Raw genomic sequence first — 112,640 nt, 5'->3', positions numbered from 1 at the left:
GCCGGTTTCGCACCGCTCTCGGTCGCGCACTCCAAGCGCGTTCTCAACGATGACGGCGCCTACGAGGAACCGTGGCCGGCCCACAAGGAGGGCTTCGAGAAGGCCTGGGCCAGCCCGGACGTGATCGAAGCCCAGGTCGCCCGGATCGAGAAGCGCGCACCAAACTTCTACGGCGCCTGATGTTCGCGCAGGCGGCCCGGTTGCTGGGCGGTACCGCGGCAGTGGTCGCCGGCGGCTGGGTGCTGCGAGCGGTGCAGGGCGCGCCGTCCGCGCTCGGCGCCGTCGACATCGGCCCAGCGGCCAAGAAGTCGCCGAACTATGACGGCGGTGTCTTCGTCAACCGGGAACCGGCCTCGCCGGCGCAGCTCACCCGGGCCGATCAGTTCGCGCTGGTGCGTGACATCCTGACCGGCGGCCAGCAGCAGCGCCCGCCCCGGGAGATCCCGCTGGTCCGCCCAGCCGTCGACACCGCGCCCGCGGATCTGGCCGTCACCTGGTACGGCCACTCCTCGGCGCTCATCGAGGTCGACGGCTACCGGGTGCTGGCCGACCCGGTGTGGAGCCAGCGGTGCTCGCCGTCCCGGGTCATCGGGCCGCAGCGCCTGCACCCGGTGCCCGCCGAACTCGACGAGCTGCCCGCCATCGATGCGGTGATCATCAGCCACGACCATTACGACCATCTCGACATCGACACCATCAAGGCGCTGGCCCGCACGCAGCGCGCCAAGTTCTACGTGCCCCTCGGCATCGGTGCGCACCTGCGTACCTGGGGTCTGCCGGCGGAGCGGATCGTCGAACTGGACTGGGATGAGGGCGCCGAACTCGGATCGATCCGCCTGGTGTGCACCCCGGCCCGGCATTTCTCCGGCCGCTTCCTGACCCGCAATGTGACGCTGTGGTCGTCCTGGGCGGTGATCGGCCCGCAACACCGCGTGTTCTTCGGTGGTGACACCGGGTACACCGCCGGGTTCGCCGGGATCGGGGACGCCTACGGGCCGTTCGACCTGACCCTCATGCCGATCGGCGCGTACCACCCGGGCTGGCCGGACATCCACATGAACCCGGAGGAGGCGGTGCGCGCGCACCGCGACGTCACCGACACCGGGCTGCTGGTGCCGATCCACTGGGCGACGTTCCGGCTGGCCCCGCACCCGTGGTCGGAGCCGGTGGAGCGGATGCTGAAGGCCGCCGCCGCCGAAGGGGTACCGGTGGCGACGCCGAAACCGGGTGAGCTGGTCAGTGCATTCACGATCAACCCATGGTGGCGGGACTGACCCGATAGCGTTGACGCCGTGAGACTGATCTTGAGCGTCGCCGCGGCGGTTGTGCTGTTGGCTGGTTGCGGGGCTTCGAACACAGCGCAACCGGCTGACCCGCCCCCGCCTCCTGCTGCGGCCCCGGCCGATCCGGTACCGCCGCCGCTGGTGCCGTCAGGGCCGCTGCCGGAGAACGCGGTGGACAATGCCGTCGCGCAGCTCGACGGTATCGCTGCGGACCTGATGTCGAAGTCCGGCGTCCCCGGGATGGCGGTCGCCGTCGTGCACGGCGGAAAGACCGTGTACGCCAAGGGTTTCGGTGTCAAAGATGTCAAGACCGGTGAACCGGTGGACCCCGACACGGTGTTCCAGCTGGCGTCGGTGTCGAAGTCGCTGGCCTCGACGGTGGTCGCCCAGCAGGTCGGTGCGGACGCCATCGAATGGGACACCCCGGTGGTGTCCAAACTGCCGTGGTTCGCGCTGTCGGACCCCGCCGTCACCCCGATGGTCAGCGTCGGTGATCTGATGTCGCACCGCTCCGGTTTACCCGACCACGCCGGGGACATCCTGGAGGACATCGGCTACGACCGGCGCGCCGTGCTGGAGAAGCTTCGCCAGCTGCCGCTCGATCCGTTCCGAATCTCCTATGCGTACACCAACTTCGGCTTCACCGCCGGTGCCGAGGCGGTCGCCGTCGGCGCGGGTAAGCCCTGGGAGGCGCTCGCCGATGACGTGCTGTTCGGCCCGCTCGGGATGGCCGCCACCAGCTACCGGTTTGCCGATTACGAACGCCGGCCGAACCGCGCCGTCGGGCACATCCGGACGGCGCAGGGTTTCGAACCGGCCTACGTGCGCAACGCGGACGCCGAAGGCCCGGCGGGCGGGGCGAGTTCGTCGGTCAACGATATGACCCGGTGGCTTTCCATGGTGCTGGCCAACGGAAACCACGACGGTAAGCAGATCGTCGAGGCCGATGCGCTGCTGCCCGCGCTGACCCCGCAGGTCGTGTCCAGTCGGGGGACCGAACCGGCGATGCGGTCCGGCTTCTACGGGTTCGGCTTCAACGTCGGGTCGACGTCGGGGGCGCGCACCGAGATCAGCCACTCCGGTGCCTTCGAATTGGGTGCGGGCACGAACATCCTGCTACTGCCGTCGGCCGATGTCGCGATCGTCGCGCTGACCAACGCCACACCGTCGGGGGTGCCCGAGGCGCTCAACGCGTCCTTCGCCGATCTGGTGCAGTTCGGCCAGGTTCGGGAACCGTGGTACGAGCTGTACAGCTCCCGGCTGCTGCCGATGAGCGACCCGGTCGGCTCGCTGGTCGGACAGCAACCGCCGGCCAAATCGGTACCGGCAGCGGCATTGTCGACCTACACCGGCACCTACGACAACGAATTCTGGGGACCGGCGCGGGTCACCGAACGCGACGGCCGGCTGCGCCTGGCGCTCGGGCCCAAGCTGGACGTGGAGCTGACGCACTGGGACGGCGACGTCTTCACCTTCGAATTCGTCACCGAGAACGCGCCCCCGGGAACGATTTCCAAGGCCACCTTCGACGGCGTGAAGTTGACGCTGGAGTACTTCGACGACAACCACAACGGGGTGTTCTTCAAGTGACGACGACGATCACCGGGCTGTCCGATGCCGAGGTCGCCCAGCGGGTGGCCGACGGCAAGACCAATGACGTGCCGACCCGGGCAGCACGCAGCGTCTCGGAGATCGTGCGCGCCAACGTGTTCACCCGCATCAACGCGATCCTCGGTGTGCTGTTCGCCATCGTGGTGGCCACCGGTTCACTGATCAACGGGCTGTTCGGACTGCTGATCGTCGCCAACAGCGCGATCGGCATCATCCAGGAACTGCGCGCCAAACAGACCCTGGACAAGCTGGCCATCGTCGGGCAGGCCAAACCCGTGGTGCGCAGGCAGTCCGGGACGCGTGCGCTCGCGCCCAGTGAGGTGGTGCTCGGCGATGTCATCGAGGTCGGCCCCGGTGACCAGATCACCGTCGACGGGGAAGTGCTGGAGGAGAACAACCTTGAGGTCGACGAGTCGCTGCTGACCGGCGAGGCCGACGCGATGGCCAAGGATCCCGGTGACACGGTGATGTCGGGCAGCTTCGTCGTCGCCGGCTCCGGTGCCTACCGGGCCACCAAGGTCGGGCGGGAGGCCTACGCCGCCCAGCTCGCCGAGGAGGCCAGCAAGTTCACCCTGGTGAAATCCGAACTGCGCACCGGCATCAACAAGATCCTGCAGTTCATCACCTACCTGCTGTGGCCGGCCGGCGCCCTGATCATCTACACCCAGCTGTTCACCACCGACGCCGGCTGGCGGGAGTCCGTGCTGCGGATGGTCGGTGCGCTGGTGCCGATGGTGCCCGAGGGCCTGGTGCTGATGACGTCCATCGCGTTCGCCGTCGGCGTGGTGCGACTGGGGCAGCGCCAGTGCCTGGTGCAGGAACTGCCCGCCATCGAGGGCCTGGCCCGGGTCGACGTGGTGTGCGCGGACAAGACCGGCACGCTGACCGAGAACGGTATGCGGCTGTCCGAACTCAAGGCGCTCGGCGCCGGCGGGCAGGAGCGCAGCGACCGGGGGATTGTCACAGCCGACTGCGCCACGGTGCTGGCCCAGCTGGCCGCCGACGACGCCCGGCCCAACGCCAGCATGGCGGCCATCGCCGAGGCCTATGACACCGCACCGGGCTGGACGGCCACGGCGTCGGCGCCGTTCAAGTCGGCCACCAAGTGGAGCGGCGCGTCCTACGGCGAGCACGGCAACTGGGTGATCGGCGCCCCCGATGTGCTGCTCGACCCGGCCTCGCCGGAGGCCGAGGAGGCCGAGCGGATCGGCGCGCAGGGCCTGCGGGTGCTGCTGCTGGGATCGTGCGAGCACTCGGTCGATGCACCGGACGCACCCGGCACCGTCACCCCGGCCGCGCTCGTCGTGCTGGAACAGCGGGTGCGCCCGGACGCCCGTGACACGCTGGATTACTTTGCCTCCCAGCAGGTCACGGTCAAGGTGATCTCCGGGGACAACGCCAAATCGGTGGGTGCGGTGGCCGGGACGCTCGGCCTGCACGGTGAGACGCTCGATGCCCGTCAACTCCCCGAGACTTCTGACGAGCTCGCCAGTGCCGTCGACCAGTACACCACCTTCGGGCGGGTGCGCCCGGACCAGAAACGGGCCATGGTGCACGCCCTGCAGAGCCGTGGGCACACCGTGGCGATGACCGGTGACGGCGTCAACGATGTGCTGGCCCTCAAGGACGCCGATATCGGCGTGGCGATGGGATCGGGCAGCTCCGCATCCCGCGCGGTGGCCCAGATCGTGTTGCTGGACAACAAGTTCGCGACGCTGCCGCATGTGGTGGGCGAGGGCCGCCGGGTGATCGGCAATATCGAACGGGTCTCCAACCTGTTCCTGACCAAGACGGTGTACTCGGTGCTGCTGGCCGCACTCGTCGGCATCGGCGGGTTGTCGGCCAAGCTGTTCGGGTCCGATCCGCTGCTGTATCCGTTCCAGCCGATCCACGTCACCATCGCGGCCTGGTTCACCATCGGCATCCCGGCGTTCATCCTGTCGCTGGCGCCGAACTCCGAACGGGCCCGCCCCGGTTTCGTGCGACGGGTGATGACCTCCGCGCTGCCCGCAGGCGTCGTCGTCGGCCTGAGCACGTTCATCTCCTACCTGCTGGCCTATCAGGGCCGCGGCGCCACCGATGTCGAGCAGACGCAGGCCTCCACCACGGCGCTGATCACCCTGCTGGTGGCCTCGGTGTGGGTGCTGGCGGTGGTGGCCCGCCCCTACGAGTGGTGGCGGATCGCGCTGGTCGCGGTGTCCGCGCTGGCCTATGTGGTGATCTTCTCCATTCCGCTGGCCCAGGAGACGTTCCTGCTGGATCCGTCCAATCTCGCGCTGACCTCGATGGGGCTGGTCATCGGTGCGGTGGCGGCGGTGATCATCGAGGTGGCCTGGTGGGTGGAGGGCCGATTGTCCGGTGAACCCCGCCGGCTCTGGCGCTAGGGTTGGGTCATGAGTTTCTTGAACAAGATCAAAGGCCTGGTGGCGAAGAACGCCGACAAGGTCGACACCGTGATCGACAAGGCCGGTGACCTGGTCGACAAGAAGACACAGGGCAAATACGCCCAGCACGTGGACAAGGTGCAGGACGCCGCCAAGAAGGCCGCCCGCGACCAGGCCGGTGGCCAGCAGGTGCCTCCGACCCAGCAGTCGGGCCAGGTACCGCCGGCCAACGAGCCGCCGACGGCCCCGCCGGCCTCCTAAGGGTGGCGAAGCTTTCCGTCTCCGTCGACGTCCCGTTGTCGCCGGAGCAGGCGTGGGAAGCGGCCTCGGACCTGTCCCGGTTCAAGGAGTGGCTGAGCATCCACAAGATGTGGCGCTCGGCGCTGCCCGAGACGCTGGACAAGGGCACCGAGATCGAGTCGATCGTCGAGGTCAAGGGCATGCTCAACCGCGTGCACTGGACCATCGTCAACTACAAGCCGCCGGAGTCGATGACGCTCAACGGCAACGGCGTCGGTGGGGTGAAGATCAAGCTGATCGCGCGGGTCAAGCCCGTCGCCGACGGTGCCTCCGTGCAATTGGACATTCATCTGGGCGGGCCGGCGCTGTTCGGCCCGATCGGGATGGTGGTCGCCGGGGCGCTCAAGAGTGACATCCGGCAGTCACTGGACCAGTTCAAGAAGGTCTTCTCGTAGGCTGCGGTGAATTCCGTTACGGCACTGCGGTACTAACCCGCGCTCAGTGCGAAGTCGGCGAAGTCGAAGCCCGGCACCACCACACAACTGACCAGAGTCGGCTCGTCGTCACGCGGACGCGCCCGCTGCCAGTGCCCGGGCGGCACCACCGACTGCGGCTGCTCGCCGGCGGCGATATCGGGTCCCAGCACCACGGTGTGCGCCGAGTCCTGTTCGCGGCCGACCTCCAGAAGCAGCGGGCTGCCCCGGTGGTGCATCCACAGCTCGGCGCTGCGCACGGTGTGCCAGGCCGATTGCTGGCCGGGCATCAGCAGGAACAGGATGGCCGTTCCGGCGCGCCGCGGTCCGGTGTAATCCGACGGGAGCGCCGACTGCGGGAACGTCAGCTCACTGCGCCAGGTTTCGCGGTACCAGCCCCCTTCGGGGTGCGGGGACAGGTCGAGCTGGCGGGCCCATTCGGGTAGTTCCGTCATGGGGACCCAGGGTACGCAGCGCGACCCGATAACCTGAGGCGCATGGCTCGATTGCGTCCCGGCTGGCTGGTTGCGTTGTGCGCGCTGGTCCTGGCGGTGAGTGCCTGGTTGCCGTGGCTGACCACCTCCGCCGACGGCGGCGGTCGGGCCAACGCGATCGGCGGCAAGGTCGGCGCCATCGGGGTGCCGCCGCCGGGCTTCGGGGTCGGCCAGCTGATTGTGCTGCTGGCGGCGACGCTGATCGTGGCCGCCGCGATGGCTGCCCGGCAGCTGTCGGCGCGGCTGGCATCGTCTGCGGCACTGGCGGTTTCGATGATCGTGGCCGCACTGATCGGCTGGTACTTCCGGCTGTACGTGCAGGCGCCGGTGGCCGCCGGGTACGGCATGTACCTGGCCGCGGCGATGACGATACTGGCCATCGTGCTGTCCGTGCTGGCGATGGTGGTCGCCTGGGCGCAGACCGGGGCGCACCGATGAGCTTCGTGGAGCCGGTGGTGCTGACCGGGCAGCGCTGGGTCACGCTGGAACCACTGCAGGCCGGGCACGCCGCCGAGATCGCGGCGGCCGCCGCGGACACCGGGGACCTGTGGTTCACCAAGGTGCCGACACCGGACACCGCCGCCGAATGGGTGCAGACCAGGCTGGCCGACCCGAGCGTCTTCACCTTTGTGGTGCGCGCCCTGGACGGCACCGTGATCGGGTCGACGAGCTACCTGAACATCGACGGACCCAACCGGCGTCTCGAGATCGGCGCCACCTGGTATGCCGCCACGGCCCGGCGGACCGGGGTGAACACCGAGGCCAAACTGCTGTTGCTGACGCACGCTTTCGAGGTGCTCGGCTGTGTGGCCGTCGAGTTCCGCACCCACTTCTTCAACTCGACCAGCCGGGCCGCGATCGAGCGCCTGGGCGCCAAGCTCGACGGCATCCTGCGCAGCCACCAGTTGCTGGCCGACGGGTCGCGCCGCGACACCGTGGTCTATTCGATCCTGGACATCGAATGGCCGGCGGTGCGCAACAATCTGCGGTCCCGCTCAGACCGCCACGACCCCGGACCCGTGTAGCGGCTCGCCGCACTGATCACACGCCAGCTGTGCGGTGAACTCACTGCCGCAGGCAGTGTGGGTGACGTGCACCGCCGGCCCTTCGTCGGTGACGTACCAGTGCTGGGCCCAGTCCAGTGCGGTGAGGATGATGGGCAGCACCGCGCGCCCCTTCTCGGTGAGCCGGTAGCCGCCGTCGAGCACCCCGTTGGTGACCAGGATCTGCAGCCGGTCGGTCAGCGATCCGGGCGGCGCCCCGAGTTGGCCGGCGAAATCGGTGAACCGGGTCGTACCGACGAAGGCGGCCACCATGATCGCGAACGCCCAGCGGTTGCCCAGGATGCTCATGGTCTGCGGGAACAGGTCGGCCTGGGTGGYCCGGTCGTTGTGCGAACGGCGCCGGGTGGATCCCACCGGCATCGAGCGCGGCCAGGAACCGCTCGGACCCCATTGCGCGACAAGGTGTTTCTCGTCGGTCTCCAGGCTGCAGGCGCGGCAGGTCAGCTGCGGGGAGAAGTCGCGGGTGCAGTCGTTGTGGCGCATGGCGGGCAGTGCATGCTCGGGCACCCATCGGCGCTCCCATGCCCAGATCGCCACCAGCACCGGCCACAGGGCCTGACCGCGCGCGGTGAGCAGATACTCATAGCGGGTCGGCCCGGACTGGTACTGGCGCCGGGTCATCAGGTCGTGTTGGACCATGGCGACCAGACGCCGTGTCAGCACCGAATGTGAGATGGGCAGCCGTTCCATGAACTCCCCGTACCGGGAGGCGCCCAGCAGACCCTGCTGAACGATCAGCAGGGTCCATTCGTCGCCGAGCAGCCCGAGCATCCGGGCGACGGCGTTGGGTTGTGTCACTCGCGCCAGCGCCTCAGCTCCGAGCCGGGTGCCCAGGTGGAGTGCGTGCCACTGGAGATCCGTTCGGGCAGCGCTAGTTTGCACACCGGACCGTCCGACACCCGGGCGGCGTCGAACACCAGGCAGTAAGAGGCGTCAGCGTTCATGTCTGTGGTGAGGGTGATCAGGTAGCCGTCGTCCTCGCCGCTACTGCCGACGCGGGGCGCCATGGCGGTCTCGCTGCCGTAGACGCCGTCGGCGAAGGCGTACCGTTGCTCGGCGCCGGTGTGCAGATCGTGGCGGACCAGACCGTCGAACAGGAACCACCCCGGCTTGCCGGTGGCGGCGTAGGTGTAGCGGTAGGGGCGGCCGGCGAAGCCGGAGTTGATCATCCCGAATTCGGTGATGCTGTCCGACAACTGCTCTTCCCGGGTCTGGCCGGTGACGAGGTTGAACCGCCAGCGGTGCAGCCTGGTCTGCATCCCGTCCAGCGACAGCCCACGGAAGATGCGCTGCCACTTGGGGTTCATCCCATTGTCGAAACCCTCGGTGGGCTCGGGTTCGCCCTGGAAGAAGCCGTCCAGCACGATCTCGTCGCCGTCCTCGTAGGCATTGGTGAAATGCAGGACGTAAGTGGTGTCGGCCTCGAACCATCGGACATCACCGGACCCGCCGCGCCGCGGCAACACCGCGAACCGGGACGGCATGTCGCGGTGCAGGCGCGGAATGTGCGCGTTGTGCTTGAGGAACTCGGCATCCCAGAACAACGGAAAGTCGTTGAGAATCACGTAGTTCTCGGTGAACGCCATATCGTGCGGCAGTCGGGGCCCGGGCAGTTCGACGTCGACGTAGTGCACGATCGCGTTGTTCTCGTCGACCACCCCGTAGTGTAGGTAGGGGGCGTCCTTGCCGTAGTTGAAGAACAGCAATTCACCGGTGGCGTCGTCGACCTTCGGGTGCGCCGAGACCCCCAATCCGGCCGGGGCCCAATCCTGTTTGCCCAAGGTCTCACCGGTGTACGGGTCGAGGCGGTACAGGTCGCCGCACTGGTAAAAGCTACTGAGCGCGACACCGCGGTGCACGGCGACATCCGTGCTCGACGCGTCCTTCATCAGGGTGCGCGCGCCCCAGCCGTAGTCGCGTTTGGCGAACTCCACCGGCTCGGCGATCCCGGGCCACAGCGGACCGGCGGCCTCGTTCTCGGCCAGGAAACCGTCGGTGCGGATGAACCTGTTGCGATAGCTTGCCTTTCCGTCCCGGAAGCTGACGATGTGCAGCATGCCGTCACCGTCGAATGGGTGGTAGGCCTTGAACGCCGGGTGCAGCGGGTTCTCGGTGTTGCGCAGGTACACCCCGTCCAGGTCGGCCGGGATCTCGCCTTCCACGGCCAGCAGGTCGTCGGCGTCCCATTCGCTGGTCTGCGGGCGCCAGGCGCCGGTGCGGTAGGGATGATCGTCGTCCGGGGGCAGGGTGGACGCGAACTTGGCGACGAGATCGGCGTTCACAGAACCTCCAGGGTCGAACCGACGACAAAGCTGACGGTGGTGGCGGTGCTGCCACCGAAGTTCAAGGTGCCGAACGTCTTTGCGCCCTCCACCTGGTACGCGCCCGCGGTACCGCTGACCTGTTTGGCGGCGTCGAGCAGCATCCGGATACCGCTGGCGCCGACAGGGTGCCCGCCGCCGATCAGCCCGCCGCTCGGGTTGATGGGCAGCCGCCCACCGATCTCGATCTCGCCGTTCTCGATGGCCTTCCAGGACTCGCCCGGCCCGGTCAGCCCGATGTGGTCGATCGCGAGATACTCACTGGGCGTGAAACAGTCGTGCACCTCGAAGCCATCGAGATCATCGAGGCCCACCTGGGCGCGGCCGAACGCGTCGAGCGCGGCGGCACGCACATGCGGCAGCACGTACGGATCGTCGGCGGCGCGGTCCAGTTTCTGCTGCAGACCCAGACCCACGGTGCGGTGGCCCCAGCCGTCGATGCGCCCGATCGGCCGGGCGTCGGGGTGATCGCGCAGGAAGTTGTCGCTCACCAGCACCACCCCGGCACCGCCGTCGGTCATCTGGCTGCAGTCCAGTCGCCGGATCCGACCTTCCACAACGGGATTGGATGCCGTGTCGACAACCCATGAGCGGGTCTGGGCGTTCGGGTTGGCGCGCGCGTTGGCGTAGTTGAGCATGGAGATGGCATCGAGGTGGGTGTCATCGAGGCCATACCGGCGGTCGTACTCGTCGGCGACCCGGCTGAACATGTACGGCCACATGAAGGTGGCGTCGTCGCCCTCGTGTCCGGTCCAGGCGGCCGCGCCGAGGTAGGCGGCCGCGGTGTCGCCGGGCACCGTCCTCTCCAGTTCCACGCCGATGACCAGGGCGCTGTCATAGGCCCCCGACCGCAGATCGGCGACGGCGGCCAGTACCGCGACACTGCCCGAAGCGCAGGCCGCCTCGTGCCGGGAGGACGGGACGTCCCACAAGGCCGGTTCGACGGTGGCCGGCATGGCGCCGAGGTGACCTTGCGCGGCGAACATCTCGCCGAAGGCGTTGGCGACGTGCACGACGCCGATTTCGGTGGCCGGCGTCCGCGCGGCGTCCAGCGTCTCGCGGACGACCTCGGCCGTCAGGTCGGCGAGGTCGTGGCCCTCTCGATGCAGGTTGCGGGCGTAGTCGCTCTGATAGCCGCCCAGGATCCACACGTTGGCGCCCATGCCGCCGACGCTACTACAACTAAGAGAGTGAGTCGGGCTGAACTCGGCATCTCACGTTCCGGTCCAGGGCGGCGTCTACACAATGTGACTGTGCGACGACCATTCGAGGACATCGTGACCGAGTACGGGCCGATGGTGCTCCGCGTGTGCCGGGCGGTCGTCGGCCCGACCGACGCCGAGGACGCGTGGTCGGAGACGTTCCTGTCCGCCATGCGGGCCTACCCGCAGCTCGACGCGGGCGCCAACGTGGAGGCCTGGCTGGTGACCATCGCGCACCGCAAGGCCATCGACATCGGGCGCGCGGTCACCCGGGCGCCCGATCCTGTCGACGCCGTTCCCGAGACCGGGCACACCGACCACCATGACCCGGACCTGTGGGCGGCGCTGGAGGCGTTGCCGGACAAACAACGCCGCACGCTGGCCTACCGCTACCTGGCCGGCCTGCCCTATGCCGAGATCGCGGATCTGCTCGGCGGATCCACCGACGCCGCCCGCCGCGCCGCGGCCGACGGCATCAAGACGCTGCGCACGACCTACCTCAAGGAGGAAGCATGACCGAGATCTTCGACGGCATCGACGCCGACGCCGACACCCTGGCCCGGCTGCACCGGCGCCTCGAGCGTTCGGCTCAGGACGCAGACCTGCTCGACGTGGCCTACCGAACCCTGGACACCGCCGTCGGCCGGCTGCTGCTGGCGACGACACCGCTCGGTCTGGTGCGGGTGGCGTTCCTCGATGTCGACGGCGACGCGCTGGAGTCCTTGGCCAAGCGGATCAGCCCGCGCATCCTGCACGCCCCGGCCCGCCTCGACGATGCCGCCACCGAGATCGAGGAGTACCTCGCCGGCCGGCGCACGGAGTTCGACCTGCCGCTGGATCTGCGGCTGGCCGACGGCTTCCGCCGCCAGGTGATCGAGCATCTGCGCGATATCGGCTACGGGCGCCGTGAGAGCTACGCGACCGTCGCGGCGGCAGTCGGCAACCCCAAGGCCGTCCGGGCGGTGGGCACCGCGTGTGCACGTAACCCGCTGCCGCTGGTGATCCCATGCCACCGGGTGGTGCGCACCGACGGGTCGATCGGGCAGTACGCCGGCGGAGCGGCCGCCAAGACGACGCTGCTGGAGTTGGAGGCGGCATGAGTGTGGCCCTGTTCGACGAGCGTGCGTACAGATCGCGATTTCGCGGGTTTTCTCGCGCTGGATGCACAGTCGGCAATTCGGCGAGTGGCCGAACACCGGGTACGCTGAGGTACCAATTCTTCGTGAGGTGATGGGTGAGCAGAGCAAGTACGCTGCGCCTCTGTCTGCTCGCACTCGGGCTGTTCGTGGTGGCCACCAACGCGTTCGTCATCGCCGGGGTGCTGCCCCAGATCGCCCAGACGCTCGGCGTCGGGCCCGGCACCATCGGCTACTCCATCTCCATCTACGCGATCGTGGTCGCCGTCGCATCCCCACTGGTGTCGGTCACCTGCGGCCGGGTTCGGCCGGAACGCGTGATGGCCGCCGGTCTGGTGCTCATCGCGGCCGGCACGTTCCTGGCCGCGGCGGCGGACACCTTCACCGTCTTCACCGCGGGACGGGTCATCGCGGCTCTCGGTGGCGCGGCGCTGGTGCCCTCGGCGATCGGCGCGGCACCGGTGATGGTGGAACTCGCCCAGCGCGGCCGGGCCATCGCCCTGGTCGGCATGGGCTTCACGCTGGCCATGGCCATCGGATCCCCGATCGGCACCGCGCTCGCCGACGTCGGCGGCTGGCGGCTGCCGCTGTCGGTGCTGGCAGGTCTGGCTGCGGTGCTCGTGCCTGCGCTGCTGCTGGTGGTGCGCGACGTCCCGCGAAGCGCCGCGGTGGACCTGCGCGCGCGGGCCGTGGTGCTGCGGGACCCCCGCATCGTGTTCGCCATCGCCGCCTCGCTGCTGATGACGCTGGCGTTCAACATGGTCTACATCTTCAGCGCGGTGATCACCCACGACGCCACCGGCGGCGACCACAAGCGGCTGGCGATCCTGCTGCTCGCCTACGGCGTGGCCGGCGTCATCGGGAACATCCTGGGTGGACGCCTGGCCGATCGCATCGGGAGCCGTCGCACGCTGCAGATCGTGCTGGCGGCTCAGGCCGTCGCCTTCGTCTCGCTCATCTTTGCGCACGGATCGCTGGTCGCGACCGCCCTGGTGTTCGCCCTGTCCGGAATCGCCGGGTTCGCCGCATCGGTGGCCATCCAGTACCGGCTGGCGCTCATCGATTCGCGCTTCGCAAATGTCGCGCTCGCCTGGTACTCGACGGCGATGTACGTCGGCATCTCGATCGCGCCGCTGATCGGTGCGGCAGCGCTTCCGTACGGCCCGCCGGTGCTGCTGACCGCCGCGGCGGTGTCCATCCTGGTCGCGGTGGTCGCGTCGGAGGTCAGCCACGCCAGACGGCGTGGCTACGATGGGGTAGCCCGGGACCAGGACCTGGTCTGTGCGTCCTCGACGCACAGCTAATTCCGGGTGCGTGAAGACGGAGGAACGATGAGCAGCCAGCCAACAGCGGCCAATGGAGATATCAAGCAGAGCCGTGTCGGCAATATCAGCGTGGTGTCGGTCACCGGAACCGTGGACATGATCACCGCTCCCAAGCTGGAAGCGGCGATCGGATCGGCGGCCGAGGGCTCACCGTCAGCAGTGGTGGTCGATTTCACCGCCGTCGAGTTCCTGGCGTCAGCAGGCATGGGTGTGCTCGTGGCCGCGCACGGTGACCTCACCCCCGCGGTGAAACTCGTTGTCGTCGCGGACGGTCCGGCCACCAGCCGGCCGCTGAAATTGGTAGGCATCGCCGAGGTCGTCGATCTCTACGCGACACTCGATGAGGCCCTCGCCGCCCTGCAGAGTTAGAAAAAGGCACAAACGGGTAGCCACGGGTCGACATGACAGAGCTAGGCGATTCCGCAACCTTCGCGAAGATCGGCGTGGTGGCCGGCCCTGAACTCGCAGGCGAGATCCGGCGAGAGCTGGCCGAGTGGTTGCGAGAGAATTTTTCACTGGACCCGGAAAAATCCAGCGATGTGCTGCTGGCCGTCTACGAGGCATTGGCGAACGCCGCCGAGTTCGCCTATGTCAGTGCTCCGCAACCCGGTCTGATGCATGTGCGTGCGGCCTATGACGACGCCGCAGCCGTGCTGACCGTGACGGTGACCGACGAGGGGCGCTGGCGGGTCAACGACAACGGCTCGCACAACGTGGCCCGTGGCCGCGGTATCCCGTTGATGCATGCGCTCGCCGACCGCGCCGATATCGATTCCACCGCGGCGGGCACCGAGGTGCGCCTGCAGTGGGACCACATCGCTCAGAACTGCGGCAGCCGCACCACCTGAACGAAGAACTCGTCGATCTGGCGCACTGCGCTCATGAACTGGTCGAGGTCCACCGGCTTGGTCACGTAGGCGTTCGCGTGCAGCTTGTAGCTGCGCAGGATGTCCTCTTCGGCCGACGAGGTGGTGAGCACCACGATCGGGATGAGGCTCAGGCTCTCGTCGGATTTGATCTGTTCCAGCAGCTGCCTGCCGTCGTACTTGGGCAGGTTGAGGTCCAGCAGGATCAGGTCCGGTCGCGGCGCGTCGGCGAACTTGCCGCGCCGGTAGAGAAAGTCCAGGCCCTCCTCGCCGTCGTGGGCGACGTGCAGATTGTTCTTGATCTTGTTGTGCTCGAAGGCTTCCCGGGTGATCAACTCGTCCCCGGGATCGTCCTCGACGAGCAGGATGTCGATCGCTCGGGTCTCTTCGGGGTAGCTCATGACGTTCCTTCCAACTGCGGTTGCGGCACCATATCGGGCGCGGTGGTCGGTATGACGGGCAGCGTGAAGTTGAACCGCGTCCCGTCGGTGTAGGAGGTGTCGATCCAGATCGTCCCACCGTGGTGCTCGATGATCTTCTTGCACAACGCCAGCCCGATGCCGGTGCCGGTGTAGGAATCGCGGCCGTGCAGGCGCTGGAAGATGACGAAGACCTTGTCGACGAATTCCTCGGCGATGCCGATCCCGTTGTCGGTCACGGTAAACAGATACTTCTCGGCGTGCTCGCCGGTGCCCTCCTCGCATTCGATCGCGATGCGCGGGGCGAGTCCGTCGCGGTGGAACTTGACCGCGTTGCCGATCAGGTTCTGCCACACCATCGCCAGCAACGTGGGATCGCCGTCGACGTTGGGCAGCGGCGCAGCGGGCAGCACGATCTCGGCCCCGGTCTCCTCGACCGTGGTGGTCAAATTGCTCAGCGCGGCGTCGACCACGGCGTTGAGATCGACCTCGGCGTTGGTCGCGTTGAGCCGGCCGACGCGGGAGAAGGTGAGCAGGTCGTTGATGAGCACCTGCATCCGCTTGGCGCCGTCCACCGCGTAGCCGATGTATTCGATGCCGCGCTCGTCGAGTTTGTCACCGTAACGCTTCTCCAGCAGCTGGCAGAAGGACGCGACCTTGCGCAGCGGTTCCTGCAGATCATGCGACGCGACGTAGGCGAACTGTTCGAGTTCGGCGTTGGAGCGGCGCAACTCATCGGCCTGTTCATCGAGGGCGGCTCGCGCCGAGCGGGAGATCTCGAGTTCGTCGACGATGCGCTGGCGCATGTCCTCGACGTCGGCGCTGATGGCCCGGATATCGCTGGGCCCGCGCGGGATGATGCGTTCGCCGAAGTTGCCCTCGGTGATGCGTCGGCAGGCCGCGGCCAGCCCCGACAAGGGGCGGGTGACGGCGTTGCGCATCACGACMGCCAGCAGCACGGCGGTGGTGACGAACGTGAGGATCATCGCGATCATCACCGCGTCGCGCCAGCCGCGGATCTCGTCGAGGTGCGCCAGGCCGGCCGCCCGGGCTTCGCTGAGGTGATCGTTCTGAACGGTGAAGAGCGCACGCAGCCGATCGAAGAGCACCTTGCCCTCATCGATGCTCGCGTCGGCCACCGGCTGCGAGGGGGTGACGCTTGCGAGCAGYGGATCCGCGTATTCGCTTCGCCAGACCTCGGCGGCTTCCTCGATGTTCGCAAGGTCGGCAAGGAGGTCGTCCTTGCCCGCCAGGTACTGCCGGATCTGTTCGGCGGCATCGGTTTCCGCGCCGCGGCCGTCGTTGTACGGCTCCAGGAACCTCGGGTCGTTGGTGATCAGGTAGCCGCGGACGGCGGTTTCCTGATCACGCAGCGCCGCCTGGAGTTGGTAGGCGGCGATCCGGGCCGGCTGCACGCCGTCGCGCAGCTGATTGGACACCTTGTCTGCCTGGCTCACCAGGATGGTCGCCGCGATCGAGCAGGCCAGCACGGCCGTTCCGATGACCGCGAGCACCAGGTTCTGCCACCCTTGCACGGTAAGTCTCATGTTCAGGACCGCTCCACTCTGATCACCGCGATGTCATCGGTGAGCCCGCCGTGCTGGTGCGCACGTGCCTCGGCATGCTCGATGAGCGCCTCCACGAAGTCGGCACCGGGTAACCGGGCCAGCGAGCGGGCCATGGTCAGCAGTCCCTCTTCGCCGAGCCGCTCATCACCGCGTCCCGAATGCCCCTCGAACAGCCCGTCGGTGAGCAGCAACAGCCCGTGCCCCCGGGGCAACTCGTAGTGTTCGACCGGCCACTCGCGGGCACCGAGACCCAGCGCGGCACCCGCGCGGGGTTCCAGCCAGTCCACCGTGCCGCCGCCTTGGAGCAGCAGTCCGGGATGGCCGGCACGTACCGCGGTGAACTGACCGCTGTCGGGTTCGAGAGCCACGCTGAGCAGCGTGGCGAAGACGCCGTTGCTCGGGCGCTCGGTGGTCAGAATCCGGTCGAGCTCGCGCATCCGCTCGTTGCCGCGCAGACCCGCGAAGGTCAGCGCGCGCCACCCGATGCGTAGCGCCACTCCCAGCGCCGCCTCATCCGGGCCGTGCCCCGCGACGTCGCCGATCATCACGTGCACCGTGCGGTTGTCGGTCTGTACGACATCGAAGAAGTCGCCGCCGACCAGGGCGTCCTGTCTGCTRGGGCGGGACCGGGTGACGATGTCGACGCCGGGGGAGTCCAGCAGCACCGGTGACGGCAACAGYCCGCGTTCCAACCGGGCGTTCTCCAGGGCGCGCAGCCGGCTGGAGTGCAGGTCGACGGTGGCAAGCTCGGCGCGCTTGCGCTCGATGGCGTAGAGCACCGCGCGGCGCAGGGTATCGGGCTCGACCCGGCCCTTGACCAGGTAGTCCTGGGCGCCCGAGGACACCGCGGACACCCCGAAGTGCTCATCGGTGAGACCGGTCAGCACGATGATCGGGACGGTGTTGTCCAGCCCGCCGAGCCGGTGCACGGCCTCCATGCCGGTGGAATCGGGCAGGTTCAGGTCCAGCAGAATGCAGTCCGGGCGCTGTTCGGTGAGGGTGCGGGCGGCATCGGAGATCGTCTGGGACCAGACGAAGTCGAACTCGCCTGCGGCGTCGGCGATGAGTTCCTCGACCAGCAACGCATCGGCGCGATCGTCCTCGACCAGGAGCAGCGAGAGCCGCGGCCCACCTACCGCCGCGGCAACGTTCGGGCCGGGCGAGGGCAACGGATTTTGCGGCGCGCGCATGGAACGATCAAATCCTCCACCTGGGGTGTTCACCCCGGTCGCGCGGTAACGCGATGTCGATATCAACGCCTAAGACCTTACCCAGATACCTGATCTTGGACCCCAAGGTATTGACGGTTACGTCGCGCAACGGCCGATGGGTGTCACAATCCGGCGGGCACCCGAGTCATATAGGTGAACGTTCCGCCGAGGATTAGGAAGACACCATGCTCCCGAAGGTCAACATCAGTAAGCAGTTCTCCGCCCCGTACGAGGCCTTCGCGGCGTTCGACGCCAAGGTCAAGGACGCGACCGAAGCTGCCGGCCTGACGGCGCTGCTGGTCGAGCTGGTCAAGATTCGGGTCTCACAGATCAATGGCTGCGCGTTCTGCCTGCGGATGCATACCCGCGACGCCATCGCGGCCGGCGAGACGGCCGATCGCCTCGCCGTGCTGCCGGCCTGGTGGGAATCGCAATACTTCGATGAGCAGGAGCAGGCCGCGCTCACCCTGGCCGAACGGATCACCCGGATCGCCGACGAGCACACCTCTGCGGCTCCCGCCGTCGACGTCGAGGCGGCGCTGTCCAAGCAGCAGATCGCCGCCATCAGCTGGTTGGCCGTGGAGATGAACGGCTGGAACCGCATCGCCATCGCCAGCCACTACCGCGTAGGGCCCTGAGACACCGCGGCCCGGTCCCGCGCGGCAATCCCGATCGCCGTGGCGGACACCACTGCTGCCGCGACGAAGGCGGCGCCGAAACCCGTGGCGGTGACGATGGACCCGAGTGCGGTGGCACCGATGGCCTGCCCAAAGACCAGGGCCACGAACAGTATTGCGGTGCCCGCCGCGGAGTTGGCGGGATCGATGGCCGACGTCCACGCGATGAGGGACGACGTTGCGGCAATGAAACCCCACCCGAACACGAGGTAGGCCAGCAGGGCCACCAGCCTGAACTGTGGCGCGAAGGCCAGCAGTAGCAAGGCAACCGTCATCACGGTGCAACTGAGCATCCAGGCCGCCGTGGCGGACAGCTTCACCATCAGTGCAGCGGTGACGATCACGGCGGTCGCGCCGATGCCGAGTGCCAGCCAGGCGCTCACGGTGCCGCGCTCGGAGGTGGTGCCGGCGTCGACGAGAATGCTGCGTCCGTATGTCCACACCGCGGCAGAGCCGGCTCCCATGAGCGTTGCCGCGACGATGGCGTTCCGGTGGTCGGCCCACCACGATGGCGACGGGGTGAGCGAAGTCTTTGAGCGCGTGGATGTTTGGACGGGAGGTCGCCGGTCGGCGGCCAGTACGGCCATGGCGACGCCGGCGGTCACGACTCCGGTCACCATCCAGGCGATCCTCCATTGCGAGGCGACCAGCACCGCCAACACGGCGGCGCCGACCAGGCCCGGCCCGGTGCCGGCGTTGACCACCGACTGTGCGCCGTCGGCGTGCCGGGCATCGACATTGCGGTGCACGATCGTCACCAGCGCCGGCGAGGCGAAACCCGCACCGGCAGAACTCAATACGGCTGCGAGGCCGAATGCGGTGACGTTACCGGCGGCCGCCATGCCCCACACGCCGGCACAGGCGGTGATGGCGGCGGCCACGATCAGGGCGCGTGGTGATCGGTGGCCGAGAGCGAAGCCGGCGACGGCAGCCAGGCAGTAGACGAGCGAGGAACCCGACGAGATGTAGCCCGCCCCCGCTGCGCTCAGATCGAGCTCACGTTGAATGTCGGGGAGGAACAAGCCGTACGCCAGTCGCACCAACCCGTACGTGGCGGCGATGAAACACGTCCCGAACACCACGACGAACATTCCTCGTCCGGACCCAAACGAAAACGACCGTTTCACTTCTTCGAGTTTAGAGTGTCGGACATGCCGATGCGCAAGGGCTCGGAGGACAAGCTGCTCGATGCGGTCGATGACCTGATGTTCACCTCGGGTATTGAAGCCACCTCGGTGGACGCGGTGCTTGCGCGAGCCGGGGTGTCGGCGGCCACCCTGTACCGGGGCTTTCGAAGCAAAGAAGCGCTGGTTGCCGCCGCCCTGGAGCGCCGCCAGCAGCGATGGCAGCAGGTGTGGGACGACGCCATCGACGCCGCGCGCACCGACGAGCAGCGTCTGCTGGCGGTCTTCGACGCGTTGGACGCTTTCGCCGGCACACCGCACGGATCGCGGTGGTGCGCCTTCCTGGGTGCCGCCGCCGAGTATGCGAACCCCTCCGCGGAGATCGCCGCCGCGGTCGATCGCGATACCGATCACCTGCGCCACACGCTGCGGCGACTTGCGGAGCCGCTGCCGTGCGCGGACCCGCGCGGCCTGGCTGAAGCGCTGCTCACGGTCGTCACCGGTGAGCTCGCCATGCGGCTGCGCGGAGGTCCGGCCGATCGGGCAGGGGTGGGGCGGCAGATCGCGGAGACCGTCCTGGCCGCGGCTGTGGGGAAGCGGTCACCCCGCTGAGGTGCCGGCTACCCTGGCGAGCGGACTCAACCCTCGTCGTCTAAGACGTCGCACAAACGCTCGTCGAGATGTTCGAGCAGCACCCTCGATATCTGCGTGAACGCGCCGAGTTGCTTCTTGTTGAGCGCATCTACGAAGAACTCGCGTACGAGCCGGACGTGCACGGGTGCCGCGTCTTCGCTGGCCCAGCAAGTTCGTGACTCTTCCTACCTGAAAGGGGCGGCGCGGCAGCAGAGGAGAGATTCTCGAAGTCTCAAGTCAGGCGATCCAACCGCAAACATGCGTACTCTTCCAGATGACTTGCACAGCTGTCGATGGCCGCGGTCCGGCTGCGTCAGTCGGCCAAGGGGAACCTACCTGGCATGATGCGAAATCCGCCTTGGTAGACGTCGAGGCCGGCCATGTCGGCGATGGCGAAGGGACCGAAGAGGGCGAGCCGAAAGCCGAAGGAATTGGAGACCAAGGCATCGATCTCGGCGGCAGTGGCGACGTTCTCTTCGAGCATGGGGTGGTACCACTACGTCGAAGTTTCCTGTTCGAATCATTTGATCCGCCAGAGCAATAGCAGCAAGGCCGGATAGGCACACGTTGTCGATAGTCAACGCGGGCACGCACATCGGTATGAGCGGCGCCTGCCTACGGTGGAGCATCAGCGCCGCGGAACCGTGGTCTCTCGGATTTCGACGGTATACGGCAGCTGTTCGGCCTGCGCAGGGCTCTCGTCGCCCGTGATTCGTCGCAGGAGAAGGCGCACCGCACGACGTCCCATCAGATCCCGAGGGACGGTCACCGTAGTCAGCTGCAGAGGCCCGGCACTGGAGAAGCTCATGTCATCAAAACCGGTGAGTGCCAGATCTTCTGGAATCCTCTTGCCGATCTCGCGGCACACGTCCATGACGCCCATCGCGATGAGGTCATTGCCACCGATCACTGCGTCGGCATCGGGATGTTCGGCGAAGAGCGCGCGGGCGCGCAAGGCGCCAGATGCGCGAGTGAGTTCACCCCAGACGTTGGGTTCGTTCACAGCGGCGAGGTTGGCCTTGTCCAAAGCGTCACGGAATCCATTGACACGGTTGACTGACACGCTCGAGCTGTCGGGACCGCCGAGAATGGCGATCTTTCGTCGTCCTGTGGCGGCGACGTGCGATGCCATTTCGGAAGCCCCGGCGTAGTCGTCGATGCCCACCCAGTCGGAGGTGTCATCGGCTACGCGGCGGTAGAGCTGCACGAACGGCACCTTCTCGCTGTGCAGTTTGGCGAGCAGCGGTTTGTCGCCGGGGGTGAGTGAGGTGAAAATCAGTCCACTGCTCTTTCGGTCGACTTGGGCCAGTGCGACCTCGGACTGACGCGACCCGTCGACGCCGACGTGGGAGACGAAGACTTCATACCCTTCTTCGGCGGCCGCGGCGACCACGCCGCCGGCGATCTCGGTGTACACGGGATTGGCGATATCGGCCAGCAGCAGCCCGATGGTCTTGGTGGTCCCCGCTTGAAGTTCGCGGGCCAGTCGACTGGGTCGGAAACCGAGTTCCTCTGCGACACGGAGGATTCGCTCGCGCACCTCGTCGCTCACACCGGGCACACCCCGGAGTGCGTAGGAGACCGCCGCACCAGATACCCCGGCCTCGCGAGCGACGTCATACATCGTCACGCGCGTCCGCCCAGGGGTCTCAGCGGTACGCGGCTTTCGCCGTCGTTTACCCGCTGGGGTGTCGGTAGCCACGAAAGAAGCTTAGCCGGTTAAGTGCGCGGTTAAGTTCGGGCGCGCAGTGGTCGGAGCTGCGGGTTCGGAAACTAATTCGGTTAAGTCCGGCCAGTTCGCAAGTGCTGGTGGGTCGCGAGTGCATCTCAACAGGTCAGCGGTCCTCTCACGTGCATCAATGAAGTGTTCACATCCAGAAAAGCTGCTGCTTGTGTTCTGGCACACAGCGCGCTACGGTGACTTATCCGATTAAGTGAAGGAGTAGCGATGAACGTGTCGGTCGACATGAAGAACGAGGCGGCAGTCCCGTATTCGGGGCCGARGCCCTATGGCATGAGCGAGGATCTGCTTGTCCCTGGAGCGCTGGATCTCGATGTCGACGAGCGACTGTGGGTGCCGCAGTCCCAGGACGTCGCATTCCGGCCTTTGGTGCTGGCGGCAAGCCAGGGCTACTTCGTCAACATCCTGCGGGTGCGACGCTCGGGAATCCTGTCGCGCCACCGACATGCCGGCGCGGTGCACGCATTCACGTTGCGGGGACGCTGGCACTACCTGGAGTACGACTGGTGGGCCGAAGAGGGCACGTATGCCTTCGAGCCGCCCGGTGACATCCACACACTCGAGGTCCCGCAGGACGTCTCGGAGATGGCAACCCTGTTCCACGTGAGCGGCGCCTACATCTACGTCGACGTCGATGGCAACACCGTGGGCATCGAGGACGTCTTCAGCAAGATCGACAAGGCGCGCGACCACTACCGCGCCGTGGGTCTGGGCGCCGACTACGTGGACCAGTTCATCCGCTGACGCGAACGAAAGTTGCAGGTCTTGATATGAGAGCTCTGGTCAAGAACAGCGCAGTTCCGGGCGACGTCAGGCTGGCTGACGTCGACAAGCCCGAGCCGGGCCCAGGGCAGGTGCGCGTTCGTACACAGGCCTGCGGCCTGTGCGGAAGCGACGTGCATGCCTGGCGGCATGATCGGGGCTACGAGTGGATGGCACCGCCGGTCACTCTGGGGCACGAGGCGGTCGGCCGGGTGGAGGCAATCGGCGATGGCGTAGACCCGGGATGGTTGGGCAAGCGGGTCGTGCCGGTGGCCATCGACGGATGCGGATCGTGTGATTTATGCGTCAGCGGCCTTCGTCAAATCTGTACGCGCCGATCAGTATTGGGACTTTCCTTCGATGGTGCTGCCGCAGAATCATTCGTTGTCGCAGAGGTCCGACTCGTTGAGGTCGACGAAACCTTAACTGCGTCGGTTGTCGCACTCACCGAACCGCTGTCGGTCGCGTGCCGTGCCGTCGCACATGTTCACGATGCAGTCGACGGTCCGGCGAAGGTGGTGGTGTCAGGTCCGGGGCCGATCGGCACGATGGCGGCACTGGTGTTGGCCCAGCGCGGCCACGACGTCGTGCTGACCGGTGTCAGCGGCGACGAGGCGTCGCGGCTACCGCTCGCGCGGTCGCTGGGTATTCGGACGGCGGTCTCCGGCGAGGCATTGCCGTTTACGCCCACCGCCTGGGTCGAGGCGTCCGGATCCACCCACGCCCTTGACACAGCGGTCGCCACGGTGCTCCCCGGCAGCCCGGTCTCGGTCGTAGGGCTCTTCGCCCGCCCCGGCGGGATCGACTTCAATGCGCTCACGCGCAAGGAGATTCGCGTACAGGGAAGTTACGGATCGACCAAGCCGGACTACCAGGCAGCGGTACTTGCGATGTCGAGCAACCTTGCCCCCTGGCGCCGACTCGTCACGGAGATCCCGCTCAAGGAAGGACATCGAGCGCTCGAACGCGCCGCTACCGGCGATCACATGAAAGTCGTTCTCATTCCCTGACTCTGCACGCTCGCATACCTCTCGAAAGGACTGACAATGCCCACCTCCGACATCGCAGCCGCCCATGCGGAACACACTCGCGGAAGAACCCCGATCGCGAAGGTCGCCTTTGCGAGCATGATCGGCACCGCCGTGGAGTGGTATGACTTTTTCCTCTACGGATCGGCGGCAGCACTGGTCTTCGGGCCGCTGTTCTTCCCCGGCAACGAACCCGCCACCGCCACGTTGTTGGCATTCGCCACCTTCGCAGTCGGATTCTTCGCGCGGCCGGTGGGCGGCATCATCTTCGGGCACTACGGCGACAAGATCGGCCGCAAGAAAATGCTGGTCATCAGCCTCCTGATGATGGGCGTCGCGACCTTCGCGATCGGACTGCTCCCGACATACGCCAGCATCGGGATCGCGGCGCCGATACTGCTTATCGTGTGCCGGCTCATGCAGGGCTTCGCGGTCGGCGGCGAATGGGGCGGGGCGGTACTGATGGCCGCCGAGCACGGCGACAACAGCCGCCGCGGTTTCTGGACCTCCTGGACCCAGGCCGGCGTACCGCTGGGCAACCTGCTCTCCGCTGGCGTGCTGTGGGCGCTGGCGATATTTCAGAGCGATGAGAGCTTCGACGCCTGGGGATGGCGGGTGCCGTTCCTGCTCAGCGCCGCGCTCGTCCTCATCGGGCTGTGGATCCGGTTGAGCATCGAAGAGTCACCGGTCTTTGCCGCCAACAAGGTCGCCCTGGAGAACCACAAGAGCGAGCACGCGCCGATCATCGAGGTGCTGCGCAAGTACCCGCGAGAGGTGCTGATCGCGATGGGTCTGCGCCTGGCCGAGAACACCTCGTACTACATCTTCACGATCGTCGTGATGACCTACATGGTCACCTACTTGGACCTGCCCAAGAGCGCCGCCATTTCCGGCGTTCTCATCGCATCAGTCGCGCAGTTCTTCCTCACACCGCTTGTCGGAGCACTGTCGGATCGCATCGGCCGCCGCCCGCTGTACTTCACCGGCGCAGTGGGAGTGGGCCTGTGGGGATTCGCCTTCTTCCCGCTGATCGACACCGAGAACCCAACCCTCATTGCCGCCGCCATCTTCATCGGCCTGATCTTCACGACGCTGATGTACGCACCGCAAGCCGCGATGTTCTCCGAGTTGTTCGGCACCAGCGTGCGTTACAGCGGGGCATCGCTGGGCTACCAGCTCGCCTCGGTCTTCGCCGGTGGCCTCGCGCCCTTCATTGCGGTGTGGCTGTTGGGCTCTGTCGAGGAACGCAACACCCTGGCGGTCAGCGTCTATCTTGCGGTCCTGGCTGTCGTCACCGTGATCGCCGTGTGCTTCGCCAAAGAAACCAAGGGAAGTTCACTCGACCACGACCGGGTGCTGGACGCAGCCCTGCAGAAGTAGCACCCGCCCGCGTTCATGGATCAGTCCCGAGGAGTACACAAATGACCACCGCAACAACACCTTCCGTGTTGGACAGTTTCGGATTGCAAGGACGGGTCGCCATCGTGACCGGTGCAGCTCGCGGACTGGGAACTGCGCTCGCGGTGGCGTTGGCCGAGGCGGGTGCTGACATCGTGGTGATCGATGTCGGGGACCTCGCCGCGGTCTCGGCGAACATCAGGTCGCGCGGTGTCCGCTGTGTCGAGCACTGTGCCGATCTCAGCGGGCTGACACCTCAACGCGCGGCGGATTTGGTGGCGTACAGCCAAGACCAACTCGGGGCGGCTTCGATCCTGGTGAACAACGCGGGCATCATCCGTCGTGGGCCGGCGGCGCAGACCGCCGCCTCAGACTGGTCGGCGGTCCTCGATCTGAACCTGACAACCCCGTTTCTGCTGTCTCAGGCGTTCGCGCAGGCCGCACACGCAGCCCTGACCCCGGCAAGCGTGATCAACGTCGGCTCGGTGAACTCGTTCCAGGGCGGATTCGAGGTGCCGTCCTACGCGGCCTCCAAACACGGCCTTCTCGGTATCACCCGCGCACTGGCCAACGAGTGGGCACCGCAGGGCATCCGAGTCAACGCCATTGCACCCGGCTACATGGAAACCGAACTGACCGCAGCGCACCGCGACGATCCGACAAAGGCCGAGAAGATGCTCAACCGTATCCCGGCCGGCCGTTGGGGCACTCCCGCAGACCTCGCCGGCGCGGTGGTATATCTGGCGTCCGAGGCGTCGGCCTACGTCACGGGAACTGCGCTGTCGGTCGACGGTGGCTGGATGTCGCGATGACGACTGGCAGTCACGACATCACCTCCCTATGGCTCCGCCAAGGAAGGCGCTCGGCCGAAGGCGTGGCCAGCCCGTCGTTTCAAGCCATCATCGCCCGGATTTGAACTCGCTCCACCGCCGTGGATGACGCCGTAGTTCTGCGAGATCCTGAGCCAGATCACCGGGCTTGGTGCGGTGGTGAGTGCACTGCATATCGGTAGTTGCTACGTCCACGGCCTGGTCCAGGGTCGAAACCGGCCTTGAACTGCATCGCAGCTGAGTGCCCCCGGCATGATTCGAACATGCGACACCGGCTTTAGGAGAGCCGTGCTCTATCCCCTGAGCTACGGGGGCGGGGACCTGCCGGGGCAGGCGTGCAAAAGTCTAGTTCACGGGTGACCCGGCCCGCTCACGCCACCGGCGACCCACGGGCAGATGACGCCCAGACACGACTTGGGGGACAGCCCTTATGGACTGTCCCCCAAGTGCCAAAACTGTGTTGCTAGTCCTGCTCGGCCTTCTGACGGGCCTCGTTGGCCTCAGCAGACCCGCGAGCGGCTTCTGCCTCCGCTTCCTTCTTGGCTACGTCGCGTTGCGCGTCGGCCTTGTCCTGCTGGGCCTCGCCCTCACGGCGCAGGTTGTCATTGCCGGTGACGGCGCCCGCCGCCTCCTTGACCTTGCCCTTGACACCTTCGACGACACCCGAGATACCTTCGGCGGCACCATTGTTCTCAGCCATATCGGACTCCTTCTTCGCTTTATATGTGGTGCGCTACTGACTCAGCCGCACCGTGAACCCGCCTGTCGGCAGTCACTTCGTTTCCTCTCATGGGGTTCCCTGGTCCTGAACCGCCAAACCCGATCACGCCAGTGGGCTGTGCCACCATGCACCGAAATGTGAGACCGATCAGACACTGTCCAGGCGCGGGTAGAGCACTTCCTGGACGATCAGCTGCAGTGCGGCGGCAATGGGGATGGCGACGAGTGCGCCGACCACGCCCAACAGCGAGGCGCCGATGAGCACGGCGACGACGGTGGTCAAGGCCGGTACATGCACGGCCCGGCCGATGATCCTGGGTACCAGCACGTAGTCCTCGATCATCTGGAATGCGATGTAGAAGACGATGGTGGCCAGGCACACCGGTATGGAGACGGTCAGTGCCACGGCGCCGACCACGATTCCGGCGATGGTGGATCCGACGACGGGCACCAGGTCGAGGATGGCGACAAGGATCGCCAGCAGCAGCGGATAGGGCACATCGAAGGCAGCCAGCCAGATCAACGTGGCCGCTCCCAGGAGCAGCGATATCGTCACGTTCCCCAGGACGTAGGCGCCCACCTTGGCGAACACCTCGTCGCCGATCAGGATGGCGCGCGGGCGCCGGGTGTGCGGCACCAGCCGGTAGATGGTGCTGCGGATCCGCGGCATGTCCGCCAGGAAGTAGAGCGTGAGCACGATGGCGATCAGGGTGTCGGTGACTCCTTCGAGGACAGCGGTGCCCGCGCTGACCACCTGGTTCAGCGCCGAGCTGTCCATGCCGTTGACCGCATCGGTGATCCGTTGCTGGAGTTGGAAGCGGTCGTTGAGCCTGCCGATGAACGACGAATGATCCTGCGCCTGTTGCATATACAGCGGTGCGCGATTGACCAGATCGGTGATCTGGGCGAACAGTGGCGGGAATGCTGCGGCGGCGAACGCGCCGAGCCCGGCGACGAAGACCACGAAGACCAGCGCCGTCGACAGCCACCGCGGCAGCCCGCGGTTGACCAGCCAGGAGACCACCGGTTCCAGGCCCAGTGCGAGAAAGAACGCGACGCCGATGATGGTCAGAATCGATGACAGGGAAGCCAGGATGTACACGGCGCCGTAGGTGACGGCCACCCCTGCCGAGCCGGCCAGGCCGATGAAGAAGGGGGATCGCCGGTCGAACTTCTTGCCCGGTTCCCCGAGCGGTTGTTCGGGCGAAGTCATCTCTGCCGCTTGGATTTCCGCCTCGGCGACCGGGCCTTCATCCTGGGTGTGCGGCTGGGCCACCAGGTCGTTGTGCCCGTCGTCGTCGGCTGCGGAGTCGTTCATGTGCACCCCTGTCAGCCGCGGAACCTGATGGGGTTTACCCCGCTGTCAATTCCGGAAACCCCAGGGTGCGTCAGCGCATCGAGGACGCCGCTACCGAAGTTCGGCGATGACCTTCCCGAACACTTCGGCGTGACCGGCCTGCACCACCAGATAGTTGGCCCCGTAGGTATCGCGCAGCCCGCGCACCTTGTCGGCCATCTCGGTCACCGAACCGGACAGCACGCCGGGAAGTGCCAGCAGCTGCTCATCGCTCAGGTCCGGGGCGTAGCGGCGGGTCATCGCCAGGTTCGGCAGCCCGGAGCCGTCCGCGGGCACGGCGGTGATCGCCAGGTTCAACTCGATGTCGTCGAACCGGGCGCCGGCCACCTCCCGCAGGAACGCGATGCGTTCGGCGACCGGATTCCCGGTGACACCGACGATGGACGCCCACCTACCGGCCACCGTGAGCAGCCGGTCACCGCCACCGGCGATCATGATGGGTGCGCCGGGCACATGCTCGGCGAGGTACTCGACGACATGCTCCAGGTATTCGATGCGCTGACGTGCCGACGGAAAGGGCAGTTCGGCGGCCTCGAACTCCTCGCGGACGTACCCGGCGCCCAGACCAACCTCGAACCGGCCCCCGGACAGGTCGTGCAGCGCACCGACATCGCGGGCCAGCAGGGCCGGTTTGTAGAAGCAGGCATTCAACACGAACGTCCCCAGCCGCAGCGTCTCGCTGGCCGCGGCGGCGGTGGCCAGCACCGGGATCGGGGCGGGTGCACCGAGATGGTCGGGCACCAACAGCACGTCGTAGCCGAGGTCCTCTGCCAGCCGGGCGGCGTCGCGGACTTTGGCCGCCGAGGAGGTGTCGCGCAGGCTGAGACCGAACCGGAAGTCGCGGGGCATGATCCGACGTTAGCGCGCTCAGCTCAGCGGCAGTGAGGCGAACGGCGTGCTGGTGGGTCGGTCGGAGCCCGAACCGGGTTCCACGGTGAACGCCAGGGTGGTCGAGGAGCCGAGATCGGGCAGCACCGCGGTGGTCGACGGGGCGATCGCGCCGGCGTCCATCACACCGGCCGAGTGCGCTCCCTCCGTGTCGATCAGCCACATCTGATAGACCGTGCCGGTCGTAGGCGGTTCGACGTTGTTCATCACCAGCACACCGGCGTTGCGTTCACGGGAGAACACCACGGTCGCGGTGCCGCCGGTCGGGATCTGGCCGGAAACGGTGCGGACGTCGGGTGCGGCGAAAATCTGTTCGGCGGTGGTCTCGGTGGGCACCGGGCGCAGCCACCACCCGACGCCGAACGTGCCCACGCCGATGACGATGGCCGCCGCCGCGGCGGCGACCGCCGTGGTCCAGCGCCGCCGCGCCGGCCGCAGTTGCCGCACCTCGGCTGTCTGCGGTGCCTGATCGGCGGTGATCGATTCGAGCAGGCGCTCGCGCAGGTGCGCGGGAGGTTCGGCGGCGGTCGTCGCGGACACCACGGCCATCGCCTCGCGGACCTGGCGCACCTCGACGGCGAATGCCGCGGAGACATCGTCGGGAGCCGCCCGGACCCGGCGCTCGATGTCGGCGCGCTCGGCGTCGTCGACGGCGTTGAGCGCGTACGCCGTCGCCACGGCCAGGAGATCCTCGTGCGGCGTGGTCATGCGGTACCCAGGCAGTTGCGCAGTCCGCGGATGGCATCGCGCATCCGTGACTTGATGGTGGCCAGGTTCGCCGACAACCGACTGGAGACCTGGACGTAGGTGAGGCCCTCGTAGTAGGCCAACTGGATGCACTCGCGCTGCCGGTCGGTCAGCGCTCCCAGACACGCCGCGACCTGCTGGTATTCCTCGCGTTGGAGGACGCCCTCGGAGACCTGGTCGACGGGCAGTTCGACGGTGGCCGCGCCGTAGCGGGCCTCCCGGTCGGTGGCGGCCTGTTCGGAGCGCACCCGGTCCACGGCCCGCCGGTGGGCGACGGTCATCAGCCAGGACATGGGCGAACCGGCCGACGGGTTGTAGTCCGAGGCGTTGCGCCACACCTGGAGATAGATGTCCTGGGTGGTTTCCTCGCTGTAGCCGGGGTCCCGCAGAACCCGGGTGACCAGCCCGTACACCCGGGACCGGGTGTGGTCGTAGAACTCGGCGAAAGCATCGACATCGCGTTGCGCCACCCGGCGCAGCAACGCGTCGAGGTCTGCCGTCACGTTCCGTAGCCTAGCGGGCACGGACGCGGTCACGGTCTGCAACACCGGTATTTCGCATTGCTCATCGACGGCCTCCGGTCGGGGCGAACGTCCACTGGTAGACGTCGAGGTACCCGGAGCGGAATCCTGCCTCCGAGTAAGCGAGATAGAGCTCCCACATGCGCTGGAAGGTGTCGTCGAAGCCCAGCGCCGCCAGGGCCGCCGAGCGCTGCAGGAAGCGTTCGCGCCACAACCGCAGGGTTTCGGCGTAATCGTGCTGCAGCGAGTACATGTCGATGGTGCGCAGTCCGGTGCAGCGTTCGGTGATCCCGACGACCGCCTCCACCGAGGGCAGCAGCCCGCCGGGGAAGATGTATTTCTGGATCCAGGTGTGGGTGTTGCGGGAGGCCAGCATTCGGTCGTGCGGCATGGTGATGGCCTGCAGCGCGACGCGCCCGCCCGGCAGCACCAGCTTCTCCAGGGTCTGGAAGAACGTCGGYCAGAAGCGATATCCGACGGCTTCGATCATCTCCACCGAGACGACGGCGTCATAGCGGCCCTCGACGCTGCGGTAGTCCCGCAATTCGATGTGCACACGGTCGCCGACGCCGGCTTCGTCGGCGCGCCGACGGGCGAGTTCGAGTTGCTCGGAGGACAGCGTGATGCTGTGCACGTGGGCACCGCGTGCCGCCGCCCGGATCGCCAATTCGCCCCACCCGGTGCCGATTTCGAGCACCCGGCTGCCGGCGTGCACCTGGGCGGCGTCGAGCAGTCGGTCGATCTTCGCGCGCTGGCCGTCGGCCAGATCGCGCCATTGCGGGTGGGTGACTCCGAACAGCGCGCTGGAGTACGTCATCGTCTCGTCGAGGAACTCGGCGAACAGTGCGTTGGACAGATCGTAATGCTCGGCGATGTTGCGCCGCGACTGGGCCGGGCTGTTGTGCATGGACCGCGGGTGCCGCACCACGGCAAGGGGTCGAAGTCGTTGTAGCACAGGCGGTATCAGAACATCGACGGAGGAGGCGAACTCGGTGAGCAATGCAGGCAGGTCGTTGGAGGTCCAGTCGCCGGCCATGTAGGACTCGCCGAATCCGATGAGTCCGTATCGGCCGACCCGGCGGAACAACGCCTCGGGCCGGTGCAATGTCATGGTGGGCAGGGTGGGATCGGCGGCGCCCAGGACGGATCCGTCCGGGTGTTCCAGCCGTATCGGGAGTTGGCGCACCGCCCGCCGTAGCAGAGCCCCGGCGATGTGTCCCTGCACGGCGCTGACCGGGCCGCGGGGTGCTCTCGCGATCTGTGCCCACCGAGTGGAATTCGCCTGAGCCTCGGTGCTGTCGGTGGTCTCCAGCGTCATCAGTGCGTGGCCTTCCTGGTCTCGGACATGGTGATGGTGCGGGGTATGACGGGCAGGCCGCGCAGCCAGAGCGCGATACCGTGCAGCCGGATCTGCAGTGCGCCCATCAGGGGCGCGACCGGCGCCACCAGCTGCATCCGCGCGACATCCAGCGCCGATGCCGGCATGCGCTGCCCGTGCAGCGACGCGGCGAACACCAGCTTGTTGCTGCGGTGCCAGGAGATCGCGAGATCCGCGGTGGCGTCGGGCCGCGGCGCATCGACCAGGTAGTAGCCCTCGACCTCGTTGAAGGGGGAGACGTAGAAGCTCTTGGTGACGGCCGTCGGTCCGGATTCGGTGGGCGGCAACAGATATGCGTGGCGACCGCCGTAGGTGTTGTGCACCTCGACGATGACGTGCTGCAACAACCCGGCGGCGTCATGGCACCAGAAGACACTGATCGGGTTGAAGACGTAGCCGAGCACCCGGGCGTGCAACAGCGCGGTGACCTGGCCGTCGACCGGGTCGATGTCGTTGGCGGCCAGGAAGTCGTCGACCCGTTCACGCAGCGTCGACTGCTGATCCGCGGGTGCCGAAAAGTGGTCCTGCGCGCGGAAAACGGCGAAGGGCCGCAACCAGATCGGCAGCTGGGGCAGTTCGTCGATATCGACGTACCAGGTGTAGCTGCGATGCTCGAATCCCTTCCGCACCGGGGCGTGCCGGATATGGCTGATCCGGGTGCGGTACAGCGACGGAGTCAGCATGACACCGACTCCTGCTCCGGCGTGGAAGGCCAGCGGGCGCCCAGACGTTCGGCGGCGCGCAGACCGGCGGCCGCACCATCCTCGTGGAAGCCCCAGCCGTGGTATGCGCCGGCGAACACCACCCGGTCGTCGTTCAGGGTCGGCAGCAGACGTTGGGCGGCAACCGATTCCGGTGTGTACAGCGGGTGGTCGTAGATCATCTCGGCGATCACGGTGGCCGGATCCACCCGTTCGCGCCCGCCCAGGGTGACCATGAATCGTCGCTCTCCGGTCAGCCCCATCAGCCGGCTGATGTCGTAGGTCACCAGCACCGGCCCGTCCCCTCCGGTGGCGAGGTAATTCCAGGACGCCCGCGCGCGGGCCCGGGTCGGCAGCAGGGAGGTGTCGGTATGCAGCTGAGCGTGGTTGGCGGAGTAGCCGATCACGCCGAGGATGTCGCGTTCCCGGGGGGTGGGTTCGGCCAGCGCCAGCAGGGCCTGATCGGGGTGGGTGGCGATCACCGCGGCATCGAACTGCCGGGGGCCGCCTGCTCCGGTGGTGACCTGCACGCCGTGTTCGTTGCGGCGCACCGACCCGGCCGGTGACCCGAGCACCACCTCGTGCACGCGTTCGGCGACGGCGGACACATAGCTGGCCGAGCCGCCGACCACGGTCTTCCAGGTCGGCGAACCGAACACCGTCAGCATGCCGTGGTGGTCGAGGAACATGAACAGGTAGCGCGCGGGGTAGCGCAGGGCTTCGCCGGGGGCGCACGACCAGACCGCCGCCACCAGCGGTGTCATGAAGTGCTCGATGAAGTAGTCCGAGAACCTGTTGCGCTCCAGGAACGCCCCCAAGGTCACGGTGTCGTGTGGGTCGCCGAAGCCGAGCAGGTCGCTGGCCGCCCGGTGAAACCGGGTGACCTCGGCCAGCATGCGCAGATACCGCGGCCGGGTCAGGTTCGACAGGGACGGGAACAGTCCACCCACCCCGCGGGCGCCGGCGTACTCCAGCCCGATGCTGTCGTCGCGCACCGACATCGACATGTCGGTGTCGTGGGTCTGCACGCCGAGCTCGTCGAACAGCCTGCACAACGTGGGGTAGGTGCGGTCGTTGTGCACCAGGAATGCGGTGTCGACGGCGACCGGGTTGCCCCGCCCGTCGTCGACCAGGTGGGTGTGGGCGTGGCCGCCGAGGCGGACATCGGCCTCGAACAGGGTGACCCGGTTGTGTGCGGACAGGACGTACGCGGCGGTCAGCCCGGCGACACCGCTGCCGATGACGGCGACCGAGCGGCCGGTGAGGTCATTTCGTTCCACGATTTGTATTCGGAGCGGTGCGGAAAATGGATGGGTCGGTGCGACGCGGAGCTCACCGTCAAGACGGGAGTGACCAGGCTCTCGCTGCGGCGGACAGTCCGTCGATCAGCGCCGCGGTCGCCGGGGTGATGCCGTCGGCGTCGGGCAACCCGCTGCGCGGGCTGGTGCCGCGCACCCGCGACGGCAGTTCGAGCTGCACGCCACCGCCACGGGGCAGGTTCACCGGGTTGTCCGGGTGCAGCCCGCGCAGCTCCCGCGGCATCGCCTCGAGGTCGGTGACCACATGGTGGCCGGGCACCTGCAGGTGTCGCGCCAGATGCGCGGCGAGGTCCCGGTTGCCGCCGCCGGCCAGCAGTTGGGTGCTGCGGCCGATGCGGCCGTAGCCGTGCAGCGAGATCACCGTGTCGACGTGGTCGAGGAAGGCGGCGAGCTGCTCGGACTCGGCGGGCCGGTAGAGCCGCGACGACAGGTGGTGAGGGTAGCGGTCGGGGTGGCGCACCATGTACAGCGAGGCACCGGAGGCCCGGGCGGCCCGGTCGGCGATGACATCGGTCATCTGTTCCAGCCCACCGCCGTGGATGGCAAGAAACCCGAACCGGGAGGCCAGGGTGCTGCTCTCGACGATGTCCGGGTCGGTGAGAAGTTCGGAAAGAGATTGCGGTGCAGGGGTATCGGTGATGTCGCGGTGGGRCCAGCTCGCCGGATCCCACCGGTGCAGGAAATCGACCCAGCGCTGCGGCAGCCCGTGGTGGCGGGCGCCGTCGATGATGCGTTCCAGATAGCCGGGCCGGGGCGGTCCGGGTTCGACCCGCGGGTCGATATAGACCCAGGCCGGGCCGGGGCCCTCGGCGGTGTGCACGACGAGCTCGTCGCGGCGGTAGCGCACCGGAACGCCTTCGGCGCTGTCCAGCACGCTCAGATCGTGGTCGCTGAGCCGCCAGAGCACCCCGTGCACGACGGCACCGTCGAACGGCTCGACGGTCGCCACCCCGCGCTCGTTGATCAGCCAGTCATGGTCGGCGAGGGTGGCCGGTCGGGGGTCGGTGGCGTCCGGGCAGCGCCGGGCCATCTGTTGCACGCACAGATTCGATCCGTATGCGAAGTACAGGTGGTCGGACTGCATTCAGGGGTCAGCCTCGGATGGTCAGGTAGATCAACACAACGTTCAGCACGGTGATGACACCGGCCACCAGCCAGCCTAGGGCCGTGGTCGCCCGGTGGTTGATATCGGCGCCCATCAGCGCCCGGTTGCTGGTCAGCCGGATCAGCGGGATGAGCGCGAACGGGATACCGAAGGACAGCACCACCTGCGAGAGCACCAGCGCGCGGCTGGGGTCCACGCCGATGGCGAGGATCACCAGCGCGGGGATGAGGGTGACCAGGCGGCGCAACAGCAGTGGGTAATTGCGTTTGAGCAGCCCCGACATGATCATGGCGCCGGCGTACGCGCCGACCGAGGTCGAGGCCAGCCCGGACGCCAGCAGGCYGATCGCGAAGAACAGCGCCACGGTCGGGCCGAGCTGACTGCTGACGGCAGCGTGGGCGCCCTCGATGGAGTCGGTGTTGTCCATGCCCTGCAGGTTGGTCGCGGCGACCAGCAGCATGGCCAGGTTCACCGCTCCGGCGACCAGCATGGCCAGGCCGACGTCGTATTTGGTGATGCGCAGCAGCCGCTTTCGGGCCGGACCGGCGTCAGGGTGTCCGTGTCGGTCGCGGGCCAGCCCGGAGTGCAGGTACACCGCGTGCGGCATCACGGTGGCGCCGAGCATGGCGGTGGCCAGCAGCACGCTCTCGGCACCGTCGAAACGGGGGACCAGACCGGATGCGACATCGGCGGCCGATGGTGGGGCGACGAACAGGCTGGTGAGAAAGCCGATCGCGATGATCAGCAGCAGGCCGGTGATCACCCGCTCGAATACCCGCTGGCCGCGTCGGTTCTGAATCGCCAGCAGCCCCAGCGACACCGCGCCGGTGATGGCCCCGCCGACCAGCAATGGCAGGTCGAACAACAGGTACAGCGCGATCGCCCCACCGACGATCTCGGCCAGATCGGTGGCCATGGCGACCAACTCGGCCTGCAGCCAGTAGGCGACCCGGGTCCGGGTGCGGGAGTGATCGGCGACGGCCTCGGGCAGCGAACGCCCGGTGACCAGGCCGAGCTTGGCCGACAGGAACTGCACCAGCCCCGCCATGATGTTGGCGACCAGGATCACCCAGACCAGCAGGAAGCCGTACTGGGCGCCGGCGCTGACATTGGCGGCGACGTTGCCGGGGTCGACATAGGCGATGGCCGCCACGAATGCCGGTCCGAGCAGAAACCAACCCCGCCGTGCCCGCGCGGGCGTCGTGTCGTGCAGCACGCTTCCCCTTCTCCTCCATCCGGACTATCGAATAGAAAAGTTAGGGTAGCCGAAAACCTCCGATTTCAGTTCGCCGGGGCGTCACCAACCGAAGTAGAACCCGCCGCCGCCCCATTGCCACCACTGCCAGGGGCCGTAGTTCATCGGTGCCGGGTAGGTAGACAGTTGGGCGTGGCCGGGTCGCGTGCACAGCGTCGTGGTGACACCGACCTGTGCGCAGTCCGGGACGGCCGCTGCGGCGGGCGCAAACGACACCGCGGCGACGAGAATGACGGGTGCGAAAAGGCTTGTTCGCATGATGCTCTCCTGACGGAGGCCCCCGGGAAAGCCGCCGCTGATCGGCGCGACACGTCGGCGCGGCCAGGGGCAGGCATGAATATCGACGGGAGTGCGCACAGGCGTGCGCTTGAGCCCGTCAGCTACCGCCGAATGGATAGGCGGCCGTGTACGAGGTGGTGGCTGTCAGTGCAGCCAGATGTGGAGCAACAAAGGTGTGTTCTTCATAGGCGAGGCCTCTTGGTGAGTTGTGCGCTCACTGTCCAGAATACAACCCCTTGCCGGTGATGAGCGGCAGGTCCAGGGTGGTGCGGATGCCCGGAGCCGCCGCGACGACGGCTGGTATTGCGTTGACCACGCGCGCCGCGGTGGCGACCAGGCCGGCATGGTTGTGATCACCCTTGCGGCTGCTCAGGCACAGGTCCAAGGCATAGGACGGTTCGCCGGTGACCTCGATGCGATACGAGCCGCCCTCCTGGGCGGGCTGGGGCCACTCCGGGCACAGGTCGTCGCGCAAGCGGGTGATGTGCTCCAGCACCACGGCGGGATGGCCGCCGACCATGCCGCGGACCTCGAAACGCATCGCCGCGGTGGTGCCCTCGGCGATGTGGCCGGACGCGATCTCGAAATCCTCCGGCGCCGGAATCCGGACGTGGGTCTCGGTGACCTCGTCGAGCTCGATGCCGAGCCCGGCGGCCAGCTGGCGCACCACCGAGCCCCAGGCCAGGCTGAGCACGCCCGGTTGCAGCAGCATGGGCAGATCGTCGAGGGACTTGCCGAAGCCCATCACGTCGAACATCACCGTGGGGCTGTCGTAGGTCGCGTAGTCGACGATCTCCATGCACCGGATCTGCTCGACGGTCTGGCAGGTGCCCGCGAGGGCAAGGGGCAGAAGGTCATTGGCGAAACCGGGATCGATGCCGTTGACGAAGATGCTGGCGCCGCCTTCTTCGGCGGCCTTCTCGATCGGTGCCAGCAGTTCAGCGGGCAGCACCTGCCACGGGTACTGCAGGAAGACCGCCGCACTGGCCACCACGTTCACGCCGGCGGCCAGGATGCGGCGGTAATCCTCCAGGGCGTCGGGCAGCCGGTTGTCGGCCATCGCGGTGTACACGACGCAATCCGGCTTGTCGGCGAGGATGGCGTCCAGGTCGTTGGTGGCCTTGATGCCGGTCGAAACATCAAGCCCGGCAAGCTCCCCGGCGTCCTTACCGGCCTTGGCGTCCGAGGACACCCAGACTCCGGTGAGTTCGTACTGCGCATCGTTGATCAGCTGGGTGAGGGCGTGCCGGCCCACGTTTCCGGTGCCGATCGCGGCGACTTTGATGCTCATGGCGTTCCTTTACAGGTCGGGGATGGGCAGATCGAGGTTGGGGAAGGTCAGGCCGCCGTCGACCTCGAGGGTCTTACCGGTCAGGTAGCTGCCGGCGGGCGACGCCAAATACACGGCGGCGGCGGCGATATCGCTGGGATCGCCGAGGCGGCGCATCGGGGTGGCCTTCTCCATCGGGTCGCGCAGTGCGTCATTGGAGGCCACGATGTCCAGCGCCGAGGTGAGGATGGAGCCCGGGGCGATGGCGTTGACCCGGATGCGTGGGCAGAGATCCAGCGCGGACAGCCTGGTGTAGTGCGCGAGTGCGCCCTTGGCGGTGCCGTATGCGGCGAACGCGCGTCCGGAGAGCCGGCCCATCGTCGAGGTGATGTTGATGATCGATCCGCCGCCGGAGTGCTCCAGCATCAGCGGCACGGCGGCGACGGTCAGGGCGTGGGCGGTCCCGACGTTGAAGGTGAACGCGTCCTTGAGGTCCTTGGTGGAGGTGTCCAGCAGGGGGGCCGGCATGGTGCCGCCGACGTTGTTGACGACGATGTCTAGTTTCCCGAAAGCCTCGATGGCCTCGGCTGCCAGTGCCGCGGTGGACTCCGGATGGGCGAGGTCGGCGACCACCACGTGTGCGCGTCTGCCGACCGCCGCGACCTGTGCGGCGACCTCGTCCAATTGCGACCGGGTACGGGCCGCGATCACCACATCTGCACCGGCTTCGGCGAATGCCACGGCGATCGCGGCACCGAGTCCGCGACCGGCCCCGGTGACCACGGCCACCTGATCATCGAGTCGGAATTTGTCCAGGATCATGCAGGCCTCATTTCTGTTCTCGGCGTCACCGTAACAAGAGTGCGCGCCCGATCGGGCGGATTTCTGTAACACGTTCTAATTTGGCCGCGGCTGACAGTTATCACCTAAATCGGTGGCGCCCGGCGTTACTGTTGTCGCATGTTCCTCTCCGCCGAGCGCCGCGCCCAGGCCGAGCCGAGTACCACCGGCTCGGTCTATGTGGCGTGCGATCTGCGTGCGGGGCGGGCGGCGTCCGAGAAATCGTCACGAATATCTGCAGAACTCATCCTGGCTGCTGAGCGCGTCGCCTGACGCGCCCAGTTTTCGGCGTGCCCGGAAAAGGTGTTTTCGCAGTTCAGTCCGTATTTATTGGTGTTGACAAGCCCGCGCCCGACAGTCTTTGATTCAGTTGTCGTTCACCAATGTTCCTGACGGAGAGCGCCTTTCGCTCCGATAGCTCAGTTGGTGAGAGCAGGACCCTTATAAGGTCCAGGGCGAGGGTTCAATTCCCTCTCGGAGTACCTGTTTCACCAATGCCGCTGTAGCTCAACGGATCATCACCAGGAAGGAGGGCTCGCCCATGAACGTGTACCCGGCGGTGCTGGTGCTGAACGCATCGTATGAAGCCCTCGACCTGGTGTCCTGGGAGAACGCGGTCGTGCTGGTGGTCAAGGACAAGGCGCGTATCCACCAGGCGCACGCATCGGGCGCGGCCATCCACTCGGCGCACCTGGTCGTGCCGCTGCCGACGGTGATCGTGCTGAACCACTATGTGCTGGTGCCGCACCGCGACCTCGACGAGCACGCGGTGGCGTCGATGACCGCCGTGCTGCGCAGGGACAAGAACACCTGCGGGTACTGCGGTGACTTCGCGACCACCGTCGACCACGTGCTGCCGCGGTCGCGGGGTGGGCCGAACTCGTGGGCCAACCTGATCGCCGCCTGCCTGACCTGCAACCAGCTCAAGGCGGACGCGACGCCGGAAGAGGCCGGGATGGCGCTGCGGTGGCAGCCGCGGGTGCCGACGCCGTCCGCGGCCACGCAGCGGCGGATCTGGCGGGACCTGGCGCCCGTCACGGGTTGAAGGCCGCCGCTACTTCTTGGCGGCGGCCTTCTTCGCGGGCGCCTTTTTCGCCGGGGCTTTCTTGGCAGCGGCCTTTTTGGCCGGCGCCTTCTTGGCCGCAGCTTTCTTGGGCTCGGACTTCTTGGGTTCGTCCTTGGCGGCCGAACCGGACCCGCGGGCCTTCACGCTGGCCTCCAGTTTGGCCAGCAGGTCCGACACATCCTCGGTGGACTCGTCCAGATCGGTGGGCTGCTCCTCGACGGTGAACGCCTCGCCGCCTTCCAGTTTCGCCTGCACCAGCTCATGCAGCTGTTCCTGGTAATCGTCGCGGAACTGGTCGGGCTTGAAATCGTCAGTCATCGATTCCACCACCTGCCCGGCCATCTTCAGCTCGGCGGGCTTGATGTCGACGTCCTTGTCCAGCGACGGGAAGTCCGGGTCACGAATCTCGTCGGGCCACAGCAGCGTGTGGATCACCATGACGTCGCGCTTGCTGAAGTCCTTGACCCGCAGCGCCGCCAGCCGCGTCTTGTTGCGCAGCGCGAAGTGCACGATCGCCACCCGGTCGGTCTCGGCCAGTGTCTTGGCCAGCAGCACATAGGATTTGGTGGACTTCGAGTCCGGCTCCAGGAAATAGCTCTTGTCATACATCATCGGATCGAGCTGATCGGCCGGCACGAACTCGACGACCTCGATCTCGCGGCTGCGTTCCTCGGGCAGCGTGGCGATGTCCTCATCGGTGATGATCACCGTCTGGCCGTCGTCGGAGTCGTAGGCGCGGGCGATGTCGCGGTACTCGACCACTTCGCCGCAGACCTCGCAGGTGCGCTTGTAGCGGATGCGCCCGTTGTCCTTGGCGTGCACCTGATGGAACTTGATGTCGTGGTCCTCGGTCGCGCTGTAGACCTTGACCGGCACGTTGACCAGACCGAAGGAGACCGAGCCCTTCCAGATTGATCGCATAGGCAACGGTAACAGCGGGTATTACGTTTGAGTGGTGGAGCGCGACGGCCGGGTCAAATTGACCAATCCCGACAAGGTGCTCTATCCCGCCACCGGCACCACCAAGGCCGAGGTGTTCGACTACTACGTGGCGATCGCCGACGCGATGGTCCCGCATATCGCCGGGCGTCCGGTGACCCGCAAACGCTGGCCCAACGGGGTCGAGCAGCCGGAGTTCTTCGAAAAGCAGCTGGCGTCGTCCGCCCCGGACTGGCTGCAGCGGGGCTCGGTGACGCACCGGTCGGGGACGACGACCTATCCGATCATCGATACCCGCGAGGGGCTGGCCTGGATCGCCCAGCAGGCGTCGCTGGAGGTGCACGTCCCGCAGTGGCGGTTCACGGGCGGGCTAAGCGGGGCGGGTGATGACGCAGCGGCGGGGCATCCCGGCCCGGCGACGCGCATCGTGTTCGATCTCGACCCCGGCGAGGACGTGACCTTCCGGCAGCTGTGCGAGGTCGCCCACGAGGTCCGCGGCTACGTCGAGGACATCGGTCTGACGGCCTACCCGCTGACCAGCGGCAGCAAGGGCCTGCACCTCTACGTGCCGCTGGCCGACCCGGTGAGTTCGCAGGGCGCGTCCGTGCTCGCCAAGCGGATCGCTGTGCAGCTGGAGAAGGCCATGCCCAAGCAGGTCACCGCGACAATGACCAAGAGTCTGCGCACCGGGAAGGTGTTCCTGGACTGGAGCCAGAACAGCGCCGCCAAGACCACCATCGCGCCGTATTCGATGCGCGGCCGGGCAGAGCCGACCGTCGCCGCGCCGCGGACCTGGGAGGAGATCGGAGACCCCGATCTTCGGCATCTGCGCTTCGACGAGGTGCTGGCGCGGGTGGAGCGGGACGGTGACCTGCTCGCAGGACTTGACGAAAGCGCCCCGCTGCCAGACAAACTCACCACTTACCGCAGCATGCGGGACGCGGGTAAGACGCCCGAACCGGTGCCGCGCAAGGCCCCGGCCACCGGGAACGACGACACCTTCGTCATCCAGGAGCACCACGCGCGCCGCCTGCACTACGACTTCCGGCTGGAACGCAACGGGGTGCTGGTCTCCTGGGCGGTCCCGAAGAACCTGCCCGAGAAGACATCGGTGAATCACCTTGCCGTGCACACCGAGGATCACCCGCTGGAGTACGCCACCTTCGAGGGYTCGATCCCCAAGGGCGAGTACGGCGGTGGTGAGGTCATCGTGTGGGATTCCGGCACCTACGAGACCGAGAAGTTCCGCGATCCCGGCGTGGACGGTGAGAGCGTCGACGGCAAAAAGGGCGAGGTGATCGTCACCTTGCACGGCTCGAAGATCAAGGGCCGCTACGCGTTGATCCAGACCGGTGGTAAGAACTGGCTGGCGCACCGGATGAAGGAGCAGCCGGTTGCGAATGCCCAGGATCTGGCGCCGATGCTGGCCACCCACGGATCGGTGGAGAAGCTGACGCCGATCGTCTGGGCGTTCGAGGGCAAATGGGACGGCTACCGGCTACTGGTCGACGCCGATCACGGTGAACTGCTGCTGCGCACCCGCAGCGGCCGCGACGTGACCGGAGAGTATCCGCAACTGCGGGCGCTCGCCGCCGACCTGGCCGACCATCACGTGATCCTCGACGGCGAGGTGGTCGCACTGGACTCCTCGGGGGTGCCGAGCTTTGGTGAGATGCAGAACCGCGCCCGGTCCACCCGTGTCGAGTTCTGGGCGTTCGACATCTTGCAGCTCGACGGGCGATCCCTGTTGCGGGCCAAATACTCCGACCGGCGCAAACTGCTGGAAGCGCTCGCCAAGGGCGGGGGACTGATCGTCCCCGAACAGCTGCCAGCCAGCGGAGCTGAGGCTCTCGAGTACGCGCGAGAGCACGGGTTCGAAGGAGTGGTGGCCAAGAAGCGGGACTCCACCTATCAGCCGGGGCGGCGTTCGCAGTCGTGGATCAAGGACAAGCTTTGGCGGACACAGGAAGTCGTGATCGGCGGCTGGCGCGCCGGAGAGGGCGGACGCACCAGCGGGATCGGCGCGCTGGTCGTCGGGGTTCCCGGTGACGACGGCCTGCAGTTCGCCGGCCGGGTGGGGACCGGGTTCACCGATAAGATGCTCAAGGAGCTGCGGGCGACGTTGAAGCCGCTGGAGACCGACGAATCACCGTTTGTGAAGCGGCTGACCGGACCCGATGCCAAGGGTGTCACGTTCGTGCGCCCGGAATTGGTGGGGGAGGTGCGCTACAGCGAGCGCACCTCCGATGGCCGGTTGCGGCAACCCAGTTGGCGGGGCCTGCGGCCGGACAAGTCGCCTGATGAGGTGGTGTGGGAGTAGCGCGCTACGTGGGGTTGCCGTTCCCGTCACAGGGCGTTTCGTGGCCATCGTCGATGAGGGTCAGCGTCACGCGCATCTCGTCAGGCTGGATGCTGCCCGCCCAATCGGCATACGGGTGATCGAGGAAGGCGACCACCAGCAGCGCCGACGTGACGAGAGCGGACACGAACGCGATGGGTATCGCCTGGACGACAGCGCTTTCCCGGCGATCGGCCTGGACGCACATGTAGATGAAGATGGCCGACGCACCGATCCCCAACACGATCCACAGCGGGGGCGGCACCGAGGGATCGATTTCGGCGGCGCGGGCACGGCGACCGTCCCTGCGCTGCGCCTGCTGGTCGAACCACTGCGAGTAGGCCGCTTCCTGTTTGGGGTTCGTCGGATCCGTGGCGGCGAAATCGACGACCATCCCGTCGACCCAGTGCTGCACGGTGTCCGATCGTTCGCCCCGTCCCATCGCCGGCCATTCCTCGGCGACGACGGCACGCGAATAGCAGATGAGGTCACCGTGCAAGCTTTCGCCGTCGTGGCCTTCGAGTACATCGGCGACGTTGTGCAACTCGGTGACCGCGATCGCCTCCATGCTGCCGCCGTCGCGGGCACGCTGGTAGTTCTGCAGCGCGTAGAAGATGGTGAAGGCCATCAGCACCGCGAACATGGTGCCGATCACGGTCAGCGCACCTGCGGCGCGGGTGCTGTCGATGAACCAGCCGGGATCGGGTGCGCGGGTACGTGCCAACAGTTTTGCGACGACGGCGGTGGTCACCACGAGGACGAGCACGAGGCCCGCCAGCCAGGTCAGCACGTGGATGCCGGAACGCGGGCTGAGCGGTGCCCAACATGACCCATGGAGATCCCATCAGTGAAGGCGGCGCACCGCAGCGATGACCGCTCGCCGATTGTGGCGCATGGGATCCCGTTGGGTGTGGGAACGGGCCAACCGGTTCGCGCAGCGGCCCTAGCTGCCGTACAGATGCAGTGCCCGGGCCGCCGCGGTGGCCACGTCACCGCTGAGCCCCACGATCGGCGGGCCGCCGCGCTGATGGATCACGTTGGCGAGCACGACCACATAGGTGTCCGACCCCGGATCGATCCACAGCGTGGTGCCGGTGAAACCGGTATGCCCGAAGCTGCCGATGGGAAAGATCGTGCCGCGCGGCCTGGAATGCGGTGTGTCGATGTCCCAGCCCAAGCCACGCAGGTCCGGCCCCGGGCCGGGCTGCTGGGGACTGGTCATCAGCCGGACAGTCGACTGCGCCAGCGGAAACGTGCTGGGCCGGCCGGCGAGGCGATCGAGCAGGGCCTGCGCAAACAGGCCGACGTCGTGGGCGGTGGAGAACACCCCGGCGGCGCCGGTCGCTCCTCCCATTCGGCGCGCCGTCGGATCGTGCACGGTGCCGCGGAGAAGGCGGCCGTGGTCAGGGTTGAGTCCTGGCGTGTCCTCATCGTGTGCGGTGGGCGCGACGCGGCCGAGGAGGTCGGTGCTCCATGACCCTGCCGGGCAGTCGGCCACTTCGGGCGCCTGCGGATCGACGACGAGCGCATTGCCCAGGATCTCATGCGGTCCACAGGCTTTGGTGGCGGGGAAGTAGTGGGTGTCGGTCATCCCCAGTGGTGTGAACACGTTGTCCTGCACATACGTGTCGATGGATTGCCCGGTGAGCCTTTCGATGATGGCGCCCACCAGGATGAAATTGATGTCCGAGTAGTGGAAGAGTTCTCCGGGCTCGAACACCACCCAAGCGCCGAGCGCTCGGCGCAGGCCGTCGGCCTTGTCGGCCCGGTCCAGTCCCCACGGTCCGTCCAGACTCAGATCTCCCGCGATGCCCGACGTGTGTGTGAGCAACATGCGCAGCGTGACCTGCCCCGCACGGCGTGGGTCGTTGGCCGGCCGGAAATCGGGCAGGTAGGCCTGAACGGGATCATCGAGATGAACGCGTCCCTGTTCGTGCAGCTGCATGAAGGCCGTCGCGGTGGCGAGGCTTTTCGTCAGGGAGGCCAGGTCGAAGATCGTGTCCACGGTCATCGGCTCGGCGGGCGACGGTGACCCGTCCAGGCCGGGTTCGCCGGCGAGCTTGCGCTCGCCGAAAGCTGTGCGGAAAGCGACCTTCCCGGCGTGCCCGATCTGGACCACCGCACCGGGCAGCCGATGCTGGGCAATCGCGTCGTTCATGAGCTGAGAGACCGGCGCGAACTCGATCGACGACACGGCGCCGGGAGTCGTGCGCACCGCTGACGGTGTGGTGTCCGATGACGTGGTCTCTGCCGACGGCGCGGTGACCGGCGGTGGCTGCGCCGGCTGTCCGCACGACACCACCGCGGCGACGGTCAGCAGTGCGGCCGCCACGGCGGGCAGCCGGGCGACCCGCGATCCTGACACCGTCACCCGATGACGGTATCCCCGCACCCGCCATTGAGGACGGATCGACGCCGGACCGTTCCGGAAAGCCAGGCCTAGATCGGTTTATTAGAACGGTCTAAGGAAGCGCGGCGAAGACCCCAGATGTCGGCCGCCAAACTCTGCTCATGTGCCAAAGCTGTTCTTTAGCAGCGAATGTCACCCGATGAACCAGGCCCCCGTGGACCTATTGTCCTTGCTGTATCCGATCTTGTAATGTCAGTATGACTTTACAAATGCCCATCGAACGGTATTCTCTTTTGATGTGACGGGCGTCACCGTCGCCGGCCGGCGTCGCTGTACCCCGCAGGCCACACAGTGAAGGAGTCCCACATGACCACCCACGCGGAGTCGGCGGCAGAAGCCGACCTACCACCACTGACGACCGGACCCCACCAGAGAAGGATCGGCGTGATCTCGATCGTCGCCTGCCTGGGCGGCCTGTTGTTCGGCTACGACACCGGCGTGGCCAACGGCGCCGAAGGGCCGATGGCACAGGAACTCGGGCTCTCCCTGCTCCAGCTGGGCGTGGTCATCAGCGCCCTGCTGTTCGCCGCGGCGATCGGCGCCTTGGTCGGTGGGATCATCTCCGATGCGATCGGGCGCCGCAAGACGATCCTGATCCTGGCGGTGCTGTTCTTCGTCGGTGTCCTGCTCGTCGTGTTCTCGCCGGCCGGACCCGAGACGGGTACGTTCTCCGCCACGGGCTTCGCCACCCTGGTGGCCGGCCGCATCGTGCTCGGGCTCGCCGTCGGTGGCGCATCGACGGTGGTCCCGGTCTTCCTTGCCGAACTGTCGCCATATGAGATTCGTGGCTCGATCACCGGGCGCAACGAGCTGGCCATCGTCGTCGGCCAGCTGTCGGCGTTCGTGGTGAACGCGATCCTCGGTGTGACCCTCGGCCACGTGGACGGCGTCTGGCGGATCATGTTCGCGGTGTGTGCGCTGCCCGCGGTGGCACTGTTCGTCGGCATGCTGCGGATGCCGGAATCGCCGCGCTGGCTGGTGGAGAAGGGGAAGAACGAGGAGGCGCTCGCGGTGCTGAAATCCGTGCGTTCCGAAGATCGGGCCATGGCGGAGTTCGCCCAGGTGGAGCTGATAGCCCGGCAGGAGCGCCAGGCTCACCAGATCGGAATTCGCGCCGTCATGGGCAGTAAGTGGTTGCGGCGCATCATCTTCGTCGGCATCGGTGTCTGCATCACCCAGCAGCTCACCGGTATCAACTCGATCATGTATTACGGCACCCGGGTGCTGGAGGAATCGGGCATGGGCGAGGAGGAGGCCGTGCTCGCCAACATCGCATTCGGAGTGGTCGCCGTGATCGGCGGCATCATCGCGCTGCGTAACATGGACCGGATCGACCGCCGTAAGACCTTCATGATCGGTCTCACGCTCACCACGACGTTCCACTGCCTCGTGGGCATTGCGTCGATGTTGCTGCCGGCGGGGAACCCGGCGCGGCCGTACGTGATCCTCGTCCTCGTCGTCGGATTCGTGCTGTCGATGCAGACCTTCCTCAACATCGCCGTATGGGTATGGCTGGCGGAGGTTTTCCCGCTGCACATGCGTGGTCTCGGCATCGGCACAGCCGTCTTCTTCTGCTGGGTCACCAACGGCTTCCTCGGGCTCTATTTTCCGACCCTGGTCGCGAGTATCGGCATCACCGGGTCGTTCTTCCTGTTCGCCGGCATCGGGGTGGTCGCATTGCTGTTCGTCTACACCCAGGTGCCCGAGACCCGCGGCCGCTCGCTGGAGGCGCTCGAAGAGGATGTGTCGACCGGGCAGATCTATGTCGGCCTGCGCTGAGCAGGAGGAGTTGGGCCGATTTCTCGGCCGAGTCGAACTCTTCGGTGCGCTCGGCCCGTCGGAGCTGGCGGCGATTGCGGCGGCGGCGACCGTCCGGCATTTCGCCGCAGGCGATCTGGTGGTCGACGCGTTCACCGCGCCACCCACCGAGATCTACGTCGTGCTCAGCGGCGAAGTCGACCTCTGGCACGACCAGGACCAGGTGACCAAAGCCGGTGACGACCGATTTGTCGCCGGCGACGTGTTCGGATTCTCCGCGATGCTCACCGAACGCCCGATCGGGCCCCGGGTGGTCGCCACCACGCCGGCCACCATCGCGGTCCTGCCCGGAAATCTGGTCGAACCGGCCTTCTACTCGCGCAACGGCGCCCGGTTCCTGGCCGACTACATCTCCCGCACCCGACGCCGCTCAACCTCGGCGCCGATGTTCAGCACGGTCGAAGACCTCATCGCAACCACGCCGTTGGTCGTCGCCCCGGACACCCCGGTCGCCGTCGTCGCGCGGCAGCTGGCAGAGCGTGAGATGCACTGCGCCGTGGTCGATTTGGGTGGCGGCACCTACGGCATAGTCACCGATGCGGTACTGGGTCGCCGAGTTGTCGGCCACGGAATCTCCGGGGACACCCCCGCGCGCGAGGTGATGGTGCACCCGGCCACGACGGTCGAACTCACCGGCTCGTCGGTCGAGGCGCTGATCACCCTGCTCGACACCCGAGCCGAGTACCTGCCGGTTGTCGATCGAACCGATAAGCTGCGCGGCGTACTCGGGGCGCGTGACTTCGTGCTGGCACCGACCACGGCCGGATTCGGGATGCTCGAACAGATCCGCCGCGCCCGCCACCGCGACGAGTTGATCGAGCGGGCCCGGCGGGCACCGTCAGTCCTGAGCGACATCCTCGACCGCGGGCTGGCCGTCGATCGCGTCATCCGGGTCTACTCCGCGATCGTCGACGCGATCGTCCGGCGGTCGATCCAGTTGGTGTTCGCCGACCATGCCGAACTCTCCCTCGATCAGTTCACCTGGCTCTTCCTGGGCAGCCACGGCCGGCGCGAAGCGATGCCCGGCTCGGACCTCGACGTCGCCATCGCCTTCGACGACGACGTGTCGCCGGAGACGATGGTGCTGTTCCGTCGCGCGTTCGAAGAAGTCAACGAACTGCTCACGGCTGCCGGGCTCGGCGTCGACGTCAACGGCGCCAACGCCTCCAACAAGGCATTCTCCCGGACGAACAGTGAGTGGCGAGCCGCGGCCACGCGCTGGCTGACCGCGCCCGGGGAGCATTCCCGCGCGGCCATGGCGGTCCACCGCACCGGTCTGGCCGTCATCGCATCGCTGCTGGTGGACGCTCGGCCCATCCACGGCACACCGGGACTGCCGGAGGTGGCACGAGTCTTCACCGACTTTCGGCAGCACCCGGCCGCAATGGATCTGCTGCTGTCGGAGTCGCTTTCGCACCGCGCCAAAGAGCGGGAGCGCACGCTCCGCGACGTGTTCACCGGCAAGGGTGACAGCTTCGACGTCAAGACCCACGGGCTGTTACCGGTGGTGAGCATCGCCCGGTGGGCCGCGCTCGGGGTCGGCTCCACCGAACTGCAGACCGTGAAACGGCTCCGCGACGCCGCCGGGTCCGCCATCCTGCCCAGTGCAGAAGCCGCCCGCCTGATCGAGGTGTTCGAGATCCTGCAGCGAATGCGGCTGCGCCACCACCTGAATCGGCTGCACGAGGGGCAGGCGCCCAATGACCTGATCGACCGTGACGAACTGTCACCGATAGAGAGAAGCATGATCGGCCAAGCTGTCCGAGAGATCAACACCATCGCCCGCCGCATGGACCGCGTCGCTCTGCGCCCCGCACTTCTTCCCCGGCCGGCTCGGCGAAAGGCCACCTGACGGGATGCGGATCGCCGTCATCGGTGACGTCGGTGGACACGCCAACCCACTGCGCCACGAGCTCGCCCGGCTCGGCGCCCACCCCGACGGCTCCCTACCCGAGGATCTGATCGTCGTCCAGGTCGGGGATCTGATTCATCGGGGCCCCGACTCCGCCCAGGTCGTTGACATGATCGACGGCTACCTACGCACCCAGCCCGCGCAGTGGATTCAGCTCATCGGCAATCACGAGGCGCACTATCTGCAGCCGCCGGTGTTCGCGTGGCCGGAGACTCTAAGCCGCAAACACATTCGCACCATCAAGCGCTGGTGGAAGAACGGTTCCGCCGTGGTGGCCGCCGCGGCCGACACCGCGGACGAGTCCTTCCTCATCACGCATGCGGGCATCACCGCCGAATTCTGGGCCGGGGTCCTCGGCGGCCCGCTTACCGCCGCGGAGGCCGCCCGCCGGATCAACGAACTCTCGAAGTCCGACGCCGACAGAGTGTTCCGTGCCGGAGCGATGTTGCATGGGACCAATGCCCAGGATGCCGGGCCCCTGTGGGCCGATACCATGACCGAACTGCTGCCCGGATGGGCGGACCGGCAACTGCCGTTCAGTCAGATCCACGGCCACAACAGCATCACCCCATGGCGGGGAGACGGTTCGGCCGTACCGCCGGCCGGCGTCGAAGCTCTCGTCACCGTCGATGTCGACGCCAAACACGAAGCCGTGCATCTTGCCGGCGGCCGGCTCATCGGCGTCGACCCCGACCACCGCGGTACGCCGACAAGCCCATGGCGCGCCTTCGAACTCACCGGGAGCGTTATCCGGGTGTAGTCACGCCTTCAACGCCGCAGCGACCGAGCGCTTCGCCTCGGCGATGAGGGTGGTTAGGTTCCGCACCGGCGGGTTGGCGATGAGCTGGAGTCCGGTACCCCGCAGAATCGACAAGAGCAGCACCGCTGCGCTTTTCGGGTCGATGTCCGCTCTGATGGAGCCGTCGATGATGCCGGCCTTGATCCGGTTCGCCAGGAACGTGCGGAAGGACGCGTCGCGTTCGGCGAACAAGGGAGTGAGCACGGGGTCCGYGGCGATGGCCTCGCCCCACAGCTGGAGAAAGGCCCGTGACGACGGGGTGCGGTTGACGACGTTGCGGAAATAGGATGCGACCAGGTCGGCGATCTGGTCGAGTGCGTGCCCGTCGTAGTCGGGCACGTCGAAGGTCCCCGCGTCGCCCATGACCGCCTCGAGCAGGCCGGCCCGGTTCCCGAAGTATTGATGCACGATGCCGCGGCTGTACCCGGCGGCCTCGCCGACCTGGGCGAGAGTGACGGCCCGGGAGCCGTTCTGTGCGATGAGGGTCATCGCGGCATCCAGCACGCGCCGCTCGGCCTCGGCGCGGCGCTGCTCCTGGGTCCGTCGGGTCGGGCCCATGGACTTGTCGGTGGGCGCCGGTAACTTTTCTGCATGCATGCATACAAGTTAAACCAACCCACAGGGAGTTACCGACATGTCCGATGAAAGAAGCATCCCGGCGCCGGTGCTGGCGCTGCTGCGTCTGCACAACGCGATCTACCGCCGCACCGGCGGATGGCTCGGCCACCGGCTGATGGGTACGCCGACCTTGCTGCTCCATGCGAAAGGGGCGAAGACCGGCACGCTGCGTTCCAGCGCGCTCGGGTACTGGCGAGACGGCGAGGAGTACCTGATCGCGGCGAGCAACGGCGGCGCCGACCGGCATCCCGCCTGGTACCACAACCTGCGCGCCAATCCCGGTGCCGAAGTCAACCTCGGTCGTCGCCGCTTTCCGGTGACCGCACGCCCGATCACCCCGGACGAGGCCGACTACGCGCGGCTGTGGGGGATCGTCACCGCGAAGAACAAGAACTACACCGAGTATCAGGCGGCGACCACGCGGCCCATCCCGCTGGTGGTGCTCACCCCGGCCTGAGGCTCCGACTCAGGGCTCCAGCGGCTGCCGGTCTCGATCGTCGTAGGACGGCACGCCGTACTGGCCGGCCTGGTCCTGCGCGTACAGCCCGACGGTATGGGCGATCGCGGGTCCGGTGACCGCGAGGGCGTCGCGGCTGACATTGGCGATCGTGTCGCCCGCGGCATCGTTGCCGTCCTCCGAGGGCCGGCCGGTGCTGAGCGCGCCGATCGGAATGCCGGTGTGGGCAAACGGATTCCCATCGCCTCGACCGTCGAAAAGCAGAAGGCCGGGGGTGATCCCCTGGCCGGCGAGGTAGTCGGTCAGCGCATGCTCGATGGCGGCAGAACCCTCCGGTGCCGTCACATCGGTCTGTGGGTGCGGCGGCAGCGTGCCATCGGCGTCGAGGACCAGATAATCCGGGTCGGGCGAGGCGACCATGTCGACGTTCAGGTACAGCGCGATCCGCGACAACGCCGTCTCATCGAGCGAGCCGACGTAATGCTGGGATCCGAGCATCCATTCCTTCTCGCCGGCCCAGAAGGCGAAGCGCACCCCGTTCTCGATCGGCGGCTTGGGGCCCATCTGCAGCGCGGTTTCCAACACGGCGGCCACACCGGAGGCGTTGTCGTCGATACCCGGACCGAGCGCGTTGCTGTCCAGGTGGGCGCCGACCATGACGACGTCGACCGCCGAACCGGTGGTGGTCTGGGCGATCACGCTGCGCACCGGGCGTTGCTCGACCCGGGCCACAACCTCCGCCGTCGCGGTCCCACGTCGTCGCACCAGATCCATCCCGTCGACGCGGCCGACCGAGAGCACCGGGAGTTGCACCTCGTCCTCGTCGAGCAGTCGACCGCCGAACACCGCCTCGTCGACGTTGTTGACGATGACCAGGCCCACGGCACCCCGCTCGGTGGCGGCGGCGGCCTTGTCGGCGAGAGAACAGCCACCGCGCCACGCGACGGCGACCGCACCGTCGGCCGCGGCGGTGCCGTAGTCGGCAGCGGTGCAGCCCTGGGCCTGCTCATCGGGCGCGACGAGCAACGGTCCGGAGACCCCGCCTTCGGGGCTGACCGCGCTGTGCTCGACCGCACGCGCCGGGAAGGGGATGTCGTCGACGCGCAGCGATTCGGCCTGGACATCGAACACCCCGGCCTCGAACTCGTCGATGTAGACGTCGAATCCCTTCTCCGTGAGGAGGTCGGAAACGTAGTCGACGCTCGCCTGATAGCCGGGCGTGCCGGTCTGGCGGTTGCCGCCGTGATTCTCGGCGATCTGCTGGAACTGCTCGAGGTGGCCGAAGATGGCGTCGGTGGTGATCCGGTCCTTCAGCTCGCCGGCGTAGGAGCCCGCCGGCTGCGCCGCGGCGCAACCCGCCAACGCGACAATGGTGGAGACCAGCGCAACGGTACGAGTCGGGTGGGGCATGACGTCCTTTCCGCAGGCGTGACGACGCCCGGGAAGGCTCGTGGCGGCATCATGGTATCCGCGTCGTTGCCGCGGTGGTGGTCTACGTATCGGCGTGCGATGCCGGCCAAAGCCATTGCTGGAAGCCGCTGCCCGCGCTGCCGCAAGCGACCCAGTCAGTGCACTTCACCGACGCTTACGTCGGCGTCACTGTACTGTCGTGGATGATTTGCTGACCAGCACCACGATCAGGGGTTACGACGATGACCGCGGCGGGACCGGGCAGGTGGTTGCTACGCGCCAACCACTACGAATGGATCACCGACTACCTCGTCGCGCGGCGCATGACCGGTGCCGTGCGGGTGGCCATGGCCTCGGTTGCCGGGTCGTTGGCCCTGTGCCTGCTGGTGCTGGTGAACAGCGTCGACGGCCCCCGCGACACCGTCGCGCAGGTGATGATGTGGACCGCGTTCGCCGGCGGCGTCGCCGGTGCGGTGCTGTGGGTGCTGACGTGGCCGACGCGCGGTCAGTCRCTGGCCTTCGCGCTGGTGTCGAACACCTCGGTGGCGCTGGCCTGTCTGTCCTATCCCAACCCGCAGGGCGGTCTCACCGGCTGTATCGCCTTCGCGACCACCGCCGCGTACATCGCGTTCTTCCACGGGACGGCGCTGGTGCTGTACAACTTCGTGCTGGCAACGGCGGTGGCCCTGGTGGTGGCGGTCCGCGTGGTCGCCTCCGGTCACGTCGCGCTCGCCCTGGTCGACATCTTCCTGGTGCTGCAGGTCAACATCGTCATGCCGGTCGCCATTCACGTCCTCGTCCGTGCGCTCGGCGTCGACCTCGAACAGGCCGACCGGGATCCGCTGACCGGTCTGCTCAACCGCCGGGCGTTTCAGCAGCACATCGCCAAGATGCTGGCCGCCACCGACCGTGCCCATCTGGTGGTGGCCGTCGTGGACCTCGACGATTTCAAGCACATCAATGACACGTACGGGCATCAGGCCGGTGATGACGCCCTGGTGGCGGTCGGGCGCGCGCTGGGCCACGCCGTCTTCGACACCACGGCGGTGATCGGGCGGATCGGCGGTGAGGAGTTCGTCGTCGCGGCCGCGTGCGGGACCGCGGACCCCACGCTGCTGTCCCGCCGGATCTGCCGGGCCATCGCAGATCTGCCGGTGCCGGTCACGGCCAGTGTCGGGACGTCATCGGCCGAGATCCACACCTTGGACGACGACGAGGTGACGCTGCGCGCGCGGATCGACGGTCTGGTGGTGGCTGCTGATGAGGCGATGTACAACGCGAAGCGGGCCGGCGGCAACAGATTTCGGCACGCCAGCTGATCCGGTCACCGGGTGATTTCGCGCAGGACGTCGAGCGCCCGCCCGATCGCGGGTGAGGCGCCGCCGTCCAGATGCGCCGCCACCAGGTCGACTCCCAGCGTTGCCGGCCGCAGCGGGCGATAGCTGACCCCGGCGACGTCCAGATCGGCCGTGGGGGCGGGCACCACCGCCACCCCGAGCCCCGCCGCCACCAGGGTGACCAACGTCGACGTCTCGGAGACCTCATGGCGGATCCGGGGTGCGAACCCGGCGTCCGCGCACACCGCGGCGAGCACCCCGCCCATCACCGAACGTCCCTGGCCGGCATGGGCGATGAAGTCCTGGTCGCGCAGATCGGCGACGTCGAGTGCATCGTGGCGGGCCAGCGGGTGCCCGGCAGGCAGCGCGGCGATGAGGCGGTCGCGCCGTAGCGTGACGCACCGGATGCCGGCATCCGCCACCGGTGGCCGCATCAGCCCGATGTCGATATCGCCGGAGCGCAGGGCGTCCAGCTGCGCGGGGGCCAGCATCTCACCGCGGATGCTGATCTCCAGATGCGGCAGCGCATCGCGCATGGCGCGCACCAGTCGTGGCAGCACCGAGTACGTCGCCGATCCCACGCAGCCGATGGTGAGGTGGCCCTCCACGCCGTCGGCCACCCGGCGCGCCTGCTGCCCGGCGTCGTCCACCGCATCCAGGATCGCGGCCACCCGCTTCAGATACGCCGCGCCCGCCGCCGTCAGGTCCACCCTGCGGGTGCTCCTGGTCAGCAGGTCGACCCCGAGTTCACGCTCCAACTGCCGGATCTGCTGGGACAGCGGTGGCTGGGCGATGTGCAGCCGTTCCGCGGCCCTGCCGAAGTGCAGCTCCTCGGCGACCGCCTGGAAATACCGCAGATGTCGTAACTGCACGATTGAGACCTCCTGCATATCACTGGCGCCGATTTAGGTATTTCAGAATATCTCTGATGCGGCCTACGGTCGAGGAATGACCGACATCGTGATCTGCAATCCACTGCGCACCCCGGTGGGACGCATGGGCGGTGCCTTGTCGGCGTTGACGGCCGCCGACCTGGCCACCCTCACCCTGCGCGCGCTCGTCGAACGGACCGGCCTCGGTGAAGGCGATGTCGACGATGTCGTCCTCGGGCACGGCTACCCGAGCGGGGAGGCCCCGGCCATCGGCCGCATCGCCGCACTGGATGCCGGCCTCGGCACCGGGGTTCCGGGGCTGCAGATCGACCGCCGCTGCGGCTCCGGTCTGCAGGCCGTGCTCTACGCCGCCGGTCAGGTCGCCACCGGCGCGGCGCGCGTGGTGGTCGCCGGTGGCGCGGAATCGATGTCCAATGTCGAGCACTACGCGCTGGGTCTGCGCACCGGTGTCCGCCAGGGCGGGGTGGCGCTGCTGGACCGGCTGGACCGGGCCCGCGAAACCGCCGGTGGCGCCGACCATCCGATCGCGGGCGGGATGATCGAGACCGCGGAGAACCTGCGCCGCCACTACGGCATCGGCCGCGCCGAGCAGGATGAACTGGCAGTGCGTTCGCATCAGCGGGCGATCGCCGCCCATGAGCAGGGGCGTTTCGCCGAGGAACTGGTACCGGTGACGATCACCGGCACGCGCGGCCGCCCCGACGTCATCGTCGACCGCGACGAACACCCGCGCGCCGACGTCAGCGTCGAGAAGCTGGCGGCACTACGCGCCGTGCGTACCAAGATCGACGCCGACTCGACCGTCACCGCCGGCAATGCGTCCGGCCAGAATGACGGTGCGGCATTGTGTGTCGTCACCACCGCCGCCGAAGCCGAGCGCCTCGGGCTCACCCCGATGCTGGCGCTGCGGTCATGGGCGGTGACGGGCTGCCGGCCGGAAACCATGGGCATCGGGCCGGTGGCCGCAACCGCCGCCGCGCTGCAGCGCGCGGGCCTCACCCTCGACGAGATCGACCTGATCGAACTCAACGAGGCGTTCGCCGCGCAGGTGCTGGCGGTGCTGGCCGAATGGAAGGTCGATCCGCTCGATGATCGCCTGAACCCGAACGGATCCGGGATCTCGTTGGGCCATCCGGTCGGCGCGACCGGTGCGCGCATCCTGGCCACCGCCGCGCACGAGGCACGCCGCCGCGGCGCACGAACGGTGCTGGAAACCATGTGCATCGGTGGCGGACAGGGCCTGGCAGCGGTTTTCGAGGCCCTCCGATGAGCGCCATCGACGTACACGCCGTCGTCTCGGGACGCGCCGAGGCCCCGGCGGTCGTGCTGTCCAACTCGCTGGGCTCCACCCACCGCATGTGGGACGCCCAGCTCGCCGAACTGGAGCAGCGCTTCCGGGTGGTGCGCTATGACACCCGCGGCCACGGCGGATCGCCGGTGCCCGCGGGCCCGTACCTGATCGACGATCTGGCCGATGATCTCGTCGCGCTACTCGATCGGCTCGGCATCGCCAAGGCCCATCTGGTCGGCTTGTCGCTCGGCGGGATGACCGTCATGCGGGTGGCGATCCGCAATCCGGAACGGGTGCAACGGCTTGCGCTGCTGTGCACCGGGGCGCAGCTGCCCCCGGCGTCGGCGTGGACCGACCGCGCCGCGATCGTCCGCGCGCAGGGCAGCGCGGCGGTGGCCGCCGCCGTCGTGCAGCGCTGGTTCACCCCGGCCTACCTGGACGCGCACCCCGACGTGCGCAGCGCACACGAGCAGATGGTCGCGGACACGTCGGCCGAAGGCTACGCGGCGTGCTGCGAAGCCATCGCCGCAYTCGATCTGCGCGAACAGCTTTCCACCATCACCGCGCCCACCCTCGCCATCGCCGGCGCGGACGACCCCGCGACGCCGCCGGCCAAGCTGGAGGAGATCGTCGCCCGGATCCCCGGGTCGCGCCTGCTGACCGTGCCGCAGGCCGCCCATCTGGCCAACGCCGAGCAGCCCGCCACCATCACCCCCGCGCTCATCGAACACCTGGAGCAGCAATGACATTGAACAAGCTCGTGGCATCCCCCGCAGAAGCGGTGGCCGACATTCCGCACGGCGCCAGCCTGGCGGTCGGCGGATTCGGGTTGGCCGGCATCCCCTGGTTCCTGATCGACGCGCTGCTCGCCCAGGGGGCCGGTGACCTGACGATTGTCAGCAACAACTGCGGCGTCGACGGTGCCGGCCTGGGCCTGCTGTTGGAGGCGCACCGCATCACCCGCGTGATCGCCTCCTACGTCGGGGAGAACAAGGAGTTCGCGCGGCAGTACCTGTCCGGTGAACTGACCGTCGAGCTGACCCCGCAGGGCACCCTCGCCGAGCGGATGCGCGCCGGCGGCAGCGGAATCGGCGCATTCTTCACCCCGACCGGGGTCGGCACCCTGGTGGCCGACGGCGGCCTGCCCTGGCGCTATCACCCGGACGGAAGCGTGGCACTGGCCTCGCCCCCGAAGGAGGTGCGCACCTTCGGCGGGCGGCAGATGCTGCTCGAAGAGTCGATCGTCACCGACTACGCGCTGATTCGCGCGGCAGTCGCCGACAAGGCCGGAAACTGCGTGTTCCACGCGGCGGCACGGAATTTCAATCCCCCCGCCGCCATGGCGGGACGCCTCACCGTGGTCGAGGCCGAACGGGTGGTCGAGGTCGGCGAGCTGCATCCCGACGAGATCCACCTGGCAGGCATCTTCGTCCAGCGCGTCGTCGAACTCACCCCGGAGCAGGCCTCCCGCAAGGAGATCGAGAAACGCACCACCCGCCCACGGCCGGCCGATCAGCAGGAGGTTTCATCATGAGCTGGACCCGTGACCAGATGGCCGCCCGCGCGGCGCTGGAACTGCGCGACGGTGACTACGTCAACCTCGGGATCGGTCTGCCCACACTGATCCCCGACCACCTGCCCGAGGGCTCCGACGTCACGCTGCACGCCGAGAACGGCATCCTGGGCGTCGGCCCGTTCCCCTATGACGACGAGGTGGACCCGGACCTGGTCAACGCCGGCAAGCAGACCGTCTCGGTGGTGGACGGCGCGTCCTACTTCGACTCGGCCACCAGCTTCGCGATGATCCGCGGCGGACACGTCGATGTCGCGGTACTGGGTGGCATGCAGGTCGCCGCCAACGGCGACCTGGCCAACTGGATGGTGCCGGGATCCATGGTCAAGGGCATGGGTGGCGCAATGGATCTGGTCAGCGGCGCCGAACGAGTCATCGTGCTGATGGACCATACCGCCAAATCCGGTGCCGCCAAACTGGTTCTGCACTGCGACCTGCCGTTGACCGGTAAAGCGGTGGTCAGCCGGGTCATCACCGAGTTGGGTGTCTTCGACGTGACCGGCACCGGGTTCGCGGTGGTCAAACTCGCCGACGAGGTCGATCTCGACGAGGTGGTCGCGCGGACCGGTGCCCCGGTCATCGACGAGCGTCAGCCCCTGTCACCGCCGCTGACCTCCAGCACCGTGCCGGTGATGTAACCGGCGTCATCCGATGCCATGAACAGGATCGGACGGACCTGTTCGTCGAGGGTGCTGTAGCGCTTCAGGAAGGTGCTCTCGGTGCTCTGCTGCACCGTCTCTTCGTGCCAGCGGATCTCATCGGCACTGAGCGGGTCCGGATTTCGCGGCGTTGCCCCCTGCGGCGCGGCGGTGCCCCCGGGAGCTGTCGCGACGACGCGAATTCCCTTGTGCGCGGCCTCGAAGGCCAACGATGCGGTCAGCGCGTTGACACCGCCCTTGGCCGCGGCGTACGGCACCCGGTTGATGCTGCGGGTGGCATTTGACGAGACATTCACGATCACACCGGCTTCGCGCTCGATCATGTGCGGCAGCGCGGCCCGGGAACACCACAACGTGGGCAGCAGTGACCGGTTCAACTCGGCGAGGATCTGCTTCTCGTCGTAGTGCTCGAACGGCTTGCGCCAGATGGTCCCGCCGACATTGTTGACCAGAATGTCGATGCGGCCGAACTCCTGCACCGCGTAGGCCATCAGGTCACCGGCCTCGTCGAACTTCTCCAGATCGCAGACGAAGGACCGGGCCGCACCGCCGGCTGCGACGATCTCATCGCGTACCTGCGTGACACTCTCGGATCGGTCGGCCAGGACCACCGTCCCGCCCTCGGCGGCGACGCCGCGGGCCACCCCGAGACCGATTCCCTGGGCGGCCCCGGTGACCACGGCCACCTTCCCGGTGAAGCGCATGACGAACTCCGATTCCGTTGCGGTGCCGGTCACTTGTCGCCCATGACGACCACGAGGTCATCCTCGTCGCGGGGGGCGAGACCGTGCTTGCGTGGCTTGAGCAGCAGCGTCGCGGCGGCGGCGATCACCAGTGGGATCGCGAGAAATCCGAAGTACCCGCCCACCCCGACCGTGCCGAGCAGCCAGCCACCCAGCGCGGAGCCGATGATGGAGCCGGTACGTCCGATACCGATGGAGAAGCCGGTGGCGGTGCCGCGCAGCTGGGTCGGGTAGGTCTCGGCGATCAGGTAGTTCAGCACCAGCTGCTGACCGCCGATGCCTAGGCCGGCCAGCGCGATCAGGATGAACACCAGCGTCCAGTTCGAGCCGCTGACGGCCAGGCCGAGTGCGACCGCGATGCCGAGCCCGAACATGCCGAGCAGGAGGCTGCGAATCCGGACCCGGGAGAGCAGAAAGGTGACCAGGAACGAGAAGACGATGAAGGCGCCGTTGACCACGATCGTGCCGGTGGCCGCCTGTTCCTTGGACAGGCCCAGTTGGTGCAGCGCGGTCGGCGTCCACTGCAGCAGCAGGAACCAGGCGACCCAGTTGGCCAGATAGATCGAGCAGATGGTGATCGTCGATGTCCGGTACTCGGGGGTGAACAGCGCGCCGATGGAACCCGATGCCTGCCCACCGATCTCGGCCTGCAACGGTGCGTCGTCGGGGATGTCGGCGCCGGTCATCCGGCGCAGCAGCACGCGCGCCTTGCCCTGGCTGTCCGGGTCGGAGCGGGTGGCCAGGAAACTCGGCGACTCCGGCATGAGGGTGACCGCCGCGATCAGGATGAGGGGCAGGATGCCGCCGACCAGGAAGATGCCCCGCCAGCCCAGCACGGGCAGCCACGCCGCGGCCACGATGCCGCCCAGCATGGCGCCGCCGGGAAGTCCCAAGAGCACCAACGTCATCGACAGCTTGCGCGATGCGGCGGGGCTGTACTCGGCCGCCAGCGCCAGCAGCGACGGTGTCGCGCCGCCCATGCCCAGGCCGATCAGGAAGCGCAGCAGCACGATCTGCCAGGGCGCCTGGGCGAAGGCTCCCAGGAGCGAGAATCCGCCGAAGATGGTCAGGGCCAGCAGGATTGCGCGTTTGCGGCCGATGCGGTCACCGATGGAGCCCAGGCTGATGGCGCCCAGAGCCATGCCGACGGTGCTGGCCGTGATGACCGCCGTCATCTGGGCGGTGGACATCGAGAACTCCTCGGCGATCGAGGAGCCGATGAACGCGATCGACTGGGTGTCGAATCCGTCCAAGAGGGCGATGGCGAAGCAGAGCGCGACGACGCCCCACCGCTTGTAGTTCATCGGGGTGTCGTCAATGACCGATTGCACGCGAATCGGAGTGGGGAGGGACATCGTTGGGCCTTTCCGCGAACGCTGTGATCGGCGAAGCAGGTCAAGTAGCGCACAGCGAGGCTCGGCAACTCCACGTCCTCGGCGAGAAGTCTCGTTATGCGGGACTAATAACGATCGTCACCGCATTAATATGGTCTTTTGTTTCGCATTCCGGGACAAAAGGGGTGAGCGTGACCACAGACGCCGAACCGATCGGTGAGCATCTTTCGTCTCTGGACGCGGGGCTGCGGGTGATGACGATGTTCGCGCAGGCGGACAGCATCAACGTGACCGCGGTCTCGCGGGAGCTCTCCTGCTCACGGTCCAGTGCGTACCGGATCCTCAACACGCTGCGCAACCGGGGCATCGTGATCCTCGGCCCCACCGGCCGTGGCTACTTCCCGGGCCCGGTGTTGCTGGACCTGGCCCGGCCGCGTGGACTCGACCTCGATGACCGGCACCGGCTGCTGCCCGTCATCCGGCGCGCGGTCGAGGTCACCGGGGAGACCGTGCATGTCGCGACGCTGGTGGGCACCCAGATCCTGTTCTTCGACGGGGAGGAGCCCGACCGGCCGGTGCGTGCCACGCTGCGGCAGGGGTATCTGCGCCCCGCCCATGCGATCTCGGCCGGCAAGCTCTTGCTCTCCCAGCTGGCCGACGAGCAGGTGCGGGCGCTGTACCCGACCCAGCGACTGGCCAAGATCACCCCGTGGACGATCGACACGGTGTCCGGGTTGCTGGCGGAACTGGCCGCCATCCGGCGCACGGGGCTCGCTTTCAGCAGGCAGGAGGCCGAGGTCGGGTTGTGCGGTACCTCGGTGGTGCTGCGCGGACGGTCCTGGCGTGAACGGGTTGCGTTGTGTGCGACCGTTCCGCAGGATCGCGGCGATGACGCCACGCTGATGACCACCCATGCGGGTCTGCTCGAAGCTGCCGGCGTACTCGACCGCCGGTCACCGGCGTAGCGAGGCCAGCTCGGTGCGGGTGCGCACCCCGAGCTTCGCGTAGATCCGAGTCAGGTGATACTGCACGGTTTTCGGGGACACGTAGAGTTCGGCCGCGACTTCGCGGTTCGAGAGTCCCTGGGTGACGAGCGCCGAGACGGCTTCCTCCTGTGCGGTGAGTCCGACGTCGTCACGCGAGCCGCGTGCCTGGTGCAATCCGCCGGCCTTCAGCTCGCGGTCGCACCGGGCCACGTAGGTGTGGGCGCCCAGTGCCAGGTACAGCTCGCGTGCGGTCTCCATCACCCCGTCGGCCTGGCGGCGTTTCCCGGCCCGCCGCAGGGTCTGGCCGTAGGCGAAGTTGACCCGCGCGGTGTCATAACGCAGCGGTAGCCCACCGAGCAATTCCAGTGCGGCGTCGAAGGATCGGCGGGCCGCATGGATATCGCCCAGCGCTCCGTACAGGCGCCCGCGGGCGTAGCCGAGGCGGGCTTGCGCCGACTGATGACCACGCGTCCTGGCCCGCTGCTCATGGGGGCGCAGGAAGGTGTCGGCGGCGTCGAACTTCCCGGTGAGGACCAGCGCGTTGGCCCGCAGGTCCGGCCACGGCCAGTAGCCGGGTTCCTGCAGTGACGTGCCGTTGGCGATCCCGATCAGTGGCTCGGTCACCCGGAGCACCTTGGCGTAATCGGCTTCAGCCTCGGCGATCTGGGCCCGCGCCAGCAGGGTCGGGATGCCCATCATCTCGTAGTCGCCGGGGCAAGCAGCCGCCGCCTGCGCGGCAGCACCGGCCGCCGGCCAGTCTCCGCGCAGCGCCGAGATCTGCGCCGCCGTCCATTCCAGCAGCGGTGAGGTCACCACGATCCCGCTCGTCGCAGCGAGTTGCCGACCTTGTTCGACGCTGACCATGGCCCGGTCCCACTCGCCGAGGGAAAACTGCACCCGCGCCAGCCAAGCCAACGCCCACAGGGTGATTCGCCGGGATCCGCCGAGCCCTGCGGCGGCAACGGCACTCTCCAGGCTGGACCGCGCGCCCTCGGCATCATCGCGGATGAACTGCACCCAGCCGCGTCCCATGACGACGCGCTGCGCCTGCGCGCCGTGGCGGACGCGCGCGCTGAGGTCGTCGTATGCCGCGGCGGCCCGGCGTGGATGCCCGGCCGCGAGCAGACCCAGACCACGTATCGCCGCCGATTCGATTCCGGCGGGTGAGTCGCTGTCGGCCAGACTCAGGGCGCGGTCGGCCCAGGCGACCAGTTCATCGCCCCGGCCCCGGATCAAGGCGTGCAGCACGTGTCGCTGTGCCACCAGCGCGGCGGTCTCGGGGTCCCGTTCGGCGTTGACGATGTCCCACGCTCGTCTCAGACGGACCTCGGCCTCAGCCGAACGGCCGCGCAGAATCGCCAGGTACGCCAGGGTGGCGTTGCGCAGCGGGGTCTCTCGAAGAGCCTCCACAGCAGGGACTTTCGCGGCCGCGGCATCGCAGTCACCCGCGGCGATCAGGGCATCCACCGAGCGGGTCACCCGTTCATCGCGCACCAGCGGATCGGCGGTGAGGCGGGCGGCGTCCCGGAACAACGACGCTGCCTGYGCCCAGGCCCCCTCGGCGCCCCGCTCGTGCGCCAACCGTGCGACGTCCTCGCCGAGTTGTGTGTCCGGGGTCGGCGTCGCCGCGACGAGAAAGCCGAGTCGTACCACCGGGTCGGTCACGATATCCGCGGCCCGCCGGTACGCGCGGGCGGCTTCCTGGATTCCCAACAGCTCGATGACGGCGGCGCGCGTCGAGGAATCGCGTATCCGCGGCTCGAACGGCGTCGACGAGATGAGCAGCCCCGCGGCGGTGGCGGAATCGAGCCCCGGCAACGGATCCGCCAGTCCGGCAAGCGACGAGGCGTCGGAGAGTGTGGCGTGCGTGCCCAAGATCGCCAAGGCCTCGACCAGCCTGCGGCCCTCGGGACTGCAGGCAGCCAATCGCTCACGGGTCTGCCCGCGCACGTGGCGCGGCGCGGGCAGGACGGAATCCGGCTGCGCCCAGATGAAGTCGGGTACCTCGTCGAGGAGTGCAAGGACATCACGTGGGTTGCCCGCGGTGTGGCGGGTGAGCGTGCTCACCACCGCGGGGTGCAGGGTTCTGCCGCGAGCAGCGGCGAGCGCTCCCACCGCATGCTCCGACAGACCTTCGAGTTCCAATCGTTGTACCGCCAGGTCCGCGAACTCCGATGCGCCGGATGACATGGCGAGAACCACCAGCACCGCCAGATCTCGCTGATGGCGCACCAGCGTCGATATCGCGCGCATCGACTGGCTGTCGGCATGTTCGGAGTCATCGATGATCAGCAGGGCCGGCTCGGTGGCCCGAAGCCGGTCGACCAGGTGGGCGGCCGCGTCGATCGGGTCGTCGGGCACCACATCCTGCAGCAGCTGTGCCAGCACGCCGCCGGGCAATTCGGTTTCCCACGCGGTCGCGCGGGCCCACAGCGCCTCGTCTCGGTCGCCCGCCAGGGCGCGCAGCAGCGCGGTCTTGCCGACGCCCGGGCCCCCGACCACGGCCACCACAGCCGCGCCGTCGTCGACCGTATGGCCGAGGCGGTAGGCGAGGTCGGACAATTCTGCGTCACGTCCGATGCAACCGGTGGGCCCGATGAGCACCGTCACATCGTAGTGGCAGGCGCCGCTGTGGCGTGCCGGCTCAGCCGATGTCGCCACCGGCGACGGGCAGCACGGAGCCGGTGATGTAGGTGGCCTCGTCGGACGCCAGGAAGCAGATGGCCGCCGCCTGCTCATCGAGGGAGCCGTAGCGCTTCAGCAGCGATGAGTCGATGGTCTGCTCGATGTGCGCGTCGAACCAGGCGCGTTCGGTGTCGGTGCGCCGGTCGGGTGTACCGCGCGAGATCCGCCGCGGTGGCGCCTCGGTGCCGCCGGGTGCGGTGGCCACCACCCGGACGCCGTCGGGTGCGTACTCCATCGCCAACGAGGACGTGATGGCGTTGATGCCGCCCTTGGCCGCCGAGTAGGGAATGCGGTTGATTCCCTTGGTGGCCGCCGACGACACATTGACGATGACACCCGCGCGCCGGCGCACCATCGACGGCAGCACCGCGCGGCTGGCGTACAGCGTGGTCATCAACGAGCGGTCGATCTCGGCGCGGATCTCGGTGTCGGTGAACTGGGTGAAGGGTTTGAAGTTGATGGCGCCGCCGACATTGTTGATCAGCACGTCGATCCGCTCGAATGCTGAAAGCGCCTGTTGTGTCATTGATTCGGCGCCCTCGTAATGCTCGAGGTCGACGGTGACGGCGAGGGTTCTGTCGCCCAGTTCATCGGCGAGTTCCTTGACCAGTTCGGAGCGGTCGGCCAGTACCAGGGTGCCGCCCTCGGCGTGGATACGTCGCGCGGTCTGCTCGCCGATGCCCTGTGCGGCGCCGGTCACGACCACCACCTTCCCGTCGAAGCGCCCGGGTGTCACGAACTTCGGCGTGCGCGCTGGCACAGCGTCTGCCATGGCACGGCGCATGGTCTGCTTGGACCTGCCGGCATGGGCGGCGATGAGACCCCGGGCCGCGTCGCGGTCCCCGCTCTCGAATGCGCTGACAATGTCCAGATGGTCCTGTGCGCACAGGGGATGACACCACGTCGCGTTGCGCAGCACCTCGCTCATCCGGCCCTTGACGCCCAGTGCCTGGTAGGCCTGCAGCAGGTGATCGTTGCCGGTGAGGGTGAACAGGTAGTCGTGGAACGCCGCGTTGGTCTCGGTGTACTGCGCGGCGTCGACGAAGTGGTCGTCCTGCACGTAGGGCACGGTGGATTCGGCGAGCAGTCGGTACCCGGCCAGTTGCCGGGTGCTCAGCCGACCCAGTGTCAGTTCCAGTGCACCGAGTTCGAGTGCCTGCCGTGCCTCGAACAACGCGTCCGAGGCATGCACCTCGGGATGTTCCTCGCCGATCTGATATCCGTCCTCGGCCACCACGGATTCGGCGAAAATGGTCGGGGCGGCACTCACCGGTTCGGCCAAGCCGAACAGCAGTTCACCCGCGAGACTCCGTGCTCCGCTGGGTATCAGGGCGCCGTCATCAGGGAGCAGCAGGACCGGTACATCATCGATGACGGAACGGGAACCACCGTGGGCGGCGAGTTCCGCGTGCGGCAACATCTGTTGGCCGGCGACACTGCGGGCGTCTGCCGACGTCAGCAGGTCTTGCTCGGCGACCGCCGAAGGGGCGGGCGCGGTGACCGGTGTGGGGCTGCCGTGGGCCAGCGCGAACTTCTCGTAGTAGAAACCGGTGGGTTCCACGCCGGTGGTGTTGAGGTGGCCGCGCACCGATTCCACCATCGGGGGCGGCCCGCAGAGATAAACCGCGACATCTCCGTCGTACAGGTGCTTCGGTGCGATCAGGCTGGTCACGTAGCCCTTGTTCGCCGCAGTGGAGTTCGGATCCGAAACGCAGTGGTCCCAGGTGAATCCACTCAGCGTAGCGGCGATCTGCTCGATGTCGTCGAGGGCCACCAGGTCCTCATCGGTGCTGACGCCGTAGATCAGGTGCGCGGTGCGCCGGCTCGGGGACGCGCCCAGCGTGCGCAGCATCGAGAGCACCGGCGCCAGGCCGGTACCGCCCGCGAGCAGCAGCACCGGACGGTCGGTTTCGCGCAGGAAGAACGACCCATTCGGGCCGGTGAAAGAAATGGCGTCACCGATGGCTGCGCGCTGATCGAGGTAGTCCGACATCGCCCCGCCGGGAGTCAGCTTCACCAGGAACGTGAGCAGGTCGGCGCCCGGAGCGTTGGAGAACGAGTACGAACGGGTCTGGTCGGTGCCCGGGACCGCAATGTTCACGTACTGCCCTGGCAGAAAAGCCAACTCGGAGCGATTCGGGATCTCGATGCCGAGCGCGATGGTGGTGGCCGACAGCCGATCGAGCTGGGTGACGGTGCCGGCGTAGGTGGCGGCCTGTGTCTTCGCCACGTCGGATGTGCTGGCGATCTGCAGCACGAGATCCGAGCGCGGCTTCATGCTGCACGGCAGCACGTACCCAGCGGCGGCCTCGTCGGTGGGCAGCGCGTCCTCGATGTAGGTTCCGCCGTCGTAACTGCCGGATTCGCACAGCGCCTTGCAGGTGCCACACGCGCCGTCGCGGCAGTCGAGGGGGATGTTGATCCGCTGGCGATAGGAGGCGTCGGCGACGGTCTGGTCATCACGGCAGGTGATGAACCGGGTCACACCGTCCTCGAAGGACAGGGCGACGGAATGCGTTTCGGCAGTCATGACGTTTCCTAGAAGTGGTAGACGTCGACGACGTGGTGGATGTAGTCGTTCTTGAGTACGACGGTCTTCCGTCGGATCAGGGGCTGCTCATCGCTGAAATCGATGGTGTAGAAGGACGTCCCGTAGTAGGGATCGACCGTCTTGTACCGGAAGTACATCGTGTGCCAGTTGAATCGGACGTCGACGAGGTCGCCTCGGCGCTCGATGACCTCCACGTTGCTGATGTTGTGACTCGTGCGGGGCTCGGGCAGCGAGGTCGCCGAGGACCGTTCGGTACGGATGCGGAACACCCGGTCCTCCAGGCCGCCCTTGTTGGCGTAGTAGATCAGCGAGATGTCGCGTTGCGGGTTCTCGACGAGGGTGTCGTTGTCGTCCCAGGACGGCATCCAATACACGACGTCATCGGCATAGCAGCCCAGCCACTTCTCGAACTCACGGTCGTCGAGATGACGTGCCTCGCGATAGAGGAACTGTTCGATCATGTTCTGGGTGATCAGTTTCGGCGTACTTTCGACGGTCGTCATCTCAGTTCTCCTCTCGAGTCAGCGCTGCGCGCATGGTGTCCAGCCAGTAGCCGTGCTGCACCGGGTACAGGCCTTCGTCCTCGTTCTTCACGCCCGCTGAGATGACGCCCTCCATGCCCAGCGCCGTGGCGACGTCGTCGGGTCCGGTGAGCCAGTGCTCCGCGCCGCGGCTCATGTCATTCCAGGGGGCGGCCTGGGCGCGGAAGGTCAGCTGGCAGGAACGGAACTCCTCCAGATCGTCGGGGGTGGCCATCCCGGAGGCGTTGAAGAAGTCTTCGTACTGCCGGATCCGGTGCGCCCGGGCGGTGTCGCTCTCGCCCTTGGGGGCGATGCAGTAGATGGTCACTTCGGTCTTGTCCGGCGCGATGGGCCGGAAGTGCCGGATCTGCGTCGAGAACTGGTCCATCACATAGACGTTGGGGTAAAGGCACAGGTTTCGGGAGCCCTTGACCATGAATTCGCCCTTGGCGTCACCGAAGGTGGCTTTGAGTTCGTCGAGCTTGTCCCACAGCGGACGGTCCTGTGGGTTGCCCGCCCAGGTCCACAGGCACAGGTGGCCGTGCGGGAAGGACCAGTAGCCACCGCCCGACTTGCCCCAGCTGCCCGCGTCGAGCGCTTTGGTGTCGTTCTTGGATTCGCCGGTGCTGCGCCGGCTGGTGGTGGCGGCGTAGTTCCAGTGCGTCGCGGTGACGTGATACCCGTCGGCGCCGTTCTCCGCCTGCACCTTCCAGTTGCCGTCGTAGGTGTAGGTCGACGAGCCGCGCAGCACCTCCAGGCCGTCGGGTGACTGGTCCACCAGCATGTCGATGACCTTGGTGGTGTCACCGAGGTGCTTGTCGAGTGCAAGCACGTCGTCGTTGAGGCTGGCGAACAGGAACCCGCGGTAGCTGTCGAAGCGCGCCACCTTGGTCATGTTGTGACTGCCGTTCACGTTGAACGTTTCGGGGTAGCCGGCCCCGTCGGGATCCTTGACCTTCAGCAGGCTGCCGTCGTTGCGGAACGTCCAGCCGTGGAACGGGCACGTCAGCGTCATCCGGTTGTCGGTCTTGCGGCGGCAGATCATTGCGCCGCGATGGGCGCAGGCATTGATGAGGCAGTGCAACTCGCCGGACTTGTCCCGGGTGATGACCACGGGCTGCCTGCCGACGTAGGTGGTGAAGTAGTCACCGGGGTTGGGCACCTGACTTTCGTGCGCCAGATAGATCCAGTTGCCCTCGAAGATGTGCTTCATCTCCAGCTCGAAGATCTCCTCATCGGTGAAGATCCGCCGGTTGGTGCGGTAGACGCCGGCCTCGGCGTCGTCGACGACGGCGTCGGCCAGGACGGCGGCGATGTGGCTGCCGGTGCGGGGGAGCGATGTGGTCATGTGGGCCTCCAGATGTGAGCTCTTCCTGCACTCTGGCATCGAGTGGTAGCGGTCACACTAGGTAATTGCCTAGTCCTGGCCAGGTGTCATATTGATCGATGAGATCGATAAATAGGCCGAATATGAGTCCTTGTTTCCTATGGATAAGCGTCTTACCGTCGTACGTGTCGGTCGTCACAATGCGGCCGAGAACGGACGGAAACCATGGAGCTGCGTCACCTGCGATATTTCGCGGCAGTGGCCGACACCTGCCATTTCGGGCAGGCAGCCGATCAACTGCACGTCGCGCAGCCCGCACTGTCCTACGCGATCCGCCAGCTCGAAGACGAGCTCGGGGCCACCCTCTTCAACCGGACGACGCGGCAGGTATCCCTCACCCCGGCGGGGGACTTCCTCAAGCTGGAGGCCGCCCGGATCCTGAGCGAGGTCGACGACGCCGAACGCGGTGTGCGCCGCATCGCCGCGGGCCGCAGCGGGCTGCTGAGGGTCGGGCTCACCGGCACCGCCGCCTTCTCGCACCTGCCGCGCATCGCCCGCATCCTGCGCCAGGAACTCCCGGGGGTGGCGGTCGAGATCCAGGCCGACATGCTGACACCGCAGCAGTGCGAGCAACTGCGTACGGGCTCCCTCGACGTCGGGGTGTTGCGTCCCCCCGCGGTGGGGGAGGACATCGAGCTACGCAGCATCGACGTCGAGCCCCTGGTGCTCGCGGTGTCTGCCGACCATCGGCTGGCCGCCGAACCGGTGGTGTCGCTGAGCGACCTTCGCTCCGAGTCCTTCGTCGCCTACGCCAGCCGGGACTCCGCGGTCAACGATGCAGTCCTGCGCAGCTGCAAGCGGGCCGGGTTCGTCCCGCACCGCGAACACGCCGCGCCCGGCACCGCGGTGCTGCTGGCTCTGGTCGCCGCCGGCTTCGGCGTCTCGGTGGTCCCGGCCTCGGTGCGGGCCCTGCCGCTGCACGGCGTCGTGTTCCGCGACCTCGCCGACGCCGGCAGTATCGAACTGGCACTGGCCTGGCGACGCGGTGGTGACAACCCCGTCGTCGACGCGGTCGTCGAGGTACTCACGGCCGCATTCACGCCCCACACCATCGAGGAACTACTGTGAAAATCACTGCCGTCGAGGCGATCCCGTTCGCCATTCCGTATGTCAAGCCACTGAAGTTCGCCTCGGGAGAGGTGCACACCGCCGATCACGTCCTGGTGCGCGTGCACACCGGCGATGGCGTGGTGGGCATCGCCGAGGCGCCGCCCCGCCCCTTCACCTACGGGGAGACCCAGGCCGGCATCATCGCCGTCATCAACCAGCTGTTCGCGCCCGCCCTGATCGGGCTGTCGCTGACCGAACGCGAGGTCGCCCACGCGCGGATGGCACGCACGGTCGGGAACCCGGCGGCGAAATCCGCTGTGGACATGGCGATCTGGGATGCGCTCGGGCGAACCCTGGAGCTGCCCGTCACCAGCATCCTTGGCGGATACACCGACCGGATGCGGGTCAGCCACATGCTGGGCTTCGACGACCCGGCCGCCATGGTCGACGAGGCGGTCAAGATCCGGGAACTGCACGGCATCAACACCTTCAAGGTGAAGGTGGGCCGCAGGCCCGTCACCCTGGACACCGCCGTGGTGCGGGCACTGCGCGACCACTTCGGCGACGCCGTCGAGTTGTACGTCGACGCCAACCGCGGCTGGACCGCCGCCGAGTCGCTGCGGGCGATGCAGGAGATGGCCKACCTGGACCTGCTGTTCGCCGAGGAACTGTGCCCCGCCGATGACGTGCTCGGCCGACGATGGCTGGTGGATCGGCTGGACGTGCCGTTCATCGCCGACGAATCGGTGCCGACACCCGCCGATGTCACCCGTGAGGTACTCGCCAAGTCCGCCACCGCGATCAGCATCAAGACCGCGCGCACCGGGTTCACCACCTCGCAGCGCGTGCACCATCTGGCCGAAGGGTTGGGCGTGGAGGTGGTGATGGGCAACCAGATCGACGGGCAGATCGGCAGTGCCTGCGCCGTCACGTTCGGGGCCGCTTTCGAACTCACCTCCCGGCGCGCCGGTGAACTGTCCAACTTCCTGGACATGTCCGACGACCTGCTCACCGAGCCATTGCGCATCCGGGACGGGCTGTTGCGCGTCCCGCCGGGCGTGGGACTCGGCATCGACATCGACCCCGACAAGCTGTCCCGCTACCGCACCGATTGACCTGACCTGTGCTGTGGGCAGCCCCCGCAGCGTGAAAGAACCAGAGAGAAAGAAGAATTGATCATGACCACCATCGAACAGCCGGCCAGCGCGGCAGCCTCCGGAGCCTCGGCCACCGAACGCTTCCACGCCGACAAGTCGCCCTATGACGCCGTCAAGGACACCCCGACGGAGCGGGTCGACCTGCTGGCCCGCGAGGTGCTCGGAGCCGTGYACGACACCATCCGCCGGCACCGCGTCACCTACGACGAGTACAACGCGCTCAAGGCATGGCTCATCGACGTGGGAGAGACCGGCGAATGGCCGCTGTTCCTCGACGTCTGGCTCGAGCACGCCGTCGAGGATGTGGCCACCGACCACCGGGCCGGCAACAAAGGCAGCATCGAAGGTCCCTACTACGTTCCCGGCTCCCCAGAACTCGGCGCCAAAGGCACCATCCCGATGCGCGACAGTGAGTCCGGCACACCCCTGGTCTGGCGCGGCCGCATCACCGACACCGACGGCGCCCCGCTGCAGGGCAAGGTCGAGCTCTGGCACGCCGACGACGACGGCTTCTACTCGCAGTTCGCCCCGGGTATCCCGGAATGGAACCTGCGGGGCAGCTTCTCGACCGGAGCCGACGGTGAGTTCGAGATCACCACGATTCGTCCTGCGCCGTATCAGATTCCGACCGACGGGTCGTGCGGCAAGCTGATCGCCGCGGCCGGCTGGCACGCCTGGCGGCCCGCGCACCTGCACGTCAAGGTGTCCGCGCCGGGCCACGAACTCCTCACCGCCCAGCTGTACTTCCCGGGTGACGAGCACAACGATGATGACATTGCCAGCGCCGTCAAGCCCGAGCTGATCCTCGCTCCCGAGGTCGAGTCGGACGGCACCCAGTCGGTGCAGTACAGCTTCGCCCTCGACCCCGAACGGAGCTGAGGTGCTGTTCCACGTACGAATGGACGTGAACCTGCCTGCCGATATGGACGCTGCGGCCAAGGCGGACCTGATCAGCCGGGAGAAGGCCTACTCGCAGGACCTGCAACGGAGCGGAACATGGCCGGAGATCTGGCGCATCGTCGGTGAGTACGCCAACTTCTCCATTTTCGACGTCGCCTCGAATGACGAACTGCACCAGATCATCTCGGGTCTGCCGCTGTTCCCGTACATGAAAGTGCACGTCACGCCACTGGCCACGCATCCATCGGATGTCAAAGCGGCCGCGGAATAGCGCAGTCCCGGACAGGGTTGACGCAGGGGAGACTGGCTACGAGAGGCACACCATGAAGTTCGGCATCTCCACCTTTGTGACCGACGACGGCATCGACCCGGTATCGCTGGCAACTGCCATCGAAGAGCGGGATTTCCACTCGCTGGTCATCGCCGAACACACCAACATCCCGGCCAGCCGGGAGTCCGCGTATCCGGGTGGTGGCGAGCTGCCCGATCAGTACTACAAGACGCTCGACCCCTTCGTCACGCTGGCCGCCGCGGCCGCCGTCACATCCAAGATCGAACTGTTCACCGGGATCGCCCTGCTCATTCAGCGTGACCCGATCATCACCGCGAAAGAGGCGGCCAGCATCGACCTCATCTCCGGTGGCCGGTTCGTCTTCGGTGTCGGCGCCGGCTGGAACCTCGAGGAACTGCGCAACCACGGCACGGATCCGAAAACTCGCGGCGCGCTGCTGGACGAGCGCATCGAGGCCATCAAGGCGCTCTGGACCGATGAGCCCGCCGAATATCACGGCAAATACGTCGATTTCGATCCGACTCATCTGCGGCCGAAGCCGGTACAGACGCCGCACCCGCCCATCTACATCGGCGGCAACTCCGATGCCACGGTGAAGCGGATCATCCGACACGGCGCAGGATGGATCTCCAACCCGTTCCCGGAGGATCAACTGGCCCGGCGCATCGGGCAGCTGAAAGAGGGCGCAGGACACGACGTGCCGTTGGCGATGTTCGGGACGCCGGTGGACGCGCAGTACTGGAGTGCTGTCGAGAGCCTCGGGTTCGGGCAGGTGGCGCTGATCCTGCCCAGCGTGCCGCGCGATGAATCCCTGCGGCTGCTCGACGAGTACGCGGCTGCCGTCGCGCAGTATCGCGGCTGACCGTCCGCTACACCGCGGCCAGCGCCTGCCGGGCGACCTGCTCGGCGTCGTAGGTGTTCACCGCGATACCGGCGAAGATGGCGTCGATCTTCGCGGCCCGCGCTGATGCGGCCAGATCATTCGACCGGTAGGTGCGTCCGGCCTCCCGCGCACCGTCGCGGACCTGCCGGGTGCGGATCATCCGGAGCTCCTGGTACATCCGCAACCGGGACGGCGCGTCGGCGGGGCCGCAGTCGTCCAGCAGGACCGCAAGGGTCATGGCGTCCTCGATGGCCTGGTTGGCGCCCTGCCCGAGATGGGGCACGACCGCATGAGCGGAATCGCCCAGCAGTGTGACGCGTTCACTCGACCACTGCGAAAGCGGCGCGCGGTCATAGATCCCCCAGCGGAACGTCTCATCCATCGCGCCGATGATGTCCAGTACGGGTTGATCCCATCCCCGGTAGGCGGCGGCCAGCTCGAGCACATCACCTGGCGCGGTCCACGACTCCAGCACCTCAAGGTCGGTGGGTACGAAGGCCACCACGTTGAGCAGACGGCCCGCCGACACGGGGTAGACCAGGAAGCTGCGCTCGGGACCCATCCACATCCCGCTGACGTCGAGATGGCCCACGGGGGCTATCCCGGAGAGCCGCTCGGCGGGAATGAGCCCGCGGTAAGCCATGATTCCCTCGCTCACCGGCTGCGTCGGCGCGCTGACCACTCCTTGGAGCGCGGAGTGGATACCGTCGGCTGCGACCAGCAGGTCGGTCTCGACGGTGCTGCCATCGGCGAACCGGACGGTGACGCCGTCGGGACCCTCGATCGCACTGACCACGGCGTGCCCGAAGGTGATCGCCCCGGTGGGCAGGGCGTCGCAGAGCACGCGCTGGAACTCGGCGCGGTGCAGAAACCAGGTGTGCGCAGGGTCGCCGAACGACAAGGTCGACGGTTCTCCGGCGATCGGCTCGCCCTGCCAGGTACGGAACACGTAGTGCGAGAGCGGGCCGGCGATCGCCTTCAGCTGTTCGCCGAGCCCGAGGCGGGTGAGCACGCGGGATCCGTTGGGGGCGATGGACACTCCGGCGCCCAAGGCTTTGAGTTCGGAAGCTTTCTCATACACGTGCGCGTCGACCCCGTGGGCACGCAGTGCGATGGCGGCGGTCAACCCGCCGATACCGGCTCCGACGATCGCCACCCGAAGCGCTCGCTTGTCGTTCATGACCTGACCTCCCTGAACTCAATGATGTACCGATCGGCACATCATTGACCGTACGCGTACCGCTCGGTACATTCAAGTGATGCCGCGCACCGCAGATCCCGCCAAACGTGCCGAGCTGCTCGACGGCGTCATCGGCTACCTGCAGGAACATGGCGTGGCGGACATGTCGCTGGCCCCGATGGCCGAGGCGCTGGGTACCAGCAAGCGAATGCTGCTGTATTACTTCGGCGACCGCGGCGAACTGCTGGCCCAGGCGTTGAACGCCAGCAGGCCCGATGTCGGCGGGATGTTCGACGGCATCAGCACCGAGGCCGAGTTCGTGGCGGCGGCGCGGTCATTGTGGCGGGCCATCACCCGTGGCGCGCAACGCCGGACCGTCGGCTTGATGCTGCAGGTGCTGAGTCTGGCCGTCACGGATCCCGACACCTATCAGCCTTACGCCGACCAAGCGGTGACGATCATGCTCGATCCGATCGCCCGGGCGCTGGCCGGCCTGGGATACCCGAAGCGCGACGCTGAGGTGCGTGCCTCGTTGGTCGTGTCCGGATTACGGGGTCTGTGTCAGGACGGTCTCGTCACCGGCGACAAGGGTCGCGTCGACGCGGCGGCCGAACTGGTCATCGCTGCGGCGATGTCGCCACGCTGATTCGGCTCAGTTGCGCCGGTTGGCCCAGCCGTCGTCGTTGTGCGCCAACAGGAGTAGTTCGCGGTCCCACGCGCGGTGGCGAGAGCGGTCCAGTCCGCGGCGGATGAGATAGGCCACGAGTGCGCCGCACACCACGATGCTGATCCAGAAGGACACCGCGGCGGCCGTGGCGGTCACCGCGGCGTCGTCGGCCCGCAGCGGCTCCGAGACCACCTTTCCGCTCTCGTCCAGCCAGACCTTCATGTGATCCCCCGGGCGGATGGTCGCGGGACTGACGACCGACTCGGTGCGCACCTGGGTTCCCTCGCGCCACTGGGCGCGCACATAGGCGGGGGTGTCCAGTTCGGTGGGAGCACCCACACCGGCCACCACGACAGCCTGCACGGAGTGCCGGGTCTGAGCCTGCTGCTCGGCCGTGCGCACGCCCGCGTCGCGCAYCACCGTGCCCGCGGACACCGCGGCGGGGATGGCGAAGAGTGCGACGACGACCACGCCGAGCACTGCGAGCGCTTCCAGCCGATCGACCATGCGGACCAGCGGGTGGAATCCGAGCGCACGCAGGTACCAGCGAAGTCGTCCAGCTAACCGTGCATACATTGCATCCAGCGTGACACCGGCGGTGACGGTCTGCAAAGCCAGACGGGTGCGAGGCGATGGATATCACACCGCGTTCTGTGCGCGCATCCGGATCAACTGTCGGTCCCGCCAGCGCACCCGTTCATCCCAATCCTCGAGGTCGAGCAACGCCCGGCGCTGTGCCGTGACCTCGGCAATCAGGTCCGGTGTCCACGGGTCATGCTGCCCGCGCTCGGCCCCCATGCGCGCGTAGGCGGGGCCCATCTTCGCGGCATGCGATTCGATACCACCGCGGGTGTTCAGATCGGCCGTCTCGAACGGCCCGATGAAGCTCCAGCGCAAACCCAGCCCACTGCGCACCACCTCGTCGATGTCGTCGACGGTCGCCACCCCGTCGCGCACCAGGCAGTACGCCTCGCGCAACAGCGCACCCTGCAGGCGGTTGAACAGGAACCCCTCGACCTCGCGGCGCACCAGCACCGGTCGCAGACCGGCCGACCGGTAGATCTCGGTGGCGCGCCCGATGATCGCCTCGGCGGTGACCGCGGACGGCACCACCTCGATGACCGGCAACAGGTACGGCGGGTTGCCGGGATGGCCGACCAGAATCCGTGTTGCCACCGAGACGTCGAGCCCCTCGGCCAGTCGGCTCGGCACGATCGCCGAACTGGAACTGGCCAGCGGCACCTCCGCAGGCGTCCCAACGGCGGCCTGCACCAACAGGTCCTGTTTGAGGTCGACGCGTTCGGGGGCGCACTCCTGCACGAATGTCGCGCCCGCGAGTGCATCCTCCAGATCGGTGGTCAACCGCACCCGCGCTTCGATGGCGGTGGGGTCGGCCAGGTCCAGTTGCTTGAGGCGTTCGCGAAGATCGGCGGCCGCCCGCGGCAGCGCGTCCTCGAACGGGTCAAATACCGCGACGTCAACACCGCGGCAGGCGAACAGGATCGCGAACGACACCCCGATGGAGCCCGCACCGAGTACGGCCACCCTCACAGCTGCCACCAGCTCCGGTCGCCGTCATAGCCGCGTTCCAGGATCGACACCACCGACTCGGCAGACAGGTCGCGGGGATTGTTGGCGGTCAACCGGGTGGCCAGCATGGCCTGCTTGGCGACGAACCCGAAATCCTTGGGCTCCAGCCCCAGGGAGCGCAGATCGAGCGGGGCACCCAGGGTCTCCAAGATCGTCTCGATCCGCAGGATCGCCGACCGGGCCTGGATTTCCAGGGGATCCGATGCATCCGACGCGCCCAGGATGCGGCCGATCTCGGCGAACTCCGGGATGCGGGCCGGCAGGTTGTAGCGCATCACATAGGGCAGCAGCGCGCTGATACCGAAACCGTGCGGGGTGTGGGTGAGGCCGCCGATCGGGGACTGGATCGCGTGCGCCCCGGCGGTGCCCGCGGTGTTGATGGCCATCCCGGCGCAGTACGCACCGAACAGGGTGTCCGAGCGCGCCGCCAGATCGGACGGATCGGCGGCCACCGCGGGCAGCGAGTTGTTCAGCAGCGCAAGACCGGTGCGGGCGTACACATCGGCCAGCACATTCTTGCCGGCGTACAAGGTGCCGGCCAGCTGGTCGGCATCCGGGTTCTTCGCCCTGCCGGTGAAGGATTCGATCAGGTGCGACAGCGCGTCCGCGCCGGACGCCGCGGTCAGCCCGGCCGGGCAGGTCAGCGTCAGTTCGGGGTCGATGATCGCGGCGTGGGCTTCCAGGTGCGGGCTGGCGACACCGACCTTCATGCCCTGCTCCTCGTCGAAAACCACCGAGATACAGGTGACTTCGGCTCCGGTGCCCCCGGTGGTGGGGACGGTGATGACCGGTATGCCGGGCCCCGGCACCAGGAACTGCCCGTAATAGTCGCGCACGTCACCGCCATGCCGGAGCACCACCGAGGCGACCTTGGCCAGATCCATGCACGATCCGCCGCCGATACCGACGATGGCTTCGATGGCACTGCCGCCGAAACGCTCGACCACGTCCACGACGTTGCGGCGCGGTAGATCCGGCTCGGTCCCGTCGTACACCGACACCGAAACACCCTGTTGCTGAATCTCTTCCACAATCCGCACGAACTCCGCGCTGGCCGCCATCCGGGCGTCGGTGACCACCAGGACACGCTCGGCGAGACCCTGCACCACCCGGGCGATCTGCCGGCGCTGTCCCGGACCGAACAGCACCATCGACGGCTGACGCAGCAGCCCGACGCCCAGTTCATTGGCGGTGTGCACCGGTGAAGCGAAGGTGGCGGTCATGACAGGCCCTCTTCCTCGTTGACGGTGACGGCCAGGTACTTGGGCTCCAGGTAGTCGTAGATGGCGTCGTGCCCGCCCTCGCGGCCGAGCCCGGAAGCCTTCACGCCGCCGAACGCCGCCGCCGGGTCGRCCATGATGCCGCGGTTCACGCCGACCATGCCGAAGTCCAGCCGCTCGCCGACCGCGACGGCCCGCGACAGATCCCTGGTGAACACGTAGGCGGCCAACCCGTACTTGGTGTCGTTGGCGAAGGCGATCGCCTCGGCGGTCGAGTCCACCTGGTAGATGGTCGCAACGGGCGCGAAAAGTTCTCTGCTGCAGAGCTCCTCGGGGCGGTTGTGCACCCGGAAGACGGTGGGTTCGAAGAAGTACCCGGCGCCCGGACGGGCACCTCCGCCGACGAGCAGTTCGGCGCCGGTGGCCTGCAGCGTCTCGACCAAATCGACGACGGTGTCGCGTTGCCGCTCGGAGATGATCGGCCCGACGTCCACACCGGGTTCGAAACCGTTGCCGACCGTGAGCTCCCTGGTGAGTTCGACGAACCGCGCGGTGAACTCCTCGGCCACCGCACTGTGCACGATGATCCGGTTGGCGGCCACGCAGGCCTGCCCGGCGTTGCGGAACTTGCTCACTACGGCCTGCTGCGCCGCGAGTTCGATATCGGCGTCGTCCAGGACGATGAACGGGCCGTCCCCGCCGAGTTCCATCGAGGTGTTGATGATGCCCGGGGCGGCCTGTTCCAGCAGGGTGGCACCCACCCCGGTGGACCCGGTGAAACTCACCTTGCGCAACCGGTCATCGGCCATCAGCGCCGCCGAGACCGCGGCCGATTCCGTGGTGTGGATCAGGTTGACCACACCGTCGGGAAAGCCGGCCTCGCGCAGGGTTTCGACGAACAGCGCGCACGTCAGCGGAGTCTCCTTGGCGGACTTGACGATCACCGGGCAGCCGGCAGCCAGCGCCGCACCGGCCTTGCGGGCGATCATCAGCATCGGGAAGTTCCACGGGGTGATCAGCAGCGCGGGCCCGACCGGCTGGTGGGTGGTGATCACCCGGTAGCCGCCGTGCGACGACGGCGCGTAGCTGCCGTGCAGGTGCGCGATCTGCTCGGTGTACCAGAGGAAGAACTCCGCGGACAGCGCGAACTCGGCGTGCGACTCGGCCAGCGGCTTGCCACTCTCGGCGGTCATCACGTCGGCGAACTCCTCGGCGCGCGTCAGCAGCAGCCGGTGGGCGTGACCGAACAGCTCTGCCCGCATCCGCGGGGCGACACGGCGCCACTGCTGCTGCGCGTCCGCCGCCGCGTCCAGCGCGGCCTCCGCGTCCAGGGCGCCGCCGTCGGACATGGTCGCGATCTGCTCCCCGGTGGCCGGGTCGAGCACGGCGAAGGTGTCGTCGGTGCTGTGCCAGCGGCCACCGATGAACAGTCCGGTGGGGACGCGGTGGCCGTGCACCAGCGCCGTCCCGGAGGGTGTCGCAGAGGGTTTTGCCAGCGTCGTTGTCATGCTGCATCACGCTAGGGCGCACATGTGACCCCGGATAYGACTGCATCTTTTTGAGACAGTCCGCGGGCATGGCGCCGATCGGCCGCAGGATCAGGGCTAAGATTTTGTGATCCAGATCGCATTCGCCGGCGACGCCCCGAATGCGTGACGCAAGGAGTTGTTCGTGTCGGCACGGCCCACCGGATCGAGGCTCGAGGAGCTTCGTGCGCAGTTCCTGACCGCGTCCGACCCGGATCTCGCGGTGCCACCGGACCTGCTCGAATCGTGGCGCCGGTCCAAGAGCGCGCTGGGCGCCCCGGCCAATGTCCGCGATGTGCCGCGCGTCGACGAGGAACTGATCGACAACCACCTGCTGGAGATGTTCCAGGCGCCGATGGCTCGCGCCGCCGAGGACCTCGCCGGGTCGGGCATGGGTCTGTTGCTCGCCGACGCGCAGGGCCGCATCGTGCAGCGGTGGTCGCTGGACTCATCGGCAATGAACCAGCTGGACCGGCTGGGCACCGTCCGCGGTGCGGTGCTGGCCGAGGATGCCGTCGGCACCAACGGGGTGGGTACCGCCCTGGCCTCGGGGAAGAGCGTGCTGATCGAGGGCGCCGAGCATTTCGCCGACGTCTATTCCAACGCCCTGTGCACGGGCGCGCCGGTGTGGCATCCCATCACCGGGAAGCTGCTGGCCGCGGTCACCATGTCGACGAAGATCGACGAGCGCAGCGGCCTGCTGCTGCCACTGACGAATTCACTTGCCGCGCAACTTCAACAGCACGTGCTCGACGTCGCCCAGCCCGGATCGCGGGCCATCCTGGCGGCGTTCCTCGACGGCTCCGCGCGACATGATGGACCGGTGGTGGCGTTCGGCCCCGACGGGTTGACGATGCGCAGCCGCCGGGCGGGGGAGCTGACCCAGACCGACGTCGACCTGATCGGGCACCTGACCGCGGGACTGCGCCACGATGCCCGCCTGACCGCCGAGCTGTCGGTGGGTACCACCGCCATCGACGCCAGCGTGCTCGACGGCGGCGCCGGGGTGGTTGCCGCGCTGCGGCCGGCGCCGCGGGTGAGCCTCGCGCACGGCCGTCCGTCGCCGGGCGGTCTTGTGGGGCAGACGAAGTCGTGGCTGACGGCGGCGCATCATGTCAGCAGGCACATCGCGGCCCGCACCGCGCTGCTGATCGCCGGGGAGCCTGGTACCGGGAAAACCTCGCTGGCACTGGGCCGTCCGTACCGGCCTGGTGCGGTGCACGACGATGTGACGGTGGTGCACACCGCGCAGCGACAGATCGTCGGCGATCAGGTCTGGTTGCAGGAACTGTCCGACGCCGTCACCGGATCATCCAGGGTCGTGGTGCGCGGGGTGGAGAACCTCGACGCGCAGGCGCTGGCAGCGCTGCGCGGCCTGATCGACGCCGACAGCGGCCACGGGTCAATCCTGATGACGGCGACGGCGCCCACCCAGGCCGATGCCGAGGCGGCCGCCACCCGGCTCGGTGTGGCGATGGTGTGGGTGCCACCACTGCGGGAGCGCACCGCGGACATCGCGTCGCTGTGGAATGCCTTTGTCGCACAACGATCACCGGGTCTGCGCCTGACGGTCAGCGATGATGCCCGCCGGGCCCTGGAGGCCGCGGGCTGGTCGGGCAATCTCGCCGAACTCCGCACGCTGGTGGGGCAACTGGTGGGGGAGGGCAGCCGCGGCGTGGTGCAACTCGACCAGCTGCCCGATTCGCTACGGGCGCACCGCTCCTGGTCGATGATCGAGCGCACCGAGATGGAGACCATCCGCCGCGCACTGCAGGAGGCCGGCGGAAACCGGTCCAGAGCTGCCGAGCTGCTCGGTGTCTCGCGGGCCACGATCCACCGAAAGCTCAAGACCTACAATTTATCTGGATAACATTACTGCGCCAGGTAACCGCCGTCGATCACCAGCTCGGAGCCGGTGACGAAACTCGATTCGTCCGACGCCAGGAACACCACACCGTGGGCGATCTCCTCCGGTAGACCGGCACGCCCCATCGGCGTCTGTGCCACCACGAACTCGTTGATCTCGACTTCCTGTGAGTCGGTCAGCGGGGTCTTGATGAACCCCGGGTGCAGCGAGTTGACCCGGACGTTGTCCTTGGCGTAGCTGATCGCCGCGCTCTTGGACATGTTGCGCACCGCGCCCTTGGTGGCGTGATAGGCATGCGCGCCGGCCACCGCGGCGTTGCCCCAGATCGACGACACATTGATGATCGATCCGCTGCGCCGGCTCACCATGTGCGGGATCACCGAGCGCATCCCCAGGAAGGTGCCCGTCTGGTTGGTGGCGATGACCCGTTCCCATTCGGCCACGCTCAGCTCGTGCAGTGACTGGTAGGCAATGATGCCGGCGTTGTTGGCCAGCACGTCGATACGGCCGTAGCGGTCGAGTACGTCGTCGATCACGGTCGTCCAGTCCTCCTCGGAGGACACGTCGAGCTGGCGGTAATCGATACCCGCCGAACGCGGGCCGAACGCCTCGTCGGTCTTGGACCGCCCGGTCGCGATGGTGGTGGCGCCCTCCCGGGCGAAGGCCTCCGCGATGGCGTGCCCGATACCCCGGCAGGAGCCGGTGACCAGGGCGACCTTGTCGTGCAGACGGTTCATGAGCTTCTCCTGTGAGTAGGTGTCTGAAGCCTGTCGCGCGCCCCCGGTGTCGCAGTGACCTGCGTCACGGTGAGACAGCAGTGCGTCAATTTGCGACACCCGGAAAGGAGTGTCTCGACCGACCACAGACTGGCTGCAGTGCGGCAGGTCACAGCCGCTGCTGACCAGATCAGGAGAACCCATGACGCCCCAACCGACGGACCCACTGGGCCGCATCTACGCCGAGTGGACCGAGGAGTTCATTGCCAATCCCGAGATGTCGCTGCGGTTGATGCGGTGGCTGTTCGAGGACTGGCAGCGGGTGACCACCGAACCCGAGGATGTCACCTACAAGACCACCGAGATCGGTGGTGTGCCCGGCATTCTCGTCCGGCCACTGACAGCCGATCCGGCACAGGTGCTGGTGTTCCTACACGGCGGCGGATTCGCTCTGGGCTCATCGGCCAGCCACCGCAAGTTCGCCGGCCACGTGGCGAGTGCCTTCGGCGCCACCGCGTTCGTCGCCGATTTCCGGCGCGCCCCGGAGCACCCGTACCCCGCCCAGCTCGACGATGCCACCGCGGTGTTCCAGGCGCTGGTCCAGGACGGCACCGACCCGGCCGACATCAGCTTCGTCGGGGACAGTGCCGGTGCCAACATCGCCATCGCCACCACCCTGCGCATGCTGCGCGGCGGGCAGCGCACACCCGGGCTGGTGATGACGATCTCGCCGTGGCTGGACATGGAGAACACCGGCAAGACACTGGTGACCAACGATGCCACCGATTTCCTGATCACCCGAGAAGGGTTGCAGGGCAACATCGACCGCTACCTTTCCGGCGGCGCCGACCCGGCCGATCCACTGGTGAACCCGCTGTACGCCGACTTCACCGGATTCCCGTCGCTCTACATCACCGCGGCCGATATCGAATCGCTGTACGCCGACGCCACCCGGCTGCACATGCTGGTGCGGGATGCCGGCGTCGACGTCACCTTCGACGTGGCGACCGGTCAGCAGCATGTCTTCCCGTTGCAAGCCGGACAGCACGACGCCGCCGACGCGGCCATCGCGACGATGGCCGCCTGGTACCACGCTCGCCGCACCGCCAACGCCCATCAGCGCACCACCGAATCCGTCTAGGAGTTCAGTATGACCATCGAAACGCATGACGCCATCGTGATCGGGGCCGGCTTCTCCGGCCTGGCGATCCTGCACCATCTGCGCGAGATCGGCTTGGACACCGTGGTTCTCGACGCCCAGGACGGCGTCGGGGGCACCTGGCTGGCCAACCGCTATCCCGGGGTCCGCACCGACAGTGAATACAGCTACTACTCCTTCTCCTTCTCCAAGGAGGTGCGCGAGGAGTGGTCCTGGACGCAGCGCTACCCCGCGGGACGAGAGGTGCTGGCCTATCTCAACTTTGTCGCCGACCGCCTCGACCTGCGCCGCGACATCCGGCTCAACACCCGGGTGCAGTCCGCGCGCTACGACGAGGACACCAACACCTGGACCGTGCAGATCGAAGGCGGCGCACCCGTGACCGCCAAGTACCTCATCAGCGGCATGGGTGTGCTGTCCCAGGCGATCTACCCCGACATCCCCGGCATCGACACCTTCGCCGGGGAGAAGTACCACACCGCGCACTGGCCACGCGAGGGCGTGGACCTGGCCGGAAAACGCGTGGGCCTGATCGGACTGGGCGCCTCGGGAATCCAGATCGTTCCCGAGATCGCGCCGCAGGTAGACGAATTCGTGGTGTTCCAGCGCACCCCCAACTTCGTGGTGGAAACGAGCAACGACGCCGTCACCGCCGAGGACATGACCTGGCTGCGCGACAACTACGACGCGATCTATGAGAAGGCCGCGAATCACCCGTTCGGGGTTGCCATGGAGCCGGCAGAGTTCAGCGCGCTGGAGGTCTCCGACGAGCAGCGCCGCGCCATCTTTGAGGGGAAGTGGAACGAGGGCGGATTCCACTTCGCCAACGAGTGCTTCAACGATCTGGCGGTGAATCACGAGGCCAGTGAACTGGCCGCCGAGTTCATCCGGTCCAAGATCCGCGAGATCGTCAAGGATCCGGCAACTGCCGACCTGCTGTGCCCGAAGACATACTCGTTCAACGGGAAACGGGTGCCCACCGGTCACGGCTACTACGACGCGTTCAACCTCGACCACGTCCGCCTGGTCGACACCGCCTCGGAACCGATCACCGCGATCACCCCGAACGGGGTGCGCGTCGGGGATACCGAGTACGAACTCGACGTGCTGATCTTCGCCACCGGCTTCGACGCCATGACCGGCACCCTGACCAATATCGACATCATCGGCCGGGAGGGAATCACGCTGCGAGACAGGTGGGCCCGCGACGGGCTGCGCTCGAACCTGGGTATCGGCGTGCACGGCTTCCCGAACTTCTTCATGTCACTGGGCCCGCAGACGCCGTACTCCAACCTGGTGGTGCCGATCCAGCTCGGCGCGCAATGGTTGCAGCGGGCGCTGAGCTGGGCGCGGGACAACGGCGTCGACGTCTTCGAAGCCACGCCCGAGTCCGAGGAATGGTGGGCCCAGGAAACCGAGCGCACCGGCAAGGCCACCGTGATGTACACCGAGGGCAAGAAGGCCAAGGCGTGGTTCCTCGGCGAGAACGTGCCCGGCAAGCCGGAAGCGTTCCTGGTCTACATGGGTGGTGGCCAGGTCTATCAGCATCACTGCCGGGAGGTGGAGGAGTCCGGTTATTCGTCGATGCTGGCGGCGAATCGGGTTGCCGAAGCGGTGAGTTAGCGCTCGGGTCGAGGAGGGGGCGCTGTCGGCGCCTCCTCCTCACGCGTTGGCGATGGCTTCCTGCAGCCCGCGGGTCGCCAGCACGTCGGCGAGCTCATTGTCGGCGACACCGGAATGCCCCTTCACCCAGAACCATTCGACCTGATGCCGCGCGCACGCGGCCTGCAGGCGCTGCCACAGATCGACGTTTTTCACCGGTTGCTTTGCCGCGGTGAGCCATCCGTTGCGCTCCCAGCCCAGAACCCACTTGGTGATGCCGTTGCGCACGTAGGTGCTGTCGGTGTAGAGATGCACCACCATCGGCCGGGTCAGTGCCTCCAGCGCCATGATCGGCGCGGTGAGTTCCATCCGGTTGTTGCTGGTCTCGCCGGGCTCGCCCCCGCACATCTCGCGGACGTGCTGACGCTGGCGCAGCACCGCACCCCACCCGCCGGGACCGGGATTCGGACGGCACCCGCCGTCGGTGTGGATCACCACCGGGTCGTCGGTCATGTGCTGAGAATAGGTGCCGAGAGCATTGCGGTGCGCACCGACATACCGAACTCCTGATGATGCACCGTGGTGATCCGGCGGCCCGGCTGCACGGCATCCTTGATCCGCGTGGTGCGGCCGGTGAAGTAGGCGGCGGTCTCATCGATATCGGCGACGTTGTAGGTGATCCCCCACAGCGTCGAGGGCCCCTCGCCTGCGGTGTCGGGCGAGCCGACGGCCTCGATGATCACCGCACCGAATCGGAAGAAGATCTGCCGGATCGGCCGGCCGCCGAGTTCGCCCAGCCGTTCCCGGCGCGGCTCCACACCCATGGTGGCAAGCGCCGAGACGGTGCGATCCAGGTCCGGTGAGAACAGCACGATGTGGTCGATCCCGGTGACACCGTTGGCGTGCTCGGCGGGTGCCGCGGGGCCCGCGTCGGACGTGCTCGTCGGGATGCCGTCGAGTTCAGAGGTGTCGACTCCACCCAGCGACCACCCGACGATGCCGGTGCCGCAGTCCCGCCCGACCAACCGGATACCGACGTCGCCCACCCGGCAGATGCCCTCGGAGACGGTGAACCCGGCGGCGGTCCAGGCTTCCGGCGGGTCGGCGACCAGGATCTCGTCGACGGTGATGGTCATGGCCACCGAGACTACGGCGCGCGCGGTCTCACAGAACCAGCGGCTACGTTCGAAGGGTGGCTCAACACGCTGTCATTTCCGGCGCCGGTATCGGCGGACCCGCCCTGGCTCGTCAACTCGCGGCGAACGGCTGGGACACCACCGTCATCGAGCGCTATCCCGACCGTCGCGACGAGGGGCAGAACGTCGATATCCGCGGCGCCGCCCGCGAGGTGGTGCGGCGGATGGGCATCGATGCCGACGTGCGGGCGGCCAACACCACCGAGGTCGGGATGCGTTTCCTGCGGGCCGACGGTTCGACGGCGGCCTCATTTCCCGTCTCGCCCGGAACCGACGGGCCCACGGCGGAACTGGAGATCCTGCGCGGCGAATTGTCGCGCATCCTGATCGAACACGCCGATTCGACCGACTTCCGGTTCGGCACCCAGATTGCCGATGTGGTCGACCACGGCGAGCACGTCGCCGTCACGCTGGACGACGGTGACGCTCTCGACGCCGATCTGGTGGTCATCGCCGAGGGCCTGCACTCACGTTCGCGGCGCTTCGTCGCCGCGACCGAGGTCAACGATCTCGGTATGTACATCGCCTACGCGACCATCCCCCGGCGCGATGACGACGACAACTGGTGGAGCTGGCAGCACGCGACCGAGTCCCGCTCGGTGCACCTGCGGCCGGACAACCTCGGAACCACCCGCGCCATGCTGAGCTTCGTCTCCGATGTGCGCGGTCTGGACGAATTGGGCCGCGAGGACCTGAACACCATCCTGCGGCGAACCTTCGACGATCTCGGCGGCGCCACTCCCCGGATTCTGGATGAACTCGATGCCGGTGCGCCGATGTACTTTTCGTCGGTGGGGCAGATGAGCAGCCCGGCGTGGAGTAAGGGGCGCGTCGCTCTGCTCGGGGATGCCGCGCACTGCAACGCGACCTTCGGCGGTGCAGGAACCAGTCTGGCGCTCATCGGCGCGTACGTCCTGGCCGGTGAACTCGGCTCCGGCGACGATGTGCTCGGGGCGCTGGCTCGCCATGAGCGGCTGATGAAGCCCTTCATCGATGCTGCGCCCCTCATCCGGCCCAGGATGCTGCAGTTGATGAACCCGCGCACCCGAAGCGGTATCCGGGTGCTCCACGCGGCCGCCGGCGTGGTCGCGGGTCCGGTCGGCAGAGCCCTGTCCTCGGCGGCGTCGGCGGCCGGCAAGCTGCCCATCAACCTTTCCGCCGGTGACCCGGAGCTACCCACCTACCTGTAGTCCGACAGGCTTCCGACCATCAGCGCCAGCAGGTTCTCGAAGGTGGCGTCACTGTCCGGGGTCTGCCCGATACCGACCTGATCGATGGTGACCGCACCGTGAATCGCGCCCCACACGATCTGCGCAGCCTCGGGCGAATCCGGCTGAGCAGAAGGGGTTCTCATGGCCTCGATCAACGCTGTCAGGGTGTCGAACACCGCCCGGCCGGTCGCCGCCACCGCCGACGACTGATCCTCCAGCGGGCTGCCCGCCCCGAAGATCAGCGAGTAGCGCGCCGGGTGGCGCAGGGCGAAGTCCCGGTAGTTGCGGCACGCCGTGAGGAATCGCTCGACGGGCTCAACCGCCGCGGGTGCGTCAATGGCCGCGGCCAGCTCCCCGAGTGCCCGGGTCGCCAGCGCGACCACGAGGCCGTCCTTGTTTTCGAACCGGTTGTAGACGCTCATGGGGGCGACCGCCGCTTCGTGCGCGACGGCGCGCACGGTCACGGCGTCGATGCCGTCGCGATCCAGCACGGCCTCGGCCGCGTTGAGCAACGCGGCCGAGACTTCGTGGCTGGCGGTGCGCCGGCGTGGCGTCATGCCTGCGAGGCTACTTTCCTGTGCGCCAACCACTGCAGCGAGACATCGGCGACCTCGCGCCAGCCGTGATCGATGGTCAGCGAGTGTCCGCGTCCCTCGAACTCGTGGAAATCGGTGATGGCACCGGACTTCTCGTACAACCGGTGGGTGGCCTTGGTGCTCACCAGCGGAACCGTGTGGTCCGCGGTGCCACCGGTGATCAGCAGCGGGCCGCGGGTGCTGTTGCCGGTGTCGATCGCGGCCGGCGAGTTCTTGGCGAMGTTCGCCGAGGCGGCCTCGAAGAGCGGCTTGCCCGGCGACGGGATGGCCCACTTCGCCCACAACTCATCGGATTCCTCCTGCGGCAGGACATTTCCGAATCCGTAACGCCACTGCGCCTCGGTCAGCCCCTTGGCCCGACCCTTGTTGAGCGGGTTGCCGAGAACGGGGAAGGCGGAACGTAACTGGGCGAGCGGTAGCGGTTTGACGCCCTTGATGGGGGCGGGATCGATCGCGACGGCCGCCGCTGCCTTGTTCTGTCCCAACAGTTTCTGGGCGATGAGACCGCCGAACGAATGCCCGATCACCACCGGCGGGGCGTCGAACTGCTCGAGGTAGCGCGCGAAGTACTCGGTCAACTCGTCGATACCGTTGCCCGCCTGGTCGGCGGCATGGAGCCGGGTCTGTTCGGGGGTGGCGTGCTCGCCGGGCCACGCCGGGGCGAAGGCCTGATATCCCTGGGTTTCGAAGTGTTCGATCCACGGTTGCCATGCGGTGTGCGCGACCCACAGTCCGTGGATGAAGACGACGTTCGTCATGTGCGTTCCTATCTCGTGTGACCACCTTATAGAACGATGTTCTATAAGCGATGCTGGTTGTAACCGGATGGGGGTGCGGTTTATTTCCGGCCTCGCCGCCGAGTTATCCACAAACGCAAATTCATCCACAGCCAGCGGGTTTGACGGTGGCGGGCGGGCTCGGATGCGACAAGAATCGAAAATATGTTCGATATCCAGTTGGCAGAGATAGGTGCGGCAAAGACCCCCGCTGCCCGGGTCCGCGCCTACTCGCGGCTGGAGAACGCGGCCTGCGCCGCGCGGCTGTCGTCCATGGCCGACATGCTCGCGGCCGCCTATGCTGCGGCCGGGTCGGCCGAGCGGGAGCAGTGGCGGTTCGACAACTGGTCAGCGGTCTGTGCGCAGATCGGCGCGACGCACGGGATCACCAGCGGGGTGGCCTCCGGGCTGTTGATGGACGCCGTGGCGCTGGCCGAACGGTTACCGAAGCTGCGGCAGGTGTTCGCCGCCGGCGCGCTCTGCTACAAGACAGTGCACATCATCTGCACCCGCACGATGATGGTCAAAGATCCCGCCGCGCGGCGCGCCATCGACACCGCGTTGGCCGCCGAGTTCGCCTCCGGCGCTGCGATGTCGGTGGATCAGACCGAAAAGGCGGTCGACACTGTGGTGTTGACCCACGATCCGCTCGCGGTGCGCCGTTCCGAGGCCACCGCGCATGGGCATCGGGCAGATATCTTCGTCGACGACGCCACGGGCACCGCGCAACTGAACGCCTCGCTGTCGGTCGCGGACGGGATGGCCGTCGACAAGCGGGCTGATGCACTGGCCCGCACGGTGTGCGATCACGATCCCCGCTCGTTGGATATCCGTCGTGCGGCGGCCCTGGGGGCGATGGGCTTCGGGTGGGATCGGCTGCCGTGCCTGTGCGAACGTGTGGACTGCGAGGCCGCAACCGCACCGCCGGCCGGCGGGGTGGTGATCTACGTGGTCGCCCGCCACGACGCTGTCGACGCGGCGCCCTTGCCGCCTACCGATGGCCCGCCACCGGCTGACGGTGACGGTCACACACCCGGTGGTGCGCCCGTCCAGAGCGACCCCGGCCCCGATCCCGAGCGTGAGTCGGACGCGGATTCAGACGCGCCGCCGGTGGGTGACCTGACGGCTCAGCGCCGTGCGCTGGTCGCCCGGCGCAGGCCACTGTTCTCCAAGCCGTGGTATCTGCACACCTGGCCGGAGCTGATCTCGGGCCTGCGCGGGGACCGCGGCGAGTTCTGTCCCGTCGCCCCCGGGGCCATCCTGGGCGGGCCGGTGGTGCCCGCTCCGGTGATCGCGCAGATTGCGCGGCACGCCACGCTGTGTCCCCTCATCCATCCTGGGACGTCGCCACCGGAACCCCGGTACCGGCCTTCGGCGGCGCTGGCGCGCTTCGTGCGCTGCCGCGACCGCACCTGCCGGTTTCCCGGCTGCACCCGCACGGTCACCGATATCGACCACACGATCCCGTACCCGTTCGGGCCGACCGCCGCCTCGAATCTCGTCCTGCTGTGCCGAGAGCACCACCTGTGCAAGACGTTCTGGGCCGGTTGGCGCAGCCGCCAGTTCGCCGACGGCACCCTGGAATGGACCGACCCCGACGGCAGTACGCACACCACCAGGCCGGGGAGCCGGACGCTGTTTCCCGAACTCTGCGCGCCGACGGCGGACGTTCACGTCAAGGGGCAACCACCGCCCAAACACACCGCGGCGGTGACGATGCCGCGCCGCGAGCGCACCCGGGCCGAGGACCGTGCCAAACGCATCGACGACGAACGGCAATCCAACATCGGATGGGTGGAACGGTATCGCCGGGAGCTGGTCGCACCGTTCTGATCGCCAGGTTGACCGACACGAGCGCCTGCGTTGACATGCCACACGTTTCGGCTTCGGCGCCACCGGCTATCTCCATCCGTGTGAATGTCGCCCCGGAGGAGCAGGTCGTCCTGCTCGACGATGCAGGTAACGCCGTCGGGAGCACCCCGAAGTCCGCCGTGCACCACGCCGACACCCCGCTGCACCTGGGGTTCTCCTGCTACCTGTTCGACGAGACCGGCCGCGTCCTGCTCACCCGCCGCGCGCTCGGTAAACAGACCTGGCCCGGTGTGTGGACCAATTCGTTCTGCGGCCACCCGGCCCCCGGTGAGGCCATCGTGGACGCCGTGCACCGGCGCGGATACCAGGAACTCGGCGTGGCGATCCGCGATGTGCACTGCGTCCTACCGCAATTCCGCTACCGCGCCCGCGCGGCCGACGGCACCGTGGAGAACGAGATATGCCCGGTGTTCTGCGCGCTCATCGACGGCCAACTTGCCGCCGCACCTCATGAGGTGATGGACCTGGTGTGGGCCGACTGGAGCGAGGTGCGCTCCGCCGCCGCGCTGCCCTGGGCGATCAGCCCCTGGGCGCAGGATCAGGTACCGCTGCTGGAGGCTGCGGATCTACCGGTATGGGCGCGTCGGGCGGCCTGAGCAACTCCGCGGTGCCATCGGCGTCCTGGCGGCTCACCTCCTGCAGGCGCTCCGCATACTCCAGATCGTCACGCCACAGCCGATTCGCCGCCTGCCGCATGAACGGCACGATCACCGACTGCGCCCGCAAGGCCCGCGCGAAACCGGGACGGTCGGAATGGGCGATGACCGCCTCGATCACGGTGCTGCGCGGTCGTCCGTCGGGCCCGGCACCATTTGGGGTGGCATGGGTTTCGACGACGCTACCGCTGCCCTCGCCATCGATGATGCGCATGGTCAGGGTGCGGGGCTCCGGGCTGGTGAACTCGGCGATCACCGGCACACCGAGCCGGCCGATCCGGAATGTGACCGCCACCAGGAACCGGTCCTCCTCCTCGGGGAGGTCAGGATCTTCGGCCGGTGCGCTCAACACCTCCAACCGCGCGAACGAGTACGGATGAAACCAGGCGCCGTGCCACGGATCCATCCGGTTGGCGATGATGTCGGCCGGTTCGCACGCACCGKACAGGCTGGCGACCGCCGAGATGCGCGGACCGTCGGGGCGCGCCGGCAGCACCGGCGCATCCGTGGGCTGCTCACCCCCGATGCGATCCAGCCGAACCCACACCAGCACACCGTCATCGAACACCGGCAGCACCGGCCAGTCGGGCCGGCCCCGCCCGGTGAGCCGCAGCCCGTGCCACGGGCAGACCAGATGTCCGCGGTCGATCGGCGCGCCGCACAGGTCGGCACCCAGGTGCGGACAACGCGCCGGGCCGGCATGCAGTCCGCCCTCGTCATCACGCCAGCACACCACCTCGGCCCCGGCGACCGTCGCGCCGAACGGCTTCCCGGCGACATCGGTGCTGGCTCCCACCACGTACCAGTTCCCGCTGGGCCGGCGCTGGGACCGCTCCAGCGCGGCGGCGATCAGCGACGGCGCGGCCTGACCGAACGTCGGTCGCTGCCGGCTCCAATCGAGGCGTGGAAGCAGTTGAAAAGGCCAGGCTTTCATGTCCGCACCCGTCCCTCCACCCGGTCGGCAAGGCGGCGCAGCACAGCTGAGCGCCCGCGTACCGGCACCGTGTACACATCGTGGCCGCGCACGCCGAAGCGCTCCAGCAGGGTGTTCGCCGCGGCGAGACCCGTCGTCGCCGCACGTTCCATGAGTGCGACCGGAAGATCGATCCTGATCCCGTCACCGGCCAGCACGAGCCCCTCCAGCGTCGTCGCCACCGTCGGACGGTTCGCGAAATCTCCCGGCCCCAGCCGCGGACAATCACTGCGGCACAACGTGCTCTCGTGCACCACGCCCGCAGCCGCGGTCTCCGGATACAACTCGTGCAACCGTGCATCGAGTTCCGCGCGCAGCGCAGGTGTGTCCTCGGTGACGGAGTACGCGTGCAGTTCCACGACGGATCCGCCGGTGCGCTGCGCCCAGGACGTCGCTTCCTGTTCATAGCGGTTCAGCACGCTGATGTTGTCCAGTGGTGGCAGCCCACCGGTCCCCAGGAAGGCCGGTCGGTCATCGTTCACCGGACGGTCCAGCCAGAGCCGGCGCACGACGAACGGAGCCGCCGAACCGAGATCACCGATCTGACCGCGCCAGTCGCTGTCACCGAGACCCGGTGAGCCGGCGACGAGGTGCTGCAGGGCCCGCACCTCGGTCGCCAGCACGACGCCGTCGGTGGTGAGGGTGGCGCCCGAAGCGTCGGTGACCGTGAACGACCCGTCGCCGGTCGCCGTCACGCTGCGGACCGCGGTGCCCAGCTGGATGTGGGCGTCGTGGCTACGCAGGTACCGCGCCAACGGCTGCCACAGTGCGACATCGAAATTCTCTGCGGCGACATCGAAAACGAGTCCTTCGCTGGAACCGAGGAAGTAGATGTGGAACATCGTCGCCAACTCGGCCGCCGACAGGGCCTCGGGCCGGGTGAAGAAGCTGCGGGAGAAGACCTCGAAAGCCAGATGCCGGGCCGCCACGGGAAAGTTGATGTCGCGCAGGAAGGATTCGGCGTCGGTGTCGTCTAGTTGCCAATAGGTTTCGGGCACCGACACCGCGGCCAGCGGAGCCGCCGCCTTGGCGTCGATGCGCACCAGATCGCGCAGCCGGAACGTCGGGCTGCGCAGCGCGAAGGCCATGGCGTTGAACGGCGGAGTCCGGGGGAGCCCCCGGAAGGTGTCGCGTCGCCCGTCGGCGTCGACCAACGGGTAGTCGTCCAGCGGGCTGAACATGGACAGGTCGGCGTCGATGCGCCGCAAGAGGTTACGCAGGTTGTAGTACTGGCGGAAGAAGGCGTGGAAGCCACGGTTCATCGACACCGCCGAGCCGTCCGGCAGGCTCTCGCTCCAGCCGCCTACCCGTCCGCCGAGATAGGACTCGCGCTCGAAAAGGTGCACCGCGACACCACGTTCGGCCAGCGCCGTCGCAGCACTGAGGCCGGCGATGCCAGCGCCCACCACGGCCACGGTGGGCCGGTCGGGTAGATATGCGGCGTGCGGCAGGCCCGTCGCCGCGGGATGCAGGACCCGGCGGTTGTCGGTCATGACGGCGCCCTGCCGAGGAAGGTGTGCACGATACCGTTCTGCCATCCGGGCACGGTCTCACTGCGTACATCGACGAAACCGTTGTCTTGCAGCCGCTTCCGGAACTGTGCCGCGCCGTCGAACTGGTTGACACTGCGGCGCAGGTACGTGTAGAGCTCCGCGTCCCCGGTACGGATCTTGCCGGCCGGGATGATGACCGCGCAGGACACCAGATTCCACATCGCGGTGGCGCGGCGGGAGTCCCGTACCGAGTATTCGTGCGCGGCGAACACGCCTCCGGGCTTCAGCAGGGCCAGCAGTGAGCGGAGCACCGGGTCGGGGTCGGGCAGGTTGCGGACGAGGTACGCCGACAGGATGCCGTCGAACGGCCCGCTCACCCCGGCTTGCGCCAGGTCTTCGGCCCGGCTCTGCACGAAGGACACCGTGGCGGGCCAGGTCTTGGTGCGGGCGCGGGCGAGCATCCCGGCCGAACCGTCGACACCGACGATGGTGGCGTGCGGTGCCGCACGCAGCAGTGCCGCGGTGGAAGCTCCGGTGCCGCAACCGATATCGAGCAGCCGCAACCCCCGACCGCCGTCGGGCAGCTGCATGCGCTCGGCAGACAGCCGCAGGTGCTGGTGGTAGCCGGGGTTGGCGCCGACCAGCGCGTCATAGGCGCCGGCGCCGGCGTCGAAGGCCTCGGGAACGTTGTAGGACGCGGTGCTCATGCGGCTTCGGCCGTCCCTTCCGAGCCCACCCCCCGGTGGCGTGCGCGGGCGCGCCACGCGTCGAACAGTCCGCGACCCGCCACCTGCAGGCGGCGGCCGTTCGACACCGTCGCGCGCCGGCTGAACACCTCGAAGTTCATCTCCTCGATGCAGTCCAGGATCTCCGAGTACAGCGTCAGCGCAGCTCGGATACACGGCCGGGATTGCGGAGCCAGCAACGCGATCCCACGTTCGGCGTGATCGTAGATGCCCCGGGTCAGCGCGTGCTGCTCGATCAGCGCGGCCCGCAGTCGCGGATCGGTGCGGCGGTTCTGCTGGCACCAGGTCAGCACCTCGCGGTCCACACCGTGGTGGGCGAGCTCATCGGCGGGCAGGTACACCCGTCCGCGAGTCAGATCCTCGTCGATGTCGCGCAGGAAGTTGGTGAGCTGGAATGCCTTTCCCAGTGCCGCCGCGTGCGGGGCCGCCTCTTCACGGGGGACCACGGTGCCCAGCACGGGCAGCAATTGCAACCCGATGACTTCGGCGGACCCGTACATGTACCTGTCCAGCGCGGCCCGGTCGGGATAGTCGGTGACCGTGAGATCCATCCGCATGGAGGCCAGGAAGTCGTCGAACAGCTGCCACTCCAGACCGTAGTTGCGTGCGGTGTCGACCACCGCGTCCAGCACGGGATCGTCGCCCTCCACCCGGTTGAGCACCAACCGGCTGTGCAGCGCGTCGGCCAGCCCCTGCAGCTCGTCGGCGCGCTCGGTGGTCGATCGGTTGTCGAACCCGTCCAGGACATCGTCGGCCCGCCGGGCGAAACCGTACAGTGCGTGCACCGCCGGGCGTTGCCGCGGCGACAGCAGCCGGGTCGCCAGGAAGAAGGTCTTGCCGTGCGCCGCGTTCAGCGCCCGGCAGCGTTGGTAGGCGGCCCGCAGCTGCGCGCCCTGCACACCTGCCGCGTCCAGTTCGGAGTGGATCATGTGACGGCCCCCATCATCGAGTCACGGTCTGAACACGGGTCGGTGATACGACTCCGGTGATTCTGTCGGCGGCCAGGCGGCCGGACACGATGGCGGTCGGGATGCCGACGCCGGGCACGGTGGATGAGCCCGCCAGCACCGCGTTGTCGATACCGCGCACGGTGTTGCCCGGCCGGAACGGTCCGGTCTGGCCGAAGGTGTGCGACAACGAGAACGGAGTGCCCGCGATCATTCCCTGCCGCGCCCAGTCCTGCGGGGTGACGACGTGCAGAATCTCGGCGTCCTCGCCGAGCTGAGGTAACCGCGAGGTGACCGTGTCGAGCATCTGCGCGGTGTAGTCGTTGCGGTCGCTGTCCCAATCCTTGCCGCCCACATCGATATTGGGGGCCGGCGCGAGGACGTAGAGCAGATCCCGGCCATCCGGGGCCAGGGTCGGGTCACCGGCGGTCGGGCGGGTGACGAGCAGCGACGGGTCCACCATCGGGCGGCCCTGATCGATGATCTCGTCGAACGTCCGGTCCCATTCGTTGCCGAACAGGATGGTGTGATGCGATGCGGCATCCGCGGGAGACGCAGCGCGGCAACCGATATGGGCCACCACCGCGGACGGCGCCGGGCGGAGCCGGGCCGGCCTGCGCGGGGTGCGCCCGAGCAGCCGGTAGGTGTCGGGCAGTTCGGTGGTCAGGATGACCGCATCGGCGGGGAAGCGCTCGCCGGTGTCGGTGCGCACCGCGGTCACCCGCGATCCGGACCGCTCCAGCTCGGAAACCTTGGCATCGTAACGGAACTCGACCCCGGCGTCGCTTGCGGCGGCGGCCAGCGCATCGGGCAGGGCCCGCATGCCGCCCCGCGGGAAGTACACCCCCGAGACGGTGTCCATGTAGGCGATGACTGCGTAGGCGGCCAGCGCACGCTTGGGCGGCACACCGACGTAGAGGGCCTGGAAGGTGAACACCCGCAGCAGTCGTTCGTCGGTGATGAAGCGGCGCACCATCGGCTCCCAGCGCCGGAACCCGCCGATGGCCGCCAGTTTCGCCAACTGCGGGGTCAGCAGGGACAGCGGCGAATCGAAGTTCGAACCGATGAACCCGTCGAACTCGAGCTGATAGAGCCGGGTCAGCCATTCCCGCAACCGCAGGTAGCCCTCGGCCTCGGCGCGACCGGCGAACCGCTCGATCTCGGCGGCCATCGCGGTGGCATCGCTGTGCACGTCCAGATGGCTGCCGTCGGCGAAGGACGCGCGGTAGGCGGGATCGACGGTCAGCAGCTCGAGCCGGTCGGTGGTGGATTCCCCCACAGCGGCGAAGGTTTCGTCGATGATGTCGGGCATCGTCAGGACGGTCGGCCCGGTGTCGATGCGGTAGCCGGAGACATCGGCGCGCCCGACCCGCCCACCGGGGTGGGATCCGCGCTCGACGACGGTGACCCGGCGTCCCCGCCCGGCCAGATGCAGCGCAGCCGACAGGCCGGACAGGCCGGCGCCGACCACGACCACATTCTCGGTGCGCCCGGGAACGGTGCGCATCAGGCGGCCCGCTCGGTGCAGGCCGAGGCCATGGTGATGAGTGCCGACCGCGCGTCGGCATCGAGTTGAGTCGTGCCGAGGCTGCTCAACGCCTCGACCGCCGTGGTGAACCTCTTACTGATCATGTCCTCTATCCACTCCACGGTTCCCACTTCTGAGATCAGGGCCTGCCAACGGGTCACGTCCTCGGAGCCGAGTTGGTCCGCCGTCATGAATTCCTTGAACTGGCGCTGCTGGGCCCCAGAGGCCAGTTCGTACCCGGCGACCACCACGGTGGTGGCCTTCCGCGCGATGAGGTCGGTGCCCGTCGGCTTACCGGTCGTTTCCGGGGCGCCGAAGACACCCAGCAGGTCGTCACGGAGCTGGAAGGCCTCGCCGATCGCCTCGCCGTAGCGGCCGAGCACGCCGAGCACGGTGTCATCGCAGCCGGCGAGAGCCGCGCCGATCTCCAGCGGGCGGCGCACCGTGTAATTGCCGGACTTGCGGCGCGCGACGTCGAGCACATCATGCAGGCTGGGGAATCCGGCGCTGTCGTTGACGAGGTCGGCGAACTGCCCGACGGCGAGCTCGGTGCGCATCGCGTCATAGCGCGGCCAGGCGCGCGACAGCGCGGTCGCACCCGCGCCGCTCTCGCGCAGCATCTGCTCGGCCCACACCAGGCACAGATCGCCGAGCAGGACGGCGGCGGACTCGCCGAATCTGGTCGACGATCCGGGCAGGCCACGCTCGCGGTGCCAGCGTTCGAATGCGCGGTGGGCACTCGGGCGGCCGCGCCGCATATCGGACTCGTCCATCACATCGTCCTGGACGAGCGCAAAGGCGTGCAGCAGTTCCAGGCTTGCGGCGGCCCGGACGGTCGCCTCCGAGGGCTGCGCGCCGCACTGCCAGCCGAGGTAGAGATAGCTGGAGCGCACGCACTTGCCCTCGGCGAGCATCCCGCGCAGCACGTCCTCGGCGATGTCGACGTGGGCACCGTGCAGCGACTCGCTGCAACAGGTGTCCAGGAACCCGGTGACGGYGGCGAGCACGCGTTCGCGCAACGGAGTGAGCCACGGAGAGTCCGTCGAGCCGGCGACGATGGGTGGCTGGGTCGCGGCCTCGGTGCGTGCTGCCATCGAGGCAGTAGGTACCCGCTTTTTGCGTTTCTAAGCACGCGGGAGGGTGTTTGTTGGGACAGTGGCCGGGTAGTCGGCTGCGCATGCCCACCCACCATCCGCACAACGCGCCATGGCCGGACGGTGAGGGGCGTGCAGTGGGACTCCGGGACAACGCTATTCAGTGGGTGGTCGTCGCCCTGAGCGTGGTGTTCGCGGTGGTCGGGATCGCGTCGGCGGTGGCGGCGCTGTGGCTGGGTGGCGCCGTGCATGTGCTGCTCGGTGCCGCCGGCTGGTGGATGTCGCGCAGCGTCGGCGGGGCCCGCAGTTATCTCGTGTGGGGTGGGCTGCTGTACCTGGTGCTGACTCTGACCGGTGTGCTGGCGGTGCATGCCGCGGTTCAGGCCGCGGTGGCGGTCGCCATGGTCATCGGCGGTTTGAGCGAGGGTTAACCCGGGCACAGGGGGTACACCGAGCGAAGGAAGAGGATTGGCCCGATACCTGCTTGCCGTCAGCCCGATTCGGGGTCATGTGTTGCCGATGATCGAGATCGGGGTGGGGCTGCGAGAGCTCGGGCACGATGTCACCCTGCTGACCGGCTCGGGTTTCGCCGACCTGGCGCGCAAAGCCGGGCTCCCGGTCATCGTCCTGCCCGAGGATGTCCAGATCGATCCGCCGTCGAAGGCGCCCGCCGTGCTGCGCCGACTTCCGGTTCAACTGCGGCGGTTCTGGCTGGGCCGCGCCGAACTGGACACCGTGTTCGCCAGACCGCTTGTCGCCGAAGATCGTTCCCTGCGTGCCGCGTTGCATGGCACCCCGTTCGATGCCGTCCTGGTCGACGTCACCTTCACCGGAGCGGCACCACTGCTACTGCAGGACGGCCCGCGACCTCCGGTGGTGGTGTGCAATGTGGGACCGCTGACGCTGTCCAGCGCCGATATCCCGCCCTTCGGCATGGCGTGGCAACCCGAGGACGGAGTCGATTACCGGCCGATGACCGCCGTCGCGCATCGCGTCATCATGCGTGGTAGTCAGCGCCGGTTCGACCGCGCTCTGCGCGCAGCCGGTTCCCGTCGGTCCCCGGTGTTCATCAGCGACTGGCCGCGGCTGGCCGACGCGGTGGTGCAGTTGTCGGTCGAGGAGTTCGAGTACCGGCGCTCAGATCTGCCACCGACGGTGGAGTTCGTCGGCCCGGTGCTGGCGTCGAAGGACAAGGGAGACAGGGGATTGCCGGGCTGGTGGCCGGATGTGCAGCAGGCCCCCGCGGTCGTGCACGTCACTCAGGGCACCTTCGACAACACCGACCTGGACCAGCTGATCTCACCTACCCTGGCGGCACTGGGCGACCGGGACGATCTGCTGGTGGTGGTCACCACCGCGCGCGCCGACGCACCCCTGGCCGGCCCGATACCGGCGAACACGCGGGTGACGGACTGGTTGCCCTACTCGGCACTCATGCCCCACGTCGACGTGATGGTCACCAACGGCGGTTACGGCGGTGTGCACTACGCACTGAGTCACGGTGTGCCGTTGGTGGTCGCCGGGGAGACGTCCGACAAGGCGGAAGTGGCCGCCCGCGTCGACCACACCGGCGTCGGTGTGGATCTGGGCACCTCAACGCCGACGGCCGCCGCGATCGGCGAGGCCGTGGACCGCGTGCTGCGCGATGACCGGTACCGGGCGGCGGGACTGCGGATCCAGCGGGCGATCGAGGCCACGACCCCTGTCGATGCCATCGCCAACGCGCTCAAGCGCTGTGCTGCGTGAAGACCTCGATCGGGCGGCCGACGGCCAGCGCCAGTAGGGGGATTCGCCGGCTCGTCGACTGCTGGTAGGTGATGTACGGCGGGTACAGATGGGTCATGTACGCCCAGGCTTCGTGGCGTTCCTCGTCTTCGAGCTCCCGCCAGCTCGCTTCGAAAGCCTGGGTGCCGACCTGCACGTCCAGCGTCGAACTCGCGCGAATGTTGTTGTACCACTGTGGATGAACATCGGCGCCACCCTTGGAGGCCACCACGACGAGTTCACCGCCGAAGTTCCCATAGATGAGTGGTTTCACGTAGGTCTTGCCCGAGGTGCGGCCCCGGTACCGGATCAGGCAGTTGGTGGTGAAGGCGCGCCCGCCCCCTTCGCTCAGGTCCAGGATGTGGCCCTTGGCCCCACCGGATTCGAGGTACATCGCCAGATGTTCGTCGGCCCAGTCGCTCATCTGCTCACCGTAACGGGTGGCCGTCAGCGCGATGCAGTGACATCGTGGTGGCATGAGTGCAGAGACGCCGGAAGAGTCCGAGGGCTACAGCAATGACGACGAGGACCAGCTGACCCAGGAAGACACGCTCGTCGACCGCGGTGTCGACGATCTGCTGGACGAGGGCTACTCACCGCCCGACCGCTGGCAGGAGCCGCGCGAGCACGAATCGCTCGACGAGCGTCTGGCAGACGAGCAACCGGACCCGGCGCTGCTGGACAGTGACGACAACCCCGACGAGCAGTCCGGCGATGACGAGGTCGGCGCTCGCCGTTCGGGCCGGCTGGTCGCGCCGGACGCCGGTTTCGGCGAGGACCGCGAGTCCGAGTTGTTGGGCAGCGAGGTCGGTATCGATGGTGGCGCGGCCTCGGCAGAAGAGGCCGCCGTCCACGTCATCGAGGAGTAGCGGCTCCCCGCTTGCCCAGCAGCACTGAGACGGTGAGCACCAGCAGGCCCGCCACGGCCAGCACGGCGCCGGCAGCGGCCGGGGCGGTGTAGCCGAATCCGGCGGCGATCACCAGACCGCCGACCCACGCACCGGTCGCGTTGCCGATGTTGAGCGCGGAATGATTCAGTGCGGCGGCCAGCGTCTGCGCGTCCTGGGCGACATCCATCAGCCGGGTCTGCAGGGCAGGGCCGACGGCCGAACCGGCGGCGCCGATGCCGAACAGCACCAGCAGTGCGGTCCACGGGTTGTGCGCCGCGGCCACGAAGACCGCGAGCAGCACGCCGAGCAGGCCCAGCGACAGGTAGAGGGCGCGGATCACCGAGACGTCCGCCAGCCGTCCGCCCACCAGGTTGCCGACGACCATGCCGAGGCCGAAGACCATGAGCGCCACCGGAACCAGTGTCCGGGACAGCCCGGACACATCGGTCATGGTGGTGCTGATGTAGGTGTACACCGCGAACATGCCGCCGAAGCCGATCATGCCGACCAGCACGGCCAGCAGCACCTGCGGCCGGCGTAGCGCACCGAGTTCGGTCAGCGGGCTGGTGACGTGCATGGTGCGCAGCTGCTCGGGCAGCCAGAACCAGAGGGCAACGATGGTGAGCACGCCGATGAGCACGACGAGCCCGAAGGCGCTGCGCCAGCCGAGGGCCTGGCCCAGCCAGGAGGCGATCGGCACGCCGAGGACGGTGGCGATCGTCAGACCGGACAGCACGTGCGCGACGGCCTTGGCCCGGTTCTGCGGTCCCATCAGATGCGCCGCCGCCAGTGCGGCGATCCCGAAGAACGCGCCGTGCGGCAGGCCTGCGACGAATCGCGCGATCACCAGCGTGGCGTAGGTCGGGGCGACCATGCTGGCCAGGTTGCCGAGGGTGAACACCACCATCAGTCCGAGCAGCAGGGCGCGGCGCGGAACCCGGGCCGTCAGCGCGGCGATCGTCGGCGCACCGACCACCACGCCCAGCGCGTAGGCGGAGATGACGTGGCCCGCGGTCGGTTCGGTGATGCCGAAACCGGCCGCGATGTCGGGCAACAGGCCCATCGCGACGAACTCGGTGGTGCCGATACCGAAACCGCCCAACGCCAGCGCGAACACGGCCAGCCATCGGACCGTGGGATCGGTGGCGATGACGGACTGCGGGCGGGTGGGACGTTCGAGGCTGGGTGTCACGGGTCAAGACTAAGGCGACTTACGTCGTGACATCAACTTAGTTTTGTTTTTTTCAGGCGAAAGTGGCGAAACTTACGTCTTCATGGTGAAATCGAAGGCATGGCCAGCGTCGGTGAGACATTTGCCCTGATCAGGGGGCAGGGGGAGATCACCCGCGCGGAAATCGCGGCCCGCACCGGACTGTCCCGCACCGCCGTCGGCGCCCGGTTGGCGGTGCTGCTCGACACCGGGCTGGTGGTCGAATGCCAACCGGCGGCCTCGACCGGCGGCCGCCCGGCGACCCAACTGAGTTTCAACGCCGACGCCGGTGTGGTGCTGTCGGTGGCGGTCGGCATCAGCCGCACCCGGCTCGCGGTGTGCAACCTCGCCGGCACCGTGCTGGCGCTGGCCGATATCGACCAGGAGGTCGCGCTCGGCCCCGACGACCTGATGCCCGATGTGGTCAAGGGTCTCGACGTGCTGCTCGAACAGTTCCCGGGTGACCCGGTGTACGGGGTGGGCCTGAGCCTGCCCGGCACGGTGGACCCCGCGCGCGGCTGCAGCTGCGGATCGGCGATCCTGCGGGGCTGGGACGGCGTGGCACTGCGACCGTATTTCGAGGCGCTGCCGTCCTTGGTGGGCGTCCCGGTGGTTCTCGACAACGATGCCAACGCCATCGCGCTCGCCGAACGCGGCGATGAGGACGATGTGCTGGTGCTCAAGGCCTCCAGTGGTATGGGCGCGGGCATCATCGCCGGCGGCGTGCTGTTGCGTGGCGCCAGTCAGGCCGCCGGTGAGTTCGGACACAACAAAATACCTGCCGCACAGGATGTTCCGTGTCGCTGCGGGGACACCGGCTGTCTGGRGGCGATCGCCGGCGGCTGGGCCATCGTGCGCGCACTGCAGCAGCAGGGGCGCCCGGTGCGGCATCTGCGCGACGTCGCCGAGCTCGCCAACGACGGTGACCCGGAGGCCCGCCGGATGGTCCGCGACAGCGGCCGCTACGTGGGGGAGGGCATCGCCCCGGCGGTGAACCTGCTCAACCCGGCGCTGATCGTGGTGGCCGGCGATATGGCCGGCGTGCACGAGATCTTCGTCGCCGGACTACGGGAGACGTTGTACGGCAACGCGACTGCGCAGGCCACCGGGGCGCTGCGGGTGCGTCCGGCGACCCACGGTGACCGGTCGGCCACCGTCGGCACCGCCAGGATGGTGCTCGATCAGGTGCTCAGCGTGGCCGCCATCGACGTCTGTTGATAGAGCGCGAGCCGCCAACTGTCACCGGTGCGGTGATACACGCTCGACATGGCGCCCCGGAACGCGGGTTCCGTGCCGTCGCGGTACCCGGTGCCGGTGTAGACCAGCGCCGCGTTGTCCTCGTCTATCCGGATGCACCGGACGTCGCTGATCTCATAGGTGCGCCACGGCGGTGATTCGGACAGCGCGTTCACCACGGTCTGGCGGTCCATCACCATGCCGTTGGCCAGCACCATGACCGCCTCCGCGAGCATGGTTGCGCCGTAGAACTCCGATCCGGTGGAGTCGCACAGGGAGTCCCAGCCCGCGCGTTCCAGTTCCAGCAGGGTGTCGACCACATTGTCCGTCATGGGTACCGGGTACCCACACATGAGCTAACCGTTCGTTTTGGCGATCACGTTCTCCGCGAACCACTCCAGGTTGCGGATCTTGTCATCGAGCGGTTCGGTGTCCTGGCCCGTGATGTAGGGAATCCGGAAGCCGACGATGACATCGGTGACGCCCTTGTCCTCGAGACGCTTGACGCCGTCCAGGGTGAAACCGTCGATCGAGATGACGTGGATCTGGAATTCGTCGGCGAGGCCGATGCGCTCCTCTTCCTCCCGGTACTTCTTCAGCTTCGCGAGCAGCGGATCGAGCTCGGCGGGATCCCCGCCGCCGTGCATCCAGCCGTCGTTGCGGGCGGCACGCTTGAGCGCGGCGTCCGCGTGCCCACCGATCAGGATCGGGATGGGCTTGGTCGGCGCCGGGGTCATCTTGAAGGTCGGGAAGTCGTAGAACTCACCGTGGTACTCGAAGTAGTCACCGGAGGTGAGCCCGCGGATGACGTCGATGCATTCGTCCATCCGCTTGCCACGCCGCGCGTACGGCACGCCCATGATCTCGTAATCCTCCGGCCACGGGCTGGTGCCGACGCCGAGATTGAGGCGATTGTCGAACATCGCCGCCAGCGAACCGGCCTGCTTGGCGACCAGCGCGGGTGGCCGGATCGGCAGCTTCAGCACGAAGACGTTGAACTGCAACCTGGTCGTCACCGCCGACAGTGCCCCGATGAGCGCGAAGGTCTCGATGAACGACTTCCCGTCGAGGAACTCGCGGTTACCGTCCTCGGTGTAGGGATACGTCGAGTCCGAGACCTCTGGGTAGGCGACGCTGTCCGCGATGGTCATCCCGTGGTATCCGGCCTCGTCAGCGGCTTTCGCCAACGGGATGTAGTACTTGGGATCGGTCATGGCTTCCGCATAGGTGAACCGCATGACGCCGATACTAGAACACGTTCTAGTTATGCGGAACGGAATCGCCCGAGCTACCGGGGGAAGGGCGGGACGCCGACCCCGGCGATCGAGTAGCCGCCCTGCTGGCTGCGTTCGGTGAACCGGGCCGACGCGGACTGCTTGCCGATCGTGATCGACAGTGGATTGCGTGCGTCATCGGGCAGCGCCGCGAAAACCGTGCCCTGCCAGTGGTACTGACCGTCGATCGGATCCAGGTGCCCGGTCAGCCGGACCCGGGACACCCGGCCCTCGATGGCGGCGGGCCCGTCGTAGAGGTCTTCGTTGTCCTCGATCTCGGCGCGTCCCGCCGGCTGTACCGCGCCGCCGGGCAGGAAGCCGCTGCGTCGCCACATCCGCCGCGCGATCGGCCCCATCAGGCCCACCTCCTCCAGGAAGGAGGCCAGCGGGGCGAAGCCGGCGATCTGCACCTCGTGTCGGTGCGGGGACCGGCGCGCCATCCGCCGCGCCACGCGGCCGTCCAGTCCGACCCGGTAGTACTGCACCTTGTTGGTGAACAGGAATCGGAAGAACGGACCGCCGAGCCCGTTGAGATTGCCGACCCACATCCGCTTGGCGCGCGACATCGTCGGCATCCGCTTGCGCAGGCCGTCGCGGGCGAACTGGATGTGCCGGGCCTCTTCGGTGACATGGATGCGCATCAGCCGCTGCACCACCGGCTGCAGTTCGTCATCGTCCATCATCTGGCGTTGCAGAGAGTCGAAGATCTCCTCGCCGATCAGCGCGGCCACCCACAGCACCGAGCCGCGGAACGCGAACGGCAGGGCGTTGATGGCGATGCGCTGGTAGAGCTTCGGGCGCACCGGATCGGCGCCGACCCTGGCGATGGCCTTCCCGAACATCACCATGTGCCGGGTCTCGTCGCCGAGTTCGGTGAGTTCGTAATGGGTGGTGGCCGCGGTCGGGTCCTGGTGCATCATCTTGCGCAGCAACGCCTGGTTCAGGATGTTCTCGAACCAGATACCGGCCGACAGGGTGTTCACCAGTTCCTGGCGGGACAGTTCGATCTGCTCGGCCCGGCTCATCGCCTCCCAGATGGGGGTGCCGTACAGCGACACCACCTTGGGCGGCAGGTAGAACTTGTCCGGGTCCAGCGGCGCGTCCCAGTCGATATCCACCACGGGTTCATAGGACTTGCGCACCGACCCCTTGAGCAGGCGCTCGGCGAATTCCGCGCGAGTGGTCTGTGCCTTCACCGAAGCTGTCATCGTCGACTCCCTCGAATGCTGCGTGAGCTTTGAAGCTACGTTCGTTACCAGCGGTAGTCAATACCCGCGGTACTGGGTAATCGATCGGGCTGGTGGCCCGGCTAGCCTTCGCGGGTGCGCACAATTCATGTCATCGGTATCGGCGCGGGCGATCCGGACTACGTGACGGCGCAGGCCATCTCGGCGCTCAACGACACGCAGGTCTTCTTCGCCATGGACAAGGGCGACGCCAAGGACGATCTGGTCGCGTTGCGGCGGCTCATCTGCGAGCGATTCATCACCGAACCCGGCTACCGGTTCGTCGCGCTGCCCGACCCCAAGCGAGCCCCGGCGACGGACGGGCCGGCCTATGAGCAGGCCGTCGCCGACTGGCATGCCGCGCGCGCCGAACTGTGGGCGCGGGCCATCGAGACCGAACTCGGGCCCGACGGGGTCGGGGCCTTTCTGGCCTGGGGCGACCCGTCGCTGTACGACAGCACGCTGCGCATCCTGGACCGGGTCGCCGAACACGTGGAATTCGAGTTCGATGTGGTCCCCGGGATCACCGCCATCCAGGCGCTCACCGCGCGGCATCGCATCCCGCTCAACGATATTGGCGAGGCCGTCCTCATCACCACCGGCCGCCGGCTGCGGGACGAGGGAGTCCGCGGGGCGGCCGTGGTGATGCTCGACGGTGAATGTTCGTTCCTGCGAACCCCGCCCGACACCCAGATCTGGTGGGGCGCCTACCTCGGCACGCCCGACGAGTTGCTCGTGCACGGCACCGTCGGGGAGGTGGGCGAACACATCGCCGAAATCCGCGCCGCGGCAAGGGAACGGCACGGCTGGATCATGGACATCTACCTGCTGCGCACGGCAGACTGAGGTCATGAATTTTCTGCTGCGCGCCGCACTGACCGGAGTCGCGTTGTGGGTGGTGACGCTCCTGGTGCCCGGCGTCAGCATCCTCGGCGGCGACTCCACCCTGGAGCGGGCGGGCATCATCTTCGTCGTCGCGGTGATCTTCGGACTCGTCAACGCGGTGATCAAGCCCATCGTGCAGTTCATTTCGATACCGCTCTACATTCTGACCCTCGGCCTGATCCACATCGTCATCAATGCGCTGATGCTCTGGATCACCTCGTGGATCACCGAACACACCACCCACTGGGGCTTGTTCATCGAGGACTTCTGGTGGACCGCGATCTGGGCCGCGATCGTGCTGTCCATCGTCAGCTGGGTGCTGTCGATTGTCGCCGGTGACGCGAAAAGGGCTGTGCACTAAGGTTCAGCGGTGCTCGAACTCCCAGCAGGCCGCGAGTGTCCGGTAGGCGAGTTGTTCGGTGGCCGCGATCGTCGGCCACAACCGCTCGGCCTCCGCGCGCTGCTCGGCCGAACCGCCGATCGCGCCCTGATACACCTCGAGCAGGTTCATCGAGCTCAGCTGCAGATCGCGGCGTGCGGCGCGGGCCGGCGCACTGGTCACCGCACCCGCGCGCAGATGCACGTCGGTGAGCGCGATCGCCGCGTCCGTCGCCCGCACCGCCGCGGTCAGCGGTGCCGGACCGTGCCGGTGTAACGCCACCCGGTAGACCAAAAGCGCGACGAGGCAACCGATCACGGTGTCCAGGCCCCGCGTCAGCAGGAAATGCCCCAGATCGGGCACCGCTCGCCCGCCGGCGGCGATGGTCAGTGCCAGTGGCGTGATGAAGATGACCGCGATCGTGTAGTTGCGCACCACGAACATCTCGATGACGAACTGCAGCGCGGCGATCACGCCGACCAGCCACCAGCCGTGTGGTTGCCAGGTCAGGATCGCCGCCGCCAGGCCCAGCCCGATCAGGGTGCCCACCACGCGCTCCAAGCCACGCTGCACCGTGCGGGTCCAGTCGAAACCCTGGTAGAGCACCAGCACCGCGGTGGCCATCGCCCAGTAGGAATGGTCGGCGACGAACGCCAGTGCGGCCAGCCCGGACAGTGCGACCGCGACACCCACCCGCACCGCCAGTCGCATCGAATCCGAACCCGGCGTCAGGGCCCGGCGCAGCAGAGTGGTGTTGCTCGGCCGGCCCAGCGGCAGCCGGAACCCCAGCGCCAATTCGGCGTCCCGGCCGGCATCGAGATCGGGAATCTCGGTGTCCGCGACCGCGGCGCCGAACACCCGGTGCAGGTGCAGGGTCTCCGCCCGCAACCGGTCCAGGGTGGCATCGGGCCGCAACCGGGCGGGCTGAAAGTTGACCAGCGTGTTCCACGCCTGGTGCAGGGCTCTGGCGGCCTGGTGGCGGTCGGTGTCGTCGTGGGATTCCAGGTAGCGACTGACCGCAGTGCGGGCGGCAGCGACGGCCCGGGTCTCCGGTCCGCGCGGCTCCCACAGCACCCCGACCATGTGCACCAACCAGGAGAACGCGCCACCGGCCAGCACCAGCAGACCGATATGCCAGGGCGGCAGATGGGTGGCGACCGTCGCCGTCCCCGCCGCGCAGCCGAGCACGAACATGAACGCCCCGGGCGGGCCGATGGCGAGGGCGTGGCAGACCAGCACGGCCGCCATGGCGATGAAGGTGATGGTCAGCAGGCCCAGCCACGGAATCGCGGCCGCCCAATCGCCAAGGGCCACAGCCGCGCTGAAGGACAGCGCGATCCCCGCCAGATAGCCGGCCCGATTCCGGTACGGCCGGCCGCTGCCGTAAAGCGAGGTGAAACCGCCGATGATGGCGATCAGCCCGGCGGTGGTGTCCCCGAGCATCCAGCCCACCAGGACCGGCACCGCCATACAGAGCCCGGCCCGCAGCGCGAACTTCCACCGTCCCGGTGCGGGGTTGATCACCAGGAAGCGGCGGATCGCGGTGAACACACGGGAGACGATATAGGTGCTCGCGCCGGAGCCACTCGAGTCACACTGGTGACATGCCCGAACTGCCCGAAGTGGAGGCGCTCGCCGATCATCTGCGTCGGCACGCCCTCGGCAAGGTCGTCAACAGGGTCGACATCTCTGCGCTGTCGGTGCTCAAGACCTTCGATCCGCCGGTCAGCGCGCTGCACGGCAACGAGGTCACCGGCGCGGCCCGGTGGGGTAAGTACCTCGGTCTGCAGGTCGGCGAGCTCTACCTGATCACGCATCTGTCCCGGGCCGGGTGGCTGCGCTGGTCGGACAAGCTGGCGCCGACCCCACTGAAACCGGGCAAGGGCCCGATCGCGCTGCGCGTCCATCTGGGCGAGGCCCAGGGCTTCGACCTGACCGAGGCCGGCACCCAGAAACGGCTGGCCGTCTGGGTCGTCCGGGACCCGGTGGACGTCCCGCAGATCGCCGGCCTGGGGCCCGACGCGCTGGCACTGGGCCCCGAGGACCTCGCGCAGGTGCTCTCGGCTCAGGGCGGCCGCATCAAGACCGTCATCACCGACCAGAAGGTGATCGCCGGTATCGGCAACGCCTACAGCGACGAGATCCTGCACGTGGCCAGGCTGTCGCCGTTCGCGACCGCCAACAAACTCTCGGCCGCGCAACTGGCCGACCTGCACGACGCGATGTCCTCGGTGCTCACCGATGCGGTGTCGCGTTCGGTGGGGCAGCAGGCCGCAACGCTGAAAGGGGAGAAGCGTTCCGGGCTGCGGGTGCACGCCCGCACCGGGCTGCCGTGCCCCGTCTGCGGAGACACCGTGGCCGAGGTGTCGTTTGCGGACAAGTCGTTCCAGTACTGCCCGACCTGCCAGACCGCGGGCAAAAAGCTGGCCGACCGGCGGATGTCGCGTCTGCTCAAGTAGTTTGCTGCTGTGACCCAACCGCAGTGGGTGTCCGGCACCGCCGCGACGATGACGATTGTCGCGACCGGTCTGGGTGCCAGCATCACCGCTGCCGATCCGGTGATCCTGTCGGCGAACATCTCGGCGGTCCGGGAAGGCCTGCACCTGTCGTCGGGCACCGCCAGTTTCGTCGCCAGCGTGGCCACCCTGTCCCTGGCGGCCGGTGTGCTCGGCGCCGGGGCGCTGGGCGACAAGTACGGCATGAAGCGGATGTTCTCGCTCGGCCTGACGGGCACGGTCGTCTTCGGTGTGCTGGCCGCGCTGGCGCCGAACGCCGGAGTGCTGATCGTGGCCCGCGCCGGGGTGGGGCTGGCGTTCGCCCTGCAACTCGGGCTGGCGCTGGCCATCGTCAACGTCGTCTTCCCACCCGAGCGCCGGGCGACCGCCATCTCACTGCACCTGGGCGCCGGGTTCGTCGCGGCCGTGCCGATGCCTGCCATCGGCTCCCTGCTGGCCGAGCACATCGGTTGGCGCACCTGCTTTCTGGTGGCCCCGGCGCTGGCGCTGGTCGCACTGGCCATGGTGCGCACGTACGTGCCGGAGACACCGCGCGCCGAGCGGCGACTCGACGTCGTCGGGCTGCTGCTGGTCGCCGTCGCCCTGTCGGGAACCGTCTTCGGGCTCTCCCGGCTCCAAAGCGGACTGACCGCCGAGGTGGTGGGGGCGCTTGCCATCGGGCTCCTCGCCGCGGTGGCGTTCGTGATCGTCGAACGACGCACCCCCAGCCCCGCCCTGGATCTGCGGATCTTCGCCTCCGGTCCGTTCAACGCCGCCGTCGTCGCCGGAATCGCGTTCAACTTCCTCAGCGGCGGCGTGACCGTGCTGCTGGCCTTCTACCTGGTCGCGGTGCGCGGTGAAGCACCCACCGCGCTGGGTCTCCTGATGGCGCCCGCCGCGCTGCTGTCGGCCGTTGCGGCCGCGGCGGCGGGCCGGGCCGCGGTACGGCTCGGGCAGCGGGCCGTGCTCGTCAGCGGGTTGGGGTTGCTGGTCGCAGGACTGCTGGTGCTCACCCGGCTCGGCGAGCAGAGCTCACTGTGGGTGCTGTTCGCGGCGGTGGCCTTCATTGCCGTCGGCGCTGCCGTCGTCGAGACCATCGAGGCGACGGTCATGTTGCAGACCGCCCCTGTCGAGCTGAGCGGCGCGGTCGCAGCGGTGAAAAGTGCTGTCGGACAAGCGGCCTACTCGATGGGGCCGGCCCTGTTCGCGCTCGTCGGCACCACCGTCTTCGTGCATTCCGCCGCCGACAGGCTCGCCGGCAGCGGGATCAGCGAAGGGCAGGCGCGAGAAGCGTTGCGGGCGGCCCACGGGGGCGCCGGTTCGACCGCGGGCACCAACGTGCTGGACCCGCAGCGGGCCCGCGAGGTGGTGGACGGCGCGCACGCCGGAATGATCGAGGCCATCCACACGCTGGGCTGGACGCTGACCGCGGTGCCGCTGGCGGCCATCGTGGCGGCGCTGATCCTGATAAGGCCCGCCCGTGCCTGAGGTCGACGATCCCACCGTCATCGAGTTCATCGCCAAACTCGGCTCGGCCATGCTCAGCGCGGACTACTCGGTCAACGTCGTGCGCTCCACGCTGGAGGCCTATGCCGACCGGCGCGGTATCGAATGCCCGATGCTGGTGCTGCCGAACTTCATCCAGGCCGGGGACCGGCACCAGACCACGGTCGTCCGCCGGGACAGCCCGCTGCGCTACGACCAGACCTTCCCGTTGGGCGATTTGGTCAACCGCGCCGAGCACGGCCAGCTCGAGCCCGCGGACGGGCTGGCCGAGCTCGACCGCATCCACGCGCTGCCGCGGCGCTACCCCGGCTGGGTCGGGGTGATCGGCTACGGGCTGCAGAGCGCGGCGTACGCGCTGATCCTGCAACCCACGGTGGTGTCGCTGGTCGCGGCGACCGTTTTCGGGTTGGTCGTCGGACTGCTGGAACTGATCACCCGGGGCAACGCGTCGCTGCGGCATCTGTTGCCCGCGCTGAGTGCCTTCCTGGTCACCTACGTCGCGTTCAGTCTGGGGCGGCTGCTGCACATGGGGCATGACAGCCTGCGCGTGCTGATCGCGCCGCTGACGCTGTTCCTGCCCGGGGTGGCGATCACGCTGGCAGTCATCGAATCCTTCACCGGGGAAGTGGTGTCCGGGTCGGCGCGACTGATGGCCGGGTTCACCCGGTTGGCCCAGCTGGCGCTGGGCATCCTGATCGCGGTCCAGCTGCTGGGCCTGTCGTGGTCGGAGCTGGTCGACACCCAGGCCAACACGCTCGGTGGGTGGGCGCCGTGGCTGGGCGTCGCGGTCTACGCCGTCGGGATCCTGCTGCATCTGCGACCGCCGCTGGGCTTCATGCCGTGGCTGACGCTGGTCCTGTTCATCGCCTATGGCGCCCAGGCGCTGACCGCCGCATTCTTCGGCGGCTACGCAAGCGGATTCGGCGGCGGCCTGATCCTGATGCTCTGCGCGATCGCGCTGAGCCGGCTGTCCATGACACCGGCCGCCCAGGTGGTGCTGGCGCCGGGCTTCTGGCTGCTGGTGCCCAGCTCGGTCGGCATGATCGGGGTCGCCGAGCTGGCGTCCGGGCAGGGCGGCACCGCCATCACCGTGATGCTGGTGTCGATGATGTCCATCGGGCTGGGCTTCACCACCGGTTTCGCGTTGTGGAACATGTTCGGCCGCCGGGGCGGCGCGAAGGACTTCGTCGACTGAGCCCGCGCATTTCTGGCAGATGTATAACTCGGTTATTCTTCTGCGCATGACCCGCCAGAAGATCCTCATCACCGGTGCAAGCTCCGGCCTGGGCGCCGGCATGGCGCGTGCCTTCGCGGCCAAGGGCCGTGACCTGGCACTGTGCGCCCGCCGTGTGGAGCGCCTCGAAGAACTCCGTGCCGAGATCCTCGACAAGCACCCGTACGCCAAGGTCGCCATCGCCGCGCTCGACGTCGACGACCACGAGGCCATCCCGCGGGTCTTCGGCGAACTGTCCGACGAGCTCGGCGGTATCGACCGGGTCATCGTCAACGCCGGTATCGGTAAGGGCTGGCCGCTGGGCGAGGGCAAGCCGTGGGCCAACAAGGCCACCATCAACACCAACCTGATCTCGGGCCTGGCGCAGATCGAGACCGCGCTGGAGATGTTCAAGAAATCCGGCGCCGGGCACCTGGTGCTCATCTCGTCGGTGCTCGGCAACACCGGGGTGCCCGGGGGAAMGGCCGCCTACTGCGCGAGCAAGGCCGGCATGACCTCGCTGGGCGAATCTCTGCGCGCCGAGTACGACAAGGGGCCCATCCGGATCACCGTGATCGAGCCCGGCTACATCGAATCCGAGATGACCGCGAAGTCGGCGACCACCCTGTTGATGGTCGACAACGAGACCGGTGTGCGCAAGATGGTCGAGGCCATCGAGAAGGAAAAGGGCCGCGCCGTCGTGCCGTCCTGGCCGTGGGCGCCGATCACGCAGATCATGCGACTGCTGCCGCCGAAGTACACCAAGCGCTTCGCCTGACGCCGTCAACAATTTCGGTTTTCAAGATGTTTAGCTCATCTACGCCGGTGGTAACCGTTCTTTCATGATGGTCAAACTGACGAAGATGACGACATTTGTGTTCGCCGGTGCCGCGGGAGCGGCCATCGCGTTCTCGCCGATCGCCGGAGCAGAGCCCGCTCCGCCGCCTTGCTGGAACCCCGATGGCACGCCGTGTGCCAGCATCGGCACGGCAGGCCCGGGTGGCGCCAATGTGGCGATCCCCGGTGGCCCGGTCGGTGAGGCCGGCGCTGGCGGCGCCAGCGGTGTGATTCCGGGTGGTCCCGGTGGCGAAGCCGGTCCCGGTGGCGCCAGCGGAGTGATCCCCGGTGGCCCCGGTGGTTCGGCAGGGCCTGAGGGTGCAACCGGCTCGATTCCCGGTGGCCCGGCAGGTACGGCCGGTCCCGGCGGAGCCAGCGGTGGGATCCCCGGCGGCCCGGTCGGTAGCGCAGGCCCCGGTGGAGCCAGTGGCTGCATCCCCGGTGTCGGGTGCGCCACCATCCCCGCCCCGTAACACGTAAATACGCTCCCGATATTCACGAAATGGCTGTTCCCGGTCCCCCGGGGACAGCCATTTCGCGCATTTCGGGCCAGGTCCGCCGGCGGCCGGTGACCAGACCGTGGCGTTTGCTTGACAAGTTGTTGTGTTTTCCCAACAATTGATTGCATGAGTCCGGTGCGTCGGGGAGAGCAACTTCCCATCCACAACCGCATCGGTGTGCTGCGCGCCGAGCGGCGGATGACGCGAGCCCAGCTCGCGGAACTCATCGAGGTCAACCCGCAGACCGTGGGGGCTTTGGAGCGGGGCGATCACTATCCCAGCCTCGATCTGGCGTTCCGGATCTGTGATGTCTTCGACCTGCCGGTGGAGGCCGTCTTCTCGCGCACCGCATTCACCCCCCTGTCGGCCGAGCTCTACGGCACCAGACACCGAGTGGAAGGAAGTGGCGCGCATGACGACTCCCACTGAGC

Annotated in this window: 113 protein-coding genes, 2 tRNA genes and 2 pseudogenes (1 of these 117 running past the window's edge); 58 read left to right on the top strand and 59 right to left on the bottom strand. The window is 67.7% G+C overall.

The features are described from left to right. The 6 genes in view from AC1DTF_RS04420 to AC1DTF_RS04395 are tightly spaced (at most 18 nt apart) and all read left to right on the top strand, a layout consistent with a single transcriptional unit that may run on beyond the window. Positions 1 to 180, top strand: partial view of an enoyl-CoA hydratase gene (locus AC1DTF_RS04420; RefSeq protein WP_477473188.1) — the end only. 555 nt of this gene lie to the left of the window's left edge; 180 of the gene's 735 nt are visible here — the last part of the coding sequence; its start codon lies off the left edge, out of view; it ends in the stop codon at positions 178 to 180. After that, on the top strand, positions 180 to 1,274 hold the full coding sequence (locus AC1DTF_RS04415; RefSeq protein ID WP_477473187.1) for an MBL fold metallo-hydrolase: 1,095 nt from the start codon (positions 180 to 182) through the stop codon (positions 1,272 to 1,274). The genes AC1DTF_RS04420 and AC1DTF_RS04415 overlap by 1 nt, the downstream gene beginning before the upstream one ends. A gap of 18 nt (positions 1,275 to 1,292) precedes the next feature. Beyond that, positions 1,293 to 2,873, top strand: a complete 1,581-nt coding sequence (locus AC1DTF_RS04410) for a serine hydrolase (protein ID WP_477473186.1) — start codon at positions 1,293 to 1,295, stop codon at positions 2,871 to 2,873. Further along, complete coding sequence (locus tag AC1DTF_RS04405; RefSeq protein WP_477473185.1) at positions 2,870 to 5,278, top strand: cation-translocating P-type ATPase; 2,409 nt, start codon at positions 2,870 to 2,872, stop codon at positions 5,276 to 5,278. The genes AC1DTF_RS04410 and AC1DTF_RS04405 overlap by 4 nt, the downstream gene beginning before the upstream one ends. A 9-nt stretch (positions 5,279 to 5,287) precedes the next feature. Beyond that, positions 5,288 to 5,539 (top strand): antitoxin, encoded by a 252-nt coding sequence (locus AC1DTF_RS04400; RefSeq protein ID WP_477473184.1) that lies wholly within the window; start codon positions 5,288 to 5,290, stop codon positions 5,537 to 5,539. Between the two features lie 2 nt (positions 5,540 to 5,541). Further along, entirely contained in the window at positions 5,542 to 5,973 is a 432-nt protein-coding gene (locus tag AC1DTF_RS04395) for a type II toxin-antitoxin system Rv0910 family toxin (RefSeq protein ID WP_057168430.1), read from the top strand. A 32-nt stretch (positions 5,974 to 6,005) separates the two neighbouring features. Here AC1DTF_RS04395 and AC1DTF_RS04390 read toward each other — a convergent pair whose 3' ends face one another. Then, complete coding sequence (locus AC1DTF_RS04390; protein WP_477473183.1) at positions 6,006 to 6,446, bottom strand: cupin domain-containing protein; 441 nt, start codon at positions 6,444 to 6,446, stop codon at positions 6,006 to 6,008. 42 nt (positions 6,447 to 6,488) lie between these two features. Here AC1DTF_RS04390 and AC1DTF_RS04385 point away from each other — a divergent pair, with 42 nt between their 5' ends. Next, a complete protein-coding gene (locus tag AC1DTF_RS04385; protein WP_477473182.1) occupies positions 6,489 to 6,923 on the top strand; it encodes a hypothetical protein in 435 nt (144 codons plus the stop codon). Further along, on the top strand, positions 6,920 to 7,510 hold the full coding sequence (locus tag AC1DTF_RS04380) for a GNAT family N-acetyltransferase (protein ID WP_477473181.1): 591 nt from the start codon (positions 6,920 to 6,922) through the stop codon (positions 7,508 to 7,510). Before AC1DTF_RS04385 ends, AC1DTF_RS04380 begins: the two co-directional genes overlap by 4 nt. Here the strand turns inward: AC1DTF_RS04380 and AC1DTF_RS04375 are convergent. Genes AC1DTF_RS04375 through AC1DTF_RS04365 form a run of 3 tightly spaced genes read right to left on the bottom strand, consistent with a single transcriptional unit; the run spans position 7,481 to position 11,033 of the window. After that, positions 7,481 to 8,320 (bottom strand): winged helix-turn-helix transcriptional regulator, encoded by an 840-nt coding sequence (locus AC1DTF_RS04375; protein ID WP_477473196.1) that lies wholly within the window; start codon positions 8,318 to 8,320, stop codon positions 7,481 to 7,483. The two genes, AC1DTF_RS04380 and AC1DTF_RS04375, sit on opposite strands and share 30 nt — an antisense overlap. A gap of 23 nt (positions 8,321 to 8,343) precedes the next feature. Continuing rightward, entirely contained in the window at positions 8,344 to 9,831 is a 1,488-nt protein-coding gene (locus AC1DTF_RS04370; protein ID WP_477473180.1) for a carotenoid oxygenase family protein, read from the bottom strand. After that, on the bottom strand, positions 9,828 to 11,033 hold the full coding sequence (locus tag AC1DTF_RS04365; protein WP_477473179.1) for an acetyl-CoA acetyltransferase: 1,206 nt from the start codon (positions 11,031 to 11,033) through the stop codon (positions 9,828 to 9,830). Before AC1DTF_RS04365 ends, AC1DTF_RS04370 begins: the two co-directional genes overlap by 4 nt. Positions 11,034 to 11,165: 132 nt before the next feature. On the opposite strand from AC1DTF_RS04365, the gene AC1DTF_RS04360 reads away from it, so the two are divergent. The 5 genes from AC1DTF_RS04360 (at position 11,166) to AC1DTF_RS04340 (ending at position 14,381) form a co-directional block, all read left to right on the top strand. Beyond that, positions 11,166 to 11,588 (top strand): RNA polymerase sigma factor, encoded by a 423-nt coding sequence (locus tag AC1DTF_RS04360; RefSeq protein ID WP_477473195.1) that lies wholly within the window; start codon positions 11,166 to 11,168, stop codon positions 11,586 to 11,588. Next, positions 11,585 to 12,172: a methylated-DNA--[protein]-cysteine S-methyltransferase gene (locus tag AC1DTF_RS04355; RefSeq protein ID WP_477473178.1), complete on the top strand. Its 588-nt coding sequence runs from the start codon at positions 11,585 to 11,587 to the stop codon at positions 12,170 to 12,172. The genes AC1DTF_RS04360 and AC1DTF_RS04355 overlap by 4 nt, the downstream gene beginning before the upstream one ends. 134 nt (positions 12,173 to 12,306) lie before the next feature. Beyond that, positions 12,307 to 13,512: an MFS transporter gene (locus AC1DTF_RS04350; protein WP_057168423.1), complete on the top strand. Its 1,206-nt coding sequence runs from the start codon at positions 12,307 to 12,309 to the stop codon at positions 13,510 to 13,512. 27 nt (positions 13,513 to 13,539) lie between these two features. After that, on the top strand, positions 13,540 to 13,902 hold the full coding sequence (locus AC1DTF_RS04345) for an STAS domain-containing protein (RefSeq protein ID WP_057168422.1): 363 nt from the start codon (positions 13,540 to 13,542) through the stop codon (positions 13,900 to 13,902). 32 nt (positions 13,903 to 13,934) lie between these two features. After that, a complete protein-coding gene (locus tag AC1DTF_RS04340; RefSeq protein ID WP_057168421.1) occupies positions 13,935 to 14,381 on the top strand; it encodes an ATP-binding protein in 447 nt (148 codons plus the stop codon). On the opposite strand, the gene AC1DTF_RS04335 is transcribed toward AC1DTF_RS04340, so the two are convergent. The 3 genes from AC1DTF_RS04335 to AC1DTF_RS04325 are packed head-to-tail and all read right to left on the bottom strand — an operon-like array spanning position 14,354 to position 17,576. Beyond that, positions 14,354 to 14,800 carry a response regulator gene (locus tag AC1DTF_RS04335; protein ID WP_057168420.1) on the bottom strand — a complete coding sequence of 149 codons (447 nt, stop codon included), beginning with the start codon at positions 14,798 to 14,800 and terminating at the stop codon, positions 14,354 to 14,356. The genes AC1DTF_RS04340 and AC1DTF_RS04335 overlap by 28 nt on opposite strands. Continuing rightward, positions 14,797 to 16,365, bottom strand: a complete 1,569-nt coding sequence (locus tag AC1DTF_RS04330; RefSeq protein WP_057168419.1) for a sensor histidine kinase — start codon at positions 16,363 to 16,365, stop codon at positions 14,797 to 14,799. The genes AC1DTF_RS04335 and AC1DTF_RS04330 overlap by 4 nt, the downstream gene beginning before the upstream one ends. Positions 16,366 to 16,367: 2 nt before the next feature. Continuing rightward, positions 16,368 to 17,576 carry a PP2C family protein-serine/threonine phosphatase gene (locus tag AC1DTF_RS04325; protein WP_477473177.1) on the bottom strand — a complete coding sequence of 403 codons (1,209 nt, stop codon included), beginning with the start codon at positions 17,574 to 17,576 and terminating at the stop codon, positions 16,368 to 16,370. 206 nt (positions 17,577 to 17,782) lie between these two features. Here AC1DTF_RS04325 and AC1DTF_RS04320 point away from each other — a divergent pair, with 206 nt between their 5' ends. Further along, positions 17,783 to 18,235, top strand: coding sequence for a carboxymuconolactone decarboxylase family protein (locus tag AC1DTF_RS04320; protein WP_477473176.1), 453 nt, complete (start codon positions 17,783 to 17,785; stop codon positions 18,233 to 18,235). Here the strand turns inward: AC1DTF_RS04320 and AC1DTF_RS04315 are convergent. Further along, positions 18,217 to 19,401, bottom strand: coding sequence for an MFS transporter (locus tag AC1DTF_RS04315; protein ID WP_477473175.1), 1,185 nt, complete (start codon positions 19,399 to 19,401; stop codon positions 18,217 to 18,219). The two genes, AC1DTF_RS04320 and AC1DTF_RS04315, sit on opposite strands and share 19 nt — an antisense overlap. 24 nt (positions 19,402 to 19,425) lie before the next feature. Between AC1DTF_RS04315 and AC1DTF_RS04310 the strand changes: the two genes are divergently transcribed. Then, a complete protein-coding gene (locus tag AC1DTF_RS04310) occupies positions 19,426 to 20,010 on the top strand; it encodes a TetR/AcrR family transcriptional regulator (protein WP_477473174.1) in 585 nt (194 codons plus the stop codon). Between the two features lie 334 nt (positions 20,011 to 20,344). Here the strand turns inward: AC1DTF_RS04310 and AC1DTF_RS04305 are convergent, their stop codons facing one another. The 3 genes and pseudogenes from AC1DTF_RS04305 to AC1DTF_RS04295 all read right to left on the bottom strand — a co-directional run bounded on the left by AC1DTF_RS04305 (position 20,345) and on the right by AC1DTF_RS04295 (position 21,655). After that, positions 20,345 to 20,515, bottom strand: a complete 171-nt coding sequence (locus tag AC1DTF_RS04305) for a 3-hydroxyacyl-CoA dehydrogenase family protein (protein ID WP_477473173.1) — start codon at positions 20,513 to 20,515, stop codon at positions 20,345 to 20,347. A gap of 7 nt (positions 20,516 to 20,522) precedes the next feature. Further along, a pseudogene (locus tag AC1DTF_RS04300) lies at positions 20,523 to 20,633 on the bottom strand (thiolase family protein); the annotation flags it as partial. A 26-nt stretch (positions 20,634 to 20,659) separates the two neighbouring features. Then, entirely contained in the window at positions 20,660 to 21,655 is a 996-nt protein-coding gene (locus AC1DTF_RS04295) for a LacI family DNA-binding transcriptional regulator (protein WP_477473172.1), read from the bottom strand. 324 nt (positions 21,656 to 21,979) lie between these two features. On the opposite strand from AC1DTF_RS04295, the gene AC1DTF_RS04290 reads away from it, so the two are divergent. From AC1DTF_RS04290 to AC1DTF_RS04275, 4 genes are read left to right on the top strand one after another with little or no spacing between them, the layout of a single operon-like run. Beyond that, positions 21,980 to 22,516, top strand: a complete 537-nt coding sequence (locus AC1DTF_RS04290; protein WP_477473171.1) for a 2,4'-dihydroxyacetophenone dioxygenase family protein — start codon at positions 21,980 to 21,982, stop codon at positions 22,514 to 22,516. A 26-nt stretch (positions 22,517 to 22,542) separates the two neighbouring features. Beyond that, positions 22,543 to 23,544: a zinc-dependent alcohol dehydrogenase gene (locus tag AC1DTF_RS04285; RefSeq protein WP_477473170.1), complete on the top strand. Its 1,002-nt coding sequence runs from the start codon at positions 22,543 to 22,545 to the stop codon at positions 23,542 to 23,544. 36 nt (positions 23,545 to 23,580) lie between these two features. Continuing rightward, complete coding sequence (locus AC1DTF_RS04280; protein ID WP_477473169.1) at positions 23,581 to 24,942, top strand: MFS transporter; 1,362 nt, start codon at positions 23,581 to 23,583, stop codon at positions 24,940 to 24,942. A 41-nt stretch (positions 24,943 to 24,983) separates the two neighbouring features. After that, positions 24,984 to 25,772, top strand: coding sequence for an SDR family oxidoreductase (locus AC1DTF_RS04275; RefSeq protein WP_477473168.1), 789 nt, complete (start codon positions 24,984 to 24,986; stop codon positions 25,770 to 25,772). A 260-nt stretch (positions 25,773 to 26,032) separates the two neighbouring features. On the opposite strand, the gene AC1DTF_RS04270 is transcribed toward AC1DTF_RS04275, so the two are convergent. From AC1DTF_RS04270 to AC1DTF_RS04205, 14 genes are all read right to left on the bottom strand, one after another. Next, positions 26,033 to 26,105 (bottom strand) — tRNA-Arg (locus tag AC1DTF_RS04270). A 148-nt stretch (positions 26,106 to 26,253) separates the two neighbouring features. Further along, on the bottom strand, positions 26,254 to 26,490 hold the full coding sequence (gene mbp1 / locus AC1DTF_RS04265) for a microaggregate-binding protein 1 (RefSeq protein WP_057168412.1): 237 nt from the start codon (positions 26,488 to 26,490) through the stop codon (positions 26,254 to 26,256). Between the two features lie 168 nt (positions 26,491 to 26,658). Next, the gene (locus AC1DTF_RS04260) at positions 26,659 to 27,828 is read right to left on the bottom strand and encodes an AI-2E family transporter (RefSeq protein ID WP_477473167.1); all 1,170 of its coding nucleotides are present in this window, start codon (positions 27,826 to 27,828) and stop codon (positions 26,659 to 26,661) included. Between the two features lie 90 nt (positions 27,829 to 27,918). After that, complete coding sequence (locus AC1DTF_RS04255) at positions 27,919 to 28,716, bottom strand: TIGR03621 family F420-dependent LLM class oxidoreductase (protein ID WP_057168409.1); 798 nt, start codon at positions 28,714 to 28,716, stop codon at positions 27,919 to 27,921. Between the two features lie 18 nt (positions 28,717 to 28,734). Next, positions 28,735 to 29,463: an anti-sigma factor gene (locus AC1DTF_RS04250; protein WP_477473166.1), complete on the bottom strand. Its 729-nt coding sequence runs from the start codon at positions 29,461 to 29,463 to the stop codon at positions 28,735 to 28,737. Beyond that, positions 29,460 to 30,038, bottom strand: a complete 579-nt coding sequence (locus AC1DTF_RS04245) for a sigma-70 family RNA polymerase sigma factor (RefSeq protein ID WP_057168612.1) — start codon at positions 30,036 to 30,038, stop codon at positions 29,460 to 29,462. The genes AC1DTF_RS04250 and AC1DTF_RS04245 overlap by 4 nt, the downstream gene beginning before the upstream one ends. Positions 30,039 to 30,066: 28 nt before the next feature. Further along, positions 30,067 to 31,341: a class I SAM-dependent methyltransferase gene (locus tag AC1DTF_RS04240; protein WP_477473165.1), complete on the bottom strand. Its 1,275-nt coding sequence runs from the start codon at positions 31,339 to 31,341 to the stop codon at positions 30,067 to 30,069. After that, the gene (locus AC1DTF_RS04235) at positions 31,341 to 32,084 is read right to left on the bottom strand and encodes a DUF1365 domain-containing protein (protein WP_477473164.1); all 744 of its coding nucleotides are present in this window, start codon (positions 32,082 to 32,084) and stop codon (positions 31,341 to 31,343) included. Before AC1DTF_RS04235 ends, AC1DTF_RS04240 begins: the two co-directional genes overlap by 1 nt. Continuing rightward, positions 32,078 to 33,382: an NAD(P)/FAD-dependent oxidoreductase gene (locus AC1DTF_RS04230; protein ID WP_057168405.1), complete on the bottom strand. Its 1,305-nt coding sequence runs from the start codon at positions 33,380 to 33,382 to the stop codon at positions 32,078 to 32,080. The genes AC1DTF_RS04235 and AC1DTF_RS04230 overlap by 7 nt, the downstream gene beginning before the upstream one ends. A gap of 58 nt (positions 33,383 to 33,440) precedes the next feature. Beyond that, a complete protein-coding gene (locus tag AC1DTF_RS04225) occupies positions 33,441 to 34,505 on the bottom strand; it encodes a poly-gamma-glutamate hydrolase family protein (protein WP_477473163.1) in 1,065 nt (354 codons plus the stop codon). Between the two features lie 7 nt (positions 34,506 to 34,512). Continuing rightward, positions 34,513 to 35,742 (bottom strand): Nramp family divalent metal transporter, encoded by a 1,230-nt coding sequence (locus tag AC1DTF_RS04220; RefSeq protein ID WP_477473162.1) that lies wholly within the window; start codon positions 35,740 to 35,742, stop codon positions 34,513 to 34,515. Positions 35,743 to 35,823: 81 nt separating this feature from the next. Beyond that, complete coding sequence (locus AC1DTF_RS04215; protein ID WP_477473161.1) at positions 35,824 to 36,039, bottom strand: hypothetical protein; 216 nt, start codon at positions 36,037 to 36,039, stop codon at positions 35,824 to 35,826. A gap of 235 nt (positions 36,040 to 36,274) precedes the next feature. Then, positions 36,275 to 37,351, bottom strand: a complete 1,077-nt coding sequence (locus tag AC1DTF_RS04210; protein ID WP_477473160.1) for an NAD(P)H-dependent amine dehydrogenase family protein — start codon at positions 37,349 to 37,351, stop codon at positions 36,275 to 36,277. Between the two features lie 9 nt (positions 37,352 to 37,360). Beyond that, positions 37,361 to 38,152, bottom strand: a complete 792-nt coding sequence (locus tag AC1DTF_RS04205) for an SDR family oxidoreductase (RefSeq protein WP_057168401.1) — start codon at positions 38,150 to 38,152, stop codon at positions 37,361 to 37,363. Between the two features lie 138 nt (positions 38,153 to 38,290). Between AC1DTF_RS04205 and AC1DTF_RS04200 the strand changes: the two genes are divergently transcribed. The 3 genes from AC1DTF_RS04200 (at position 38,291) to AC1DTF_RS04190 (ending at position 39,215) form a co-directional block, all read left to right on the top strand. Beyond that, positions 38,291 to 38,443 (top strand): hypothetical protein, encoded by a 153-nt coding sequence (locus tag AC1DTF_RS04200; protein WP_477473159.1) that lies wholly within the window; start codon positions 38,291 to 38,293, stop codon positions 38,441 to 38,443. 135 nt (positions 38,444 to 38,578) lie between these two features. Beyond that, positions 38,579 to 38,652, top strand: a tRNA-Ile gene (locus tag AC1DTF_RS04195). Positions 38,653 to 38,711: 59 nt separating this feature from the next. After that, positions 38,712 to 39,215: an HNH endonuclease gene (locus tag AC1DTF_RS04190; RefSeq protein ID WP_477473158.1), complete on the top strand. Its 504-nt coding sequence runs from the start codon at positions 38,712 to 38,714 to the stop codon at positions 39,213 to 39,215. Positions 39,216 to 39,224: 9 nt separating this feature from the next. Here the strand turns inward: AC1DTF_RS04190 and ku are convergent, their stop codons facing one another. After that, positions 39,225 to 40,157, bottom strand: coding sequence for a non-homologous end joining protein Ku (ku, locus tag AC1DTF_RS04185; protein WP_477473157.1), 933 nt, complete (start codon positions 40,155 to 40,157; stop codon positions 39,225 to 39,227). Positions 40,158 to 40,188: 31 nt separating this feature from the next. Between ku and AC1DTF_RS04180 the strand changes: the two genes are divergently transcribed. Next, a complete protein-coding gene (locus AC1DTF_RS04180) occupies positions 40,189 to 42,495 on the top strand; it encodes an ATP-dependent DNA ligase (protein ID WP_477473156.1) in 2,307 nt (768 codons plus the stop codon). A 4-nt stretch (positions 42,496 to 42,499) separates the two neighbouring features. Here the strand turns inward: AC1DTF_RS04180 and AC1DTF_RS04175 are convergent, their stop codons facing one another. Beyond that, positions 42,500 to 43,303, bottom strand: coding sequence for a bestrophin-like domain (locus AC1DTF_RS04175; RefSeq protein WP_477473155.1), 804 nt, complete (start codon positions 43,301 to 43,303; stop codon positions 42,500 to 42,502). A gap of 153 nt (positions 43,304 to 43,456) precedes the next feature. Beyond that, on the bottom strand, positions 43,457 to 44,884 hold the full coding sequence (locus tag AC1DTF_RS04170; protein WP_477473154.1) for a serine hydrolase domain-containing protein: 1,428 nt from the start codon (positions 44,882 to 44,884) through the stop codon (positions 43,457 to 43,459). A gap of 345 nt (positions 44,885 to 45,229) precedes the next feature. Between AC1DTF_RS04170 and AC1DTF_RS04165 the strand changes: the two genes are divergently transcribed. The 3 genes from AC1DTF_RS04165 to AC1DTF_RS04155 are packed head-to-tail and all read left to right on the top strand — an operon-like array spanning position 45,230 to position 49,413. Further along, entirely contained in the window at positions 45,230 to 46,702 is a 1,473-nt protein-coding gene (locus AC1DTF_RS04165) for a sugar porter family MFS transporter (protein ID WP_477473153.1), read from the top strand. Beyond that, complete coding sequence (locus tag AC1DTF_RS04160) at positions 46,686 to 48,593, top strand: putative nucleotidyltransferase substrate binding domain-containing protein (protein WP_477473152.1); 1,908 nt, start codon at positions 46,686 to 46,688, stop codon at positions 48,591 to 48,593. Before AC1DTF_RS04165 ends, AC1DTF_RS04160 begins: the two co-directional genes overlap by 17 nt. A gap of 4 nt (positions 48,594 to 48,597) precedes the next feature. Beyond that, positions 48,598 to 49,413 (top strand): metallophosphoesterase, encoded by an 816-nt coding sequence (locus AC1DTF_RS04155; RefSeq protein ID WP_057168388.1) that lies wholly within the window; start codon positions 48,598 to 48,600, stop codon positions 49,411 to 49,413. On the opposite strand, the gene AC1DTF_RS04150 is transcribed toward AC1DTF_RS04155, so the two are convergent. Next, a complete protein-coding gene (locus AC1DTF_RS04150) occupies positions 49,414 to 50,049 on the bottom strand; it encodes a TetR/AcrR family transcriptional regulator (protein ID WP_477473151.1) in 636 nt (211 codons plus the stop codon). Between the two features lie 37 nt (positions 50,050 to 50,086). Here AC1DTF_RS04150 and AC1DTF_RS04145 point away from each other — a divergent pair, with 37 nt between their 5' ends. After that, on the top strand, positions 50,087 to 50,527 hold the full coding sequence (locus AC1DTF_RS04145; protein WP_057168386.1) for a nitroreductase family deazaflavin-dependent oxidoreductase: 441 nt from the start codon (positions 50,087 to 50,089) through the stop codon (positions 50,525 to 50,527). 9 nt (positions 50,528 to 50,536) lie between these two features. On the opposite strand, the gene AC1DTF_RS04140 is transcribed toward AC1DTF_RS04145, so the two are convergent. Continuing rightward, positions 50,537 to 51,937 carry a M28 family peptidase gene (locus AC1DTF_RS04140; RefSeq protein ID WP_057168385.1) on the bottom strand — a complete coding sequence of 467 codons (1,401 nt, stop codon included), beginning with the start codon at positions 51,935 to 51,937 and terminating at the stop codon, positions 50,537 to 50,539. 242 nt (positions 51,938 to 52,179) lie between these two features. On the opposite strand from AC1DTF_RS04140, the gene AC1DTF_RS04135 reads away from it, so the two are divergent. Continuing rightward, positions 52,180 to 53,256 (top strand): GGDEF domain-containing protein, encoded by a 1,077-nt coding sequence (locus AC1DTF_RS04135; protein ID WP_477473150.1) that lies wholly within the window; start codon positions 52,180 to 52,182, stop codon positions 53,254 to 53,256. Positions 53,257 to 53,261: 5 nt separating this feature from the next. Here the strand turns inward: AC1DTF_RS04135 and AC1DTF_RS04130 are convergent, their stop codons facing one another. Further along, positions 53,262 to 54,146 (bottom strand): LysR substrate-binding domain-containing protein, encoded by an 885-nt coding sequence (locus AC1DTF_RS04130; protein ID WP_477473149.1) that lies wholly within the window; start codon positions 54,144 to 54,146, stop codon positions 53,262 to 53,264. A 76-nt stretch (positions 54,147 to 54,222) separates the two neighbouring features. Between AC1DTF_RS04130 and AC1DTF_RS04125 the strand changes: the two genes are divergently transcribed. From AC1DTF_RS04125 to AC1DTF_RS04110, 4 genes are read left to right on the top strand one after another with little or no spacing between them, the layout of a single operon-like run. Continuing rightward, complete coding sequence (locus AC1DTF_RS04125) at positions 54,223 to 55,437, top strand: acetyl-CoA C-acetyltransferase (RefSeq protein WP_477473148.1); 1,215 nt, start codon at positions 54,223 to 54,225, stop codon at positions 55,435 to 55,437. Next, complete coding sequence (gene pcaD / locus AC1DTF_RS04120; RefSeq protein ID WP_477473147.1) at positions 55,434 to 56,204, top strand: 3-oxoadipate enol-lactonase; 771 nt, start codon at positions 55,434 to 55,436, stop codon at positions 56,202 to 56,204. Before AC1DTF_RS04125 ends, pcaD begins: the two co-directional genes overlap by 4 nt. Next, positions 56,201 to 56,992 (top strand): CoA transferase subunit A, encoded by a 792-nt coding sequence (locus AC1DTF_RS04115; RefSeq protein WP_477473146.1) that lies wholly within the window; start codon positions 56,201 to 56,203, stop codon positions 56,990 to 56,992. The genes pcaD and AC1DTF_RS04115 overlap by 4 nt, the downstream gene beginning before the upstream one ends. Beyond that, entirely contained in the window at positions 56,989 to 57,669 is a 681-nt protein-coding gene (locus tag AC1DTF_RS04110) for a 3-oxoacid CoA-transferase subunit B (protein WP_477473145.1), read from the top strand. Before AC1DTF_RS04115 ends, AC1DTF_RS04110 begins: the two co-directional genes overlap by 4 nt. Here AC1DTF_RS04110 and AC1DTF_RS04105 read toward each other — a convergent pair. Beyond that, positions 57,621 to 58,394, bottom strand: a complete 774-nt coding sequence (locus AC1DTF_RS04105) for a 1,6-dihydroxycyclohexa-2,4-diene-1-carboxylate dehydrogenase (RefSeq protein WP_477473194.1) — start codon at positions 58,392 to 58,394, stop codon at positions 57,621 to 57,623. The two genes, AC1DTF_RS04110 and AC1DTF_RS04105, sit on opposite strands and share 49 nt — an antisense overlap. A 29-nt stretch (positions 58,395 to 58,423) precedes the next feature. Further along, positions 58,424 to 59,764 (bottom strand): MFS transporter, encoded by a 1,341-nt coding sequence (locus AC1DTF_RS04100; protein ID WP_477473144.1) that lies wholly within the window; start codon positions 59,762 to 59,764, stop codon positions 58,424 to 58,426. 194 nt (positions 59,765 to 59,958) lie between these two features. On the opposite strand from AC1DTF_RS04100, the gene AC1DTF_RS04095 reads away from it, so the two are divergent. Continuing rightward, on the top strand, positions 59,959 to 60,732 hold the full coding sequence (locus AC1DTF_RS04095; protein WP_477473143.1) for an IclR family transcriptional regulator: 774 nt from the start codon (positions 59,959 to 59,961) through the stop codon (positions 60,730 to 60,732). On the opposite strand, the gene AC1DTF_RS04090 is transcribed toward AC1DTF_RS04095, so the two are convergent. Genes AC1DTF_RS04090 through benA form a run of 4 tightly spaced genes read right to left on the bottom strand, consistent with a single transcriptional unit; the run spans position 60,721 to position 67,858 of the window. Beyond that, positions 60,721 to 63,351, bottom strand: coding sequence for a helix-turn-helix transcriptional regulator (locus AC1DTF_RS04090; protein WP_477473193.1), 2,631 nt, complete (start codon positions 63,349 to 63,351; stop codon positions 60,721 to 60,723). The two genes, AC1DTF_RS04095 and AC1DTF_RS04090, sit on opposite strands and share 12 nt — an antisense overlap. Before the next feature lie 46 nt (positions 63,352 to 63,397). Then, positions 63,398 to 65,968, bottom strand: a complete 2,571-nt coding sequence (gene benC, locus AC1DTF_RS04085; protein ID WP_477473142.1) for a benzoate 1,2-dioxygenase electron transfer component BenC — start codon at positions 65,966 to 65,968, stop codon at positions 63,398 to 63,400. Positions 65,969 to 65,976: 8 nt separating this feature from the next. Then, positions 65,977 to 66,492 carry a benzoate 1,2-dioxygenase small subunit gene (gene benB / locus AC1DTF_RS04080; protein ID WP_477473141.1) on the bottom strand — a complete coding sequence of 172 codons (516 nt, stop codon included), beginning with the start codon at positions 66,490 to 66,492 and terminating at the stop codon, positions 65,977 to 65,979. Position 66,493: 1 nt separating this feature from the next. Continuing rightward, a complete protein-coding gene (gene benA, locus AC1DTF_RS04075; protein ID WP_477473140.1) occupies positions 66,494 to 67,858 on the bottom strand; it encodes a benzoate 1,2-dioxygenase large subunit in 1,365 nt (454 codons plus the stop codon). 204 nt (positions 67,859 to 68,062) lie between these two features. Between benA and AC1DTF_RS04070 the strand changes: the two genes are divergently transcribed. The 5 genes from AC1DTF_RS04070 (at position 68,063) to AC1DTF_RS04050 (ending at position 72,158) form a co-directional block, all read left to right on the top strand. Next, complete coding sequence (locus AC1DTF_RS04070; RefSeq protein ID WP_477473139.1) at positions 68,063 to 68,965, top strand: LysR family transcriptional regulator; 903 nt, start codon at positions 68,063 to 68,065, stop codon at positions 68,963 to 68,965. Further along, the gene (locus AC1DTF_RS04065; RefSeq protein WP_477473138.1) at positions 68,962 to 70,062 is read left to right on the top strand and encodes a mandelate racemase/muconate lactonizing enzyme family protein; all 1,101 of its coding nucleotides are present in this window, start codon (positions 68,962 to 68,964) and stop codon (positions 70,060 to 70,062) included. Before AC1DTF_RS04070 ends, AC1DTF_RS04065 begins: the two co-directional genes overlap by 4 nt. 63 nt (positions 70,063 to 70,125) lie before the next feature. After that, the gene (gene catA, locus AC1DTF_RS04060; protein ID WP_477473137.1) at positions 70,126 to 70,983 is read left to right on the top strand and encodes a catechol 1,2-dioxygenase; all 858 of its coding nucleotides are present in this window, start codon (positions 70,126 to 70,128) and stop codon (positions 70,981 to 70,983) included. 1 nt (position 70,984) lies between these two features. Beyond that, positions 70,985 to 71,275: a muconolactone Delta-isomerase gene (gene catC, locus AC1DTF_RS04055; protein ID WP_477473136.1), complete on the top strand. Its 291-nt coding sequence runs from the start codon at positions 70,985 to 70,987 to the stop codon at positions 71,273 to 71,275. Between the two features lie 52 nt (positions 71,276 to 71,327). Further along, on the top strand, positions 71,328 to 72,158 hold the full coding sequence (locus tag AC1DTF_RS04050; protein WP_477473135.1) for an LLM class F420-dependent oxidoreductase: 831 nt from the start codon (positions 71,328 to 71,330) through the stop codon (positions 72,156 to 72,158). Between the two features lie 7 nt (positions 72,159 to 72,165). Here the strand turns inward: AC1DTF_RS04050 and AC1DTF_RS04045 are convergent, their stop codons facing one another. Then, complete coding sequence (locus tag AC1DTF_RS04045; protein ID WP_477473134.1) at positions 72,166 to 73,359, bottom strand: FAD-dependent monooxygenase; 1,194 nt, start codon at positions 73,357 to 73,359, stop codon at positions 72,166 to 72,168. Positions 73,360 to 73,438: 79 nt separating this feature from the next. Between AC1DTF_RS04045 and AC1DTF_RS04040 the strand changes: the two genes are divergently transcribed. Next, positions 73,439 to 74,005 carry a TetR/AcrR family transcriptional regulator gene (locus AC1DTF_RS04040; protein ID WP_057168377.1) on the top strand — a complete coding sequence of 189 codons (567 nt, stop codon included), beginning with the start codon at positions 73,439 to 73,441 and terminating at the stop codon, positions 74,003 to 74,005. A gap of 6 nt (positions 74,006 to 74,011) precedes the next feature. On the opposite strand, the gene AC1DTF_RS04035 is transcribed toward AC1DTF_RS04040, so the two are convergent. From AC1DTF_RS04035 to AC1DTF_RS04020, 4 genes are all read right to left on the bottom strand, one after another. Beyond that, a complete protein-coding gene (locus AC1DTF_RS04035; protein WP_477473133.1) occupies positions 74,012 to 74,602 on the bottom strand; it encodes an Rv1733c family protein in 591 nt (196 codons plus the stop codon). A 63-nt stretch (positions 74,603 to 74,665) separates the two neighbouring features. Next, on the bottom strand, positions 74,666 to 75,577 hold the full coding sequence (locus AC1DTF_RS04030) for a 3-hydroxyacyl-CoA dehydrogenase (RefSeq protein WP_477473132.1): 912 nt from the start codon (positions 75,575 to 75,577) through the stop codon (positions 74,666 to 74,668). Then, positions 75,574 to 76,839, bottom strand: a complete 1,266-nt coding sequence (locus tag AC1DTF_RS04025; RefSeq protein WP_477473131.1) for an iron-containing alcohol dehydrogenase — start codon at positions 76,837 to 76,839, stop codon at positions 75,574 to 75,576. The genes AC1DTF_RS04030 and AC1DTF_RS04025 overlap by 4 nt, the downstream gene beginning before the upstream one ends. Then, positions 76,836 to 78,344 carry an NAD-dependent succinate-semialdehyde dehydrogenase gene (locus AC1DTF_RS04020; protein ID WP_477473130.1) on the bottom strand — a complete coding sequence of 503 codons (1,509 nt, stop codon included), beginning with the start codon at positions 78,342 to 78,344 and terminating at the stop codon, positions 76,836 to 76,838. The genes AC1DTF_RS04025 and AC1DTF_RS04020 overlap by 4 nt, the downstream gene beginning before the upstream one ends. A 163-nt stretch (positions 78,345 to 78,507) precedes the next feature. Here AC1DTF_RS04020 and AC1DTF_RS04015 point away from each other — a divergent pair, with 163 nt between their 5' ends. After that, positions 78,508 to 80,232 (top strand): sigma-54-dependent Fis family transcriptional regulator, encoded by a 1,725-nt coding sequence (locus tag AC1DTF_RS04015; RefSeq protein WP_477473129.1) that lies wholly within the window; start codon positions 78,508 to 78,510, stop codon positions 80,230 to 80,232. Positions 80,233 to 80,234: 2 nt separating this feature from the next. Here the strand turns inward: AC1DTF_RS04015 and AC1DTF_RS04010 are convergent, their stop codons facing one another. After that, a complete protein-coding gene (locus AC1DTF_RS04010) occupies positions 80,235 to 80,966 on the bottom strand; it encodes an SDR family NAD(P)-dependent oxidoreductase (protein ID WP_477473128.1) in 732 nt (243 codons plus the stop codon). A 181-nt stretch (positions 80,967 to 81,147) separates the two neighbouring features. Here AC1DTF_RS04010 and AC1DTF_RS04005 point away from each other — a divergent pair, with 181 nt between their 5' ends. Both AC1DTF_RS04005 and AC1DTF_RS04000 read left to right on the top strand, forming a co-directional pair. Beyond that, on the top strand, positions 81,148 to 82,086 hold the full coding sequence (locus tag AC1DTF_RS04005) for an alpha/beta hydrolase (protein ID WP_477473127.1): 939 nt from the start codon (positions 81,148 to 81,150) through the stop codon (positions 82,084 to 82,086). Between the two features lie 9 nt (positions 82,087 to 82,095). Continuing rightward, positions 82,096 to 83,727 (top strand): flavin-containing monooxygenase, encoded by a 1,632-nt coding sequence (locus AC1DTF_RS04000; protein ID WP_477473126.1) that lies wholly within the window; start codon positions 82,096 to 82,098, stop codon positions 83,725 to 83,727. Positions 83,728 to 83,766: 39 nt separating this feature from the next. Here the strand turns inward: AC1DTF_RS04000 and rnhA are convergent, their stop codons facing one another. Together rnhA and AC1DTF_RS03990 are read right to left on the bottom strand one after the other, a co-directional pair. Beyond that, positions 83,767 to 84,219, bottom strand: coding sequence for a ribonuclease HI (gene rnhA / locus AC1DTF_RS03995; protein ID WP_477473125.1), 453 nt, complete (start codon positions 84,217 to 84,219; stop codon positions 83,767 to 83,769). Then, a complete protein-coding gene (locus AC1DTF_RS03990) occupies positions 84,216 to 84,842 on the bottom strand; it encodes a glyoxalase (protein ID WP_477473124.1) in 627 nt (208 codons plus the stop codon). Before AC1DTF_RS03990 ends, rnhA begins: the two co-directional genes overlap by 4 nt. 56 nt (positions 84,843 to 84,898) lie before the next feature. On the opposite strand from AC1DTF_RS03990, the gene AC1DTF_RS03985 reads away from it, so the two are divergent. Continuing rightward, the gene (locus tag AC1DTF_RS03985; protein WP_477473123.1) at positions 84,899 to 86,092 is read left to right on the top strand and encodes an FAD-dependent monooxygenase; all 1,194 of its coding nucleotides are present in this window, start codon (positions 84,899 to 84,901) and stop codon (positions 86,090 to 86,092) included. On the opposite strand, the gene AC1DTF_RS03980 is transcribed toward AC1DTF_RS03985, so the two are convergent. Continuing rightward, entirely contained in the window at positions 86,083 to 86,670 is a 588-nt protein-coding gene (locus tag AC1DTF_RS03980) for a TetR/AcrR family transcriptional regulator (protein WP_477473122.1), read from the bottom strand. The two genes, AC1DTF_RS03985 and AC1DTF_RS03980, sit on opposite strands and share 10 nt — an antisense overlap. Next, complete coding sequence (locus AC1DTF_RS03975) at positions 86,667 to 87,467, bottom strand: alpha/beta hydrolase (protein ID WP_477473121.1); 801 nt, start codon at positions 87,465 to 87,467, stop codon at positions 86,667 to 86,669. The genes AC1DTF_RS03980 and AC1DTF_RS03975 overlap by 4 nt, the downstream gene beginning before the upstream one ends. Positions 87,468 to 87,650: 183 nt before the next feature. On the opposite strand from AC1DTF_RS03975, the gene AC1DTF_RS03970 reads away from it, so the two are divergent. Continuing rightward, positions 87,651 to 89,318: an HNH endonuclease signature motif containing protein gene (locus AC1DTF_RS03970; protein WP_477473120.1), complete on the top strand. Its 1,668-nt coding sequence runs from the start codon at positions 87,651 to 87,653 to the stop codon at positions 89,316 to 89,318. A gap of 80 nt (positions 89,319 to 89,398) precedes the next feature. Continuing rightward, the gene (idi, locus tag AC1DTF_RS03965; protein WP_477473119.1) at positions 89,399 to 89,953 is read left to right on the top strand and encodes an isopentenyl-diphosphate Delta-isomerase; all 555 of its coding nucleotides are present in this window, start codon (positions 89,399 to 89,401) and stop codon (positions 89,951 to 89,953) included. On the opposite strand, the gene AC1DTF_RS03960 is transcribed toward idi, so the two are convergent. From AC1DTF_RS03960 to AC1DTF_RS03935, 6 genes are read right to left on the bottom strand one after another with little or no spacing between them, the layout of a single operon-like run. Continuing rightward, entirely contained in the window at positions 89,877 to 90,947 is a 1,071-nt protein-coding gene (locus AC1DTF_RS03960) for a Rieske (2Fe-2S) protein (RefSeq protein WP_477473118.1), read from the bottom strand. The two genes, idi and AC1DTF_RS03960, sit on opposite strands and share 77 nt — an antisense overlap. Continuing rightward, positions 90,944 to 92,479 (bottom strand): FAD-dependent oxidoreductase, encoded by a 1,536-nt coding sequence (locus AC1DTF_RS03955; protein WP_477473117.1) that lies wholly within the window; start codon positions 92,477 to 92,479, stop codon positions 90,944 to 90,946. The genes AC1DTF_RS03960 and AC1DTF_RS03955 overlap by 4 nt, the downstream gene beginning before the upstream one ends. After that, on the bottom strand, positions 92,476 to 93,186 hold the full coding sequence (locus AC1DTF_RS03950) for a class I SAM-dependent methyltransferase (RefSeq protein WP_057168353.1): 711 nt from the start codon (positions 93,184 to 93,186) through the stop codon (positions 92,476 to 92,478). Before AC1DTF_RS03950 ends, AC1DTF_RS03955 begins: the two co-directional genes overlap by 4 nt. After that, entirely contained in the window at positions 93,183 to 94,154 is a 972-nt protein-coding gene (locus AC1DTF_RS03945; RefSeq protein ID WP_057168352.1) for a phytoene/squalene synthase family protein, read from the bottom strand. Before AC1DTF_RS03945 ends, AC1DTF_RS03950 begins: the two co-directional genes overlap by 4 nt. 13 nt (positions 94,155 to 94,167) lie before the next feature. Continuing rightward, complete coding sequence (gene crtI, locus AC1DTF_RS03940) at positions 94,168 to 95,679, bottom strand: phytoene desaturase family protein (RefSeq protein WP_477473116.1); 1,512 nt, start codon at positions 95,677 to 95,679, stop codon at positions 94,168 to 94,170. Further along, a complete protein-coding gene (locus AC1DTF_RS03935) occupies positions 95,679 to 96,794 on the bottom strand; it encodes a polyprenyl synthetase family protein (protein WP_477473115.1) in 1,116 nt (371 codons plus the stop codon). The genes crtI and AC1DTF_RS03935 overlap by 1 nt, the downstream gene beginning before the upstream one ends. An 83-nt stretch (positions 96,795 to 96,877) precedes the next feature. Here AC1DTF_RS03935 and AC1DTF_RS03930 point away from each other — a divergent pair, with 83 nt between their 5' ends. Together AC1DTF_RS03930 and AC1DTF_RS03925 are read left to right on the top strand one after the other, a co-directional pair. After that, positions 96,878 to 97,225: a DUF4383 domain-containing protein gene (locus tag AC1DTF_RS03930; protein ID WP_477473114.1), complete on the top strand. Its 348-nt coding sequence runs from the start codon at positions 96,878 to 96,880 to the stop codon at positions 97,223 to 97,225. A gap of 37 nt (positions 97,226 to 97,262) precedes the next feature. Continuing rightward, a complete protein-coding gene (locus AC1DTF_RS03925) occupies positions 97,263 to 98,540 on the top strand; it encodes a glycosyltransferase (RefSeq protein ID WP_477473113.1) in 1,278 nt (425 codons plus the stop codon). Here AC1DTF_RS03925 and AC1DTF_RS03920 read toward each other — a convergent pair. Next, positions 98,521 to 98,982 carry a nitroreductase/quinone reductase family protein gene (locus AC1DTF_RS03920; protein WP_057168605.1) on the bottom strand — a complete coding sequence of 154 codons (462 nt, stop codon included), beginning with the start codon at positions 98,980 to 98,982 and terminating at the stop codon, positions 98,521 to 98,523. The two genes, AC1DTF_RS03925 and AC1DTF_RS03920, sit on opposite strands and share 20 nt — an antisense overlap. A gap of 52 nt (positions 98,983 to 99,034) precedes the next feature. On the opposite strand from AC1DTF_RS03920, the gene AC1DTF_RS03915 reads away from it, so the two are divergent. Continuing rightward, complete coding sequence (locus tag AC1DTF_RS03915; protein ID WP_057168348.1) at positions 99,035 to 99,427, top strand: DUF5709 domain-containing protein; 393 nt, start codon at positions 99,035 to 99,037, stop codon at positions 99,425 to 99,427. Here AC1DTF_RS03915 and AC1DTF_RS03910 read toward each other — a convergent pair. Next, complete coding sequence (locus tag AC1DTF_RS03910) at positions 99,414 to 100,640, bottom strand: MFS transporter (protein WP_057168347.1); 1,227 nt, start codon at positions 100,638 to 100,640, stop codon at positions 99,414 to 99,416. The two genes, AC1DTF_RS03915 and AC1DTF_RS03910, sit on opposite strands and share 14 nt — an antisense overlap. A 99-nt stretch (positions 100,641 to 100,739) precedes the next feature. Here AC1DTF_RS03910 and AC1DTF_RS03905 point away from each other — a divergent pair, with 99 nt between their 5' ends. Beyond that, complete coding sequence (locus tag AC1DTF_RS03905) at positions 100,740 to 101,876, top strand: ROK family protein (protein WP_477473112.1); 1,137 nt, start codon at positions 100,740 to 100,742, stop codon at positions 101,874 to 101,876. Here the strand turns inward: AC1DTF_RS03905 and AC1DTF_RS03900 are convergent. The 3 genes from AC1DTF_RS03900 to AC1DTF_RS03890 are packed head-to-tail and all read right to left on the bottom strand — an operon-like array spanning position 101,840 to position 104,376. Further along, on the bottom strand, positions 101,840 to 102,226 hold the full coding sequence (locus AC1DTF_RS03900) for a nuclear transport factor 2 family protein (RefSeq protein ID WP_477473111.1): 387 nt from the start codon (positions 102,224 to 102,226) through the stop codon (positions 101,840 to 101,842). The genes AC1DTF_RS03905 and AC1DTF_RS03900 overlap by 37 nt on opposite strands. A 24-nt stretch (positions 102,227 to 102,250) precedes the next feature. Continuing rightward, positions 102,251 to 103,132, bottom strand: coding sequence for an LLM class flavin-dependent oxidoreductase (locus AC1DTF_RS03895; protein ID WP_057168344.1), 882 nt, complete (start codon positions 103,130 to 103,132; stop codon positions 102,251 to 102,253). Between the two features lie 50 nt (positions 103,133 to 103,182). Beyond that, positions 103,183 to 104,376, bottom strand: a complete 1,194-nt coding sequence (locus AC1DTF_RS03890) for a diiron oxygenase (protein ID WP_477473110.1) — start codon at positions 104,374 to 104,376, stop codon at positions 103,183 to 103,185. A gap of 114 nt (positions 104,377 to 104,490) precedes the next feature. Here AC1DTF_RS03890 and cobF point away from each other — a divergent pair, with 114 nt between their 5' ends. Both cobF and AC1DTF_RS03880 read left to right on the top strand, forming a co-directional pair. Continuing rightward, entirely contained in the window at positions 104,491 to 105,240 is a 750-nt protein-coding gene (cobF, locus tag AC1DTF_RS03885) for a precorrin-6A synthase (deacetylating) (protein WP_477473109.1), read from the top strand. 4 nt (positions 105,241 to 105,244) lie between these two features. Then, positions 105,245 to 105,640 carry a phage holin family protein gene (locus AC1DTF_RS03880; protein WP_477473108.1) on the top strand — a complete coding sequence of 132 codons (396 nt, stop codon included), beginning with the start codon at positions 105,245 to 105,247 and terminating at the stop codon, positions 105,638 to 105,640. A gap of 3 nt (positions 105,641 to 105,643) precedes the next feature. Here AC1DTF_RS03880 and AC1DTF_RS03875 read toward each other — a convergent pair whose 3' ends face one another. Next, positions 105,644 to 107,209, bottom strand: a complete 1,566-nt coding sequence (locus AC1DTF_RS03875) for an FUSC family protein (protein WP_477473107.1) — start codon at positions 107,207 to 107,209, stop codon at positions 105,644 to 105,646. 53 nt (positions 107,210 to 107,262) lie between these two features. Here AC1DTF_RS03875 and AC1DTF_RS03870 point away from each other — a divergent pair. The 7 genes and pseudogenes from AC1DTF_RS03870 to AC1DTF_RS03840 all read left to right on the top strand — a co-directional run. Next, positions 107,263 to 107,508: pseudogene (locus AC1DTF_RS03870) on the top strand (DNA-formamidopyrimidine glycosylase family protein); the annotation flags it as partial. Between the two features lie 135 nt (positions 107,509 to 107,643). After that, positions 107,644 to 108,117, top strand: a complete 474-nt coding sequence (locus tag AC1DTF_RS03865; protein ID WP_235571306.1) for a zinc finger domain-containing protein — start codon at positions 107,644 to 107,646, stop codon at positions 108,115 to 108,117. A gap of 9 nt (positions 108,118 to 108,126) precedes the next feature. After that, complete coding sequence (locus tag AC1DTF_RS03860; RefSeq protein ID WP_477473106.1) at positions 108,127 to 109,641, top strand: MFS transporter; 1,515 nt, start codon at positions 108,127 to 108,129, stop codon at positions 109,639 to 109,641. Then, complete coding sequence (locus tag AC1DTF_RS03855) at positions 109,634 to 110,854, top strand: threonine/serine exporter family protein (RefSeq protein WP_477473105.1); 1,221 nt, start codon at positions 109,634 to 109,636, stop codon at positions 110,852 to 110,854. The genes AC1DTF_RS03860 and AC1DTF_RS03855 overlap by 8 nt, the downstream gene beginning before the upstream one ends. Before the next feature lie 46 nt (positions 110,855 to 110,900). Next, the gene (locus tag AC1DTF_RS03850; RefSeq protein ID WP_477473104.1) at positions 110,901 to 111,650 is read left to right on the top strand and encodes an SDR family oxidoreductase; all 750 of its coding nucleotides are present in this window, start codon (positions 110,901 to 110,903) and stop codon (positions 111,648 to 111,650) included. Between the two features lie 85 nt (positions 111,651 to 111,735). Further along, positions 111,736 to 112,182 (top strand): hypothetical protein, encoded by a 447-nt coding sequence (locus tag AC1DTF_RS03845; RefSeq protein WP_235571288.1) that lies wholly within the window; start codon positions 111,736 to 111,738, stop codon positions 112,180 to 112,182. 153 nt (positions 112,183 to 112,335) lie between these two features. Then, positions 112,336 to 112,638: a helix-turn-helix transcriptional regulator gene (locus tag AC1DTF_RS03840; protein WP_477473103.1), complete on the top strand. Its 303-nt coding sequence runs from the start codon at positions 112,336 to 112,338 to the stop codon at positions 112,636 to 112,638. Positions 112,639 to 112,640: the final 2 nt, after the last annotated feature.

It is taken from the genome of Mycobacterium sp. P4_H6, from assembly GCF_056400845.1.
Note: the sequence above shows the minus strand (reverse complement) of the source record. Positions and strands in the feature narration are given on the sequence as shown.

Coding starts and splice junctions, on each gene's coding strand:
- AC1DTF_RS04070 (WP_477473139.1), top strand. CDS start 68,063: ATGGAGCTGCGTCACCTGCGATATTTCGCGGCAGTGGCCGACACCTGC.
- AC1DTF_RS04025 (WP_477473131.1), bottom strand. CDS start 76,839: ATGACCGCCACCTTCGCTTCACCGGTGCACACCGCCAATGAACTGGGC.
- AC1DTF_RS04255 (WP_057168409.1), bottom strand. CDS start 28,716: ATGCCCCGCGACTTCCGGTTCGGTCTCAGCCTGCGCGACACCTCCTCG.
- AC1DTF_RS04005 (WP_477473127.1), top strand. CDS start 81,148: ATGACGCCCCAACCGACGGACCCACTGGGCCGCATCTACGCCGAGTGG.
- AC1DTF_RS04215 (WP_477473161.1), bottom strand. CDS start 36,039: ATGCGAACAAGCCTTTTCGCACCCGTCATTCTCGTCGCCGCGGTGTCG.
- AC1DTF_RS04390 (WP_477473183.1), bottom strand. CDS start 6,446: ATGACGGAACTACCCGAATGGGCCCGCCAGCTCGACCTGTCCCCGCAC.
- AC1DTF_RS04110 (WP_477473145.1), top strand. CDS start 56,989: ATGAGCTGGACCCGTGACCAGATGGCCGCCCGCGCGGCGCTGGAACTG.
- AC1DTF_RS04345 (WP_057168422.1), top strand. CDS start 13,540: ATGAGCAGCCAGCCAACAGCGGCCAATGGAGATATCAAGCAGAGCCGT.
- AC1DTF_RS04235 (WP_477473164.1), bottom strand. CDS start 32,084: ATGCTGACTCCGTCGCTGTACCGCACCCGGATCAGCCATATCCGGCAC.
- AC1DTF_RS03840 (WP_477473103.1), top strand. CDS start 112,336: ATGAGTCCGGTGCGTCGGGGAGAGCAACTTCCCATCCACAACCGCATC.
- AC1DTF_RS04115 (WP_477473146.1), top strand. CDS start 56,201: ATGACATTGAACAAGCTCGTGGCATCCCCCGCAGAAGCGGTGGCCGAC.
- benC (WP_477473142.1), bottom strand. CDS start 65,968: ATGACTGCCGAAACGCATTCCGTCGCCCTGTCCTTCGAGGACGGTGTG.
- AC1DTF_RS04200 (WP_477473159.1), top strand. CDS start 38,291: ATGTTCCTCTCCGCCGAGCGCCGCGCCCAGGCCGAGCCGAGTACCACC.
- AC1DTF_RS03990 (WP_477473124.1), bottom strand. CDS start 84,842: ATGACCATCACCGTCGACGAGATCCTGGTCGCCGACCCGCCGGAAGCC.
- AC1DTF_RS04400 (WP_477473184.1), top strand. CDS start 5,288: ATGAGTTTCTTGAACAAGATCAAAGGCCTGGTGGCGAAGAACGCCGAC.
- AC1DTF_RS04155 (WP_057168388.1), top strand. CDS start 48,598: ATGCGGATCGCCGTCATCGGTGACGTCGGTGGACACGCCAACCCACTG.
- AC1DTF_RS03920 (WP_057168605.1), bottom strand. CDS start 98,982: ATGAGCGACTGGGCCGACGAACATCTGGCGATGTACCTCGAATCCGGT.
- AC1DTF_RS04165 (WP_477473153.1), top strand. CDS start 45,230: ATGACCACCCACGCGGAGTCGGCGGCAGAAGCCGACCTACCACCACTG.
- AC1DTF_RS04365 (WP_477473179.1), bottom strand. CDS start 11,033: ATGGGCGCCAACGTGTGGATCCTGGGCGGCTATCAGAGCGACTACGCC.
- AC1DTF_RS03945 (WP_057168352.1), bottom strand. CDS start 94,154: ATGATCCACTCCGAACTGGACGCGGCAGGTGTGCAGGGCGCGCAGCTG.
- AC1DTF_RS04295 (WP_477473172.1), bottom strand. CDS start 21,655: ATGTATGACGTCGCTCGCGAGGCCGGGGTATCTGGTGCGGCGGTCTCC.
- AC1DTF_RS03895 (WP_057168344.1), bottom strand. CDS start 103,132: ATGCGGTTCACCTATGCGGAAGCCATGACCGATCCCAAGTACTACATC.
- AC1DTF_RS04380 (WP_477473181.1), top strand. CDS start 6,920: ATGAGCTTCGTGGAGCCGGTGGTGCTGACCGGGCAGCGCTGGGTCACG.
- AC1DTF_RS03970 (WP_477473120.1), top strand. CDS start 87,651: ATGTTCGATATCCAGTTGGCAGAGATAGGTGCGGCAAAGACCCCCGCT.
- AC1DTF_RS04335 (WP_057168420.1), bottom strand. CDS start 14,800: ATGAGCTACCCCGAAGAGACCCGAGCGATCGACATCCTGCTCGTCGAG.
- AC1DTF_RS03950 (WP_057168353.1), bottom strand. CDS start 93,186: ATGAGCACCGCGTCCTACAACGTTCCCGAGGCCTTCGACGCCGGCGCC.
- AC1DTF_RS04000 (WP_477473126.1), top strand. CDS start 82,096: ATGACCATCGAAACGCATGACGCCATCGTGATCGGGGCCGGCTTCTCC.
- AC1DTF_RS04050 (WP_477473135.1), top strand. CDS start 71,328: ATGAAGTTCGGCATCTCCACCTTTGTGACCGACGACGGCATCGACCCG.
- AC1DTF_RS04145 (WP_057168386.1), top strand. CDS start 50,087: ATGTCCGATGAAAGAAGCATCCCGGCGCCGGTGCTGGCGCTGCTGCGT.
- AC1DTF_RS04340 (WP_057168421.1), top strand. CDS start 13,935: ATGACAGAGCTAGGCGATTCCGCAACCTTCGCGAAGATCGGCGTGGTG.
- AC1DTF_RS04310 (WP_477473174.1), top strand. CDS start 19,426: ATGCCGATGCGCAAGGGCTCGGAGGACAAGCTGCTCGATGCGGTCGAT.
- AC1DTF_RS03845 (WP_235571288.1), top strand. CDS start 111,736: ATGACGACATTTGTGTTCGCCGGTGCCGCGGGAGCGGCCATCGCGTTC.
- AC1DTF_RS04125 (WP_477473148.1), top strand. CDS start 54,223: ATGACCGACATCGTGATCTGCAATCCACTGCGCACCCCGGTGGGACGC.
- AC1DTF_RS03880 (WP_477473108.1), top strand. CDS start 105,245: ATGAATTTTCTGCTGCGCGCCGCACTGACCGGAGTCGCGTTGTGGGTG.
- AC1DTF_RS04275 (WP_477473168.1), top strand. CDS start 24,984: ATGACCACCGCAACAACACCTTCCGTGTTGGACAGTTTCGGATTGCAA.
- AC1DTF_RS04010 (WP_477473128.1), bottom strand. CDS start 80,966: ATGAACCGTCTGCACGACAAGGTCGCCCTGGTCACCGGCTCCTGCCGG.
- AC1DTF_RS04415 (WP_477473187.1), top strand. CDS start 180: ATGTTCGCGCAGGCGGCCCGGTTGCTGGGCGGTACCGCGGCAGTGGTC.
- AC1DTF_RS03900 (WP_477473111.1), bottom strand. CDS start 102,226: ATGACGGACAATGTGGTCGACACCCTGCTGGAACTGGAACGCGCGGGC.
- AC1DTF_RS04045 (WP_477473134.1), bottom strand. CDS start 73,359: ATGAACGACAAGCGAGCGCTTCGGGTGGCGATCGTCGGAGCCGGTATC.
- AC1DTF_RS04285 (WP_477473170.1), top strand. CDS start 22,543: ATGAGAGCTCTGGTCAAGAACAGCGCAGTTCCGGGCGACGTCAGGCTG.
- AC1DTF_RS03930 (WP_477473114.1), top strand. CDS start 96,878: ATGCCCACCCACCATCCGCACAACGCGCCATGGCCGGACGGTGAGGGG.
- AC1DTF_RS04140 (WP_057168385.1), bottom strand. CDS start 51,937: ATGCCCCACCCGACTCGTACCGTTGCGCTGGTCTCCACCATTGTCGCG.
- AC1DTF_RS04385 (WP_477473182.1), top strand. CDS start 6,489: ATGGCTCGATTGCGTCCCGGCTGGCTGGTTGCGTTGTGCGCGCTGGTC.
- AC1DTF_RS03890 (WP_477473110.1), bottom strand. CDS start 104,376: ATGACAGCTTCGGTGAAGGCACAGACCACTCGCGCGGAATTCGCCGAG.
- AC1DTF_RS04305 (WP_477473173.1), bottom strand. CDS start 20,515: ATGCTCGAAGAGAACGTCGCCACTGCCGCCGAGATCGATGCCTTGGTC.
- AC1DTF_RS04250 (WP_477473166.1), bottom strand. CDS start 29,463: ATGACCACGCCGCACGAGGATCTCCTGGCCGTGGCGACGGCGTACGCG.
- AC1DTF_RS03980 (WP_477473122.1), bottom strand. CDS start 86,670: ATGACGCCACGCCGGCGCACCGCCAGCCACGAAGTCTCGGCCGCGTTG.
- AC1DTF_RS04280 (WP_477473169.1), top strand. CDS start 23,581: ATGCCCACCTCCGACATCGCAGCCGCCCATGCGGAACACACTCGCGGA.
- AC1DTF_RS03915 (WP_057168348.1), top strand. CDS start 99,035: ATGAGTGCAGAGACGCCGGAAGAGTCCGAGGGCTACAGCAATGACGAC.
- AC1DTF_RS04190 (WP_477473158.1), top strand. CDS start 38,712: ATGAACGTGTACCCGGCGGTGCTGGTGCTGAACGCATCGTATGAAGCC.
- AC1DTF_RS04360 (WP_477473195.1), top strand. CDS start 11,166: ATGGTGCTCCGCGTGTGCCGGGCGGTCGTCGGCCCGACCGACGCCGAG.
- AC1DTF_RS03955 (WP_477473117.1), bottom strand. CDS start 92,479: ATGACCGACAACCGCCGGGTCCTGCATCCCGCGGCGACGGGCCTGCCG.
- ku (WP_477473157.1), bottom strand. CDS start 40,157: ATGCGATCAATCTGGAAGGGCTCGGTCTCCTTCGGTCTGGTCAACGTG.
- AC1DTF_RS04320 (WP_477473176.1), top strand. CDS start 17,783: ATGCTCCCGAAGGTCAACATCAGTAAGCAGTTCTCCGCCCCGTACGAG.
- AC1DTF_RS04355 (WP_477473178.1), top strand. CDS start 11,585: ATGACCGAGATCTTCGACGGCATCGACGCCGACGCCGACACCCTGGCC.
- AC1DTF_RS04105 (WP_477473194.1), bottom strand. CDS start 58,394: ATGCGCTTCACCGGGAAGGTGGCCGTGGTCACCGGGGCCGCCCAGGGA.
- AC1DTF_RS04160 (WP_477473152.1), top strand. CDS start 46,686: ATGTCGGCCTGCGCTGAGCAGGAGGAGTTGGGCCGATTTCTCGGCCGA.
- AC1DTF_RS04260 (WP_477473167.1), bottom strand. CDS start 27,828: ATGAACGACTCCGCAGCCGACGACGACGGGCACAACGACCTGGTGGCC.
- AC1DTF_RS04205 (WP_057168401.1), bottom strand. CDS start 38,152: ATGATCCTGGACAAATTCCGACTCGATGATCAGGTGGCCGTGGTCACC.
- AC1DTF_RS04210 (WP_477473160.1), bottom strand. CDS start 37,351: ATGAGCATCAAAGTCGCCGCGATCGGCACCGGAAACGTGGGCCGGCAC.
- rnhA (WP_477473125.1), bottom strand. CDS start 84,219: ATGACCGACGACCCGGTGGTGATCCACACCGACGGCGGGTGCCGTCCG.
- AC1DTF_RS04040 (WP_057168377.1), top strand. CDS start 73,439: ATGCCGCGCACCGCAGATCCCGCCAAACGTGCCGAGCTGCTCGACGGC.
- mbp1 (WP_057168412.1), bottom strand. CDS start 26,490: ATGGCTGAGAACAATGGTGCCGCCGAAGGTATCTCGGGTGTCGTCGAA.
- benB (WP_477473141.1), bottom strand. CDS start 66,492: ATGACGACCGTCGAAAGTACGCCGAAACTGATCACCCAGAACATGATC.
- benA (WP_477473140.1), bottom strand. CDS start 67,858: ATGACCACATCGCTCCCCCGCACCGGCAGCCACATCGCCGCCGTCCTG.
- crtI (WP_477473116.1), bottom strand. CDS start 95,679: ATGCGCACCGTTCCCGGGCGCACCGAGAATGTGGTCGTGGTCGGCGCC.